Here is a 115,343-nt window from a genome sequence, read left to right as displayed (position 1 = left end):
TTTACTACAGCAAAGCAAGCAGCCACGAATCGTTCCACATCGGCGGCAGTCAGATTCGCCCTATTTTCGAGAAAACTCGCAGGCATACTTTTTTCGATACAGACTTCGTCGTGGAACGCATCATCTGGCTCCCACTGACGGAGGACGGAATGCTGGATGTGAAAATCGCGGGTTACGCAACGCGCTTTTCCATCGGCGCGCAGCACCGGAAAAAAATTTCGATCCTGGAGATCCGGCGCCATTTCGAAGAACGTGCGCGCGCGCGCCTGCCTGCGGGAACGGGCGCGCGCATGCTCAAATTCATCGCCCGGCTGCCGCCCGTGCGCCGACGTTTCTCCGACGCATGGGCACTGATGGACCGCAACACCCAGGCGGACGATAACGGCGAGCATCTCTATCGCCACATCGATCGGCATCATCCGTCGATCAACGCTTTCTACATCATCGATCGCCAGTCCCACGACTGGAAACGGTTGAAAAAAGACAATTTCCGCCTCGTGGCGTTCAACAGCCTCGCCCACAAACTACTTCTTCTGAACTGCTCGCATCTGGTCACGTCGCATATCGACGTCCATATCATTCACGCCTTGTCGCCGGCGACGTACGGCGACCGGATGAAATTCAAACTGACGTTCCTCCAGCACGGCGTCATCGTGAACGACATGTCGCCGTGGCTGAACACCAAAAAATTCTCGCTTTTCATTACCAGCAGCAAACAGGAATACCATGCCATTTCCGGCCACGGCACGTATAAATTTTCGCCTCGCGAAGTACGATTGACCGGCCTCCCGCGGCATGATGCGCTGTTCGATTCCGGGGCCCCGGAAAAATGCATCGTCATCATGCCCACGTGGCGCCAATCGCTGATGGGGCCGATCATCCCGGGAACCGGAAAAAGAGCATTGAATCCGAGATTCAGCGAAAGCCAGTATTTCCAGGAATGGAGCGCTTTGCTGCGCGATCCGACGTTCGCGCGACTCACGCAGGAGAAAGGCTATCGCATTGTTTTCTTTCCGCATGCCAACATCCAGCCCTATCTGGATTTATTCAGTATACCGTATTACATAACCGTGCTGACGCACCGTCAGAACAGCATCCAGGATTTATTCCGTTCGGGCGCCGTCATGATAACCGACTATTCGTCGGTCGCCTGCGAGTTCGGTTTCATGCAGAAACCGGTCATTTATTTTCACTACGAACGGCGACGGCGCGCCACCGGGGAACATCTTTACGAGTTCTCCGATTACACCCTGACGGGCTTCGGCCCGGTCGCGGAGACGGTCGAAGAAGTCACCGCCGCGCTCGATGACATCGTGGGGCGGGACTGCCGCATGGCAGACGAATACCAACGCCGCAGCGATGCGTATTTTGGTTACCGCGACACCCGAAATTGCGAACGGGTCGTGGACGCCATACGCGCGCTCGGCCAACCCGTCACCGGCGTGCGCCCCACACCTGCGCAATTGCGCGACGAAATCGGTCGGGCGTACGAGGCGGCCGCCTGGGGAGCGGTGGCGCAAGGCTGCGCCATGCTTCGTTCCCATCCGGACCGGTCGACGGACGACGACCGGCATGCAGCATTGTTCGGCGCCTGCGCCGCGCTGGACGACACCGCGGCCGGCGTACCCTCCCGCCGCTTTGTCGCCCAGCCAGCGTCGCGACGCTGGGAGCGTCTGCTCGATAACGCCGCGTGGGATCGTGACAGCGTCCTCCTCGCCAGGCGCCAGTTCTTTCTGGCACGGCTCGACGCCGGAGATTACCCGGGCGCGCTCATGGCGGTGCGGCAATTGCCGCGGGCGCAGGCGCGGGTCGGCGATCCGACCAGCTTCCGGATTCAGGCGCGCCTGGCCGGATTGGCCGCGGAGCACGACGATGTCCGGGTCACGCGTCGCATCGTCACGCGCCTGCTCGCGGCATCGTGGCGGAATACGGCCTATACGTGTTGCGACGGCGATCGGAACTGGCTGCGGGCGCTGGCGGCCTATTTCACCCATCGCGGCGACGACCTGAAGGCACGTTGCGCGTTGATGCAGTCGCTGCGCATGCATCCGGACGACGCGCCCGGCGCCAGACGGTTGAACGGCCTGCTGGACCGGTACGAGGAAACGCATCGTTCACGGCGACAGCGATCGGCCGTTTTTTGCGATGCGCTTGGCACGCGCGCGGCGCTATCGAGCAAGCCGCTCGACATCGCGATCTGCCTTGCCGCGGAGTGTCGGCTGGCGGAGGAATACGATACGGCAACCGAAATTCTGCAGCGTGCCCTCGGCGAAAGGCCATTCGACCCTTTCCTGCACCTGGAAGCCGGCGAGACCGCATTGTCGCGCGAGCGATGGCAGGATGCGGCAAAGCATTTCCGCACGGCCCGGCATGCGTTGCGTGCGAGAAATCTGCCACGCCTCGACCGCGGCTTGCTGCTGGCATCGAAACATCACGATGCCTGCCGCGGTCTCACCCGCATCGCCCGCAAGGCGCTGGCGGCCTATCCCGACGACTATGCCGTCGCAGCGGCCTTCGCAAGGGTCGCGCTTCGCGAACAACGCTGGCGTGATGCGGAGCAGAGCGCCTGCCGTGCAATGGAACTGTCGGCACGGCATGCCGCATCGCACCGCATCGAAGCCGGCAAGATCCGGTTGGCGACATTGCAATCCCAGGGGCGTGCCAGCGACGCGCTGCAACACGTCGATCACTTGATCAGCCTGGATCTCGTGGATCGCGAAATTCTCGAAGAACATGCCGCGCTGGCTTTCGGACTGGGCAAATGGCACGCGGCGGCGTGTACCTTCGAAAGACTTGCGCAAACCGCCGAATCCGATGCCCACAGAAGCCAGCTGATGCTCAAGCGGGCCCAGTCGCTGTGGTGGGAAGGACAGCGAAAGGATGCCGGCGGGATACTTCGCGATGAACTGGAGGCCCGCGGTTATGCGGCATTCGCCGCCAACGATCTCGCAGCGGCGATGGCCGCGTGGTCGCCCGACGGTATCGCGAATTACATCGGTCGATTCAGCGAGCATCTCCATCGACCCCTGCCCCGGCTCGCGTCGCCCATTCCGACGTGCGACGAGGGGGCCTCATGAGTGCGGCCGTTCCGGGAGTCGTCGCCATCCCGTCCAGGACGCTTGCCCGGCGCCCCTTCATCGATACCCTGCTGGGCGCGCGCGTTCGGGCAATCGGCCCGGCGCTACCTCGCGCGCACGGCATCGCCGCAAGGGAGATGCCGTGCGCGGAGCGATGGACGGCCGTCGCCGGCTGGGGTAACCGGCCCAGCGGGCAGCGCGCCGCGCAACTGGCGATGCACTTCGGCCTGCCCCTGTGGCGCCTGGAGGACGGCTTCCTGCGCTCCGACGGCGACGCCACCGACCCGCAGGGCCTGTCGCTCTGCGTGGACGACGTCGGCATCTACTACGATGCACGCGGTCCTTCGCGCCTGGAGCGATTGATCGCCGCGGCGCCCCCCGCCGGGTCCGGCCGCCGTTGCGACGCCTTGCTCGCCGCCTGGCGCGACCACAGGCTCTCGAAATACAACCATGCCCGCGATGCCACCACAACGCTTTTTCGCGAACATGTCCTCGTCTGCGATCAAACGCGCGGCGACCGCTCGATCGAAGGTGCACTGGCCACGCCCGCGACCTTCCGACACATGCTCGAAGCCGCGCTGGACAACCATCCCGGTCATCCCGTCGTCCTGAAGCTGCACCCCGATGTCTTCAGCGGACGCAAACGGGGGCACATCGATTCGCTCTCCGCCGGCATGGCATCGCGCATCCGGATACTGGGATCGCACCAGCACGCGCCCGACCTCCTGGAACACGCAGCCGCGGTCTACACCGTCAGTTCGCAGATGGGCTTCGAGGCACTTCTGTGGCGTCGGCCGGTGCACATCTTCGGCATGCCGTTCTATGCGGGCTGGGGCCTGACGACCGATGCCCTGCCCGCGCCCGCGCGCCGCGGCGCCGCCGATCTGCATGCGCTGGTGCACGCCGCCCTCGTCGCCTATCCCCGCTATGTCGATCCCGAAACCGGCCAACGCTGCGAAGCCGAACGCGTCATCGCGCACATCGCCCTGCAGCGCCGCATGCGCGCCCGGTTTCCGCAGACCGTCCATGCAATCGGCTTCTCGCGCTGGAAACGGCCTGCCGCGCGGGCATTTTTCAGCGGCAGCGAATTGCGTTTCATCCGCTCCGCGCGGCAACTCCCAAAAAACGCGGAGGCCATCGCTACCTGGGGCCTCGGAGCGCGGCCGCTGCCGGCGCATGCCGGGGCGCGTACATGGATTCGCGTCGAAGACGGCTTTCTGCGTTCCGTGGGCCTGGGTGCCCGGCTCGTCTCGCCGCGTTCCTGGGTGCTCGACCCACAGGGTCTGCACTACGACGCGCAGGGACCGTCCGGCCTGGAAACCTTGATCGAAACGGGCCCGTTCGACCCTGCGCTCCTTGCCCGCGCACGGGCGCTTGCCAGCACCCTGACCGCCCGGCGAATCAGCAAATACAATCTGACGGGCGCCGCGTGGCACCGTCCCGCCAGCGCGGGCAACGTGTTGCTCGTCGTGGGACAGGTCGAGGGCGATGCCTCCCTGGCGCGCGGCAGTCCGACGATCGCCACCAACCGCGCCCTGCTCGAAGCCGTCCGCGCCCTCGAACCCGATGCGTACATCGCTTACAAGCCGCACCCGGACGTGGTCGCGGGCCTGCGCAGGGGCGCCGTCCCCGCGGATGTCCTGCACCGTCTTTGCGATGCCGTGCTGCGCGACACGCCGGTGCTCGACGCACTGGCGCAAGCCGACGCGATCCACGTCATGACCTCGCTGACGGGATTCGAGGCACTGCTGCGCGGGAAGGTCGTCGTGACCCATGGCTGGCCCTTCTACGCAGGATGGGGACTGACCCTGGACCGGTGTCCGGCGATCGCGAAACCCCACCGCCGCGCCGCCTCGCTCGAGGAATTGATCGCAGCGACGTTGATCCTGTATCCCACGTACATCAGTGCGGCCACCGGCAGGTTTACGAGCCCCGAGCGCACCTTGCACGAACTCGGCGAAATGCGCGACGGGGCGCGCCGCATCGAAAAGCATGGCCGGTGGCCCGCCTGGCTGTTGCGCTGGGCGACAAGAAAATGAGAGGCAAATGAGAGGAAAAAGAGGCGAAAACGCGATGGCCCTTCAATCCGGCAGATCTTCCGCCAACTCGCGCAGCAATTTTCCGATGATGGACCTGTCGTGGTAATCGCCGGCATCCACCTTCGCGGCGAGCGGCTGCCATACCTTCCCGATCATTTTAAAAATATTGCCCTCGACGCGGGCCGCGTCGAAATCCTTGGCGGCACTGTCGTCGGTCAGGAAAGTGACGATTTTTTCGACATTCCAGGAAAAATTCACGGCCAGCTTGAAAGCATCGAACTCGGCCGGCATCACGCTCAGAACGTACGCGTTTCGCCTTCGCATCAGCACCTGGGCGGCCACGTGCATGGTGAAATACGAAAAACCGTGCATCCCCTGCAGCAAACCGTTCGCGTCGTACGATTTCTGTAAAACGGAAAAATAGGCGTCGGTTCCGATCTGGATGCTTTTTTCGAACTCCGCCAGCCAGTCACTGATGAAGGTGCTATGCGGGGGAGCCGCGACGCACCAGTTCTCGACCATCGGATGAAACGGGTCGCTGGTCCGGGTTTTGTTGAAATAAGCGACCACGTCGCTCCGGCTCTTGATTTGAATATCGACGAGGTAATCCAGAGGCTTGAAGACGAGTGTCGTGGCATCCAGCCATATTCCGCCGTACCGCTTCAAGAGCGCGAGTCGCACCCAATCCGATTGCTTCTGCACAGATTCCGTGCAGAAACCAGGCGGAATGTCGCAGACAAAATTTTTCAAGCTCGCGCTCGTTACGACGTTTATCGCATAGTCCGGATTTTTGCTTTTCCACGATTGAATGCAGGCGCCGACGGTTCGGGGCAAGCGCTCCGAATCCCAATAGGTCCAGATTCTTTTCGGTATGGGGGCGTGGCGGCCGACTCCCGCCGCTGCGCCATGCCAGGTGAGAAAACGCGGCGTATCGCCGCGCGGTTCGGCGAAAGCATCGCGGCTTTTCTCCGCGCAGTCGTTCGCTCGGGTGTTTGATGTACCGTCAATGCCCGTTCCGGAACCCATCGATGTCATCGCCGCCGCTCCACCTTGCACAAAAGGGGGGATATTCGCACTCGAATCCGCGAGCCCCTGCCAGCCGGGATGCCGACGTATTCGATATGCTGGCATCCGGTCCGCCCATGAAATGGGTGTGCGCCAATTTTACCGGCAAGCGACGATCGAATGGGGACGGCCCACGAGCTTGCGTACAGAGAACGACGAAATGCAAAAAGCCCTCCGTGGAGGGCTTTTTGCGGGAACACGCGTGGGGAATGAAATCGCATTCCCCACGCGTGTTGAATTCGTGGTGGCCTGGGTCGGAATCGAACCAACGACACGCGGATTTTCAATCCGCTGCTCTACCAACTGAGCTACCGGGCCACGAGAAGCAAGACTATAGCAAGCGCTTGCGAATCATGCAAGTGCAAACAGCTCGACGGCGCGGATTTCACGGCGATTCATCCACTGCGCGCTGCTTCCAGGCCGACCTCGCACCTATTCCCCACCCTTGTTGCGCGTCAGATCCACGCCGAGGTGACGCATCTTGCGGTACAGGTGCGTGCGCTCCAGACCGGTTTTTTCCGCCACCCGCGTCATGCTGCCATGTTCGCGCTGCAGGTGATATTCGAAGTAGGCCCGCTCGAAGGCATCGCGCGCGTCACGCAATGGAATATCGAAGGAAATGGCCGCCAGGCGCGCCTGCTGGTAGGACTGGGCGTCGCTGCCGATCGCCACGCCCACGGGCGCGGGCGCGGCCAGCGGCGCCAGGTTCGACGGTGCGGGCGCGGGTGCGGCCGCCGCGGCCAGCGCGCCCGAGGAAACGGCCGCCGTGGCGGCCGCACGTGCCGCTTCCGGCACCGGCAACGACGCACCACGCGCCAGCCCCTGCTCCACCGCCTTGAGCAAGCGCTGCAGGGAGATCGGCTTTTCCAGAAAATTCAATGCACCGATCTTCGTCGCCTCGACGGCGGTATCGATCGTCGCATGTCCCGACATCATGATCACCGGCATCGTCAGTTGCCCCTGCAATGCCCACTCGCGGAGCAGCGTGACGCCATCCGTATCGGGCATCCAGATGTCGAGCAACACGAGATCCGGCGTCGAGTGCTGCCGATATTCGCGCGCCTGCTGGGCATTCTCGGCCAGTTCCACCGCATGACCCTCGTCGCCAAGGATCTCCGACAGCAACTCCCGGATCCCCATTTCGTCATCTACCACCAGAATGGTTGCCATTTACCCTACCCTTGTCTGCGCGATTGCTTCGCCTTTGCGACTGCCTTCGTCACCCACTTCATTGCTGCCCTCGACATCCGCCAGATGCATGAAAAGGATCGACACCTGCGCGCCGGCGACACCTTCCAGGCCCTGACGGCTCCGGTTGCGCAGGTCGATCCGGCCACTATGCTCGTCGACGATTTTCTTCACCATAGCAAGTCCCAGGCCGGTCCCCTTCGCCTTGGTCGTGACGTAGGGCTCGAACGCGCGGGTGAGGATCCTTGCCGGAAAACCCGGACCGTTATCCGATATCGACAGACGGACCGCGACGCGCCGCTGCCCGTTCTCGTCCCGGTCTCCATATTCTACCGATCTCGTCTCTACCGATACCTGCGGCTGCGCCACCTCGGCGACCGCATCCTGCGCGTTCTGTAGCAGATTATGAATCACTTGCCGCAGCTGCGTTGCATCGCCACAAATCACCGGCAGCGGTTCGAGCGCCACCGACATCGCGCCCTTGCCGTCCTCGACGCCATAAAGCGTCAGAACCTCGGCGACCAGATCGTTCAGCTGGAGGTTCTGCATCACCGCCGGCGGCGTGCGCGCGTACTCGCGGAAATCGTCCACCATCCGCTTCATCGCCGCCACCTGATTGACGATGGTGGTCGCGCCGCGCTTGAGGAAATCCGCATCGACCTGCGCGAGTTTCGGCGATAGCTTCATCTGCAACCGTTCGGCGGAGAGCTGGATCGGCGTCAACGGATTCTTGATCTCGTGCGCGAGCCGGCGCGCGACTTCACCCCAGGCGACCGAGCGCTGCGCGGAAATGACGTCGGAAATATCGTCGAACACCACCACGTAGCCGGCCGTGGCTTCGTTGCCGAGCGCGCTGACCAGCCGGGTACCACGCACCAGCAGCGTCAACGGCTCGGCCTCGCCGGCCACCGGCACCGCGAACTGCTGTTGCCAGTGGCCCTCCGGACCGCGCAGGTCGACCGCATCGCGCTCGGCACCCTCCGAACGGTGACGGCTGGCGACATCGCGATCGGCGAACGCCTTGCGCACCATCTGGGCGAAGTCGCTCAATCCATCGATTTCCGCCAGTTGCCGGTTCAGTTGGTCCTGAAACGGTTGCCGGAAAATACGGTCGGCGCCCGGGTTCGCGGTCGTGAGCTTGAATTGCCAGTCGAACACGAACACGCCCGCGGTCAGGTTCGCCAGGATGCTTTCGAGATACGCCTTCGACTGCTCGAGCGCGAGCCGGTTGGCCTCGACCGCGCCGCGCGCCTCGGACAACTGCCGCGTCATCGCGTTGAACATCTGCGTGAGGAAGCCCAGTTCGTCGTTGGTCTTGATTTCACGCTTCGGGGTATAGTCGCCGCGCGCCACTTCCTCGGTGCCGCGCGCGAGCAGGAACAGCGGCCGGGCAAGCTGATTGCCCAGCACCAGCGCGAGCATGATGCCGATGAAGGTCGCGAGGAACAGCGCCAGCGTCAGCGTGCCGATGTACATCTTGCGCAGACCCGTGCGCCCCAGCGCTTTTTCCTGATATTCGCGATAGGCCTGCTGGACCGCCTCGGCATTGCGCGCCAGGCTGGGCGAGACCGGTTGCAGCAGTTGCAGGAAGCGGTCGTCGCCCTGCAGCTGCTGGCCGTCGTAATAGGGAATGCGGATCAGCACGCGCATGCGCAGCGTGCCCTTGTCGCCGCCGTCGAGTTCGCCCTCGGTGTTCGCATAGCCCCGCTCGGAGGCGGCGGCGAACATCCGACCGGTCGGCAGATCCGATAACTGCTGCGAGAAGGTCGACGAGGCCTGCGCCTGCGCCAGCGTCGTGACGCTTTGCTGCATGCCATGGTGCAGGGTGCTGCGCGAGAGCACCGCGGCCTGCTGCACGCCGAACTGGTCGCGCAGCCGCAACAGGGTCAGCGTCGTGTTCGACTCCCCGGCGGCGGCCAGCTGATCGGCCATCGTGCGACCTTTCGCTTCGAGGTCCGTCAGCGAGTTGGCGAGCATGCCGCGGCCGAGGGCCAGCCCCGAATCGAGCGCGGTCTCCACGTTGATGTCGAACCAGGACTCGATGCTGCGGGAAACGAACTGCAGCGACACCAGATAGATGATGCCGCCGGGCAGCACGCCGACCAGCGCGAAAAAGATCGCGATCTTCGCCAGCAGCCGCGTGCCGAAGCGCCCCTGTCGCAGCCGGACGACGATCAGCCCGACGAGGGCGGCCACGACCAGCATGAAAATGACCGCGACCGCGACGTTCGCCGCGTAGAGCCAGGAATAGTAACGGTCGAAGAATTCGGTATTGGCGCTGGCGAGCGCGAGCAGGACGAGCAACAGCACCGCGGTGACGGCGACCGTCGCCACCAGCAGGCGGATCAGGAAATTCTTCAGATCGAAGCTATTTTCCATGCTCGATCACATTGAAGTTGAAGTGCAGCCAGTCCGAGGTGAGATTCCAGTCCCGGTTGTTCACCGCGTCGATCTGGAACGGCTTGGGCATCTGCGCCATGTCCAGTTCCATCTTGACCGCCGCCACGTAGCTCTGCCCGGGTACGACCTCGTCCGGATCGATCACATGCCAGGACGTGACGTGCTTGATGATCGCGAGCGCCTGGTCGAGCGAGGCCACCGCGAGGTGCAGCCCGCCTCCCGACGAGATCCGGTATTCGCGCGTCAGCGGCTGGAACGACAGCCGCACGCTCTGCGAGGTGCTGACGGCCTGCTGGTCGAGCCAATACCAGCGTGGCCGGGTCAGCGTGAATTCGGTCGTGAAATAAAGGGGAATGCCCTTGCTGACGGCATCGGTCAGGCTGCTGTTGAGCGTGAAATCGAAGCGCGCGTCGAGGTTCCAGCCGCCCGCCGGGTCGGCCTGCAGGGACGCGCGCTGGACCGCGATCGTATCCGCGGACGCAACGCCGGTACCGCCCAGCAGCAAGGCCAGCACCAGTACCCAGGACAGGATCAGCGGCGGCCACAGGCCGCCACGTGAGCGCAACGGCCACGACGGCCACGACAGCCGCCGCGGGAGTCCCGCCGGAAGCCCGCACGTGGGCCCGCGCAGGGTCCAGCGCGGCAGCAGGCGCAATGAGGCGCGAAAGGAATTCACCGTTTTTGGAAACGCGCGTAGAAGAAGCCGTCATGGTCCGGCCCGGAGCCCTCGCCCGCGACGGTGGGCATCAACTGCCCGGGAGCAGTCAATCGTACAGCATCTGGTCGCCCCTGTTCAAACCATGCGGCCTGTTCCTCGCTTTCTTCCGGAAAAATCGAACAGGTCACGTAGAGCAGGATGCCGCCCGGCGCCACCACCTGCCACAGCGCGTCCAGGATGCGGCGCTGCTGCTGTACCAGCGCACGCAGATCGTCGGGACGCCGCAACCAGCGGATGTCCGGGTGCCGGCGCACGATACCCGAGGCCGAGCAGGGGACATCGGCCAGCACCCGGTCGAACGGCTTGTCGTCCCACCAGGGCGCCGCCGGATGGCCGGCGTCGCCGACGACGACGTCCGCCTCCAGACGCAGCCGGCGCAGATTGTCGCCGATGCGGCGCGCGCGCGGCGCATCGCTCTCGAGCGCCACCAGGCGGATGTCGGCGAGTTCGAGCAGATGACCGGTTTTGCCGCCCGGCGCCGCGCAGGCGTCCAGCACCCGCATGCCGTCCGCGACGTCGAGCAGCAGCGCGGCGCGCTGCGCGCCGGCATCCTGCACGGACACCACGCCGTCGGCGAATCCCGGCAGGCGCTCCACCGCCATGGCCTTCGCCAGACGCACACCGCACGGCAGCGCGAGTTCCGCGGCGATGCCGGCCTCGTGCAAGGTCGCCAGATAGGCCTGCGGCGTGGCATGGCGCCGGTTGACCCGCAAGGTCATCGGCGCCTGGACATTCCCGGCCGCCAGCACGCCGTCGCTTTGCTCGCCCCAGGCCTGACGGACCGCATCGATCCACCAGCGCGGATAATTCCAGCGCGCCACCGGATCGCGGCGCGCACGTTCCAGCAGGGCGCTCTGCTCCCGCAGGAAATTGCGCAGTACCGCATTGACGAGGCCGCGCGCGAACGCGGTTTCCGGCGCGGCAGCCGCGGCCCGCACCGCTTGGTCGACGACCGTGTGCGAGGTATACGGCGTATCCGTCGCGTTCAGCAAGGTCAGTGCGCAGGCGAGCAGGTCCCGCACCCGAGGCGCCGGCGCCTTGGGCACGAGCATCCCGATCACGGCATCGACCAGCGCCAGTTCCCGCAGCGTGCGATAGGCGATGTCCTGGGTGGCGCCGTGCCAGTCGCTGCGTATCGCCCGTTCCGCGCCCGCGTCATGCGCGGACGTATCCTGCTCGCGGCTGGCAAAGATCGCGGCCAACGCCGCGGGCAGCGCCGCACCGGCCCGCACTGCGCCCACCACCGTCGCGCCGGCGTCGAGCGCGTATGCCAGTGAGTCCTGGGGCAGCCCGTGCCGGGGTGACGATGGGCGGGGGGACGGTTTCGACGGCTGCGCGGTGGCCCGCACCGGCGACCCGGCGCCGCGTGGCGCGGCGGGGCGCGCCGGTTTGCGCGGGGCGTCCCCGTTCCGGGCGGCGCGGGATGCCGGAGCGGCGACACCGCCTGGGCTTGCGGATCGCGGAGTGCGCGGAGCGCCGGTCTTTCTGTCGGTCATGGAGGGGTGAGCGGCTCGGGCGCGTGAGGGGCCTGTCTCTGCGCGAACGCCGGCCGGGGCAGGCGCGTGCAGGAAAAGGCGCATTCTACCCCGGCTACCCCCTGAAATCGCGGATGGCGCGGCGGGCGCGAAGGGAAAAGGCCGCCCGGCCGCCCTCTAGACCGGATAACGTCCCGTTCGGGCCATGTGCATCAGCCGGGCGACGCGCTCCTCGGTTGCCGGGTGGGTCGAGAACAATCGCGCGACCTGCCCGCCCGAGAGCGGATTGAGGATCATCATCTGCGCGGTCGACGGGTTCGCCTCGGCTGTCGCGAAGGGCCGCCCGGACGCGTAATGATGGATCTTTTCAAGCGCCGATGCGAGCGCGGTAGGATCCCCCGAAATCTCGGCGCCGCCCCGGTCCGCCTCGAATTCGCGCGCCCGCGAGATCGCCATCTGGATCAGCGAGGCGGCGATCGGCGCGAGAATCGCGACGGCGATCGAGGCGACCGGATTGCTCGGCCGCCCCTGCTCGTCACGGCTGCCGAAGAACATCGCGAAATTCGCCAGCGCGGAGATCGCGCCCGCCATCGTCGCGGAAATCGTCGACAGGAGAATGTCGCGGTGACGCACGTGCGCCAGTTCGTGGGCCATGACGCCGCGCATCTCGCGCTCGGACAGCACCCGCAGGATGCCGGTGGTGGCCGCCACCGCCGCATGTTCCGGATTGCGGCCGGTCGCGAAGGCGTTCGGCGCATCCTCGTTGATCAGATAGACACGCGGCATCGGCAGGCCCGCGCGGCTCGACAGCTCGCGGATCATCCGGTAAAACTGCGGCGCGCCGTGTTCGTCGACCTCCTGCGCGTCATACATGCGCAGCACCATCTGATCCGAAAACCAGTAGGAAAAGAAATTCATCGCCAGCGCGATCAACAGCGCGATGAGCATGCCCCGCTGCCCGCCGATGACGCCGCCCACCACGATGAACAGCGCCGTGATGCCCGCCATCAGCATCGCCGTCTTGACCCAATTGAACATTTGCCTGCTCCGTTTGCGCTACCGGAGGCCGTCGCGCTGGTCACGCGCCCCTCCGCCTTTTGTAAGGAAACTGTCAGATAAGGGCGGAATGGTGGAATTCAATCCCCGCGCAAGCAGGTCCGCCGACGGCGGGAGCCGGTCCGGCAAACGCCCCCTGGCGCGTTTTTCAGCCTTTCGGCCAGGTGGGTCGCTGGCGGGATGATCGTTACGCTTCGGGGGTGGGGAGGAAACGCTGCCCCGGGCGCAGCGCGAAGCCCGCCAGGAATTCCCGCACCGGCAGCCGCTTGCCGCCCGGTTTCTGGCACTCCGTGACGCGCAGCACGCCGGTGCCGCAGGCGATCGCGATCGCATCCGCGCCGACCGACAGGATGGTGCCGGGCGCCGCGGCGGGATGACCCGAAGCGGGGTCGCCGGGAACGATGCCGGACAGGGGGCCATTTTCCCGGGTGCCCGCATCCGCCTGGGCGGACCAGAACTTGACCGTGGCGCCGTCGAGCTGCGACAGCGCGCCCGGGAACGGATCGAACGCGCGAATCTGGCGGGCGATCGCCGCGGCGTCGCGCCGCCAGTCGATCGCCGCCTCGGACTTGGCGATTTTCTCGGCATAGGTAATGCCCGCATCCGGCTGGGGCTCGGCGGCAAGGGCGCCGCTGGTTTCGAGTCGTTCGAGCGCCGCGACGATCAGCCGGGCGCCCACCTCGGCAAGCGCGTCGTGCAGGCGGGCGGTCGTCGTGGTCGACGTGATCGGCACGCTCTGCGTGGCGATCATCGCGCCGGTGTCCAGCCCCGCGTCCATCTGCATCAGCGTGACGCCGCTGACGGCGTCGCCCGCTTCGATGGCGCGGTGGATCGGCGCGGCACCGCGCCAGCGCGGCAGCAGCGAGGCGTGGATGTTGAGACAGCCGTGCGCGGGCAGGTCCAGCACCGTCCGGGGCAACAGCAGCCCGTACGCGGCGACCACCATCACGTCGCAGGGCGTCGCCCGCAGACGGGCCAGCGCCGCGGCGGCGGCCTCCGGATACTTGCCGTCGAGGCGCAGCGATGGCGGCTGGTCGACCGCCAGTCCGTGTTCCAGCGCGAAGCGCTTCACCGCGCCGGGCGTGAGCTTCATCCCGCGGCCGGCCGGCCGGTCGGGCTGTGTGAGAACCAGCGGCACCGGAAATCCGGCCGCATGAATGGCAGCCAGCGCATGCGCGGCGAAATCAGGCGTACCGGCGAACACCACGCGCAGGCTGTGCGACATCGGACCTCATCAACATTCGGGAAAAACGGAAAATGCCTACCGCTCAGGCCTCGAGGGCCAGCTTCTTCATCTTGGTCTTGACGCGCGACTGCTTCAACGGCGACAGATACTCGACGAAGACCTTGCCCACGAGATGATCCAGTTCATGCTGGATGCAAACGGCCAGCAAGCCCTCGGCCTCGATTTCCCGCGATACGCCGTTCTCGTCGAGCGCGCGCACGCGGACGCGCTCGGCGCGTTCGACATTGTCGTAGATGCCGGGCACGGACAGGCAGCCCTCTTCGTGCAGCTTGCGCTCGTCGCTGGCCCAGACGATCTCGGGGTTGATCAGGGCCAGCAGGTTGTCGCGCCCCTCGGACACGTCGATGACGACGATGCGTTCATGGACATCGACCTGCGTCGCCGCGAGGCCCACGCCAGGCGCGTCGTACATGGTTTCGGCCATGTCGCGCACCAGCGTGCGGATCCGTTCGTCCACGGTGCCGACGGGCTTCGCGACCTTGTACAGGCGTTTATCCGGAAACTTCAGAATGTTCATCAGAGCCATGATCTTGCCCGGGTTCCCGGCGACCAGCGCGCCGGATCATCAACCAGCCGGGGCGCACTGGCCGCCAGCTTCCTCTACCAATATGGGGATCGCATCCCCGGCATCAAGACGGCGCGCCATGCGGCGCTGCCATTGGTTCGATGCAACCGGTCATCATAACATGCCCTTGGCGGGCTTTCCGATGCCCTCCAGGGCAACGCGCCACGGGGCCGCAGCGGGAGACGTTCTTCATGGCGCAGGCTGACTTTTTCATGCGGGACCGGTCCCCTTCGCGGCAAGACACGCCGTCGCGGGAGGCGTCGCGGGAGGTGTCGCATCCCCTGCCGTTGAGCGAACCGGAACTCGCCGGCTGGCTGCGGCTGGCGGCACTCGACGCCGCAGGCCGCCGCCTGTTGCGGCATGCGTTCGACCCGACTGGCGCACTCTCCGCGTCGGCCCTTCCCGGGCGTTGCCGGTTGCAGCGGTTGCGGCGTCTGTTCGGCGAGCCGTTTGCCCGGGTGCTCGACGCGCCGCCCGACGCCGCGCTGGCTGGAGCGATCGCGCGGGCGCAGGCATGGCGCGACGCACGGCACCATCTGGTGACGCTGGGGGATCCGGCCTATCCGGCCTTGCTGCTGTCGCTCAGCGATCCCCCTCCGCTGCTGTACGTCGCCGGGCGCCTCGAGCTGCTCGCGCGGCCTGCGCTGGCGGTCGTCGGCAGCCGCCATCCGACACGCCAGGGCGCGGAGGATGCCGCCGAATTCGCCGGCGCGCTCGCCGAGGCGGGCTGGACGGTGGTGTCGGGGCTCGCGCTCGGCATCGATGCCGCCGCCCACCGCGCGGCGCTCGCGCGCAACCCGCATGCCGCCACGGTCGCCGTCATCGGCACGGGTATCGACCTGACTTATCCGGCGCAGCACCGCGCGCTGTCGCAGGCGATCGCCGGGCACGGCGCGGTGATCTCGGAATGGCCGCTCGGGACGCCCGCGCGCGCCGCGCACTTCCCGCAGCGCAACCGGCTGATCGCGGCGCTCGCGCGCGGCGTGCTGGTGGTCGAGGCGGCGCTGCGCTCCGGCTCGCTGATCACCGCCCGCCTCGCCAACGAACTGGGACGGGAGATTTTCGCGGTCCCCGGCTCGATCCATTCGCCGCTGGTGCGCGGCTGCCATGCGCTGATCCGCGACGGCGCGAAACTCGTCGAGACCGTCGAGGACATTCTGGTGGAATTGCCGGCGGTTCCGGCGAGTCCGCCCTCACCGGCGACCGGCGAACGGCCAGGCGCGCCCGCCCCGTCCGACGCCGCGCCGCAGGATGCCCTGTGCGCGCGCGTGCTTGCCCTGCTCGGACACGATCCCGCCGCGCCCGATGTGCTCGCCGCACGCGGCGCGCTCGACGCGGCGAGCGTGCTCGGCGCCCTGGTCCGGCTGGAGATCGGCGGCTGGGTCGAGCAACGCGGCGGCCGCTATCAGCCCACCGTCCGGCGCCGGCAAACGTGATAGAGTTCAGCGCACATCGTGCCCGCCTCGATGCCGCCCACCGCCATGTCCATCCTCGATCTCGACCTCGCCACCGATTTGCCCTCGATCCGCTCGCGCCTGGCCGCGGGCGAGCCGCTGATCGCCTGCCTATGCGCCGAATGGTGCGGCGCCTGCCGTGAATACCGTGACGTTTTCGCGCAACTCGCGGCGGCATTTCCGGGATTGTGCTTCGTCTGGGTGGATATCGAGAACCAGGCGGCCGTCGCCGACGCGTTCGACGTCGAGAATTTCCCGACGCTCGTCATCGAGGACCGCCTGACCACACGGTTCTGCGGCACCCTGCTGCCGCAGCGCGGCATTCTCGAACGCCTGCTGGGCGAATTCGCCACGCTGCCGGGCGCCGGCGATCCGCCCCGGCTGCGGGCCGCGTTGGCGGCCTGAGCACCGCCCCTCTTCCTCGCGCGCCGGCCGTGGACTGCGCGCCGATGCCTGACTCGCATTCGGGTTATGTTATAAAGCGACCGAATAGGTTAGCGAACGGACAGACGAACGGACAGACCCACGACCGGAGGCCGGCGGCACCGCCCGCGCCGTCGCGCTGCAAAGCCGGTCGTCCGCCGAACCGTTCCGCCGTCGCGAACCCGGACCGGGCAGCCGGCCCCTCTTTTACCGAACCGCACCGTCATGTCAAAAGCACTGATCATTGCCGAAAAGCCCTCCGTCGCGAACGACATCGCGAAGGCGCTCGGCGGCTTCACCAAGCATGATGAATATTTCGAATCGGACGACTTCGTCCTGTCGTCGGCGGTGGGTCACCTGCTGGAGATCGCCGCGCCCGAGGAGTTCGACGTCAAGCGCGGCAAATGGAGCTTTACCCATCTGCCGGTGATTCCGCCGCACTTCGACCTGCTGCCCATCGCCAAGACCGAGTCGCGCCTGAAAGTGCTGTCCCGCCTGATCCGCCGCAAGGACGTCGACCGGCTGGTCAACGCCTGCGACGCCGGGCGCGAGGGCGAGCTGATCTTCCGCTACATCGCGCAGCACGCGAAGGCGAAGCAGCCGGTGCAGCGGCTCTGGCTGCAGTCGATGACCCCGCAGTCGATCCGCGACGGCTTCGCGCGCCTGCGCAGCGACGAGGACATGCTGCCGCTCGCCGACGCCGCCCGCTGCCGTTCCGAGGCCGACTGGCTGGTCGGCATCAACGGCACGCGCGCGATGACCGCCTTCAACAGCAAGGGCGGCGGCTTCTTCCTCACCACCGTGGGCCGCGTGCAGACGCCGACGCTGTCGATCGTCGTCGAGCGCGAGGAAAAGATCCGCCGCTTCGTCGCCCGCGACTATTGGGAAGTGCGCGCCGAGTTCGTCTGCGCGGCCGGTTTCTACGAAGGCCGCTGGTTCGACACCGCGTTCAAGAAGAACGAAACCGATCCCGAGCAGCGCGACTCGCGCCTGTGGAACCTCGCCGCGGCGGAATCCGTGGTGGCGGCGTGCCGCGGCCGTGCCGGTACCGTCACCGAGGAATCGAAGCCGTCGTCGCAACTCTCGCCGGCGCTGTTCGACCTGACCAGCCTGCAGCGCGAAGCCAATGGCCGCTTCGGCTTTTCCGCGAAGAACACGCTGGGCCTGGCGCAGGCCCTGTACGAGCGCCATAAGGTGTTGACCTATCCGCGAACCGACGCGCGCGCGCTGCCGGAGGACTATCTGGACACGGTCAAGAGCACGCTCGCCATGCTCAAGGAAGACAACAACTACCTGCCGCACGCGCGCAAGGTGCTCGACCAGGGCTGGGTGAAGCCGAACAAGCGCATCTTCGACAATTCGAAGATCAGCGATCACTTCGCCATCATCCCGACGCTGCAAACGCCGAAGAACCTGTCCGAACCCGAGCAGAAACTGTACGACCTGGTGGTCAAGCGCTTTCTTGCGGTGTTCTTCCCCGCAGCCGAATACCAATTGACCACCCGCGTCACCGAGGTCGCCGGCCATCATTTCAAGACCGAGGGCAAGGTACTGGTCAACCCGGGCTGGTTGCAGGTCTATGGCCGCGAGGCCCAGGGCGCCGATGCCAATCTGGTCGCGGTGGCCAAGGGCGAGCCGGTGAAGACGGAAAAGGTCGCCGCGCACGCGCTGGTGACGAAGCCGCCGGCCAGATACAACGAAGCCACGCTGCTCTCGGCCATGGAAGGCGCGGGCAAGCTGGTGACCGACGACGATCTGCGCGAGGCGATGGCCGGCAAGGGCCTGGGCACGCCCGCCACGCGTGCGGCGATCATCGAAGGCCTGCTCGCGGAGAAATACATGGTTCGCGAAGGGCGCGACATGATCCCGACGGCGAAGGCTTTTCAGTTGACCACGCTGCTGCGCGGGCTGGGCGTCGAGGAACTGACCGCGCCCGAGCTGACCGGCGAGTGGGAGCACAAGCTCTCGCAGATGGAACGCGGGATGCTGCCGCGCGAGGCCTTCATGCGCGAGATCGCGCAGATGACGCAGACCATCGTCAAGCGCGCGAAGGAATACGATTCCGACACGATTCCCGGCGACTACGCCACGCTCGAGACGCCCTGCCCGCATTGCCGCGGGGTCGTGAAGGAAAACTACCGGCGCTTCAACTGCTCGAAGTGCGAGTTCTCGATCACCAAGATTCCGGGCGGCCGGCAATTCGAGATTCCCGAGGTCGAGGAACTGCTGCGCGAGAAGCATATCGGGCCGCTGTCGGGCTTTCGCAGCAAGATGGGACGTCCGTTCTCGGCGATTCTGAAACTGGCCGAGGACAGCGAGACGAAGAACTACAAGCTGGAATTCGATTTCGGCCAGGACTCGGGCGAGGACGGCGGCGAACCGCCCGATTTCTCCGCGCAGACGCCGGTGGGCGCCTGTCCGAAGTGCTCGTCCCATGTCTATGAACATGGCATGAGCTATGTCTGCGAGCGCTACACCGCCGTGCCGCGCGCCTGCGAATTCCGCTCGGGCAAGGTCATCCTGCAGCAGGAGATGAGCCGCGAACAGATGACCAAACTGCTCGGCCCCGACGGACGCACGGATTTGCTGACCGGCTTCAAGTCCTCGCGCACCGGCCGCAACTTCAAGGCCTTCCTGGTGCGCCAGAAGGACGGCAGCGTAGGCTTCGAGTTCGAGAAGAAGGACCCCGCCGCGGCGAAGAAGACCGGCGCCCGGGCGGCGGCCAAGACCGCGGCGGCGGGCGCTGCCGGCGATGCGGAAGACACGCCGGCAACGGCGGCGACCGGCACGGCGGCGGCAAAGAAAAGCGCGGCGAAAAAGGCGCCCGCCGGCAAAACCGCCGCAAGGAAGGCGCCGGCGAAGAAGGCCGCAGCCAAGAAAGCGGGCGCCAGGAAAACGGCCGTCAGGAAAGCCGTGGCCGGCAAGGCAAAAACGGCAGTGACGGAAGCGTCGGACTAAGCGGGAAAGGCGCGGACCGCCGCGCTTTTCCCGAGGCGTCTCACGCCTGCTGACGGTCCGCTTCCGCGCTTTTGCGGATGGCTTCCAGCGTCAGGGAGCCGGCGAGGACCGCGCCGTCCGCGTCGGCCAGCCAGCGCTCGCTGGCGCCGTCGGCGGGACCTTCCTCGAAATGCTCGACCAGATGATCGATGAAGGTCCGCAGCTTGGCGGGCATATAGCGGCGGCTCGGATACACCACGTGGATATCGATGGGCGCAAGCTGGTAATCGGGCAACAGCGGCACCAGCGCGCCGCGCTCCAGGTCCTTGCCGATCAGATAGCTGGGCAGGATCGCCACGCCCATCCCCTGCAACGCAAACTGGCGCAACATCTCGGTATTGTTCGCGAGAATCACGCTGTTGGGACGCACGCGCGTCTGGCCGTCGGGGCCCTCGAACAGGTGCTCGTCTCCCGACATGCCGGGGTTCAGGGTCAGACACGCATGGGTGGCGAGCGACGAAGGGTGTTCGACCGGCCCGTGACGCTGCAAATAGGTGCCTGCCGCGCACACCACCAGGCAACCCGTCGTCAGACGCCGGCTGACGACGCTCGCGCTGCGAATGTTCCGGGCGATCGCGATGCCGACATCGAATCCCTCCTCCACCAGATCGACGCTGCGGTCGACCAGCGTGATGTCGGGGATGACACGCGGGTAGCGCTGGGTATAGTCACGCAACACCTGCCCGAAGTTGTGCATGCCGAACACCACCGGCGCGACGATGCGCAGAGTGCCGATCGGCTCGTGCGTGCGCTCCAGTACCATCTGCTCGGCGTCGTCGAGTTCCTCGAGGATCTGCCGGGTACGTTCCAGATAAACCTGGCCCGCTTCCGTCAGCGACAGGCTGCGGGTCGTACGATTCATCAGGCGCGTATCCAGGCGCCCTTCCAGATCCGCGACATGGCGGGTCACGACTGCATTGGACATGTCGAGCTGGGCCGCGGCGCGGGCAAAACTGCCCAGGTCGGCCACCTTCACGAAAACGCGCATTGACTGCAATTGATCCATAACCACTCCGATTCGGCAGCCCGCACGAAAATGCGTTCGCCTAGGCGAATTGTCCTACTTCACGCCGAAACCTGCTTGCTCGTCACACCTCGTTACCCGGATTTTTTGTTTTTCTGGTAAGAATCGTGGCATTGGCACCGTCATTCTCAAAAAGAAGTTGAACCGAATCGCGGATTTCGACTCAACTAGCCATTGCTCCATCGGAGCAGCCCGAATCTGCTCCAGTCCCGAGAGGCGGAGCCCCATGCGGCAATGCTTCGCCGCGCCGCATGGGCCTGCCTCTCTTGCTCACTATCGCGCCGTCGGCGGCGCATCATCCTGGGGAGACGGTCTTGAAAATCACCATCCTTGACGATTATCAAGATGCCGTACGCAAGCTCGACGCCTTCGGCTTGCTGGCGGACCACACCGTGTCGGTCTACAACAACAGCGTGCGCGGCGTAGGCCATCTGACCAGCCGCCTCGCCGACGCGGAAGCGCTGGTGCTGATTCGCGAGCGCACGCGCATCACCGCGCAATTGCTCGACAAGCTGCCACGCCTGAAGATCATCGCGCAGACCGGCCGGGTCGGCGCGCATATCGACCTCGCCGCCTGTACCGAGCGCGGCATCGTCGTACTGGAAGGCAAGGGCTCGCCGACCGCGCCGGCCGAACTGACCTGGTCGTTGATCATGGCCGCGCAACGCCGCCTGCCGCAGTACGTGGCGAATCTCAAGCAGGGTGCCTGGCAGCAGTCGGGGCTGCGCGCCGCGGCGATGCCGCCGAACTTCGGCCTCGGACGGGTGCTGCGCGGACAAACCCTTGGCATCTGGGGTTACGGACGCATCGGCAGCCTGATCGCGGGTTATGGACGCGCGTTCGGCATGGACGTTCTGGTCTGGGGGCGCGAGCGCTCGCAAAGCACGGCAAAGGCGGACGGCTACAAGGTAGCCGCGTCGCGTAACGAGTTGTTCGAGCAAAGCGACGTGCTGACCGTGCATCTGCGGCTGGCCGATGATACCCAGGGCATCATCACCGTCGAGGATCTGGCGCGGATGAAGCCGGATGCCCTCTTCGTCAATACCAGCCGCGCCGAACTGGTGGAGGAGAACGGCCTGATCAGCGCCTTGAATCGCGGACGACCGGGCATGGTCGCCGTCGACGTCTTCGAGACCGAACCGATCCTGCAAGGCCATAGCCTGCTGCGCATGGAGAACGCGATCTGCACGCCGCACATCGGTTACGTCGAGCGGGAGAGCTATGAACTGTATTTCGGTTCGGCCTTCCGCAATCTGCTGGCCTATCAGCAAGGCGACACGGCGAGCGTCGCGAACGCCGACGTGCTCGACCGGCTGCGCTGACCCCACAAAGTTTTTTGCAAAAGGGGCTAGCTTTCCCGGGAGAACCCGTACTATAATTCGGCCTCTCGGGGGGCGTTAGCTCAGTTGGTAGAGCAGCGGACTCTTAATCCGTAGGTCGAGTGTTCGAGTCACTCACGCCCCACCACCGAATTTAAAAGGCCCACGCAGCAATGCGTGGGCCTTTTTCATTGGCACCTGGCCTTGGATATCGGACAGCGACTAATATCCAGGGAGTTGGCCGACGGCTCCAAGGGTTATCAGAAAACGTTGCATATTTCCTACGATTCTCCCGTTTTGCTGTCGTCGCCCGGCATCGTGTTTCATTGGAAATGCCAGCCACGCCAGGTCCATGTACGACGCGATGATCGTGGAAGAATGGCTTCGCATAGGCAATCCATTCGGAAAGACGCCCCCCTGAACGCGTCGCGGCCAGGTGGATAAGTCGTTCCCGACGTGTCCTCACGAATCAGTCGTTCAGTACTGCCATATTTTCATCGTTCGAATGTGGGTCGATGTGGCGCGCCTACGCCTACGCGTCGCTGGTGAAGGATTTCCCGCAAACAGACCTGGGGTGCGGGTGCCCTCCCCCCTCTGACAATCCACATCGTCCGACACCCTTCGCGGAAAGGCACGCAAAGCGCTGACGCCTCCCGCGGATGCCCCTCCGACTGCGTCCAGGCTCGATTGCAATGGTATCCCAAACTGGTATACCATTGTATCGACCCACCGGAGGCGCGATGTCCCAGACCCATTCCATCCACGCTCGACTGCGCGAGAGCATCCTGTCGCTCGCGCTGGGCCCGGGCGAGCGCCTGAGCGAACGCATGCTCGAAGCGCGCTGCGACGGTTCGCGCACACCCGTGCGCGCGGCGTTGCTGCGTCTCGAAACCGAGGATCTGGTGCGTCGCGAAGGGCGCAACTGGATCGTCGCGCCGATCGACCTGGGCGAGATCGATGCGTTGATGGAATATCGGGAACCGCTCGAGGCGGCGTCGGCGCGGCTGGCGTGCGAGCGCGCCGCCGACGCGGATCTGGACGCATTGACCGTACTGCTGGACGCGGGATCGACCCACACATCCCAGGAAACCTCGCATCGCCTCGGGACGGATTTTCATCTGGAACTGGCATGTCTCGCGGGCAATGCCTTCCTGTCGAAATCCATCGGGGAAGTGATGACCCGCCTGTCGCGCCCGCGCTGGCTGGAAATCCGCACGGACACTGGCCGGGAGCAAGCCTGGCGGGAGCACCGGCAGATCGTCGATCTGATCCGCGGCCGGCAGCCGGACGCCGCCGCGCGCGCCGCGGCCGAGCATGTGCGCCACACGCGCGACCGGCTGCTGCAATCGCTGCGAGAGGACCAGCGCGGCCTGCGCGCCCGTGGTTTCGCGATCGTCGGACAAACTCATGGATAAGCCGACAGCCGACCTCCCTGCACCGCCCGCACACGTCATGGCGCCTGCTCCGCCCGCTCCGCCCGCTCCGTCCGTTCCGCCCATCCCGGACGACAGTGGCCGCGCGAACGCGCCGTCACCGTCCGATGCCGGTTCGCGCTACTGGCGCGCCAACCTCGCCGTCTGCGTCTTCGGCTCTTTCACGACCATCGTCGGCATGACGCTGTTGCTGCCCTTCCTGCCGCTGTATGTAGCACAGCTGGGGGTCAAGGATCCGGCGGCCATCGTCGAATGGTCGGGCATCGCCTTCGGGGCGACCTTCTTCACCGCGGCGCTGACGGCACCGCTGTGGGGCCGGCTGGCCGACCGTTACGGCCGCAAGCTGATGCTGATCCGCGCGAGCCTGGGGATGGCGGTCGCGATGTCGCTGATCGGCCTGTCCCAGAATGTCTGGCAGCTGGTCGCGCTGCGCCTGCTCGCCGGGTTGCTGGGCGGATATGCGTCGGGCTCGACGATCCTGGTCGCCACGCAGACGCCGAAAAGCCGCACGGGCTGGGCACTGGGCATCCTGTCCTCCGGCATCATGGCGGGCAATGTCGCCGGTCCGATGATCGGCGGCTCGCTGCCGCCGATCATCGGCATTCGCGCGACGTTCTTTGCCTCCGGCGCGCTGATCTTCGTCGCCTTCCTCGCCACCACGCTGCTGATCCGCGAGGAGCGCCGGCCTGTCAAGACGCGCGCGGCCCAGGCCGTCGCGCCGCGCGAGGGTTGGCACACGCTCGCCGACAAGCGGCCCGTGGTGGCGATGCTGGTCACCGGCATGCTGCTGATGCTCGCGAACATGTCGATCGAGCCGATCATCACGGTCTATGTCGCACAGCTCGTCGACATCCGGCACGTGACCTTCGTTTCCGGCCTGGTGATGTCGGCCGCGGCGTTGGGGAGCATCGTGTCGGCTTCCCGCCTGGGCAAGCTCGCCGACCGGATCGGCCACTGGAACGTGATCATCGGCTGCCTCACGGCGTGTGCGGCGCTGCTGATACCGCAGGCGTTCGTGACGCAGGGCTGGCAGCTCATCGGCTTGCGCTTTCTGATGGGTCTGGCATTGGGCGGCCTGCTGCCCTGCGTGGCGAGCGTGATCCGGCACAACGTCCCCACCGGCGTCGCCGGCAACATGCTCGGCTACTCCACTTCCGCCCAGTACACGGGCCAGGTGATCGGCCCGCTCGCCGGCGGTTTCGTCGGCGGTCATATCGGCATGCGCGCGGTGTTTCTCGGCACCTGCGTGCTGATGGCCGGAGGGGCGCTGTACAACCGCGCCGTTCGCGCGCAGACGCGGCGGTGAAAACCGCAGCCCGGAACGTGTCAGCCGGACAGGTCCGAGGCCGCCGCCGCGATGCGCGCGGCGGCTACTGCGAGCGCGGCGGTGACGAGCGCATCCGCCGCGAGGTTGCCGAGATCCCGCAGCGCATGGCGCTGTAAATTGGTGAGATGCCGTGGCACCGTGTCCATGACGCACAGCACCCCCACCCGGTGACCCTGCTCGTCGGACAGCGGCACCCCCGCGTAGAACCGGAGATGCGGGCTACCCTGCACCATGGGACTCTGCGCGAAACGCGGATCCCGCGATGCGTCTTCCACCGTGAACAATGCCTGATCGACCAGCGTGTAGTTGCAGAACGCCCACTCGCGCGAAATTTCCCGCGCTTCCAGTCCGTGCCGGGACTTGAACCACTGCCGCTGCGCACCCACCAGCGAGACGACCGCCATCGGCGTACTGGTCATGAAGGCCGCCAGCCGTGTAATGCGGTCGAAGCGCGCGTCGGACGGGCTGTCCATCAGACCGCACTGCTCGACCGCCGCCAGCCGGGCTTCTTCGTTGTAAATCACCGGAAATTCGGGCATGTTTGACATTCGCTATCGAGGGATGACGCTATAACGGCACGGACGGCGCAATCTTGAATCGGTGCAGTTCCCCGGTCGTCTTCCATCAATATCTTCTCAAGCAATGGCCCGCGTTGACCGTTATCCAGGATGTGCAGCCGCAGCCTCACTCGCCGGTGAAGATTTCGATACGCAACGATTTCGAGGAAAAAAGCAATGACAGCCGTAGACAGGCAGCAGGAATCAGTAGGAACCGCTGCGCAGAACGCGCCGGTATTGAAAGATCTCAACGAGTTGCGGCTGCTGTGGGCGAAAACGGAACGCGAGCGGGCGGTGATCGAATTCGACCCGTCCGGCAAGGTACTGCGCGTCAATGCCGTCTTCCTCGGGTTGATGGGCTATAGCGCCGACGAAGTGATGGGCCAGCATCACCGCATCTTCTGCGAACGGTCCTATGCCGCGGGCGGCGAATACCAGATGTTCTGGGCGGCACTGAACACCGGCCAGGAAATACAGGGTGAATTCCGCCGCGTCCGCAAGGACGGCACTCCCCTGTGGATCCACGGTGCCTACACGCCCCTTCTGGACGAAAATGGCGCGCTGGTCAAGGTGATCAAGGTCGCCAGCGACATCACCGCGACCAGGTCCCTGTCGGACGAGCACGCCGGCAAGGTGCGCGCGATCGAGCGCGCGCAGGGCGTCATCGAATTCGACCTGCGCGGCAACGTGCTCGATGCCAACGAAAACTTCCTCTCCCTGCTCGGTTATTCGCTCGGGGAAATCAAGGGGCAGCACCATCGCATGTTCTGCGAGCCGGATTACCTGAACTCCGACACCTATCGCGCATTTTGGGAAAAACTGGGACGCGGCGAATACGACTCCGGACAGTACAAACGGCTCGGCAAGGGCGGCCGCGAGATCTGGATCCAGGCCTCGTACAATCCGATCTTCGCCTCCGACGGCACGCTGGAGAAGATCGTCAAGTTCGCGACCGACATCACGCAGAACAAACGGATCGGTGCCGAACGCGAAGGCCGCCTCGCGGCGATCGACCGTGCCAACGCGGTCATCGAATTCGATCTGGAGGGCAATGTGCTCGATGCCAACCAGAATTTTCTGGATACGATGGGCTATACGTTGCGCGAAGTCGTCGGCAAGCACCACAAGCAATTTTGCGAGCCCGACTACGTCAAATCGCCTGAATATCGCGACTTCTGGTCCAAGCTTGGCCGGGGCGATTTCTATACCGGCCGTTTCATGCGCGTCACCAAGCATGGCTACGAGGTCTGGCTGCAGGCAACCTACAATCCCATCTTCGACGAGGATGGCAAACCCTTCAAGGTCGTCAAGTACGCTACCGACATCACCCGTCAGGTCGAGCGCGAAGCGCAGATCCAGACGCACCTGGTCGCGATGAACAACAAGATTTCCGAGCTTTCCGAATCGATCACCGGGATCGCGCAGAGCACCCGGCAGGCCACCGAGGTCGCGACCGAGACGCAAACCGAAGCGCAGAACGGTGGCGAAACGCTGCAGCAGTCGATCGCCGCCATCCAGGATATCGAGACATCGTCGGCGGGCATCAACGAGATCGTCAAGGTGATCAGCGACATCGCCAACCAGACGAACATGCTGGCGTTCAATGCGGCGATCGAAGCCGCGCGCGCCGGGGAGCATGGCTATGGCTTCGCGGTGGTGGCCAGCGAAGTCCGCAAACTGGCGGAGCGCTCGTCGCAGGCCACCAAGGAAATCAGCAAGCTGATCGAGGAGTCGATTCAGCGCGTGGGTCTGGGCAGCCGCACGTCGTCGAAGGCGGCCGAAGGCTTCGAGCGCATCCGTGCCGGCGTCGATCGCACGACGCGCACGATCGGCGCGATCCATGAGGTGACCGAGCAGCAGGCACTGGCAACGCGAACGGTGTCGCAATTGCTGCACGAACTGACCATCGTCACCAATGGCGACGTGGCGCGCCGCAGCAGCACGACCGTCGCCGCCCTCAATGCGCCCGCTCCCCACTAACCCGGCCACGGGGTCCGCCGTGATTCGTCAAGCCCTTTCCACCGAAGCTTACGGGCTGGTCGGCGTCGGCACGACCACCTTTGCGATTCCCGCCGCTTCGATGGTCGAAGCGGTCGATTCGCCCGACCGGTATGCGCGCATACCGCGCTCCGCCCCCCTCGTACGCGGATTTTTCCGCTTGCGCGAGGAAACCGTCGCGGTGCTCGACACGCACGCGCTGCTGGGACTGGAGGCGCCGAACGTGCCGCCCGCGCACGTGCTCGTGCTGCGGCACGCACAGGCCCGCTACGCGATTGCCATCGACCGCATCGGCAGCGTCGAACCGATTCCGGACGACGCCCTGATCCGCCTCGACGTGAGCCACGGCGACGCATCGCCGTCGTCGTCACCGTCGTCACCGTCGTCACCGCCGTCGCTTTTCCCGCGCCTGCTCTGCGACACGGCGCGCGACGACATCATCGGCGTGCTGGATGTCGGCGCGCTCGCCGCGCTACCTGGCGTGGTAGCGCTGCCCGCGCGCGAAACGCACCCGGCCCTTGCCGGCAAGAGCGCCGCGACGGCCTCGGACATGCGCCAGCGGGCGGTCGTGCGCTGCGGCCAACGTCTGCTGGCCTTGTCCGCCGACGCCATCCAGTCCGTGTCGGTCATGCCGCCGCTGGTGCAGCCGCTGCCCGGCAGTACCCGTTTTCTCGGCATTGCCCAATGGCGCGGGCAAGACCTGCCGGTGGTGACACTGGCCGGCGTCACGCTGCTGCCGGATGCGCAGACCGGCGCCGACGCCTACCTGATGGTGGTGGAGTGCGATGGCGTGCGCGCGGGTTTCCCGGTCGACGAACTGGTCGAACTGACCGATCTGCGCGCCCCGGCGATCGACCCGGTGCCGGCCGCGGCATTTCAGCGTCCGGAGGTGTTCGCCGGCAGCATGCGCACCGCGGCGGGAACATATGCGCTGGTGCTGGACCCGGCCGCACTGCTGGCGAACGACGTCGTGGTCAAGCTGAATCGTCACCACAGCCAGCACGCGGCCCCGGCACGAACGCCGGCGGGAGCCATCGGGAACGGTGCCGGCGGTCATGGCGCGCGCGAAGCCGCACATGAGACGGCCAGCGCCACGCCGACGGGCGGCTTCCTGGTGTTCAGCACCGATGGCAGCACGTTCGCCGCGCCGCTCGAACAGGTGGTGGAGATTTTCACGTGCCCGGTCGCGGCGCTCGCCACGCGCATCGACGGGCTGAACCGCGGCCTGGTGCCATGGCGCGACCAGATGATCGAAGTGACCGACGTGGCGCGTCTGCACGCCCGCGCGGGCAGCACGCGCGCGCATCCGTATATCCTCGTCGTCGAGGTCGACGCGACGATGCGCGGCGTCGCCATCGAAGCGGTGCTGACGCTGTCGGGAGTGGGCGAGCCGGCCAAGGTCCATACGATGGGCACCGGCCAGGATGGCGCGGCGCACAAGGTGGTCATGCTCGGCGAACGTGAAAACCGCAGGACGTATGAGCTGATCGACCTGCACGATCTGCTGAGCTGAGCCTCCAGGGCAAGCGGGCGACCCGCACGATCCGCGGTGCACAGCCGGCCGCGACGTCCATCGGGTCGAAAAGCGCCGCGTACTGCCAGGCGTCGCACCGTCGCGGGCCCATGCCAGTCCCGCGTCAGGCCCGCGCCCACGGGTGGGAACGATTCCATATTATAATCCCAGCGGTTTTCCCGTATGCACGCGGCGATGCGCTGCATCGCGATGCAGGGTGGAGCATGCCGTCGGCATGACTCTGCCCCCGCCCGCCTTTTATCTCGATTTATTCCAGTTGAGCGGCGCGTTGAACGCGACGGGATCCCATCCCGTTACGGTCGAGGCCGGGGACAACGTTCCTGTCTGAAGCCATTCATCCCCCCTCTGGCTGGAGTTCGCATGCCATTCGAATCGCCCCGCAAGCGCCGCACGCCGGCGCCCACGCTGCTGCTGTCGCTGGCGCTGTCCTTTCCGCTTCCGCTCCTGTTTCCCGCCACGTCGGCGTGCGCGCAATCGAGTACGACGACGGCCGCGCCGTTGGCGCGCGCGGCACCCGAGGATGCGGCTCCCGCCGACAGCTACGACCTGCTCGTCGGCACCTACACCCATACGGGCAAGAGCGAAGGCATCTACGTCTACCGCTTCGATGCCCGCACCGGCGCGACCGCCCTGCTCTCCGTCACCCCGGCCGTGGATCCGTCCTACCTGGCGGTCAGCGCGGACCGGCAACATGTCTACACGGTCAACGAACTGCCGGGCGACAACGGCCCGGCCACGCAGCGGGGCAGCGTCAGCGCCTATCGTTTCGATCCACGCAGCGGCCAGTTGCGCTTCATCGACAAGGTCAGTTCCACCGGCAACGACCCGACCTACCTGGCGATCTCGCCGGATCAGCGCTATCTGGTCACCGCCAATTATTCGGTTGCCCCGGACCCGGGCGGCAGCCTCGCCGTGTTTCCGCTGCAAGGCGACCGGGTCGGGGAGTCGGTTCTGGCGGTCCATCACGACGGCAGCGGTCCGGTAAAGGGCCGCCAGGACAATTCGCACGTTCATTCGACGGTGTTTTCGCCGGATGGCCGTTACCTGTTCGCCCAGGACCTGGGTACCGACCAGGTCTTCGCGTACCGCTACACCGTGGACGGCAGCCGGGGCCTGTTCAGTCCGACCGAGCAGCGCTACGTGCCGGTTCCGCCCGGCGCGGGGCCGCGTCATCTCGTTTTCGACGCCGCCGCGAAACATGCGTACCTGAGCACCGAAATGGATGCGTCGGTCATCGCGTTCGACTATGACGACGGCAAGCTGACTCGTACCCAGCGCGTACCGATCACCGCGCCGGGCTTTCACGGCAAGGTTGGCGGTGGCGCGATCCATCTGTCGCCGGACGGGCGCTTCCTCTACGTGACGAACCGCGGCGACGCCAATGAAATCGTCTGGTATGCGGTGAATCCGTCGGACGGTCATCTGCGTTTCGTCTCGCGGCGTTCGACGCTGGGCAAGACGCCGCGCGAATTCGTCATCGATCCGAGCGGCCGCTGGCTGATCCTGGGCAATCAGGACAGCGACAGCGCGTTCATCTTCCGGCGCGACCCGGCGACCGGCGACCTCGCCGCCCGCCCTGCCCGGCTCGACATCGGCTCGCCAGTAGACTTCAAGCTGGTACGGCCGTGAATTTCGGCACATGCCGAGACCTGCATTACACAAGGAGTTCAGGCAATTGAACCAGAACCATTTCAAAGACCACCCCCCCTCGCATGATCCCGTCGGCGAGCCCGCCAGCGGCAGGCGTCGGCAGATGCTGCACGGCCTGCTCGCGATCGCAACCGCCGCGGCCGCCGGTTCGGCAACGCTGCGGGCATTCGCCCAGACGCCCGCCACCGCGGCGCCGGCATCTACGGCAGTCGTCGACGCGGGCGAGTCCGGCGGCCTGCTCGATCACTTCATCGCGGTCTCGCAGGCCCTGACCGGCCGCACGACGCTCGATCGGGATGTCGCGGCGCGCCTGCTCGATGCGGTCGGCAAAGCGGCGCCCGCCTTCGCCGGGCAGTTGCAGCAACTCGCCGGCGGCCTGGTGCAGGGCACGCTCGACGCGCAACAGGAAGCCCTGGCGCTGCGCATTCTCGGCGGCTGGTACATGGGCGTCGTCGACAATCAGGTGGTGACCTACGAACAGGCGCTGATGTTCGATGTCGTCGCCGACGTTCTCGTGATCCGCTCCTATTGCCCGGAAAAGCCCGGGTTCTGGGCAACCCCTCCCCAAGAAAAACAATCCTGATATGGCCAACACAGAACATGCCGACGTCGTCATCGTCGGCTCCGGTGTCGCGGGCGCCATCGTCGCCCATCAACTGGCGCTTGCCGGCAAATCGGTGATCATGCTCGAAGCCGGACCGCGCATGCCGCGCTGGGAGATCGTCGAGCGTTTCCGCAACCAGCCCGACAAATCCGACTTCGTCGCCCCCTATCCGCCCAGCAGGTGGGCACCGCATCCGGTGTACGACCCACCGAACAATTACCTGATCCTGAAAGGCGAGCACAAGTTCAACTCGGAGTACATCCGGGCGGTGGGCGGCACCACCTGGCACTGGGCCGCATCAGCGTGGCGTTTCATGCCGAACGATTTCAAGATGAAGAGCACGTATGGCGTGGCGCGCGACTGGCCGCTGCAGTACGACGAACTCGAGCCTTATTATCAGCGCGCCGAGGAAGCGCTCGGCGTCTGGGGTCCGACGACCGAGGACCTTGGTTCGCCGCGCAGCCATCCCTACCCGATGGCACCGCTGCCGCTGTCGTTCAACGAGCAGACGATCAAAAGCGCGCTCAACAACCATGACGCGCGCTACCACGTCGTGACCGAACCGGTGGCGCGCAACAGCCGCCCGTACGACGGCCGGCCGACATGCTGCGGCAACAACAACTGCATGCCGATCTGCCCGATCGGCGCGATGTACAACGGCATCGTTCACGTCGAAAAGGCCGAACGGGCCGGCGCGCGGCTGATCGAAAACGCCGTGGTGTTCCGCCTCGAGGTGGGCGCGCAGAAGCAGATCACGGCGGCGCTGTACAAGGATCCGCAGGGCGTGGAACACCGCGTCGAGGGCAAATACTTCGTGCTCGCGGCCAATGGCATCGAGACGCCGAAGATCATGCTGATGTCCACCAGTCACGATTTCCCGAATGGCGTGGGCAACAGCTCGGACATGGTCGGGCGCAATCTGATGGATCACCCCGGCACCGGCATCACGTTCTATGCGAACGAAAAGTTGTGGCCCGGCCGCGGCCCGCAGGAGATGACTTCGCTGATCGGTTTTCGAGATGGCGCATTCCGCGCGAACGAGGCGGCGAAAAAGATTCATTTGTCGAACATGTCGCGCATCGACCAGGAAACGAAGAATGTCTTCGACCAGGGCAAGCTGTTGAAACCGGTCGAACTGGATGCGCGCATACGCGACCGCTCGGCGCGCTTCGTCGAGTTCGATTGCTTCCATGAAATCCTGCCGGCGCCGGAAAACCGGATCGTGCCGAGCCGCACGCAAACCGACGCGAGCGGCATCCCGCGTCCCGAAATCACCTATCGCATCGACGATTACGTCAAACGCGGCGCGGCGCACACGCGCGAGGTCTACGCCACGGCGGCGCAAGTCCTGGGCGGCACCGACATCAAGTATCAGGACGAATTCGCGCCGAACAACCACATCACGGGCGCGACCATCATGGGCAGCGATGCCCGCGATTCTGTCGTCGACAAGGATTGCCGCACGTTCGATCATCACAACCTGTTCATCTCGAGCAGCGCGACGATGCCGACGGTCGGCACCGTCAACGTAACGTTGACGATCGCGGCACTCGCGCTGCGCATGTCCGACCAGTTGCGCAAGGAAATTTGACATGCACAACCCCACCCATCGTCCTACGAAAAACCGCGCGCGCAAAGGTCCGTTCACCGGCGTCTTCGCGTTCGGACTGCGCACCGCGCTGACCATCGGGCTGACCATCGCGTCAACCACCGGCGCGAGCGCGTATGCCGCGGATGCCCCGCAAGCCGCGGCGTCCGCACTCGTGCCGAACGCGGACGCCGCGCTCGTCGGGCGCGGTGCGTATCTCGCGACCGCGGGCGACTGCATCGCCTGTCATACCGCCGCGCATGGCAAGCCCTACGCGGGAGGCCTGCCGATGAAAGTGCCGATGCTCGGCACGATCCATACGAGCAACATCACGCCCGACCCGACGACCGGGATCGGCGGCTGGACGCTCGCCGATTTCGATCGGGCCTTGCGCAAGGGCGTTTCGAAAGACGGCCACAATCTGTATCCGGCAATGCCATACGTCTCGTACGCGAAGCTCAGCGACGACGACGTGAAAGCGCTCTACGCTTTTTTCCAGAACGGCGTCGCTCCGGTTCGGCAAACGCTGCCGGCCAGCGACATCCCCTGGCCGCTGAATATGCGCTGGCCGCTGAAATTCTGGAATCTCGCTTTCCTGAAGTCCGGCAGCTATGAAATGAAAACCGGACGCAGCGCCGAATGGAACCGCGGCGCCTATCTGGTGCAGGGGCTCGCGCATTGCGGCACGTGCCACACGCCGCGCAGCGTGACGATGCAGGAAAAGGCGCTGGACGAAACCGGCACCGATTATCTCGGTGGCGCGGCGCTCGCGGGATGGGATGCGTACAACATCACGTCGTCGAAGCCGGCTGGCATCGGTAACTGGACCCACGCGCAACTCGCGCAATACCTGCGCACCGGCAGCGTGCCGGGCGTCGCGCAGGCGGCGGGACCGATGGGCGAAGCGGTGGAGCACAGCTTCTCGCACCTGAGCACCGCCGACATCGACGCGATTGCGACGTACATCCGCACGGTTCCCGCGGTGGAGGACGGCAGTACGCGCGCACGTCAGGACTGGGGCAGCGCAGCGAAGGACGTGGCGACGCTGCGCGGCCGGGCGCTGGAGACGACGCTCGATCCGGCGCGCCTCTACCTGGGCAATTGCGCAAGCTGCCATCAGGCGAACGGCAAGGGCACGCCGGACGCGTACTATCCTTCGCTGCTGCGCAACTCGACTGTCGGCGCGACGCACCCGGACAATCTGATCCAGGTCATTTTGCATGGCGTGCATCGGCAGACGCCGGGCAACGACGTCGGCATGCCGGGGTTCGCGCAACAACTCTCCGATGCGCAGGTTGCGGCGCTGGCCGGTTACGTTACGCAACGTTTCGGCAATCCCGCCGTCAAGGTCAGCGACAAGGACGTCGCGCGACTTCGCTGAACGCGACACCGCCGGCCCGCACCGTCGAACCGGTCGCGGGCCGCGCATGGCGGCGCCGCCGCCACTTTTCACGTCTCCGACGTGCCGCAACTTTCCGCGTCGCCGGGAAACTCATGCCACGTCGCCGCTACCTACGGACAACGAACCATAAGACGGGAAACAACGTTCGTCGCGTGGAAAGAAGCGCCAAATTTCAAAATAAGCACTTTGGATCCACAATTTGTCAAGCGTGCATTGACAGACTCATGAAACACAGGAACACTGCGCGGGTCAGACATCAAGGAGAATAATATGCCGAAGGGAATCAAGGCTTCATCGCTGGAAAGAATGGAAGCCAGCGCCGCACGTTTTGGTGAAGCAGCGAAGAAGGCCTTGGCCAAAACGGCCGAAGCACGCAAGGACGCCGTCGAGAAGGTTGCGCTCTACGAAAAGGCCGTGAAGGCAGTCATGAAGGAAGCGAAGGCAGCGGCGAAAGCAGGCGCAAAGCCGGCGGCGGCCGCGAAGAAAACCCGCGCGTCGGGCACGACCGCGACCCGGAAATCGGCCGTGAAGAAAACGGCGGCTCCGAAGACCGTAGCGAAAGCACCGGCGTCGAAGCGCGCCGCACCGGCCGCGAAGAAAGCCACCGCAACCGCGCGGAAAGCGGCACCCGCTGCGAAAAAAGCGCCGTCCGACGCGGTGAAAGCGCCGACGAAGCGCGCGGTGAAGGCGCCGACGAAGCGTGCCGGCGCAAACAAGGCACCCGCCAAGAAAGCGCCGAAAGTGGAAACACCGGCGATGCCCGCGACCGAACCCACGGTCAATCCGGCGTAAGAACGCGCGCGAATCTTCGCGCAGAAGTTTGCATGAAAGCCAACGCAAGACTGGCATGACCCACGCCTGATTCTCGCCTGATGCTCGCCGGGATCACGCGCACCGGGGGCCTGTCAGGATTTTTGTGTGCGAGGCGAGTGAAGCTGCCCGTGGTGTTCCGGGCAGCGCATGAATCGTAAATCAGAAATAGGGTCTGGTGAAGCGCTCCTCGTACAGAATCGCGAACTGATTCATGGCGCTTTTCCAGTCGTGCGCGGCACGGCTCCAGTCGGCGGTGATATTGCGCAGGACCAGCCATAGCAGCTTGGTCGCTGCGTCGTCACTTGGGAAGTGACCGCGCGTCTTGATGATCTTGCGCAGACTGGCGTTCACACTCTCGATGGCGTTGGTGGTGTAAATCACCNCGATGCCGGTTCGCCACCGGCACGCCCACCCGGATGTCGTCCTGTCCCGTGTAGCGGTGCAGCAGTGCCTGGAACGCGGCGAGCAGCACCATGAAGGGCGTCGCCGAACTCGCCTGCGCGCGCGCCCTGAGCGCCTGCGACAACCCCGCGGGCAGCCGCACCCGATGCCGCGCCGCACGGTACGACGCGCGCGCCTGGCGCGGCGCGTCGGTGGGCAGCGCGAGCACCGGATGCGTCTCGCCCAGCGTCGCGCGCCAGTACGCGAGCTGCCGCGCTTGCTCGCCCGCTTCCAGCCAGTCGCGCTGCCACGCCGCATAGTCCGCGTACTGCACCGGCAAGGCCGCCACGCACGGCGCCCCGCCCGCGAGCGCGGCGCGATAGTGCGCCACCAGCTCCTCGAGCAGCACCTGGATCGACCAGCCGTCGGCCACGATGTGGTGCAGCGCCAGCGCCAGCAGGCAGCGCCCGCCGGCGCCCGCCGCGCTCGTCTCGTGATGCAGCGCCGCGCGCAGCAGCGGGCCCCGCTCCAGATCGAAGGGCGTGTCCGCCCAGGCACGCGTCACCGGTTCGATCTGCGCCGGCGCGAGGCGCGCCTCGCGCCAGTCCAGCCGTGCCGCCGCATCGATCCATTGCTCGACCTGCCCCGCCTCGTTCGCCACGAAGCGCGTCCTCAATACTTCATGCCGCGCGACGATCGCTTCCAGGCTCGCGCGCAGTGCCGGCGCGTCCACCGTGCCCGTCAGCCAGAGCCCCCCCGCGATGTGATACGCGCTGCTCTGCGGCGCCAACTGCCACAGGAACCACTGCCTCTGCTGTGCGTGGGAGGCCGGCGTGCGCATGCGTGCCGCCTCGGGCAGACGAATGATCGCTGCCCGCTCCGCGGCGTCCGCCCGCGCCGCAACTGCGGACGGCACCGACGGCATGGCAGGTGCGCCGCCCGACGCGGCCGGACGGGATGCGACCTGCGCCGCCAGTGCGGCCAGGGTCAAGCGCTGAAACAGCTGCTTGGGCGTAATGGACAAACCGGCCTTGCGCGCTTTCGCGACGACCTTCAGGCCGAGAATCGAATCGCCCCCGACTTCGAAGAAATTGTGGTCGCGGCGAATCGCCTCGGGCGGCACGCCGATCGCCTCCGCCCAGATTCGCGCCAGTACGGGCTCCGTCGCGCCCACCCACGCTGTGTCACCGCCCGCCGTCGCATCGCCCGCCGTCGCATCGACCGTCCTCGCATCGCCCGCCGTCGCATCGCCCACCGCTGGATCGCCCACCGCCGGATCGAGCGCCGTGACACCGACCACCGCGGTATCGGCGGCCGTGCCACCGATCGTCGTGGCATCGGCCGCCGCGGCCCGAACCGCCGCATTGGCCGCGGACGCCGCCGAAGCACGCGCCAGCAGCCCGCGCAACGCGGCGCGATCGAGCTTGCCGTTGGCATTGAGGGGCAGCGTGTCGAGCACGATCACGTCGGCCGGCACCATGTGGTCGGGCAGGCACCGGGCGGCGTAGGCAAGCACCGCATCGCGGCCCGAGCCGCCGGCCACGAAAGCCGTCAACCGCTTGCCCGCAGGCGTGTCGTGCGCGAGCACCGCGGCGTCGCGCACGCCGTCGAGGCGCCGCAGCACGCCGGCGATTTCACCCGGCTCCACCCGATAACCCCGTATCTTGACCTGATCGTCGGTGCGGCCCAGATACTCGAGCAGGCCGGTATCGTCGACACGGCCGCGATCCCCGGTGCGATAGCAGCGCGCGCCCGGTACTTCGGCGTCCGGCACGAAGCGCTCGGCCGTCAGCCCCGGCTTGCCCCAGTAGCCGCGCGCCACGCTCGTGCCGCCCACGTGGAGTTCGCCCTCCCCACCCGGGGCGACCGGCGCCATGCGCGCATCCAGCACCCGCAGCCGCACATGCGGCAGGGCCGTGCCCAATGGCAGGGCGCGGCCCGCCCCGGCATCCGCCGGGAGCGCGTACATCGCAACGCCCACCGTGGTTTCCGTCGGGCCGTAATGGTTAAAGATGCGGCACGGCGCGGCGAGCGCGCGCACCGCGTCGAGCAGTTCGGCGGAGGTACTCTCGCCGCCGAGAATCAGCGCTTCTCTCGGCAATACGTCGCGCGCACGCGCCGCCGAAAGCAGCGCGGCGAGGTGGCCGGGGACGATTTTCAGGACATCGACCCGATGCGCGGCCATGTAGTCGGCGAACCGGTCGGGGTTGAAAACGCATTCCGCGGCGAGCAGGTGCAGCGTTCGCCCCGAGCACAACGCGCCGAACAGGACGGTGTGACCCAGATCGGCGGCCGGGGTGGACACCATCGCGAACGACGCGTCGGCGCCGACGTCGAGCGTGTCGAGCATCCCCGCGACATAGTCCGCCAAGGCGCGGTGCGAGACGACCACGCCCTTCGGCGCGCCGGTGGAACCCGAGGTGTAGATCATGTAGGCGGCCTGATCGGGATGCACCGCGACGCACGGCGCGCGCGCGCCGCCATCTGGCGCGGTATCCGACGCTGAATGCGGCGCGGTACCCGCCGGGTGCCAGGCCAGCGGCAGGGTGACGATCCCATCGATCCCGGCCGGCAGAACGCCGGCATGCAACAGCACCGCCGCGCCGCTGTCGGCGAGTTGCGCCGCATTGCGCGCGACGGGTGCGTGCGGATCGAGCGGCAACCACGTGCCGCCGGCCTTGAGCACCGCCAGCATGCCGAGCACATGCTCGATCGAACGTTCGGCCAGCACGCCCACCCGGGTCTCGGCGCACACGCCACTGGCACCGAGCCGCCGCGCCAGCGCATCCGTGGCAGCGTCGAGTTCGCCGAAGGTGATGCAACGCCCGTCGTCGTGCAAGGCGACGCGCGTGGCCGCACCCGCGAGGTGGGCGCGCCAGCGTGTCAGCACATCCGCGCCCGGGCCAGGCAGCGCGCGATCCGCCGGAGCGTTGCGCGCAGGCTCCGCCTCGCCGTCCAACGTCCGTCCCGCGTGATCCACGAGCGCACGTTCGGGCGCGGCGGCCAACTGCTGCGCGAGGGCAATGAACATCGATGCCAGCCGTTCGGCGAACGCGGCGTCGAACACACCGTCGTCGTAGGCCAGCACGCAATCGATCCGCTCGCCGGTATCCGTGAAATCCAGGGCGAGATCGAAATGGGCCGCCTCGTTGGGCAAGACATGCAGACGTGCCGCGAGCGGTGCGAAACCCTGCTCGGCGAATGGGCGTTGTTCCGTCAGCTTGACCTGGAACAGCGCCTCGCTACCCAGCGCGCGCCTTGGCAGCAGCGCACTCACGAGCCGATCGAAGGCGATGTCCGAGTGGTCCTGCGCGGCCAGCACGGTGTCGCGCACCCCGGCGAGCAAGCCGGCGAAGTCGTCGTGCGACGCCATGCGGGTGCGCAGCACGTGCAGGGCGATGAAATAGCCGACCATCGACTGCGCCTCGGCGTGCTTGCGCAGCGAGATCGGCGCACCGATGCGGATATCGTCCTTGCCGCTCAGGCGTTGCAGCACCACGGCGAAGACCGCGAGCATCGCCATGAAGGGCGTGGCGCGACGTGGCGCGGCACAGCCTTTCAGGGCGGCCGCCACCGCGGGCGGCAGACAGAAGGCGTGACAGCGCTGGCGGCCGGCCGGGTCGCCCGCAGCCCCGCGACCCGGCGCGTCGAACAGCACCGCCGCCGCCGCGGGATCGCCGTCGTCGGCGAGCTGCGCGCGCCAATAGGCAAGCTGGCGCGCCTGAGCGTCGGCATCGAAGGCGGCGCTGTGCCATGCCACGAAGTCCGCGTACTGGAGCGGGCGCGCGTCGCCGGCCGCGGAGAACGCGCCCGGTGTCGCGCCGCGCGTGCCGTCCGCGCGGCCGGATGCGGCGAGCTGCGTCCGATACGACTGCGCGAGTCCGTCCAGCAGGAGGTTGACCGACCAGCCATCGGCAACGATGTGATGCAGCGAAAGCAGCAGGCGGTGCGCGTTCGCGCCCAGCACGACCAGGTGCGCGCGCATCGGGGGTCCGCGCTCGAGGTCGAATGGGGCATGCGCGGTTCGCTCCGTGATTTCCGTCAGCGCGGCGTTTTGCAAGGGAACGGAAAAGGCGTCGAGCCGCGTGAGCGCGAGCGGCACCGTCATGCCCGCGTCGACGATCTGCAAGGCTTCCCCCTCCTCGTCCTGCGCGAAGCGGGCGCGCAGGACGTCGTGCCGGCGGATCACCGCATCGAACGCGCGTTGCAGCGCCGCGGCATCCAGGGGGCCATCGATGCGAAGTTCGCCGTTCATGTTGTAGGCGGTGCTCGACGGATCCCGGTGCCACAGCAGCCAGAGGCCACGCTGCGACGCGGAAGCGCGCGAGACGCGGCGCTGCGCATCGGGCAATCGCACCAGCGTGGGCGCCGCCGGCACCGGCGCACGCGCGCGCATCGTGTCGATGCGCGCGGCCGCTTCGCCGAGCGCCGGTGCGGCGAAGACGTCGCGCACGGTGTAGTCGACCGGCCAGCGGGCCCGTACCGCCGCGGCCAGTTGCACCGCGGTGAGCGAGTCGCCGCCGTGCGCGAAGAAACTGTCGCTGGCCGCGAGCGGACTGCGCGCGTTCAGGCACGGCAGCGTCTCGCGCCACACGTCAGCCAGCGCGCGTTCCATGGGCGACAGCGGCGGCGCGTCCGGCGCATCCGCGGCGGCCTCGCCCGCCGGCGCGTCCATGCGGTGTCCCTTGATGAAATACGCGGACGCATCGAGCGAACGCGCCGACCAGCCCCGCGCGCAGGCGGCGCGCTGCACCTTGCCGCTCGACGTTTTCGGCAAGCCGCCCGGGTTGAGCAGCACGACCACGCCGGCGGGCTCGCCGCAGGCAAGCGCGACGGCCGCGGTGAGCGACGCTGCCGCGGCCTCGGGCGTCGTGCGCTGGCGGGTCGCGCGTGACAGCTCCGCGGCGATGCCGATGCCCTCCCGCCCGTCCACCTCGACGGCGAAGGCCGCGACGCGCCCGGGCCGCACGCAGGCCACCTCCCGTTCGATCGTGCGCTCCAGGTCCTGCGGATAGAGGTTGCGCCCATGCACGATCAACAGATCCTTGATGCGCCCGGCGATGTATACATCGCCCTCGTGCAGGAACCCGAGATCGCCGGTGCGCAGCCACGTCGCACCGTCGCGCCGGACGAAGGTGCGTTCGGTCGCCTCGGGCTGCCGCCAGTAGCCGGCCGCGAGGCTCGGCCCCCGGACGAGGATTTCGCCGATATGTCCGTTTTCGAGGGCGGCGCCGCTCGCGGCGTCGACGATCGCGATCGCGTGTCCGCTCGGGGGACGGCCGCACGACACCAGCGCAACGCCGTGATCATCGGCGTGGGCCCGCGACGCCTCCAGCGCCCGTGGGTCGAACGCGGGAGCGCGCACGCCCGTGCCCGCGCCGCTGACATACAGCGTCGCTTCGGCCAGTCCGTAGCAGGGAAACAGCGCCCGCGCGTCGAAGCCCGCACCGGCGAAGCGCGCGGCGAACAGATCGAGCGTGGCCTTGCGCACGGGCTCGGCGCCCGAGAACGCCACCCGCCAGCTCGACAGGTCCAGCCCGGCGCACTGCGCATCGCCAAGCCGCTCGGCGCACAGGCGGTAGGAAAAGTCGGGACCGCCGGATATCGTCCCGCGGTGGCGGGAGATCGCTTCGAGCCAGCGCACCGGACGTTCCAGAAAATACTGCGGCGACATCAGGACGAGCGGAATGCCGCTGAAGATCGGTTGCGACAACGTCCCGATCAAACCCATGTCGTGGTACAGCGGCAACCAGCTGACGAACACATCCGCCGCGCTCACCCCCAGGCCCTCGCGAATCGCCGACTCGTTCGCCCAGAGACCGCCATGCGTCACCATCACGCCCTTGGGCGCCGACGTGGAGCCGGAGGTGTATTGCAGGAAAGCGATGTCCGCAGGGGCCGCGGGGTGCGCCACGCGGGCTTCGGGTGCAATGGGCGCATCGACACCGCCCGCCTCGCCACCGATCGCATCGACCGCGCCCGTCGCACCGATCGCCAGACATTCGGCGCGTGGGGCGATGGCGGCGAATGCCGCGCCCAGCCTGTCCCGCAAAACGGCGCTGGTCACGATGAACGCGGCGTCGGCATCGTCGGCGAGCGCGCGCAGGCGCGCCAGGTGCTGCTCGCGCGGGGACTCCGGCGCATAGGCGGGAACCGCGATCGCGCCTGCATACAGACAACCGAAAAAAGCGGCCACGTAATCGATGCCGCTATCCATCATGAGCAGCACGCGCGCACCGGCCGCGCTGCCGCCGGCGCGCGCCCGCAACCCGGCCGCGAGCGCCGCGGCGCGACGTGCGACTTCCCCGTAGGTATAGCGGGTATCGCCTTGCGCATCGACGGTGATCAAGGCGACGTCGTCCGCCCGGTTGGCGGCGAGCATGCCAAGCTGCTCGATCATGTTTTCGGCCATTTCATCATCTCGTGTACGCCGCCGCGTCGCGCGCGGCGCTGCGGGCATCCCGTCACGGGACGGCCCGGGTGAATCGGTCACTCGTCGTCGTGCGGGCGATGCGCGTGCGTTCCCACGGGCGCGCGGCGCCGCTCGGCGGACGGCGGTTCCGCGCGCGCCTTGAAGGAACGGATTTCGGACGCGGCCGGCCGCCTCTGCCACCAAACGGGCGTCGCCGGCGGCAGCGGCTGTCGCGCGTCGGCACCCGGCGGCGGCGTGGCGGGAAGCGCCGCGGCCGGGACCGCCGCGCGCTCCCGGTTGTCGCGCCGCAGGCGCTTCAGAAACGGACAACGGTCCTGCGCCGGGGCATTGGCGTCGTCGAGGAAGTATTGCTTCCATTCGAGGTTGCCCGGATCGCCAAAAAATCCGAGGTCCGGATGGGCGGCGACGTCGTCCCAGGTTTCCAGGCGTTTGCGCACCTGATTGCGCGCCTCGCGGCCGATCACCTTATTGGTGATGGTGTCCACGAACACGCTGCGGGGCTGGAACAGCAGCACCATGCCGGGCCCGAGATTGCGGCTATGCCGGGCGCGGAACGACGGGCACGCGCATACCACGAAGGTTTCCACGCCCGCGAAGGAAAACTCCCAATCCTCGCTGGACGGGTCCGGTTGCGCATCCGCCCGGGGGTCGGGGTCGACATCGTGCAGATGCTGCAGGACGCGCCAGAAGCAGGCTTGATACGCGTCGTGCGAAAGCGGCTCGGCGTCCGGCTCGAAGAACACGGCGATATTGTTCTTGCGGTAACGCTCCATCGAGACCAGTTCCGCGAACGTCTGCATCGTCGCGGCCAGGTCGGCGATGTTCGGTCCTTCCACGTAGGAGTAGAACATTTCGCCGCGCTTTTCCGCCATCGTGCCGAAAAAGCACGGGTAGGCCGGGTGCATGACCTGCTGGCGCAATGTCTCGTAGGACTCGTCCAGCCAGGCGGGCGGGCGCACCGCGGCACCGGTCGCCCGCCCCTTGATGACGCGGCTTTTCCAGTCGCCGGCATCGAACTGCTCCGCCCGGGGCGACGCGCCCTGCGCGAGCGCGGGCGCACCCGACGGCGCCGCCGGGTGCGCCGTCGGGTGCATATCGCGCCGGGCCTGCTCGCCCGCGGTTTCCTCGTTTGTCAGCATCTTCAGTTTTCCTCGTTCGCCACGGGGCCGCCCGGCATCACGCGGGCGGCCATGCCGCGCCGCATGTCTCGTGCGGTATATCGGTGAAAGCGGCTTGCGGGGGAGATGACACCGCGCCCTGTCCCGGGCACTTCCTTGTCGTCGCGCGAAGCGCATGTGGGCGGCTGCCGGCCATGGCCGACCGCCGGCGCGCGCATGCCGTCGCCGTGGATTCAGACCATCGAGGGTGCGTCCAGCTCGCCGACCAGGGCCTGCACCCAGTCGTCGGGAATGATGGGCTGGTGGTACGTGCATTCGCCGGACACCACGGTCGAACCGTGCAGACGGCCGTCCGGGATGAGCACCATGTCGCCCCGGTGCATTTTCAGTTGCATGCCGACATTGCCCCAGAAAAGCATGTCGCCTTCCTGAATGGTCACCAGGCGGTGATCGTTGTGCACATGCGTGGTCGAGCACATCTCGTGGGGTTCGACGAAGGTTTCCCGATCGATCTCCGGACATTCGGCATCGATGCGCGCGCTGATGCGGTGCGCGAAATCGATGTAGTGCCGGATCGACGACAACCACAGCAGTTGCTCTCCCAGATCCCAGCGCGCGCGCTCGCACAGCCGTTCGGCGGCGCTCAGTCCGGCCGCCGCCTGCGATTGCGCCTGCGCGCCGCAGCGCGCGCCGATCGCCTCCCACGCCCGGGCAAAGCGCTCGACGAGGTCATCGCGGCCCGCACGCGCGTCGTCGGCCGGGCGCTGCGCGGGTCGCAGGTGCGCGCAGGCACGCTCGAGCGCGGCGCTGAAGGCCAGCCATTCCGCCTCGGCCGCGAACGCCGCGCCGATCAACCCGAAAGCGCGATCGGGACGACGCGCAAGCGCGTGCAGGAGATTGCATTTGGCGAGGCTGGTGGGCAGATAGAATTGCCAGTAGGCATGCTGCTGGCGGGTCACGCCGCACGCCGCGGCGACGCGCGCGTACAGTTCGGCATGCGATGCATCGCCGGCCGTTGCGGGGCGCGCGTCCGCCGGCAACGCGTCAAGCAGGCCGTTCGCCGCCGCGCGCGCGAGCGCGTGACGCTTCGACGGCGCGAGACACCAGCGTTGCACCATGATGAAACGCAACCCTTCTTCCAGATAATCGTTGCGCATCAGCCGCGCGAAAGTGGCGTCCCAGAAAGCGGCTTCGTCGTCGACGATCCGTTGCAGGCGCCGCGCCGCGGCGGACAGATCGTCGCCGCACGCGTGATCGCGCGCCAGATAGTCGAAGGCGTAGGCCTCCAGGAAGGGCGCGATCCGCGCGCCCTGGACCTGCACGTCGTCGCTGCTGAAAGCCGTGAAGCGGGCCCATTCTTCCGGCGCCGCGCTGCGCGGCAGACGCGCGGCCCCCGATTCGTAGATGGACAGCAAGGTGCGATTCGCCGCGAGCGACGGCAGGCGACTGACATTGTGCATGCGCACCGGTTTCGCGAACTTGAGAAACGCGAAATCCTCGGGGCGCAGCGCGCGGCGATGGTAATCGTCTTCCAGCACCAGTTCGCTCACCAGCGCGCTGCGAAACGGCCGGGCCGCGGCGAACTGCTGGATGAGCGCGACATAGCCCTCGCTTTGTCCGACGAACGGCGAAAAATCAAACAGCAAGGGCTGGGATGGCGTCATGGATAATTTCCTGCAAGTGGTCCGATAGGGAAACGCGCGGCGCATGTCGGGCGCACGACGGCACGGTGTCGACAGGAATGCCCCGCGAGGACGGTGCCTTTCGCGAGCAGCCGCGCAGCGATATCGACGAGAAAAAAAGCTATTTCAAATCTAAATGAGAATAATTTCTATTCACAAATTAGCGTGGAACGGTGGCCTTGTCAAGATCTCATGCCGGCGTCATGGTTATGCCGCGGGCGCCTGCCACCCGGTTCCCCCGCACCGCGTGCCGCGCCCCGCGTCCTCCCGGAAGGCCGATCGGCGCGCCGCGCCGCGAGCACGCTGCGTCGCGGCGGCCCATGTTTTCGGGATGCCCGGCGGCGCGCCGCGGATCCGCGCGACCCGTCAGAAGTCCGAACGCACCGTCAGCATGACGTTGCGACGGTCGCCGAACACGCTGTAGAAGCTGCCCGGCGGGCGCAGATAGTACCGGCGGTCGAACATATTGTTCAATTGCAGCGATGCGCTCACGTGCCGGTTGAAACGATAGCCCACCTGCGCGTTGAAAATGGCGTAGGCCCCCTGCTCGACACCCCGCGAGATGCGCGTCTGGGCCAGCATGCCGCCGCCGACGGTGAAATTGTTCAGCGGCCCCTGCGTGAACTTGTAGTTCGTCCAGAGCTTGAACAGATGTTTCGGGTCCGTACCATCCGTCAGGTCCGCCGTATCGTTTTCGTAGTGGACATTGAGATAGGTGTAGCCCGCGAAAACGTTCCAGTTGGGCAGCGGCTGGCCGGTGACTTCCAGTTCGAAACCCTGATCGCGCGCCTTGCCCGCGTCGACGTAGTAATCCGGATGATCGGGATCGCTCACCGCGCGATCGCTATCGTTGATGCGAAACAACGCGGCGGTGGCGGAGAGCCGATTGTTCAGGAAGTTGCCCTTGAGGCCCACCTCGTACTGCTCCCCCGTGCGCGGCGGCAGGCCCGCCCCGGTGTAGGTGGTGTCGGTCTGCGCGACCAGGAATCGCGAATAATTCGCATAGGCGGTCAGCGCGGGCGTGATGTCGTATACGACGCCGGCGGACGGCAGGAAACGGTGGTTCACCTGCGCCTGCGTGTCCCAGTCGCTCGCCGTCGGCAGAATGGACTGCGACGTCTGCTGCAGGAACGCTTCGCGCACGCCGAGCACCAGCGTCAGCGGCTTCGTGATGTGAATCCGCCCCTGCGCGTAGACGCCGTATTGCTCGACCCGGTTGTTCGTGCCATAGGTGAAGGGCACATCCGTCTTGGTCACCGCGTTCGGGTCGTACACGCTGTACTGCCCGTCCGCGTAAGGACCGTTCAGCGATACGTAACCGGATTGCTGGGTGTACGACTCCAGCGCGTAGTTCGCGCCGATCGTGAAGGTATCGGTCTGGCCGAACAGCTGCACGGGGCCCGACACATTGGTATCGGCGCCGAACCAGTCGTAACCGTTGCGTTGCCGCTGCTCGCCATAATAGGACAGCCCGTCGGCGGTGACGCCCTCGCCGGAATAGGCGTAATCGGCCTTGAGCAGTTCGTGCCGGTAGAACAGCGAGGTCTGCGACTTCCAGCCGTTCTCGAAACGGTGCACGAGATTGGCGTTGGCCTCCTGCAAAGAGGTATAGGAGCTGTTCCAGCTCGGGCTGAAATTACGCGAATACGATGTCGGCAGACGTCCCGTGACCGCCGTCTGGTCGCTGTTGAGCACGCCGCCCACGCCGTAATCGAGTCCCGAAATCGGATTGACCTGATAGCCCCCCGACACCGACAGCGTGGTGCGCGGCGTGAAATCGTATTCGAGCGTGCCGTACAGGGTCACTTCCTTCTTGCGGGTGCCCTCGACGGATTGCAGACCGTCGCTGCCCACCAGCACCGCGCGGCCGCGCAGCGAGCCGTCCTTGTTCAACGGGCCGGTGACGTCCACCATCTGACGCGCGCTGCCGAACGAATCGATCTGGGTTTCGGTGGAGACGTGGAAGGTATCCAGCGCACGCTTGCGCACCAGGTTGACCGTGCCGCCGGGGTCGCCCGCGCCGTCCAGCACGCCCGAGGGACCGCGCAACACCTCGATGCGGTCATAGATCGCCAGATCGAATTGCTGCAGGTATTGCAGGCCGCTGCCCATGGAGACGCCATCGAACTCGACGCCCAGAAGGTTGCCGCGCGCCTTGAAATACGCCGTCCCGTCGCCGTAGTCGATCGACTCGACTCCCGTCACGTAACGCAGCGCATCCTGAATGGTCGTCACGTTCTGGTCGTCCATCCGGTCCCGCGTCACCACGGACACCGAATTGGGCACTTCCTTGAGCGTCTGCACCGTCTTGCCGGCCACCGTCGCGGTGCGTGCGGCGTACGATCCCGCGCCTTCGGTCGTCGCGTCCGGTGTCGCGGTCACCTCGACGGTCGGCAAGGCGCCTTGCTGAGTCGCGCCGGAGGCGGTCTGCGCGTTCGCGGGCGTGATGCCGATGGCGAACAGCGCGACGGCCAGCGGCGTGAGCTTCAGAGACATTGCCGCCGTGGATGACGACCGCCCGCTGCGGCTCGATTGCGTATTTTTAGTCATTGCGGCCGAAATTTCCCATGTTTTTCATGGCCTGCATGGATCGCCGAGAAAAGCGATCAATCAGGTATGCTTAATTAAACCGATGGTTTTCTGGAAGCCGCGCGCCCGAGGAAACTGCCGGCGGCGCACAGCGCGATCCATCGCGCCGGACTGCTTTGCAAAGTCGCGCGGGAGGCGTGGCGTGAGAAATACTACACGATAATGATTCTCATTTCCAACACATTCGAAAAATGGCGGCAGCAAGCCCTCGCTACGGGAGGCACGGGCAGGAAAACGATATGTGGCAATTGCTTGGAAGCCTTCAGGCTGCACGTAGGGGACCCGTTACCGGTCAAACCGGCTTTCCGACACGGCTCAACCATCCGCGGCGCGGCGCATGTCGCAACCGGCCCCGCTTGCAGCTTCCCGCTTCCCGCTTCCCGCTTCCCGCTTCCCGCTTCCCGCTTCCCGCTTGCAGCTTGCAGCTTGCAGCGTATCAGCGCCGGCCCGCGCGCAGCATCAGGAACACGAGGTACGCGCCCCCCAGCAGGGTGGCCACCAGCCCGGCCGGCATCTCCTGCGGAAACATGACCTGCCGGCCCAGCCAATCGGAAAAGCCCATCAGCAAGCCGCCGAACAGCGCGCCCACGATCAACTGCGCGCGCGGCTGCCGCGCGCCGATGTAACGGGCGACGTGCGGCGCCACCAGGCCGACGAACGAAAGCGGCCCCACGATCAATGTCGAGGCGGCCGTCAGCACCGAGGCGAACAGAAGAATGACGAAACGCGCGCGGGCAACCGGTACGCCCAGACCGGCGGCGATGGCCGGGCCGAGGGAAAGCGTCTCGAGCCAGCGATGCAACAGCGGCCCCAGCACGAGCGCGGCCAGGGCCAGCGCCCCCGCCGTGTACGCAGCCGTGGGTTCGACGTAATACGTCGAACCGATCACGAAATTCATCATCAATCCGGCGCGCGGATCCCCGCTCGCCAGCCATGCGCTGACCAGCGCCTGGAACAAGGCACTGATCGCCACGCCGATCAGCAGCAGGCGTTGCGGCGCGAACGACGCGCGCGCGCCGATCGACAGCAGCACGCCGAGCGTCGCGATCGCGCCCGCCAGGCAACCGACGAACAGCGCGAGCGCGGTGGGCGCAAAGCCCGCGAACAGCACGACGACGATGCCCAGTGCGCCTCCCGAACTGACGCCGAGCAGATCCGGACTCGCCATCGGGTTGCGCGTCACGCGCTGGATGAGCGTGCCCGCGATCGACAACAGTACGCCCGCGCTCATCGCCGCGACGAGGTGCGGGAAACGCCAGAAAAACAGCGCCCGCGTCTGCGCGCCGTCGGCGATGTGCCATCCCGTCAGTCCGCGCGACACGCCGAAACTCAACGCCACGACCCCCACCAGCCCCACGATGGCGAACGGCAGACGGCGCCCCAGAGACGCGGAGGACACCGCCGCGACGGCCGGCGCATGCAGATCGGGCTGACTGCGCAGGCGCGGCAGCAGGAACAGCAGCAGCGGCACGCCCAGCAAAGAGGTCACGGTGCCGGTTGCCACCAGATTCGCCGAGAACAGCGGCCAGGACGCCAGGGCCTGTACCAGTTGATCCGTCAGCCACAGTAGCACGGCACCCAGGCAGGGCGCCCCGATCAGGCGTTGTCCCAGGCGCCGGGCGCCCGCCAGCCGCGCGATCGTGGGCGCGGCCAGGCCGACGAAGCCGATGACACCCACCGCCGCGACGACGCACGCGGTGAGCGCCACCGCGATCGCGAGCGCCGCAAGGCGGGTGCGCTCCAGATGGATGCCGAGGCTGCGCACCGTGGCGTCGCCCGCTTCGAAAACCCGCAACGACCGGCGCAGGAGGAGCGTCGCCGCGACGCACGCCAGCAACTGCGCGAACAGGTGCCGGCTGTCCCCCCAACCCGTCTGATCGAGCATCCCGCCGCCCCACATCATCAGCCCGCGCAGCAGATCGAAATGCGACAGGGTGATTGCCAGGCTGATCGCGCCGCAGTACAGATTCACGATCATTCCCGCCAGGATCACCGCGAGCGAGGACATGCGCGCGCGCCAGGCGAGGCCGAAAACCATCGTCATCGCCAGCGCCCCGCCCGCGAGGGCGACCGCGACGCGGCCCGACGCCAGCCAGGCGGGCGCCCAGAGTTCCGCGAGCATGAGCGCCAGATACGCGCCGGGAAAAATCCCCAGGGTCATCGGTTCGGCCAGCGGATTGCGCAGGACCTGCTGCGCCAGCGTGCCGGCCAACGCGAGCGCCGCGCCGCAAAGCAGCGTCATCGCGGTGCGCGGCAGCAGGCTGTCGCGCACCAGCACCTCCCGCAGGTTCGTGCGGTCCGGGGCGAACAGCGTCGTCCAGAGCGAAGCGTCGCCCAGCTGCGCATGCACCCCCTGGATCGTCAGTATCAATGCCGCCACGCCAAGCGCGCCGACCAGCCAGAAGAGCGGATAGCGGGCGCGCCCGAGCCCCGACAAGGTAGGGAGATCAGGCGTCACGGCCGCCTCCGTTCGCGAGGCTACCCAGCGCGGCTTCCACCGCGATCGCGAAACGCTGCATCGATACCAGTCCTCCATAGGGCGCGATCACGGGCAGGTTCGCCACGCGCCGCCGGCGCACCGCGGGCAGCGCCTGCCAGATCGCATTTTTTTCCAGCATCGCGCGCATCGGCGGCGCAACGGGGCCCACCAGCAGAAGGCTCGCTTGCGGCGCCGCGGCCAGGCGCTGCAGCGGCACGAGCGCCGCGCCCGCCTGGGTGGCCCAGCCGCCGTCGCCGGTGCGCGGATGCGCGGCGTTGGCGACGCCGAGCTGCGTCAACATGTCGTCGAACAGGCTTCCCGCGCCGTAGACGCGCAGGTGCCGGTCGTCGACCAGTTCCGCGACGAGCACCGGCGCGGCAAGCCAGCCGGCCCGCGCCGCCAACCGGGCGCGCACCGCCTGCGTCGTGCGCCGGGCCTCGTCGATCAGGGCGAGCGCGCGCCCCGCTACCCCCAGGCGCGTCGCCATGATCACGGTTTCCTCGCACAGCGCGCGATAGGGCGTGGGACTCGACATGTACATACTGAGCGTGAGGGTGGGCGCGAGCCGCGCGAGCCAGTGCCGCGCGGACGCGTGGCCGGGCGTGATCACGAACAAGTCGGGCGCGAGTTCGAGCAGCAGATCGAAATTGGGCTGGTACAGCAGGCCGACATCCACGACGCTCGCGGGCAGCGTGGGCGTGACGATCGTGTCGCGATACCACTGCGGCAACGCGGTGCCGATCGGCGTCACGCCGAGCGCGAGCAGCGTCTCGGTCAGTTCCCAGTTCAGCGTGATCACGCGCCGCGGCGGTGTCGGTGGCGATGTCGGGGGCGATGTCGGGGGCGATGTCGGGGGTGCCGCGGCGCCCGGCGGCGCGGTGCCGATGTCGGCCGCGGCCGCCCCTGCGGACAGGCCCCATGCCGTTGCCCAGGCCAGGGCGCCCGCCCGCTTGATCAAGGCGCGCCGCGCGGGCCGCGCCGGCGCGCGCGCGGCATCCGCACGCCGCGAACAGCCCTCGTCCGCGCTCATTGGGGAAAACCGATGACGTGGCCGTGGTGCGGATCGCGCATCACGCCCATCGGCACGCCGTAAATCGCCTCGAGGCTGTCGGCACGCATGATGACGGCCGGCGCATCCTGCATCAGCACGCGGCCGTTGCGCAATGCGATCAGTTGCGTGCAAAACCGCGCCGCCATATTGACATCGTGCAGCACGATGACGGCCGTCATGCCCCGCTCCTCGCAGAGCCGGCGGACCAGCCCCAGCACCTCGAGCTGATGACCGATATCCAGCGCCGAGGTCGGTTCATCGAGCAGGAGGCAGCGGCTGTTCTGCGCGATCAGCATCGCCAGCCAGACGCGCTGCCGCTCACCTCCGGAGAGCGTGTCGACCGGGCGCCGGGCGTGGTGCGCGACGTCGGTCCAGGCCATGGCCTCGGCCACGCGCTCGCGGTCCTCGGCCGTGACGCGGCCGAGCGCGCCCTGCCAGGGATACCGCCCCAACGCCACCAGTTCGTGCACCAGCAGACCATCGGTAGCAGGAGCATATTGCGGCAGATGCGCCACCTGCTGCGCGAAACGACGCGCGGACCAGTCGGCAAGCGGCACGCCTTCGTAGTCCAGCGTGCCCGCCGTGGGTGCCTGCAAACGCGCGAGCAGGCGCATCAGCGACGTTTTGCCCGACCCGTTGTGGCCGATCAGCCCGCATACCTGCCCGGCGGGAATGGCCAGCGAGATGGCGTGCAGCAAGGGTTTGCCGTCGATCGCGAAATCGACGTCCCGTAGCCGGAAAAGCGTAGGACTGCCGGATGCATGCATGACGAAGCGGTGTCTTGTCCTGGATCGATGGGGAACGGCGGCCACGCGCTACGCCCGTAAAGCGCGCAGCCGCTGCCGCACGCTCTGGTGCAACTGCGCATGATGCACGATTCCGGCATGGGTCGCATCGATATCGACCTCCGTCACCGGCGCGCTCGTATACAGACGCCAATCGCGCTCACGCGCCGCCGACGCGTCACGGGCCGCGCGCCAGAATGCGATGGGTACGTCCAGATGCGGCAGGTCATGCGCGATGCGCAGGCGGTAGTGCAACGCGTCGAGCGCGGCCGCGCGGTCGAATAACGGGCGCAGCAAAAGCGCGTCCGTTTGTGCGTCGAGCCAACGGGACAGCGCGGCGTTCGCGGGCGACGCCACCGTCGTCTCGCCGGTGCGCGTCGCGGTATCGAGCAACCCCAGAAAATCGACGACATGGCCGCGCGCGCGCAGCAAGGCGGCCACGGCCACGGCCAGTCGTCCACCGAACGACCAACCCAGCAGGCGAAACGGCCCGCCTGGCTGCGTGGCGAGCAGGCGGCCGACGCAGGCCGTGGCAAGCGCCTCGAACGACGTGGGCGCGGCGCCGTCGTCATAGTCCGGATCGGCGAAACCGGGCGAGCGCAAGGCCACGACGGATGCCACGCCTTGCAATGCGGCGGCGAGGAAGCGGTATTCGCCGACCAGCCCGAAACCGGGATGGAAGCAGAACAGCGTGATGGGCGCGCCGCCCGCATTGAGCGGCTGCCTGTGCGGATCGTCATTCGGACATAGCCTCGCTTCGGTATGAAAACGGTCGCGCCACAGGACGAACGCTTCCTCGTCGGCCTGGCCGGCCGGCGCGGGCAGGCCGGGCACGAGTTGTTCGTAGAGGGGACGCAACGGCGCGCCGGGGTCGCCGGGGAAGGCGCCGGCAGAGGCGGCGGCCGCAACAGCGGCACCAGCGGCACCAGCGGCACCAGCGACAGTGACAGCACCAGCGGCAGTGGCGGCACCAGCACCACCAGCGACGGCGGCGCCGACGACAACGGGCACGTCGCGACGCGCGCGGACGGCGTCGCGCGCGCCACGACTCAGCGCGCGAACCTGCTGCTCGAAGGTTGCGACGAGGCGCGCCAGCATGGGTACGTCGATCTGCGCGGCGGCCTGCCAATCCACTTTCAATTGCCCCGCCACGATGAGTCCGTTCAGGTCGAGCCAATGCACCGCATCCGCGGCGACGCTGCCGCGGGTGCCATCGCCGCTGTCCTCGGACGCGAAAGCGAAGCGCCCGGCGCCCAGCCGTTCCTCGAAGCGGCCCAGGTAGTTGAAGCCGATCGTGCTTTCCGGCAACGCGGCGAACGCGGCGCGCGACGAGGCCGACGCCGCGTAGCGCAACAGATTGAAATGCAGGCCGTGCGCAGGCACCGCGCGCAGCGTTTTCGAGATCGCCCGGCGGGTGGCCTCGGGCGTCGCGGCGGCCTCGAACCGTAATGGAAACTGGGTGGTGAACCAGCCCACGGTGCGACTCAAGTCCACGCCCGCCAGTACGTCTTCGCGACCATGTCCTTCCAACTCCACGATCACGGGCAACCGCGGCAGGTGCGCGGCGCACGCATGGGTCAGTGCCGCGAGCAGCACCTCGTCGATACGCACGCCGGAGTCCGTCAGTTCCCGGGTCGCGTCCGCATCGAGCGTCCATGCGCGGTGATGGGGCGGCAGGACCGCACGCGTCGCTCCCGTCGCTCCCGTCGCTCCCGTCGCTGTCGGCGCTCCCGTCGCTGTCGGCGCTGCGGTCGCTGTCTCCGTCGTCGCCGCGCCCGCACCCGCGCCCATGCCCGGATTACCCAGGGGCGCGCCACGCAACTGCGCTTGCCACCAGGCGATTTCGCTCAGACGCTCCGGCAAGCCCGCGTAGTGTTCGATCTGGCGCGTCCAGTCCGACCACGACATGGGGGGCGGCACCCCGCCCGCTCGCGCGCCGGGGCGCTGCGCGGCGTCGTAGGCCGTCAACAGATCGTCCAGCAGGATCCGCCAGGACACGCCATCCACCACCAGATGATGCAGCACGAGCAACAGACGCGCGCCATCCGGCATGGCGACGCAGGCGACGCGCAACAGCGGTCCGGCGCCCAGATCCAGGCTGTCGTGCATACGCTCCACCAGCGCGGCGAGCGCGGCTTCCGGATTCCCGGAGGCGCGCAGATCGTCGACATGCAGCGCATCGGCGGCCATGCGCGGTGCGGGCGGCTCGATCGTTTGCGTCCATGCGCCGGTATGCGGGTCATGCCGAAACCGCGCGCGCAGCGCGTCGTGCGTCTCCAGCACGCCCGCGAGCGCCAAGGTCAGGGCCGCCGAATCGATACCGTCCCGGCTGCGCAGCAACACGGCCTGGTTCCAGCGCCGCGGCGGGTTCGCGAAGCGCTCGAAAAATCCGCGCTGCATGGGCGCGAGCGGAATAGCGAACGGCGCGCGCGGGTGCGCCGCGCCCGCGCGCGCCGCGCCGGCCGCCTGCGCCACCCGGGCAAGCGCGCGGACGGTGGGATGTTCGAACACCTGCCGCGCCGAGACGATCCAGCCCGCGGCACGCGCCTGGGCGATCACCCGCAAACTCGATATCGAATCGCCGCCCAGCGCGAAGAAGTCGTCGGTGACGCCCACTTCGGAGCGTCCCAACACCGTTTGCCATACCGTCAGCAGCGCCGTTTCCACCGCGCCCCGTGGCGGCGCCGACGCGATTTCCAGTGCATCGTCCGGCTCGGGCAGCGCACGCCGGTCCAGCTTGCCGTTGGGCAGCACCGGCAGGGCGGGAAGCGCCATGTACACCGCCGGCACGTGCGACGCCGGCAGCGTGGCGGCCAGGGCGTCGCGCAACGCATCGGCCCGGGCGTTGCCGGTGAAATACGCGACCAGACGTTGGCGCGCGCCCGCGCCGCGCAATTCGACGACCGCCTCGCGCACCGCCGCCTGCCGGCGCAAGGCGATTTCGATCTCGCCCAGCTCGATGCGATGACCGCGCAGCTTGACCTGATGATCGATCCGTCCCAGGAAATCGATCGTGCCGTCGGCGCGCGCCCGGCACAAGTCGCCGCTTCGATACAGACGCGCGCCGGGCAGCCCGCAGGGGTCGGGAACGAAACTCGCCGCCGTCAGACCCGGCCGCCCCAGATAACCCTGCGCCAGCGTGGCGCCGCCGATGCACAACTCGCCCGCGACGCCCACCGGCGCGGGGTTGCCGTCGACATCGGCGACGTACGCGTGACGCGACCCGTAGCAGCGCCCGATGGCGACCACCGCATGGCCGCCATCGGCGACTCCGACCGGATGATGCAGCGCGGCGAGCGTGGTTTCGGTAGGCCCATACAGGTTGTCGACCGCGACATGCGCCAGCGGCCCGTCGAACCATCGCTGCACGGCGTCGCCCGGCAACGCTTCGCCGCCCACGGTGATCTGCCGCAACGCGAGGCCGGCCGCATCGGGCAACGCGACGCGCCATTGCTGCCACAGCGCGGTGGGGATGCGCGCGAAGCTCACGCGCTCTTCGGCGAGCGTGCGGTTCAGCGTTGCGAGTTCCCACGCGGCCGGGCCGCGCATGATCACGCGCGCGCCCACCATCAGCGCCGGCAGCAATTCGTGCAGCGCGACGTCGAAATTGATGGTGGACGATTGCAGGACGACATCCGTGGCGGCGATGGCGTGATCGCGCAGGAAGTCGTCCAGGTGCAGGCGCAGCGCACGATGCGAAATGGCGACGCCCTTGGGCGTGCCGGTCGAGCCGGACGTGTAGATGACGTACGCCAGCGCATCGGCATGCACCGGCCGTGCCCCGGTCGGGCCGCAGGGGCCGGTCGCGGGCACAGCCGCCGTGCGCAGGCGCGACGCGAGGACCGGGCGCCACGCCGCGCAGAGCGCCTGGCAACGCGGCGCCGTTATCTCGTCCACCACGACGCGCGCGATGCCCGCGTCGTCGCTCATCGCACGCAGGCGCGCCTCGGGATACGCGGGGTCCAGCGGCACGAAGGCGCCCCCCGCCTTCAGCACGCCGAGCAGCGCCGCCGGCAAGGCCGGCGAGCGCTCGAGCAGCAGACCCACCCGCTCGCCCGCCACCAGACCGTCCGCGCGCAGCGCGCGCGCAATGCGCTCGGCCCATTCGTCGAGCTCGGCATAGGTCAGGGCCGCTCCCTCGCAGCGCAGCGCGACACGCGACGCGCTGCGAAGGGCCTGCGCGGCGACGCAGTCGTGCACCGGTGAAAAGAGCGGCGGAGACAGGTCGCGACGCACCGCAGACACCTCCGTATGCCCCGTGAGGGCACCCAGCGGGCATGCCGGCATCTGCGCGATGCGTTCGAGAAGATGGACGTAGTCGTCCAGCATGCGCTGCGCGGTGGCTTCGACGAAGCGGTCGCGCGAATAGGTCAGCGCGAGCGCAAGCGCTTCTCCCGCGCCCGCGTCCGCGACGTTCAGCGCCAGATCGAAACGCGCCGTCGGCGTCGCGTCCGCGATCGGCTCGGCGTTCAACCCGCCTGCCCCGCCCGTTCCCCCCGCGCCGGATCCGGCGGATTGTCCCGCGTCCGCCGCCGCCAGATCGAACATCACCTGAAACAACGGCGAGCTGTCGGCGCGGCGCGCGATACCCAGCGCGTCCACCAGCCGGGAGAACGGCACGTCCCGGTTCGCCTGCGCGGCCAGCACGCGCGCGTGCAGGGCGCGCACGAACGCCGCGAAAGGCTGCGCGCCATCGAGGTCGGCCCGCACGATCAGCGTATTGACGAAAAACCCGATCAGCTCCTCGCTCACGCGCCGCTCGCGCCCCGCCGCCGGCACGCCGGTCACGACGGTGCGCTGTCCCGAATAACGGCCCAGCAGCACATCGAAGGCGGCGAGCAATACGGTGAACAAGGTGGTGTGGCCATCGCTCGCGATGCGGCGCAAACGCTCGGCGAGCGCGGGCGAAACCGCACGCCGCGCGCGCGCGCCGCGATGCGAGCGCTCACGCGGCGGCGCGACGTCGCGCGGCAGCGTGATGGTCTCGGGCGCGCCCTCGAGCTGACCGCGCCAGTAGGCGATCTGCGCATCCAGGGCTTCCGGCGTCGACCATTCCCGATGCCACAATGCCAGATCCGCGAACTGCACGGGCAGTGGTGGCAACGCGGCGCCATTGCCATGGTAAAACGCCAGCAAGTCGCGCAGCAGCACTTTCATGGACCAGGCGTCGGCGACGATATGATGCACGACGATCTGCAGGACATGCGTCCGCGCACCGGTATCGAACAACGTCACCCGCAGCAGGGGACCGTTCACCAGATCGAAGGGCTCGCACGCGCTGGCATGCAGCGCCGCTTCAAGCGCCTCTGGCGTTTCAAGCGCCGCGTGCCCGGCACCGGCCTCGCGCCGGACGAAGCCACAGGTCGCATCCGGCGCCGGAATCTGCATCGGTACGCCATCCACCGCTTCGAAACGCAGCCGCAGCGCTTCGTGTCGCGCGAGCAACTGCGCCAGCCCCCGCTGCAGGGCGGCCAGATCCAGGGTGCCCGCGAGACGCAGCGTTTGCGCGAGGTGGTACCCCGCATGCGACGGGTCCAGACACCACAGGAACCACAACCGCTCCTGCGCGGGCAGCAAGGGAAAACGGACGGGCCGCGGCACGATCGGAACGACCGGCAACGCCGTGGTGTCGAGCCCCTGCGCATGGGCGCGGGTGCGAAACAGTGCCCGGCGCTCCGGCGGCAATCCCGCGTACTGCTGCGCGAGCCGCAAGGCATCGGGCCGCTCGCGCACGGCCGGGGAGTCTGGCATCGGATTCATCGTATTCATTCTTTCTGCGCGACAGGGCACGCGTCATCGGGACCCGAGCCGGCCGTTGGGACCGGTCATCCGGTGCATGCTGGCGGCGGGCGCGTCCAGGAGGAAACCGACCCGCCGCGATGGATAAAACCGCTACAGGGAATCGAGCAGATCGTGCAGCGCGTCGAGCGTCTCCGGTTCGCCCGGCGGCGGCGCGTGCGCCTCCAGCTGCGCGGCGAGATCGGCCAGACGCGGGTACATGAAAATCAGCGCGATATCGACGTGGCGTCCCAGCGCCTCGCCGGCGCGCGCCGCCATGCGCACGGCCACCAGCGAATGGCCGCCCAACGCGAAGAAATCATCCTCGACGCCGACCCGGGGCAGATCCAGCACTTCCTGCCAGACATCGCACAACATCTGCTGCATCGCGCTGCACGGCGGCGCGGCGCCCCGCGCCGCCGGCGCCGCCAGCACCGGCAGCGCACGGCGGTCGAGCTTGCCGTTGGACGTGCGCGGCAAGGCCGCCAGACGCGCGATCTGCGCCGGCACCTGCTGCGCCGGCAGGCGCGCGGCGAGGCGCGAGCGCAGCGCGGCGGGATCGGCCGTGCCCGTGACGAACGCCACCAGTTGGCGGCCCGCGTCCTCGCCCTGGATGCGGCACGCGGCCCCGGTGACGCCGTCCAGTTCGCTCAGCGCCGCCTCGGTCGCGCCCAACTCGATACGAAAGCCTCGCAACTTGACCTGCTGGTCCATCCGTCCGAGGTAATCGAGTCGTCCGCCGCGCCGCGGGCGGCACATATCCCCGGTGCGGTACAACCGCGCGCCGGGCGGCCCCGCGAGGTCGGGCACGAAACGCTCCGCGGTGAGTCCGGGCCGGCCGAGATAACCGCGCGCGAGATTCTCGCCGCCGATGCACAACTCCCCTATGCCGTTTTCCGGCACCGGATGGCCATCGGTGTCGATCACGCGCAACGTGGTGGCCTCCAGCGGCGCGCCCAGCGTGATCGGCGCGGCGGTGTCCGCGATCCGGGCCGCGCTGGACCAGATCGTGGTTTCGGTGGGGCCGTACAGGTTCCACAATTGCGTGCCGCGCGAGAGCAGGTCGTCGGCGAGATCCGGTGGCAGGGCTTCGCCGCCGCACAGCGCGACGAACCGCGGCACGCCCGCGCCCCCGCCCGCCCATCCGCCCTCGAGCAGCACGCGCCAACCCATCGGCGTCGCCTGCATGACGGTGGCCCGCGCGTCCTGCGCGAGGGCGGCAAGGCGTCGGCCGTCGGCCACCGCCTCGCGCGACGCCAGTTCGATCGTGCCCCCCGTGATGAGCGGTAAATACCATTCCAGCGCCGCGATATCGAACGACGCGGTCGTCACCGCCAGCCAGACATCCTCGGACGTCAGCGCCAGTCGCGCCTGCATGCTGTCGAGAAACCGCCGCAACGCCGCATGCGATACCCCGACCCCCTTGGGCACGCCGGTCGATCCGGATGTGTAGATCACGTACGCCAGTTGCTGCGCGTGGCACGCGGCATCGGCCGACGGCGCGCCCGCCTCCACCGCTGGCGGCGCGGCGTCGCCGGCCGTCACGTCGACGATCGCGGTGACGCGCATCAGACCGCCCAGCGCCCGCAGCCGTTCGCCGCCTGCGGCGTCCGCGAGCACGCAGGCGGGAGCCGCGTCGTCGATCATCCCCGCCAGGTGCGTCGCCGGATAGGCGGGATCGAGCGGCACGTAGGCCGCGCCCGCCTTGAGGGCGGCCAGCAGCGCCACCAGCATCGCGGGCGAACGTTGCGTGCAGACACCCACTTTCGATTCCGCGCGCACGCCGTGGGCGATCAGCACCTGCGCGAGCCGCGTGGCGCGCGCGTCGAGTTCGCCATAACTCAGCGTCGCACCCTCGCAGCGCACGGCGACGGCGTCGGGCCGCGCCCAGGCGCGCGCGGCGATGCGCGCCTGCACCGTGGCGTCCGGGGTGAAATCCTCGGCATCGCCGCCGCGCCGCGCTACCGCGCGCGCCGCGAGCACGACGTCGCGCAGGCGCAAAGCGTCGCGCTCGACGAACCGCGTCAACACGTCGCGATAGTCGCGCAGCAGACGCTCGGCCGTATCGTGTTCGAACAGATCCGTCGCGTAATTGAGCGACACGTCCAGGCCGTTTGCCGTGGAGACGCTCAACGTCAGGTCGAACTGGGCGGCGGCGCGGCGTCCCTCGAGCGGATGCAGCCGCAACGATGACGAGACCCCGCCGGCCGCGCCATTGCCGGCCGCACCATCGCCGGCCGCGCCTTGCTGCGCATCGAAGTTGAACATCACCTGGTACAGCGGCGTGTGGTTCGCCGCCCGGGCAGGCTGCACGGCATCGACGATCCGCGCGAAGGGCACATCCTGGTTCGCCTGCGCTTCCAGAACGCGTTGCCTGACCTGCGCGAGCAGCGTCGCAAACGGCATGGCGCCGGACATCTCCGCGCGAATCACCGCCGTGTTGACGAAGAAACCGATCACCGGCTCCGTCTCCAGCCGTTCACGGCCCGACAGCGGAATGCCGATGCGCACGTCGGCTTGACCGCCGTAGCGGTGCAGCAGCGTGTGGAACGCCGTCAGCATCACCATGAACACGGTGGCATCGTGACGCCGCGCGCAGGCGCGCAACGCCTGCGCGAGCGGCGCGGGAAGCGCGCTTTGCACTTGCGCGCCGTGCCCGTCGCGCCGCGCCGGCCGCGGCCGGTCGGACGGCAGGTCCAGCACCGGCTGCTCCGTGCCCAGCCGGTCGCGCCAATACGCGAGCTGCGCGGCCGCACGCCCGGTATCGAGCATGTCGCGCTGCCACAGCGCGTAGTCGGTGTAGTGGATCGGCAAGGCCGGGAACGCCGGCACGCGGCCGTCCCGACGCGCCTCGTACGCGCGCAACAGCTCGTCGATCAAAATATTCAGGGACCAGCCATCGGCCGCGATGTGATGAACCACCAGCGCAAACACATGCGAACCGTCGGCGAGCCGCGCGAGTTGCGCGCGCAGCAAGGGCCCCGTCGCGAGATCGAACGCCGCGGCGGTTTGCTCGCCCAGCCACGCCGCCAACCCGGGATCGGCAGGATCGGCGGTCTCGACAAAGGCCGCCTCGGTCCACGCCGCGCGCAGGGTGTCCTCCACGACCAGCCAGGGTTCGCCATCGCGTTCGTCGAAACGCGCATGCAGCATCTCGTGACGTGCCGTCACGTCGTCGAGTGCCGCGCGCAGCAGCCCCGCGTCCAGCACGCCTTCGATATGCACGGCCAGCGACAAATGGTACGCCGCATGGCGCGGCGCAAGCCGCCAGAGAAACCACAGGCGCTCCTGGCCATGCGTGGGCCGTGCCACACGCTGTCCCCGCCGGCGCAACGGCGGCGCGGCGCGCGCGTCGTCATGCTCCCGTGGCGTTGCCAGCGCCGTGGCGAGCGCGGCCAGCGTCGGATGATCGAACAGCGTACGCAGCGCGACATCGCGGCCCACGGCGTTCTGCACCCGCGCCGCCACCTGCAGCGCCAGCAGGGAATGTCCCCCCAGCGCGAAAAAGTCGTCGTCCGCGCCCACGCGCGCCACGCCCAGCACGTCCTGCCAGATCTGCGCGAGCATCGCTTCGAAGGCCGTGCGCGGCGCGACGTACGCGGCACCGGCGGCGTCGAGCGCGGGCAGCGCCTTGCGGTCGAGTTTGCCGTTGGGCAGCGTGGGCAGCGTGTCGAGCACGGCGATGGCCGCCGGCACCATATGGGCCGGCAGCGCGCGCCCGAGCGCGGCACGCAGCGCCGCCGGATCCGGCACGCCCGCATGCGCCGCGGGCACGACGTAGGCGAACAAACGCTGCGCATCGGATGCGCCGCGCACGACGGCGACCGCTTCGCCGACGCCGGGCTGCGCGCACAGGGCGTTTTCGATGTCGCCCAGCTCGACGCGAAAGCCGCGGATCTTGACCTGCTCGTCGAGACGGCCCACATAGGCGACCGTGTCCCCGTCGAGCCAGCGGCACAGGTCGCCCGTGCGGTAAATGCGCGCGCCCGGCGCGCCCAGCGGGTCGGGAACAAAACGCTCCGCGGTCTGCGCGGGTCGGCCGAGATAGCCGCGCGCCAGCGCCGCGCCGCCGATACACAGCTCGCCCACTCCGGCCTCGGGCGCGGGACAGCCGTCCAGATCGAGGATCCGATACAGCCGCGAGGCCCGGGGACCGCCGATGGGCGCCGCGAGGTGCGCGGCATGACGCGGCACCACCCGCAGCGCGGATGCGGTCACCACCGCCTCGGTCGGCCCGTAATCGTTGACCAGCGGCGTGCCGGCCAGGGGACCCGCGAACCATCGCGCGATCGCGGCGCCCGGCAATGCCTCGCCGGCGACCATCACGCGGCGCAGCGCCAGACCCGGCAACGGCGCGCGGACCTCGCGCATCCACTGCTTCCAATAGCCGGTGGGCAGATCCATGACGGTGACGCCGCGCTCGACGAGCACGCGGCTCAGCTCGGCGCCGCTCCATACCGCGGCGCCGCGCATTTCGACGCGCGCGCCCACCGCCAGCGTCGCGAAGATCTGCTCGACGGACGTATCGAAGTTGACCGTGGTGAACTGCAGCACGCGGTCATCGGCGTGCAGGGCGTTGTCCTCGATGAAATCGTCCAGGTGCAGGCTCAGCGCCGCGTGCGACACGGCCACGCCCTTCGGACGGCCGGTGGACCCGGAGGTATGGATGACATAAGCCAGTTGCCCGGGCACGGGGAGGCGGGCAGGATCGGCAGGCGCCGCGTCATCCGCGCACGCGTCCGCTTCGGGGTACGCGTGCGCCGCGCCGGGCGCGCACAGCGCGTCGACCGCGATGCCGCGACACGCGGCGCGCGCCAGCCATGCGGCGTGCACGGGTGCGCTCGACGCGTCGGTCAACACGAGCGCGAGGGCGGCGTCCCCGACCATGTCCTCGAGCCGCGCCGGCGGATAGGCGGGGTCGAGCGGCACGTAGGCGCCTCCCGCCTTGAGCACGCCGAGCAGCGCCGCCAGCAGCGCCGGCGTACGCGACATGCAGACGCCGACCGGCACCTCGCGCGCCACGCCTGCGTCGCGCAGGCAGCGCGCGATGCGCCCGGCCTGCCGGTTCAGCTCGCGATAGCTCACGTGCACATCCCCGCAGGACACGGCCAGGGCATCGGGACGCGCCCGCGTCATGGCCTCGAAACGCGCGACGACCGACCGATAGGCGTGCCGGGCCGGGGGCCATACCGCGTAACCCTCGACGCCCGCACGTCCCGCCACGCGCAACGCCCCCACCGTGGCGGTCTGCGCGCATGCCAGTTGCGCAAGAATGCTGGCGTAAGCGTGCGCCAGCGCCTGCGCCACGGCGTCGGACACGTGCGCCGCGTCCCAGCTCCATTCGAGACCGATGCGCTCACCCGGCAACACGCCCAGCGTCAGCGGATAGTGGGTCCGTTCATACGACAGCGAGGACGTCACGCGCAGGCCCGACGAACCGTCGTTCAGCGCCGGATCCACCGGGTAGTTCTCGAACACCAGAAGGGAGTCGAACAGCGGGCCGAACGTCGCGCCGGCCCACGCCTGGATCGCGGGCAACGGCGTGTGTTCGACCTGCCGCAGCGCGACGTTATACGCCTGCAACGCGTGCAGCCAGTCGCGCAGCGGTTGCCGCGACGGCACGTCGACCCACAGCGGCAGGCTGTTGATGAAAAGCCCCTGCATGTCCGCCGCGCCCGGAAGCGTCGCCGGACGGCCCGCCACCGTGACGCCGAACGCGGCCTGGCGGCGGTTGCCGTACCGCGCCAGCGTCACCGCCCACGCCGCCTGCACGAGCGTGTTGAGGGTCACGCCCAGACGCCGGGCCGCCTGCACGAGCGCCCCGCTCAACGCGCCGTCGAGCGTGTCGCGGCGTTGATGAAACATGTCGCCGTCAGGCTTGCCGTCGGGCTTGCCGTCAGGCTTGCCATCGACCTCGCCATCGGCCGCACCGTCCTGCACGGCGTCCTGGGCGCGACGGCGCACGCCGCTTCCCGGCAGGCCGGCGATGCCGTCGAGCAGGAGCGCGGGCCGGTCCGCGCGGGCCAGCTGCGCCTGCCACCAGTCGCGCGTGTCGGGTTGCGCCGCCACCCATTCGAGATAAGCCCGGTACGGCACGGCCGGCGCCAGCGCGGCGACGTCGCCGCGGCGCGCGGCCGCGTACACGCGCGTCAACTCGCCGAGCAGTTGCGCCTGGCTCCAGCCATCGGACAGCGCATGGTGATTGATCCACACCATGTCGTGCGCGCCATCGGGCCGCGCGAACAACGCCACGTGCATGAGCGGGGCGACGGCGAGATCCACGCGTTTCGGCGCCACCTCGTCGAACCAGTGTGTCAAGGCGGCATCGTAGTCCGCCCGGTCGCGCCAGTCGTGCAGGGCAAAGGGCGTGGGCACGCGCGGCTGCACCACTTGCAGCATCGCGCCGCCCTGCGTCCTCACGAAACGCGTACGCAATATCGCATGCCGCGCGATCACGGCGCGCCATGCGGCGCGCATCGCCTCGACATCCAGGGGGCCGTGCAGCGTGAGGCGCTTGCGGTTCACATAGGCCCCCGGCCGCATCAGGCTATGGAACAGCAACCCTTGTTGCAGGGGCGTGGCGGGATAGACATCCTCGATCCCGCCCGGCACCGCGTCCAGCGCCGCGAACTCGTCCTGCGTCATGCGCGCCAGCGGGAAGTCGGCCGCCGTGGCGCGCGGCGCGGCCTGCGCGCAGTGCGCGACGAGCCGCTCGACCGCCCGGCCGAACGCGGCGACCAGCGCCGTCACGCGCGCCGGGGCGAGGACCGCGGGATCGTAGCGCCAGTCGAGCGACAGACGGCCGCCGACGATCATGCCGTTCACATCCAGCACATACCGCAACGGTTCCTCCGGGGGCTGGGAATCCCCCGCGTAGTCGGTCGAAAACCCGAACGGGCCGTCCGCCGCGAGATTCCGGTCGAATTGCCCGAGGTAATTGAAGCTGACACGCGGCGTGGGCAAGCCGGCGAGCGCCTCGCGGATCGCCGTGTCCGCATAGGCCTGCAAGCCGCCCCACGACGCACCCTGTTCCGGCAGCCCGCGCAACGTTTCCTTGGTGGCAATCAGCGCCTGCGCGTCGTCGGCCGGCACCGTCAGCCGGACCGGGTAGCGCGTGGTGAACCAGCCCACGGTGCGGCTCAGATCGCGCCCCGCGGGCGCGCCGTCGCCCGCGGCCATGCCCCGGCCATGGCCTTCGAGCGCGAGTAGAACATCCGGAACACCCGGGACGCCCGGCTCGCCGAAGTGCGCCGCCACGACGCGCGCGAGCGCGGTCAACAGCAATTCGTCGATGCCCAGGCGGTACGCGCGGGGCGCGGCGGCGCGCAATGCCGCGCTCGCGGGGGCGTCGAGACGCCAGGTCGCGACCCGGCTCGTGGCCATCGTGCCCCGCGCGGCGGGGAGCGCAATGGCAAGCGTGTCGTGCGCTCCGCGCAGCGCCGCCTGCCATCTCGGCCAGGCCTGCGCGAGCCGCGCGTCGCTGAACGCCGCGCGCTGCGCGAGAACCCACGCGCTCCACGGCGTGGCGGGCGGGAGTTGCGCGGCACGGCCCGCGCACGCATCGGCATAGGCCATCTGCAGGTCGCCCAGCAGGATCCGCCACGAGACCCCGTCCACCGCGAGATGATGCACGACCAGCAGCAGCCGGCCGCGTGCCGGCGCCTCGGTCGGCGCCTCAGTTGCCCCCTCAGTTGCCCCCTCAGTTGCCCCCTCAGCTGCCCCCTCAGCTGCCCCCTCAATCGGCCCCTCGGCCGGCGCCGGCAGACGGAAATAGACCGCTTTCATCAAACGGCCTGCCTGCAGGTCCAGACCGCGCTGCGCGGTCTCGCCCTCGCGCGCGAGCGCCGTCAACCCGTCGCCGGATTCGCCGCGCAGATCGATGAGCGTCAGCAGGCCGGGCGACGCATCGGGGAGCACGCGTTGCGACCAGCCATCGGCCTGCCGCGCGAAGCTCAGGCGCAAGGCGTCGTGGCGCGCGACCAGCGCGAGCAGCGCCCGCTCCAGCGCGCCGGTGTCCAGTTCGCCGCGAACCGCGAGCAGGACCGACTGATTCCAACGCGCCTCGCCGGCGGGATAACGCGCGAAAAACGCGGCCTGGATCGGCGTCAGCGGCAGGGTGTCGTGGATTTCCCGCGGCGTCTCGGTGGCTTCGAGCGGACACATCGCCGCCGCGAGTCGCGCGATGCTGGGATGCTCGAACACCTGACGGGGCGTGATCGCCCACCCCTGCGTGCGCGCCTGCGCGATGAGCTGCAGGCTCAGGATGGAATCGCCGCCCACGGCGAAGAAATCGTCGTCGCGGCCGAGGTCCGTGCGGCCCAACACCGCCGACCAGATTGCCAGCAGCGCGCGCTCCCGGTCGTCGCGCGGTGGCGCGTCATGCCCGCCCGAAAGCGGCGCATCGATCGCCGGCAACGCCGCGCGGTCCACCTTGCCATTGGGCATCACGGGCAGACGCGCCAGCACGGCGATGGCCGACGGCACCATATGCGCGGGCAGGTGCTGCGCGAGCGCGGCACGCAACGCCGTGCCGTCGGGCATGCCGCCCACGTCCGCCGACGTGTCCGCCAGGGCGTCCGCGACGGCATGCCGCGCCGCGCCGTCCCGGGTGGCGGCCTCCCGCGCCACGACATAGGCCAGGAGCCGCGGCGTCTCCCGATCTTTCGCGAGCACGACGACGGCGTCGGCGACCCCGGGCTGACGTCGCAACGCCGCCTCGATCTCCCCCGGTTCGATCCGAAAGCCCCGGAGCTTGATCTGCTGGTCGAGCCGCCCGAGGAAGTCCACGGTACCGTCCGCGCGGCGGCGGCACAGGTCGCCGGTACGATACAGACGCGCGCCGGGGCGAACCGGATCGGGTACGAAGCGCTCGGCCGTCAACGCCGCCCGGTCGAGGTAGCCGCGGGCGAGCGTGTGCCCGCCGATGCACAATTCCCCCAACGCGCCCACCGGCGCGACGTTGCCATGGCGGTCGAGCACGCACGCGGAGCGCGACGCATACGGCAAGCCGATCGACACGACGGGTTGCAGCGCGTCGTCGGCCGTGGTGGGACGATACATGCAGGCGATGGTCGTTTCGGTGGGCCCGTACAGATTGGCCAGGCCGATATGCCCCAACGGTCCCTGCCGCCATTGCGCCAGCGCATCGCCGGGCAGTCCTTCGCCGCCCACGGTGATCTGCCGCAACGCCGCCAACGCCGCGGCCGGCGGCGGCGAGCGCAGCCATTGCTGCCAGTAGGCGGTGGGCAAACGCGCGAAGCTCACCCGCGCCTCGATCAGATGCCGGCTGGTCGTCTCGATATCCCAGGGTTCCGGTCCCCGCATCTCCACCTTGCCGCCGCACAGCAGCGCGGGCAGCAATTCGTGCAGGGCCACGTCGAAGTTGATCGTCGACGATTGCAGCACGGTATCGCCCGCGTCGATGGCATGCGCATCGATGAAGTCGTCGAGATGCGCGGCGAGCGCGCGATGGCTGATGGCGACGCCCTTGGGCCTGCCCGTCGAACCGGAGGTGTAGATGACATAGGCGAGCTGCTCGGGATGCGGCTCGACGGCCGATGCGTCGTCATGGCATGCATCGGCGTCGAGCCCGTCGTGATCGGGGCCGCCGTCAGCGCGGCCGTCGCCGTCGCGCCCGCCGTCTGCGCACCCGCCGTCCCGCCGCGCATCGACGTCGATCACCGTGCGGCCGGCGAAGAGCGCGCCGCATTGCGACAGTGCCGCGCGATCGGTCAGCACCACCCGCACCTGCGCGTCGTCGAGCATCATCGCGAGACGCTCGGCGGGATAGGCGGGATCGAGCGGCACGAAAGCGCCCGGCGAACGCAATACCCCCAGCAACGCCGCGGCCATGCCCACCGAACGGCTCAGACACACGCCCACCCGCTCGTCGATGCCCACGCGTTCGCGCGCCAGCCCCCTCGCGATCCGGGCCGCCCAGGCGTCCAGGTCCGCGTAACGCGCCGTGCTGTCCTCGCACCGCACGGCCAACGCGTTCGGCCGCCGCGCGGCGCTGACGGCGAAGCGCCGCGCGACCGGCACATACGGTTTTTCACGGGACGGCGGCGCGGGGTCCGCCGCGATGTCGAAGGCGCCCAGCGCCCGGTTCGCATCGGCCGCGATACATGCGAGCAGGCGCACGTAATGATCGAGCATCCCATCGATCATGGCGCCGTCGAACAGATCCGTCGCGTAGGTCAACGACAATTCCAGCGCGTGCGGCCGCTCGCGCGCCTCCAGGACCAGATCGAAACGGGCCGTCCGGTCGGCGAATTCGTGGTTGGCGACCTCCAGCCCCGGCAAGCGCAATGGCGCCTGATCCGTGCCGAGATGATTGAACATCGCCTGAAAGAGCGGCGTCTGACCCACGCTGCGCTGCGGCTGCAACGCCTCGACCAGCCGCGCGAAGGGCAACTCGGCGTGGGCCTGCGCTTCCAGCACGCGCTCGCGCACATGGGCCAGCAGTGCGGCGAAGGTCGGCACGCCGGCCATTTCCGTGCGGATCACGAGGGTGTTGACGAAGAAGCCGATCGTGTCGGCGACTTCGGGGCGCTCCCGGCCCGCCACCGGCACGCCGACGCGGATGTCGTCCTGGGCGCCGTAGGTGGCGAGCAGCATGTCGTAGGCGGCGAGCAGCGTCATGAAGAGCGTGGCGTCGGCCGCGACGGACACCCTGGCGAGCGCTTCACGCAGCGCCGGCGGCACCTGTCGCACCACCCGGGCGCCCGCGCCGCTACGCATGCCCGTACGTGTGCGCGCGTGCGGCAGTTCGAGCACGGGGTGTTCAGGACCCAGCCGGTCGCGCCAGTGCGCGAGCTGGCGCGCCAGTACCTCCTCCTCGAACCACTCGCGTTGCCACTGCGCGTAATCGCCGTACTGCAACGGCGGCGCGCCGGCAGGCGCAAGTACGGGCGACGCCGACGCCGCGTCGCTCACGCGTTCGGCATAGGCGTGGGCGAATGCGGCAACGAGCACCGCCATCGACAAACCGTCGGCGACGATATGGTGCACCGCGATATGCAGGATATGGTCTTGCGCGCCCAGCGCGACGAGCGAGAGGCGCAGCACGGGGCCGTGTTCGAGATCGAACGGCAAGGCGGCGCGTTCCTCCAGGAGCGCGTCGAGCGCCTGCGAAGACGACGCGCCGTGCTCGCTTCCACCCACCGCCTGCACCGCGAATTCATCCCACTGGTAATCGCACGGCCCCGTGGTCTGGAACGGCACGCCGTCGCATTCCTCGAAACGCTGACGCAGGCTTTCGTGCGTGTCCACCACGTCGTCGAGCGCGGCACGCAGGGCCGCCATGTCGAGGCGGCCGCGCAGACGCACGGCCCCGGTGATGTTGTAGGCCGCGCCAAGCGGATCGAGACGCCAGAGAAACCACAGGCGTTCCTGGGCGTGCGACAGCGGAAAGCGCCGCGCGCCGGGAAACGGCACCACCGGCAAACGCGTGGCATCGATGCCGCGTTCTTGCAGACGCCGGCGAAACGTCGCGCGCTTTTCCGCGGACAGTCCCACGTACGTCTTCGAAATCGATAACAAGTCGCTCGGCATTTCAGTCATGAAGGGTCGTGGTTCCGGGGTAGGGAGAGGCGTGCAGGCAAGAAATCCATGGCGCACGCGGTGAACACTGCGGATGAGGCGGAGTCGCGCTGCCGGGTCACGCTGCCCGGCCTTGCTGGACGGCGCCGGGCAGCGGGCGAGCACCTGGCGAAGCCGCCGCGAGCCTCAGGCGCTCATCGCAACGAGAACGCGACGTTTTCCCGTAAAAGGCGCGCGTCCGTGGGACATCAGCATGTTGTCGAGTACGAGCGTGTCGCCGGCCTGCCAGGGGAAGCACAGCATCGTGTCGCGATATACCGCGCGGATGTCGTCGAGCATCGACGGATCGATCGGCGTGCCATCGCCAAAGAACGTGTTGCGGGGCAGGCGGTCCTCGTCCACCACCTCCAGCAGCGCCTCGCGCACGGTCGGCGGCAGGTTGCTCACATGAAACAGGTGCGCCTGGTTGAACCAGACCCTGTCGCCCGTGACGGGATGGCGGGCTTCCGATTGGCACACCTGGCGCGTGCGCAGCGTCTCGCCGTCGTCGAGCCATTCGCATTCGATCCGGTTCGCGCGGCAGTACCGCTCCACCTCGCGATGGTCCTGCGTGCCGAACACCTGTTCCCACGGGACGTCCAGGCCATTGCCGTAGTTGCGCACGTACATGACGCCGTGCGCGGCGAAACGCGCGCGCAACGCCGCGTCCAGTCGCGCGTGGACGCGACGGCTATCGGCCACCGGCGTCGCACCCCGGGATTGCGGCGCGACATCGCAGTAGAAGAGAATCGAGGCGGGCCACCTGAGCGTGTAGGACTGCTCGTTATGCTGATCGATCCATTGATCGGCCGGATATTCGGTGGACGAATACACGCCCTTCTCGACGCGGCTGCGCGGCGTCGAACCGAATTCATAGTCGAGCAAGGGCTTGCCGAAGTCCGCCGCGAACCGTTCGAAGCCCGCGACGCCGAGCGGCGCGAAACCGCGCAACAGGACGCCGCCGAAACGCGTTTTGGCACGTTCCACCACCTCGCGCACGTTTGCCCCGCAGCGGGCGAGGTCCCTTGCCCGCTGCGGGTCCGCCGGGCTCACCACGGCCACCTGCGTACCGTTCTGCTCGATCACCTGCTCGCTCATTTGCTCGCTCACCTGCTCATGAAACATCGCGTCGATGTCGCGGATCATCCCACCCATGCCGTTCCCCCTGAATCCGGCGCGCCGGCCCGCCCGCAGGAAACCCGGCCGCGCTCCAGCGCCACCGCCACCTGCGCCAGCAACGCGGCCGGCGCGGCGGATAGATAAAAATGCCCGCCCTCGAAACGCCGGAAATCGCATGCCCCCCGCGTGACGTCGCGCCAGCGGATCACGTCGGACTCGCGTGCGGTGGCAGGATCGTCGCGGCCCGTAAAAACCGTCACGGGACAGTTCAGCGGCGCCTCGTCGTCGCCGCCGTGATCCGGATACGTTCCGCACAAATGGAAATCGGCGCGCAGAACGGGCAGGAGATAGTCGATGAGACCGTGATCGGCGAGCAGGGCTTCGGGCGTGCCGCCCAGCAGGCGCAGTTTGTCCACCATCCCGGAATGCGAACAGTGCAGCCAGTGCGTCTCCCGGACGCGGCACTGCGGCGCTACCGACCCCGACGCGCCGAACCAGACAGGTTCCTCCGCCCCACGGGCACGCAGTGCATGAATCAACCGGAACGCCACCAGGGCACCCATGCTGTGACCGAACAGCGCGAACGGGCGCGCCGGATCGAGGCGCCCGAGAAGGTCGGAGCAGAGCGCGTCGATCAATTCCGGCCAGTTCGTGCAGACCGGCTGCGCGCGACGCGCGCCGTGACCGGGCAGTTCCAGCGCGAGGATCTGCGTCGCGTCACCCAGCGCCCGTTGCCAGTCGCGGTACAGTACGGACGTGCCGCCCGCATGCGCGAGACATACGAGTTGCACGGGCCGGCGCGTCTGCCGGGCAACGGCGGCCACGGCCCCCACTCAATGCACCGGCGGCGCCGACGCCGCGTCCGCGCGGTCCGCCTGCGCGGCCATCGCCCGACGCAGGCTCAGCGGGCGCATGTCGGTCCAGACCTCGTCGATCCAGGCCAGGCATTCCGGTTTCTTGCCCGATTTCCCGGCTTCGCGCCATCCCGCGGGCATGGCCTTGTAATCGGGCCATATCGAGTACTGTTCCTCATCGTTCACCACCACGCGAAAATCCGTATCGTCATCGCCCCAGCTCATTGCATGCTCCTGTGCGGCGCGCAGCCGCGTGAAATCGACGACGTCCAACACCTCGAACGCCATATCGTAAATGAGAATGATTGCTTTTTACAATCGTAACTCTGCGTGTTTCGTTCTTCTTTGTCAAGCCGCCTCCGTCCGCGCTTTTCCGCTTCGCCAGGTGATGGACGCGCTCTCGATCCAGAAAAAATCGACGGGACTCAAGGATTTGAAATGAGAATCGTTTGCATCTATACTACAAAGCCATTCCCCGTGCGAAGCGGTTCGGTTCGCCGCCATGATGACTTTTCCCGTGAACGACATTCCTCTGCCGAACCGTGCTGCCCCCGAAACATCGCGGAGCGCTCCGCCCGACGGCACCGCCGCACGCGACGCACTGGATGTGCTGATGTCGCGCCAGTCGCACTGGCCGCTGAGCGAACCCGGACCCGACGACGCGCAATTGGCGCAAATCTTCGACGCAGCGTTACGCGCCCCGGACCATGCCCGCCTGCGCCCCTGGCGCTTCGTGCTCGTGCGCGGTGCCGCGCGCGCCGCACTGGGCGACGTCCTGATCGACCTGGCCTGGTCGCGCGCGCCGGACGAGCCGCGCGCGACGCATGAACACCGCCGGCAGCGCGCCTTCGCCGCGCCCGTCGTCATCGCCCTCGGCGCGGCGGTCGATCCGGATTCGCACGTTCCCGAGATTGAACAGCTCATGGCGGTCGGGGCGGCCACCATGAACCTGCTCAATGCGGTGCATGCCCTGGGCTACGGCGGCTTCTGGGCGACGGGCGCCGATACCTACGAGCCGGCATTGCACGCCGCGCTGGGCTTTGGCGCCACGGACCGGCTGCTCGGTTTTCTTTTCGTCGGCACGCCGCCGCCCGCTCCGCGCCGTGCCGCGCGCCCCGATCGCGCGCAACACGTGCGCGAATGGTTCGCACCGGTGACGTCCAAGCCGGCGGCCTAACGCTATTGCGTCGATCGGGATGAAGGGTCGCATGCGCCGGTAGTCGCCCCCATCAACGCATGCAAACGATCGCGCAGCGGCCCGGTGGCAGACGTCAATGGCGGACGCACCCCGTCGCGAATCCTGCCCAGCGCCGCGAGGGCGCACTTCACCGGCGCCGGGTTCGGTTCCGCGAACAGCGCCTGTATCAGCGGTGCCAGCGCATGAAACAAGGCGCGCCCTTGCGCGATCCGTCCACCCGCGACGGCCTCGTACACCCGAACGAAATCGGCGGTGCGCAGATGCGCGCTGGCGACGATGGCCCCCTGTCCGCCCAGGCAAAGCGTGCTGTAGAAATTGAGATCCTCGCCCGCCATGACGGCCAGCCGTCCATCCAGGATCACAGCCAGCGTCGTCTCCGGCGACCCCGCACAGTCCTTCACCGCCACGATGTTCGCGTGTGCGGCAAGCGACAGCAAAGTGGGCAACGCCAATCGCACGCCGGTGCGGTACGGAATATCGTAAAGGATCACGGGGTGGCGGCTGGCATCGGCGATTGCCACGAAGTGCGTCACCAGGCCGGCCTGCGATGGACGCACATAGCACGGCGCGGGCACCAGAACGCCCGCCAGCGCCTGGTCGTTGAGTTCGAGAATCCGCTCCCGCAGATGCCGCGCATTGTTCCCGGATACGCCCGCCACCACGGGCAAGCCGTGCGCCGCGTCGAGGATGGTCGCGAGCACCGCCCGTTGTTCGGCCGCCTCGAGCGAGGCCGATTCCCCGGTCGTACCCAGCGCGACGAATCCCGTCGCCCCTGCCGCGGCATAGTCGACGACCAGCCGCCGAAGCGCGTGATGATCCACGGCGCCGTCGACGAACGGCGTGATCAGCGGGATCCAGATACCATGAAAGCAAGACATTTCCACCTCCGATTGACCGAGGAAAACCGTGCGGAGGTACGGAAAATGGAGATATCGCAGAGATCGCCGCTGTTCCGTCGCATCCGACGGAACACAGCGCTCCGGTCAGATGAGCGGCTGTTTTTGGCTTTTGGAGAAAACGCATGCACGCGTCCATCGCAGCGCGAAAGCGCGGGGTACGGCGATCGACGGCGAAAAATGGATGTGCATGGTGTGCAATTTATACCAGAATGGCGGCAGCGCGCCTACTGCCTGGCGCCGCCCGCTCCCGGGCGTGGCGGGCGATACGGATACCAGACGCGATCGCGACGGGAAACGGACCATTCGACGCGATATGCCACCTGAAACAACAGGACCAGCCCCATGCAAGCCCATCCCCCGCTCACCTACGAACCGGCGTGCGACGACGACTTCGACGCCCTGGCGCAGTTGCGCATCGCCGCCATGCGCGAAAGTCTGGAAGCGGTCGGCCGTTTCGACCCCGAGCGGGCGCGCGCGCGGCTGCGCGCCGGCTTCCGCCCCCAAGATACACGACACGTGGTGCTATCGGGCAAGCGGGTCGGATTCTACGCACTCACCCAGCGGCGGGATCATTGGGCGCTGGACCATTTCTACCTACACCCCGAACAGACCGGCCACGGCCTGGGTTCGCGCGTGCTGGCCGATATCGCCCGGCGCGCCGACCTGGCCGGGATGCCGGTCCGACTCGGCGCGCTGCGCGGCAGCCGGTCCAACGGCTTCTACGCGGCGCGAGGTTTCGTGGTGACGGGAGAAGATGAATACGATATCCATTACGTGCGCCAGCCCCACGCGGGTTCCTGAACCCAGCGTGCCGCCGGGTAACGCGCGGCCGTCACCCCCTCCTGGTCGCGCCGGCACGCGCCGCGACCGCCCTCCCCCGGCGCTTGCACGATGCCTGCTGCCAAGCGCCCCCCGCCCTTTGTTGCACATTCGTCAAAACCCTTTTGCCGGATATACACAACAGTGGAACCGGTTCCAGAACTACAATCCCGCTCGGCGCCGCTCACCGGTTTCCTTCGCCGCACAGCCGCCAACCCACCTAGACATGAAGAAACTCCAGATCTCGCCGAATCGTCGCGCTTTTCTGCGTACCGCCGCCGCGGGTGCGCCCGCGGCGGCGGTACTCGCCGGCGCGGGCGCGCTCAGTCCCATTGCCGTCATCGCCCGCGCGGAGCCGGCCGCACCCTATCGTCCGACCTTCTTCGACTCGCAAACCTTCGGCCTGCTGACCGCGTTGGTCGACACGCTGATCCCGGCGGACGACGTGGGTCCCGGCGCGGTGCAAGCCGGCGTCGCCGAGTTCATCGACCGGCAGATGGACACCCCCTATGGTCGTGGCGACCTGTGGTACATGCAGGGCCCGCACCACCCGGAGGCCGATGCCGTCTTCGGCTACCAGTTGCCCTACCCGCCGCGCGACATCTACCGCAAGGCGCTGCAGAACTTCGACGCGGCCGTGCGCGACGCATTCGGCAAACGCTTCGAGGAACTGGACGCCGCCGCCCGGATCGATGCCGTGACTCGTCTCGAAAAAGGCGCGCTGCACCTGCCCGACGTGCCGGCCGACGCATTTTTCGGGCAGCTGATCGAAAACGTGCGCGAGGGGTATTTCTGCGACCCGGTGCACGGCGGCAACAAGGACATGGCCGCCTGGCGCATGGTGGGTTTTCCCGGCGCCCGCGCCGATTATTACGACTGGGTCGACCAGTACGGCAAGCATTACCCGCTGCCGCCCGTGTCCCGGACCTAGAGCGTCCTGGCGCCCGTGTCTGCGCACACGCGTCATCGCGGGTCCGGACGCCAGCGGCAGAAGGCACGCCCGACGCAGCACCGAACGCCCCGCGTCACGCCCAGTGCGGGGCGATCGCTCCCAATACGAGGCAAGAGAAAAAACCGTGGTGGAAAAAAAGATGGCTCCCGTGGACGTCGTGATCGTCGGCTTCGGCTGGACCGGCGCGATCATGGCAAAGGAATTGACGGAGGCGGGACTGAACGTGGTCGCGCTCGAGCGCGGCGCCTATCGCGACACCTACCCCGACGGCGCCTACCCGAAGACGATCGACGAGTTGACCTATGTGCAACGCTGGAAACTGTTCCAGAACATCTCGAAATCGTCGTTTACCTTTCGCCAGAAAACCGGGGACGCAGCGCTACCCTATCGCCAAATCGCGATGTTCAAGCCCGGCGAGGGCGTGGGTGGCGCGGGCCTGCACTGGTCCGGGTGCCACTGGCGCATCCTCCCGGAGGAAATGCGCATGCGCAGCCACTACGAGGAACGCTACGGCAAAAACTTCATTCCGAAGGACATGACCCTGCAGGACTGGGGCGTTACCTACGAGGAGCTGGAGCCGCATTTCGATCGGGCCGAAAAGATGATGGGGACGTCCGGCGTGGCCTATCGCGTCAATGGCGCAGTCGCCGACGCGTCGGGCAACCCGTTCGAGGCCAACCGCTCGTCCGGCTTTCCCTTGCCTGCGCAGAAAGAACAGTATCAGTCCGCGCTGTTTCGCCGGGCCGCGCAGGACGTGGGTTTTCATCCGTTCGCGCTGCCATCGGCCAACGCCTCCCGGCCGTACACGAACCCGTACGGCTGCCAGATGGGCCCCTGCACTTTCTGCGGCTATTGTTCGGGCTATGCGTGCTACAACTATTCGAAGGCCTCGCCGAACGTCAACATCCTGCCGGCCCTGCGGCAAACGAAACACTTCGAGCTGCGCGCAAACAGCAACGTCCTGCGGATCGACCTGGACAGCACGAAGAAAAAAGCTACCGGCGTGACCTACATCGACGCACACGGCGACACGGTCCACCAGCCGGCGAACATTGTCGTCGCGAGCACTTTCGCGTATAACAACGCGCATCTCTTTCTGGTGTCCGGCATCGGCAAGCCGTACGACCCGGCGTCGGGCACCGGCGTCGTCGGACGCAATATCGCGTTCCAGATGATGTCCACGGTGACCGCCTTCTTCGCGCCCGGCAAGAACATCAACGGTTTTCTGGGTGCGGGCGGCAACGGCGTGGCGATCGACGACTTCAACGGCGATCACTTCGACCACGGTCCCCTGGGCTTCGTCGGCGGCTCGCCGGTATGGTCGAACCCGGCCGGCGCCAAACCGATCGGCGGCATTCCCGTGCCGCCCGGCACGCCGAAATGGGGCCGGCAGTGGAAGAGCGCCGTCAAGGACAGCTTCCTGAACACGATGTCCTACGACGTGCACGGCGCCAATATGGTGTATCGCGACGTCTATGTCGACCTCGATCCCACCTATACCGACGCGTTCGGCCAGCCGCTGCTGCGCTTCACTTTCGACTGGAAGGACAACGACATCAGGATGAGCCGATACGTCACCTCCCAGGTCGAAAAAATCGCGCATGCGATGAACCCCAGGACGGTCAGCGTCAGTGTCAAGCAAATCGGCGATCATCCCGACCTGCGGAACTACCAGACCACGCACTGGGCGGGCGGCGTGGCGATGGGGCAGGATCCGCACACCAGCGTGTTGAACCGCTACCTGCAAAGCTGGGACGTGCACAACGTTTTCGCAGTAGGGTCGGGCGTCTTTCCGCAAGGAATCGGCTACAACCCGACAGGCGCCGCGGCGGCGCTCGCGTACTGGTCGGCAAAAGCGATTCGCGAACAGTATCTGAAAAACCCGGGGCCGCTGGTCGATGCCTGATTCCACGCCATTCGCCATGAAAAAATCCCGGTCCCGCTGGCTGACTGCCGGCGCCGTCACCGCCGCGGCACTCACGCTCGGCGCCGTCGCGCTGGCGGCCCCGTCGCTGACCGTGCCCGCGCCGCCTGCCGCGCCCATGACGCACCTGAACAACATCGCGGCGGTACCCGTTCCCGCGATTGCGGTTCTGCCGGCCGACGATACGCTCGCCGCGCGGGCGGACACCGGCGCCGAAACGTCGGGCGACCGCCAACAACTGCTGCGGGGCGCGTATCTGGCGCGCGCCGGCGACTGCATCGCCTGTCACACCGCGAAGAACGGCACGGCGTACGCGGGCGGCCTGTCGCTCGCCTCGCCGATCGGCACGATCTATTCGACGAACATCACGCCGGACAAGACACACGGCATCGGCGCGTGGACCTACGACGATTTCGCGAAGCTGATGCGCACCGGCGTGACGCGGGCCGGCTACTCGGTCTATCCCGCGATGCCCTATCCGTCCTATTCGCGTTTGAACGACGACGACATGCATGCGTTGTACGCCTACTTCATGCGGGCGGTGCCGGCGTCCGCGCAAGCGAATCGCAGGAACGGCATACGCTGGCCGCTGTCGATGCGCTGGCCGCTGGCGATCTGGGGCAAGGTGTTCGCGCCCGCGCCGATCGCGTTCACGCCGCCTCCGGGGATGGATGCGCAGACCGCGCGCGGTGCCTATCTGGTCGAGGGGCTGGGTCATTGCGGCAGTTGCCACACGCCGCGCTCGGCGACGATGCAGGAAAAGGCGCCGAGCGACGACGCCAGCCGTCTCTTCCTGTCCGGCGGCGGTGCGATCGACGGCTGGACGGCGCCGTCGCTGCGCAATGAATCTGGCGGCGGGCTGGCCGGCTGGTCCGACGACGCCATCGTCGATTTCCTGCGCACGGGGCGCAACGAGCACGCCGCGTCATTCGGCGCGATGAACGACGTCGTGGTCGACTCGATGCAATACCTGTCGGATGCGGATCTGCACGCCATCGCGAAATACCTGCGCTCACTTTCCCCGCACGACACCCACGCACCCGCCTACGCGTACGACGATACGGTCGCGGCCCGCATGATGGCGGGTGCGCCACAGGGCGCGGGAGAACGGTTGTATCTGGACCGTTGCGCCGCGTGCCACCGGGCGAACGGCACGGGCTACGGACGCGCTTTCCCGCCGCTGGCGGGGAACCCGGTATTGCAAACGAAGGATGGCACATCGGCGATCCACATCGTGCTGTCCGGCGGCGCGCAACCCGCGACGCATGCGATTCCTTCGGCATTGAGCATGGCGCCCTACGCGGACCTGCTGAACGACAGGCAGGTGGCGGCGGTGGTGTCCTTCATCCAGACGGGCTGGGGCAATCGCGGCGGCGCGGTCAGCGCGGCGGACGTCGCCAGGGTCCGCAAGACGGCGCTGTCGTTCGACGCGAACGGCCTGTCGCCGGTGCAGAAGGATCCGCGTCACGAGGCGCCGGGCCAGGACTCCCGGGCGCCGAAAATGGGGCAGGCGGACTGACCGCACGTCGCGCCCACCCGGAGCAGCGCGCGTCGCGGGCAAAGGGGCATTCAGAGGCCCGGCCGATACTGCGCCGGCGCAACCCGGGCGGGCACGCACCATCGTCGCCGTAGCGCCGGGCTTGCGCGACATCGCTGACATCCAGAAAAGGCGGTCACATGACCGGTGACAGATTCCCATCGACGTTGATGGACGTTCCCGTGACATAACTGGCGAGATCCGATGCCAGGAAACAGGCGACATTCGCGAACTCCTCGGCCGTCCCCACCCGCCCCAGCGGAATGCCTTTTCCCATGTCCGCGAGAAATTCTTCATAGGACCCGGGACCCGAATCCGCATGCCTTCTGACCCACTGGTCGCTTTCGATGAGACCCACATGCAGGGAATTGACGAGCACATTGTGCGGCGCACCCTCGCCCGCCAGCACCTTGGTCAGCGCCATACCGGCCGCACGCGATACCGCGGTAGGCGCGGATCCGGCCTTGGGCGCCTTCGCGCCGATATTCAGCACGTTGATCACCCGTCCCCAACGCCGCTCCACCATCTGTGGCCAGACCAGCCTCGTCAACCGGATCGCCGCAAAGAGTTTCAGATCGAGATCGGCTTGCCAGACCTCGTCGGTGATGGACGCGAACGGCCCGGTTTGTGAAGTACCCGCATTGTTGACCACGATATCGACGTGGCCGCAGGCCTGCATGACGCCCCGATAAGCGGATGCGATCTCATCGGCCTGGGTGACATCGCAGGGGAAAATATGCACGCGGCCTTTCGCATGCGACGCGAGCGCGTCACGCGCCGCTTCCAATACCTCGCGACGTCGCGCCAGCAAGGCAACATCGGCACCGCTTTGCACCAGCCTCGAAGCGATGGCCAGCCCGATGCCTTTACTGCCGCCGGTCACCACCGCCACTCTTCCCGCAAGATTGACTTCCATCGTTCACGCCCCTAAAAGATCGACTGGTTCTTTCAGTATAGGGACTTTGGATGCGGGAAACGCACGGTCATATCGCCCCATGGCTTTCCTTGCCCGTTCGGATCGGGTCCAGCGGGGGTAGATCGGACGGCGCACCGTCTGGGAGCCGTCCGTGCCCGGCCGTGGTGGACTGCTGTACGGCGCGCCGGGTACGAACGCACCCGGGACGGCACCTCACGCCATGTCGAACGATTTGTGCATATGGACGATGTCCAGCGCCGCGCCGTTGGGCAGCGGCACCGTTTCGGTGACGCCCGGCACATAGCCGTAACGGGCGTAGAGCTTCAGACCCGTGAGCGTGGCGCCGAGCTGCAGTTCGGTGAAGCCGAATTCACGCGCCGCGCCTTCGCAGCCCGCCAACAGGCGCGTGCCGAGACCCCGGCGCGCGTAGCGGGGGGAGATGAAGAAAGCGCGGATGCGTGCGGGGTCGACGCCCGGCACCAGCGCGCTGTCGTCGCGCTGCGCGGCCGCGTCGGCGCCGAACAAGGTCTTGCGCCGGCTCCAGCCGCCGCAACCGACGAGTTCACCGTCGACCTCGGCGACGTAATACGTGCCGTCCCGAATCAGTTGCCGATCCACGCCGAACACCGCGCCAAGCGCGCCCTCGCGTTGTTCCGGCGTATAGTCCTCGGCCTGCAGTTCCCTGACCGAGGCCTCGATCAGACCCATGATCGCCGGCACGTCGTCCAGACGCGCGAGGCGGATCGTCTCGTTTTCCACAGCCATTGCCTTCCTTTCTCTTCCGGTATGTGCGCTGCCTGCCATCCACTCTGTATCGATGGCTCGCGAGGGCGAAAGTCTAGCGCCGAAACCGCGACCACGGGTCGGATATCCGACGCGCGATTGCCACGGCGCATGTCATGCGAAGCACCGCTTTGCTTCGCCTCCAGCAATATCGCTTCGCATCCACATCGCCGGCGCCGCAATCGCTTGCGTTAAAAGTCCACTGAACACGGTGCCGCGATTCACCGCCGACGTCCGAACGACGCCATTCCAGCTCCTTAACTCGATTAAAATGCCACGTATCCATAAGACCGTTTCCGGGGTCGACGTCAACCCACCCAATGAACCAGACCGTACAAACGTCCGCTCGGGTGCGGCCGCGCCACGCAGAGCGCCGGATGCGCGACTTGCCAGCTTATACGACTCGGCGCGCGCACGTGGCACGGCCATCGCCGCAGGTAAAAGGGTTCGCGAACAAGTTCGCGTGCGATCGGTGGCACCTGGAATCATTCAGACGACGATAACCGCCCCGAAGCGAAATGAGGCATCGCTTGCCCCCGATCAAGCGCCGCTCATACGTATTCAAAACCTTTTGAAAGAAAAATCCGAATACACCCGTTTGACCGTCATCGGCGGAGCATCGGCGACAAGTGTGGCCGGTACGGCAAACGGTGCGGCGCCGCAGCGCCCGGAATCGCTGTCGGAAAACACCGCCGTTCCTGCTGCGGTGATCAATGGCGGGTACTTCATACACAAGCCCGGCTTATTGGGCGACAGCGGGCAGCCAATCCACGACATCGGGGTCCCGATCGGACCGACCTCCCATCGGCAGGATCATCAACCCATTTCCAGGACCTGGAAAAAGTATTACGGGCAGGTCAAGATCGACAACGAAACCGGACTCTGCAGCGGCCCCCTGCTGGCGCGCAACGGAAAGCAGGAACCCGTGCCATTCGGGAACCATGAGTTTCTCTATCGCCCGGACGGACGGAACGAGAACGAACTCAATCAGTACGGTGGCGCCATGACACCCAGTGGCGACCCGATCGAGCGCTCGGCGATCAGCGTCAATATGTCGGCATCGGGGACGCGCGGCGACGTCGTGATGCACGCGCTGACGGCAGGCGGGAGCCGGACCCGGGGGGCCACCATGGCCGATTGGCAAAAGCTGACGCGCATCGGCGCGGACTCCGCTCAGGGCCATGCCCATTCAAGCGGGACCGGAGGCAATGCATCGACACTTGCGCTGGATGGTGGCGGTTCCACCTATCTCGGCTTGCGGGACGAAAATGGCGTAACGACGCTGGTACATGGTCGCGGAGGCATATCAGGCGATTCGATCCGGCCAACGCCCAACGTCATCGTGTCGACCCCGGTGCTCGAACAACCCCACATTGTCCCGGCGGCGAACAATGGGCAGCGCATTTCGATCGATCAGGCACCGCAGGACGAAGACTAGCCCCACCTCGAAAACGAAGGACCCCGCATGTAAGCGGCGCGCCGCGCAATCCGGGTCAAGCGAGCGCGCATCCGTATCGTTACGAGGCCTACCACTTCAACAGGACCTATCGGCGATGTCTCTTCGCTCATTGACTTCCCTCTCGGAGGGTACCCTTCGCACCACCCGACTCGTTTCATTCGATGTGTTCGGCACCCTCATCGACGTTCGAAACGGCTCGTACGCGGCCTTTCAGAACATCCTCGATGAATCCGGCGGACAGCGCATCGACGTCAAGGCGTTCCGGGAACACGGGTAGACCGAGAATTCCTGCTTTCCAAATCCGGGCTGCCGCCCGACCGGATCCTGCACTGCGGTCAATCGCAGTACACCGACATGGTTGGCGGCAAACCGCTCGGCATTCCCATTGCCTGGATCAATCGACGCCACGTGGCCCTCGATCCCGTCGTTCCCGCGCCGGATCTCGAATTCGCCGGAATTGCGCCATTGCGCGAATTGACCCGTTTTACGAACGGCGGTTGAACCAGACCGGCGGGCGGCCGATATGCCGAGCGTAGGGCGTCGCCCACTTTCATGCCGCGAGAGATTCCCAGGGGAAGGTACCCGTTTCATCGGCACCAGCGGAGCGAGGATTTGCTCGGCCTCGAACGCGCCGCGACTTTTTTACCAGGTACACAAGCCTGTGTTTTTGTTCAGGTAGTCTCCATAGGACGTGATTCCCATTCGCCCCTGGAGTTTACATGCGTCGCTCGCCTCCCTCCGCCATCTCGGCGCCCGTGACAGAGACAAAGACAAAGACAGAGACAAAAACGGAGACGAGCGATCCGACTCGCCGGCGCATTTTGTTGACAGGCGCCGCCGCTGCGCTGGGTACCCTCGCGGCGCCCTGGGTGCATGCGCAAGGCACGCCGAAGGTTCGGATCGGGTACTGGCCGGTTGCCGCCGGGCTCCCCTTCTTTGCCGCCATCGAAAAGGGTTACTTCAAGGAAGCCGGACTGGATGTGGCGCCCCTGCGCTTCGCGGGCGCGCAACAGGTGATGGAGGCGATGCTGTCCGGTCGCGGAGATGGCAGCGCGAACGGTGTCGGCACGGCGAATCTGGGCATTGGCGCAATCGCCCAGCCCGGACTGTTCAAGATTTTCTGCACGAACCCCAGCAATGTGAAGAACGTACTCGAAGAGTTTCTGGTGCCGAAGGCCAGTACGGTGTCGAGCGCGGCGGGCCTGGCCGGAAAAAAAGTGGCATGCGGCCCGGGCATCCAGAACGTGACGTTGGCCAGGACCATGCTCGAACGTGCGGGGGCAAAAGGTGCCAACGTGATCGAACTGCCGATTGCGCAGCACGTGGCGGCCATCGCGGCCGGGCAGGTGGACGGCTGCTATACGCTGGAACCCACGGGAACGGTGGGTCGCTTGAACGGCACGACGCGCACGCTCGAAGCCGGCGTGGTGTCGCATTACATTCTGGGCGATCCCATGGCGCCCTGGCATGGCGGTGCCGCCACGCTGACCAGCGATTTCATCAGGAAAAATCCGGCCGCCGCCACCAGGTTCATTGCGGCGTACAGGCGCGGCGTGACCTTCGTGCGCGAACAACCGGACGACGCGCGGCAATACCTGAAGGGCTATACCGCGATAGAGGGACCGTTGACCCGGGAAGTCCCGCTGGCGGCCTACATGATGTACGACGAGTTCAAACCGAGCGACGCGGACTATTTCCAGAAATTCTACGACCTGTTCACCGACAGGAAAGTCTTCTCGCAGAAGGTGGACGTCCGCCCCCTTCTCTACAGGGCATGAAAAAATGAACAAGGTGCCCCCGCCGCGGCCCGCGGCACATCCGACCCCGCCCCCCGGGTGGATGCCCACGGCATCCACGGACGCTGCGCCCAAGCCCCTGTTGCTCGACCGGGTGCTTCCCTTCATCGGTCCGATCGTGCTGTTCATCGTCTGGGACCTGGTGGTGCGGGCCGGTCTGATCAAGACCATCCTGCTTCCCAGCCCGAAAGATGCGTTGGTCACCCTGATCGTCGGTCTGGCGGGAGGTTCCCTGTTGCAGGACTTTCTGATCACATGCGGCCGGACGCTGGAAGCGTTCCTTATCGCGGCCGTCATCGGCATGCCCCTGGGCATTCTGCTGGGCAGCAATCAGCGCGCGTACAGAAGCGTGGAGTTTCTTGTCGATTTCTTCCGCTCGACGCCGTCATCCGCATTGATCCCGCTGTTCCTGTTGATCTTTGGCACGTCGGATATCAACAAGGTGGCGATCGCTGCGTTCGGCGCCGTCCTGATCGTCATCTTCAACAGCGCCTACGGAGTGATGAACGCGCGCAAGCAGCGGGTAATGGCGGCCAGGGTCATGGGCGCATCGCGCTGGCGAATCTTCAGGGACGTGCTGCTCTGGGAAAGTTTGCAGCCCAGCTTTGTCGGCCTGCGCTCGGCGGTATCCATGGCGCTGGTGATCGTCATCGTAGCGGAAATGTTCATCGGCTCCGAAAGCGGCCTGGGGCACGCGATCATCGATGCGCAACAGGTTCTGAACGTCAAAACCATGTATGCCGCGATCCTGTCCGCGGGCTTGCTGGGTTACGTTTTGAACATCGTCTTCCTGCTGCTGGAGCGGCGCGTGGTGCATTGGAGCGGAAGATAAGCCATGATCGAAGCCACCGACGGACAATCGCGTCCCCTGCTCCATCCGGCGCCGTATGCCGATGTTCCTACTTCGCCATTCCGGCCGGGACCGGCAGGGACGCATATCACCATCCGGGGCTTGTGCAAATATTTCGCGGGCTGGCCGCTCTATGAAAACTTCGATCTCGATATTCCGAAGAACGGGATCGTTTCGATCTTCGGCCCCAATGGATGCGGCAAGAGCACGCTGATCAATATGATCGCGGGCCTGGTACCCATCGATCGCGGTGAAATTCTATTCGACGGCAAACCCCTGCGCGACACGCGGGTAGGGTATGTGTTTCAAAACTATCGGGAAGCGTTGTTCCCCTGGATGCGCACGATCGACAACATCGCATATCCGTTGATACTGGAGGGTAAAGGCAAGGCGGAAGTCGACAGACGCATGGCCGAACTGGTGGCATCCTTCGACGTCAGGTTCGATTTGAAGCGCTACCCGTATGAACTGTCCGGGGGTCAACAGCAAACCGCATCGATCATGCGCGCGCTCGCCCCGGGACCGGAGGTACTCTTCCTGGACGAGCCCTTCTCCGCGCTGGATTTCGAGATGACCCTGTTCATTCGCGAGAAACTGCAGGAGGTGTTCATGCGGACCGGTACGACCATGATGCTGGTCTCGCACGATCTGGAGGAAGCGGTGTATCTGGCGGACCATATATTGCTGCTGACGAAACGCCCGACCCGCGTCGCGGAAATGCTGTCGTACGACGAAGCGCGGCCTCGCACCGTCGACACCTTGTCACAGCCGCAATTCATCGCCACCAAGAAAGAAAGCCTGCGCATTTTTCAGCAGGAGATGCGCCGCTGATGGGTATGCGTGGCTTTCGGCGCTCGACACCGCCCGGCCGATTTCCCGTGAAACGAACCGCGCGGCCAGCGGGCCGGCTCACCCGCTTCACGCCGGATTTCAGCGTTCGATCACCGCTCGCAGCGCCGCCGTCTCGCGAAGCAGCGCGGCCACCACCGCATCGCGCTTCGCCCGAAAGCGCGCGGAAATGCACGAGATATTCAGTGCGATCAGCGGCCGCCCGGGCCCCGAAGAGAGGCAGGCGGCCGCACCCGTACCGCCGAGATCGGACTCGTCTTCGACCACGCAGTATGTGTCCTCTCCCGCCTGGCGGATGATCCCGCGAATACGCACCGGATCGGTAACGGTGAAGGAAGTCACTGCCACGACGGGCTGCTGGCCAAGGATCCGTTCGCGGTCGACGTCGCCGAGCGTGGACATCAGCACCCGGCCCATCGCCGTACAGAACGCCGGGAAAATGTGATTCTCGCGAGCTTCGTAACGAACAGGCTGGCTCGACAAAGACTGCTTCAGCACTTTCACGTTGCCGTCGTCCATCAGCAGCCCAAGACTCACCGTCTCGCCGAGCTCTTCGGATAACGCGCGCATCACCGGGTCGGCCATCGCGCACAGTCGTGCGATCCGGTCGCCGTTCCAGCCGAAGCCGTGCTCGCGGAAATAAGGATTCATGCAATAGGCGCCCTGTGCGTCGCGCATCGCGTAGCCGCGCGCGCACAGGGTTCGCAACAGCCCGAGCATGCTGCTTTTCGGCATGCCGAACGCCTGCGTCAGGGCGGCCAGCGTCACGGCGCCCTCGCGCTCGGACAGATACTCGAGCAGATCCAGCACCCGGGCTGCGGAACGAACCACATCGCTCATTGTTTTCTCTTCGCTATTCAGGTTCAGGCCATGCCGCCTGCGTTGTCACGGCGACGCGCCGGATGATACGCGACATCTCTTCACATCCATTCCGCCGGAATCCGGCGCGATCCGCCGATCAAGGTAGGTACTAACCCCTATATCCGCTCGAATTTGCGCATGAAAACATGTTTTTAATAATAAACGTCGTTCCTATATATGAACGATAGCACAGTCGGAATCCCCGTTGCATCCTTTCGGCAAGCGATCCATTCCCTCAAACGGCGGACCCAATGAGCATCACCGATACCCCTGCGGCAGCCACACTCGGTCAGCGCGACCGCCGGCCGGTGCGTCCGATCAAGCAACTCGCCGCGGCGATGATCGGCAACGTCCTCGAGTACTACGACTTCATCGTCTACGCGTTCCTCGCCGCGACGCTCGCCCGCAAGTTCTTCCAGGGTGACGAGGTTGCCGGGCTGCTCGCCAGCTTCGCGACCTTCGGCGTGGGCTTCCTCGCGCGTCCGCTCGGCGGGGCGATCATCGGGCGGATCGCGGACACGCTCGGCCGGCGCGTCGCGTTGCAGATCACCATCTTCGGCATGGCGCTCGGCACGGTGGGCATCGGCCTGTTGCCGACATACGACGCGATCGGCGTCGCGGCGCCCGTGCTGCTGGTCGTCCTGCGGCTGTTGCAAGGGCTGGCGGCGGGCGGCGAATGGGGCAGTTCGACCTCGCTGATCGTGGAATCGGCGCCGGCCGGCAAGCGCGGGATATACGGCGGCTTCGGCCAGGCGTCGATCGCGGCATCGAGTCTGTTGTCGAGCGTGGTGGTCACGGCGATCACCGGCATCTTCAGCGCCGCACAGATGGATGCCTGGGCCTGGCGTCTGCCGTTCCTGCTCGGCGGCCTCCTGCTGGTGGTCGGCGTCTACATGCGACGCACGCTCGAAGAAACGCCGGCCTTCCAGCGCGCGCAGCAGGAACCGGAGGTCGCGCCCACGGAGCGCGTCTCGCCGCTGAAAATGATGGCGACGGCGTTCGGCTTCACCATCATCTGGACCGTGTCGTATTACGTGATGCTGTCCTACATGCCGACATTCCTCACCAAGCAGGCCGGCCTCAGCCAGTCGCAAGCGTTGGCGTCGAACTCGATCGCGCTTGTCGCGCTGGTGCTGGTTACGCCGTTGTGCGGCTGGCTGTCCGATCGCATCGGACGCAGACCCCTGCTGCTGGCGTGCTGCGCGGCCTTCGTGGTACTCAGCTATCCGCTGTTCAGCGTGATCCTGGGTCGTCCGGGCTTTGCCACCGTGCTCGCAATCCAGATCGTGTTCAACCTGTTCATCGCCGCGTTCTCGGGCGCCGCGCCATCGGCGCTGTGCGAACTGTTCCCGACGCGCTCGCGCACCACGTTGCTGTCGATCGGCTATAGCCTCGCGACGGCCATCTTCGGCGGCTTCGCCCCGTTCATCGCCACCGCGCTGATCCAGAAGACCGGTTCTTCGATCGCACCCACCTATTACCTGATTGCCGCGGCCCTGGTATCCGGCGCAGTCGTACTCGGCATGCGCGAGACCGCGCACCATCCACTGAAGTAGAGGACTGCATGACCAAAGATATCCTGATCTGGGGCGCCGGCGCGATCGGCGGCACCATCGGCGCCTACCTGAAGCGGGCCGGCTACGACGTCACCTTCGTCGATGTCGTGACCGATCACGTCGAAGCGATCCGCACGCCGTTGCAAGGACTCGCGATAACGGGGCCCGTCGACGCATTCACGATGACGGCGCCGGCCTTCACGCCCGAAGAACTGACCGGCCGATACTCCCGCATCTTTCTGTGCGTGAAAGCGCAACATACCGTCGGCGCCTGCGAAACACTCCTGCCCTTCCTGGCCGACGACGGTTATGTGCTGTCGCTGCAAAACGGTCTGTGCGAGCGCTATATCGCCGAGACGGTGGGCGTCGCGCGCACGGTCGGCGCGTTCGTCAACTTCGGCGCGGACTGGCATGGCCCGGGCGAGATTCTGTACGGCAATCGCGGCGCCGTCGTGCTCGGCGAGATCGATGGCAAACAAACGCCACGACTCGAACGACTGCTCGCCGACATGCGCCACTTCGAGCCGGACGCGATCGCGACCGCCGACATCTGGTCCTTCCTGTGGGGCAAGCTGGGCTATGGCGCGCTGTTGCACGCGCAGGCCATCGGCAACCTCGGCATCGCGGACTGCCTCGCGCGCCCGGAACTGTTGCCCCTGTGGAAGCGCATCGGCAGCGAAGTGATGCGCGTCGCGCAAGCCGAACGCATCACGCCGCAGGGCTTCAACGGGTTCGATCCGGCCGCGTTCGAGACGCAGGCGAGCGATGAACAGCTGCAAGCCACGGTCGACGCGATGGTGGCGTTCAACCGGCCGAACGCAAAAACCCACTCGGGCATCTGGCGCGATCTCGCGGTGCGCAAACGCAAGACCGAAGTGGACATGCAGGTGGGCGAAGTCGTGCGCATCGGCGCGGTGCATCGCATCGCGACGCCCACGCTCGGCGCGCTGCAACACCTCATTCACGAGATCGAGGACGGCCGCCGTCCCCTGTCCGACGACAATCTTCTGGCACTGCTCTAAACATGGACATTTCCTTCGACGGTCAGGTCGTGGCCGTGACCGGCGCGGGCAGCGGCTTCGGTCAAGCGATCGCCTTGCAGTTTCACGCATTGGGCGCATCGGTGTTCGCCACCGATGTCGATCGGGAGGCGCTGGCGCCGCTGACCCGGCAAGGCATCGCGACGAGCGCGGTCGATCTTATCCGACGCGACGCTGCAGGCGAATGGATCGCGTCGATCGAGCGGGCGAGCGCCGGCAACGTGGACGTGCTCGTGAACAACGCCGGCGGTGTGCTGGGACACGCGCACAAGCCCATCGAGGAGGTCGGCGACGACGAATGGGACGGCATTCTCGCGGTCAATTTGGGGACCGTGTTCGCGGTGAGCCGCGCGGTCGCGCCCGGGATGAAGCGCAAGGGCAAGGCGGCGATCGTCAACATCAGTTCCGGCGCCGCGCTGCAGGCGTCGCTCACCGGCGTGCAAGCCTATTGCGCGTCGAAGCACGCGGTACTCGGACTCACGCGTCAACTGGCGCATGAACTCGGACCGTTCGGCGTTCGCGTGAATTCGGTCGCGCCCGGCTTCGTGCGCACGAACGCCGCGACCGAGGCGCAATGGCATGCGATGGGTCCGGAGAAACAGGCCGCGTTCATGCGCAGCATCGCACTGGGCCGTCTCGGCACGCCCGAAGACATCGCCCATGCCGTCGTATGGCTGGCTTCTCCGCTGGCCGCCTTCGTGAACGGCCAGATCATCTCCGTCGACGGCGGAAAATAAATCGCACTCCAGGAGCATCGAACATGAACGACGTAGCGAATCCGCAGAGCCCCCTCGAGCCGTGGCAATGGCCGGAAGCGCAGTGGCGCAAGACGGTGGACCACGTGCGTGCCGGCGCATCGTTGCGCCCGAACCGCTGGCCTGGCGATGCGCCGTGCGCCGTGGCGCTCTCGTTCGACAGCGATCACGAGACGAACGAACTGCGCGACGGCGGAAAATCGTACGGGCGCATGAGCTGGGGCCAATACGGCAATCGGGTCGGCATTCCCCGTATCGAAAGGATATTGCAGAAGTACGACGTGTCGGCCAGTTTCTACGTGCCCGCGGTGTCGGCCCTGCTGTATCCCGAGGAGCAGAAGCGGCTGGTGGAAAGCGGCCACGAAATCGGTCTGCACGGCTGGATTCACGAACTCAACTCGGTGCTGTCCTATGAGGCCGAGAAAGACCTGATGCTGCGGGCGTCCGACGCCTTGACCGGGATCACCGGCGTGCGGCCTGTGGGCATGCGCACGCCGTCATGGGATTTCAGCCCGCATACGCTGCGCATCGCCGTGGAAATGGGTCTCGAATACGACTCGTCGCTCATGGCCGACGAAGACTGTTACGAGCTGCTGCTCGACGGCGAGCCGACCAGCGTGGTCGAACTGCCGGTCGAATGGATTCGCGACGACGCGGTGTACTTCTCGATGAATCGCTTCCAGTCGCTGCGACCTTACACGCCGCCGCGCGACGTGTTCGAGATCTTCCGCGCGGAGCTGGACGGTGCACTGGAAGACGGCGGTCTGTTCCAGTTGACGATGCATCCTCACATCATCTCGGCGCGTTCGCGTATCTGGATCATGGAAGAGATCATCCGCTATGCGCGCGAACGCGGCGCCTGGTTCGCGACGCACGCGGAAATCGTCCGCTACGCCAAGCACCATGCGCAGGGAAACGGATAAAACGGCGAATCCATCCAGCCGGGGCGATGGCAACCACGCACGTGTTCGATTACATTGAAAGGTTCTGCAACCCAATCGCCGACACGGCTTCGTGAGCAACCTGTCGCCTGGGGAGTTTGAGTGGCGCGGTGCGTTGAACGGCTTGTCGGTGTCTATCAAACTCTGGCCGGTTCAGTAAAGCGCGCTGCTCGCACATACTGTCAGGCAGACGCGTGGAGCAACACCCGTACCCGCTGCGTCAGGTCGTCCATCGGGAAGGGCTTTTTCAGAATGTGCAGGTTGCCGTCCGGATGGTCAGCGCTGAGCACGGTATTCTCCACGTAGCCGGTGATGAACAAGACCTTGACGTGCGCATGCCGCGCGCGCACGGCATCGGCGACCTGACGGCCGTTGAGTCCGCCGGGCAGGCCAACGTCGGTGATGAGCAGATCCACCGAGCCGCCGGCGTCCAGCACCGCAAGCCCTTCCGGGCCGTTGGCGGCCTCGGCGACGGCATAGCCAAGTTCGCGGAGCACATCCGCGATCAGCATCCGCACCGTTGGTTCGTCGTCGATCAGCAGAATCGTTTTGTCGGTTGCCGGCGCGAACATTTCGTGGAGTGCGGGCACCTCCTCTTCCTCGGCTGCTTCGCCAAGGTAGCGCGGCAGATACAGGCGAACCGTGGTTCCCTTGCCCACTTCCGAATAGATATGGGCCTGGCCGCCGGACTGCCGGACGAAGCCGTAGATCATCGAGAGCCCCAGGCCGGTTCCCATGCCCAGGGGCTTGGTCGTGAAAAACGGATCGAAGGCGCGCCGCACCACCTCCGGCGGCATGCCCGTGCCCGAATCTTCTACCGACAGCACCACGTAGGGCCCGGGCGAAATGTCGAGCCCGTCGGTCCGCGGGCCATCGAGCCACATGTTGGCGATCTCGATGCGTAAGGAGCCGCCGTCGGGCATGGCATCGCAGGCGTTGAGGCACAAGTTGAGCAGCGCGCTCTCCAGCTGATGCGGGTCAATCAGGCTCAACCATGGACTAGCCGTCGCGATGACCTCGAGGGCGATGTGTGGGCCGGTGGTGCGCCGGATGAGCTCCGCCATGCCCGATACCAACTGTTCGACGCGTACCGGTTTGGGTTCCAGCGTCTGCCGGCGGGCGAACGCCAGCAGACGATGCGTCAGAGCGGCGGCACGCTTGGCCGAGTGATGCGCCGCGCCGACGTAGCGGTCGAGCTCGCCGAAGCGGCGGGCGGCGATGCGGCGCTGCAAGAGTTCCAGACTGCCGGTAATGCCCGCCAGCAGATTGTTGAAATCATGCGCCAGACCACCGGTCAATTGGCCCACCGCCTCCATTTTCTGGCTTTGGCGCAAATGGTCCTCGGCCTGTCGTAACGCCTCCTCGTGCCGCTTGTTTTCGGTGATGTCGCGACCCACTGCGGTGATTCGGCTTTCGCTCACCACCGAGCGCCAACTGATCCAACAGTACGCGCCGTCCTTGCAGCGGTAGCGGTTGATCACGCTCACGGTACCGTCCCTTGGCACGTTCGCCGCAAACCGCTGCCGCGCGGCGGCGGTGTCCTCCGGGTGGAGGAAATCGATGTAGGACCGACCGAGTAACTCGCTTTCCGACCAGCCAAGCATCTGCGTCCAGGCGGGATTGACCGCGATGATGGTTCCTTGGAGGTCGCCGATCACCATGAGATCAGACGACAATTGCCACATGCGGTCGCGGTCCTCGATGCCTGCGCGGACTTGTTCCGCAAGGTCCGTCGCGAAGCCCCGCAACCGGTTTCGGGCGTCGACCTGGACCGTAGTCTCGACAACCGTATTGAGCACGCCGACGATGGCACCCGTCTCGTCGCGCACGGGGCTATGGCAGAAAGTGAAATAGGCGTGTTCCCGATGACCGTGCCGCGTGGTGTCGAGCGGAAAGTCCTCGACGAAGGTGGCTTCGCCGATGAGAGCGCGCGACACGATGGGTGCCAGTTCGCCCCATGCCTCGGGCCAGATCAGCGAAAACGGCTGACCGAGCGAACGCTGCCGATAGCCCAGGATCGACAAGAACGCGTTGTTGTAGAGGGCGATCAGCTCGCCCCCCCACATGAGACACGTCGGAAATCTGGACGACATGACCATGTCCAACGCGACGCGCAGTGCCGGTTGCCACGAAGTCATCGGACCCAGCGCCGTGCGCGACCAGTCGAACGCCGTGATGGCTTCGGCCATCGGGTCGCCCGGAAGCATGGAATCCATGGGATTACGAGTAGGCATGATTCAAAGAACCGCTGGCGTTAAAACGCGGGAAAACATGCGGAGGCACGTTCATCAAATGCACGATTTGCCCGGTTCACCTTGCTGAAGAGCGCGCGGTGCAACGCTTCGGACGCCCACTGGAAAGGATGGGCGGTCGCTGCCTGGCGTGTATTCCATTGTACTGCGGTCGACGCATAGCCATCCGACAATTCCGTCAAAGGGACGGCCCGACCCACAGGTCAGCCAGGGTATTGGCAGTGCTTCGCTCGTTCTTGCCGCCGGCCCCATGCGCCTGTCCCCCAGTGTCGAAGTGGTTGTCGCCTCTGAATTTTTACGAAGAAAACTCAGAGGTGTGAATTGAAGACGAAACCGACGTATTCTGTCGAGTTCAAGGAGCAGCCAATCTCGAAAGCCCTGCAGCGTGGCGGCCGAACGCTTGAGGCGGTCGCCGGCGAATTGAACGTGAACGTTTAGACATTGAGGCCGGGGCGCGACAGACTCGCGCATGCGCCGTTTCAGGGCTCAGTGCGCGCGCAATCCCCTCACGCCGTAAGCGGGTGTGAAAGTAGAATATTCCAGCAAAGGGCGTTCTACGGGATGAAGAAGTCGAAATTCACGGACAGCCAGATCATGGATCGCTCAAGCGAGCGGAATCGGGCTTGGCGGTGCCGGAGATATGCAGAGAGTTGGGCATCAGCACGACGACCGTCTATAACTGGCGCGGCAAATAGGGTGGAATGCACGTCTCGCTGATGGCTCGGATGAAGGAGCTGGAGGCCGAAAACACGCGGCTTCGCAAGATGTCTGTGGAAGAGAAGATCAAGGCAGAGATCATCGCCGAAGCGCTGTCCAAAAAAGACTGAGGCCATCTACTTGCCGCGAGACGGCCCGTGACGCATTGGCACGCCGAGGGGTGTCGATTCGGCTTGCCTGCGAGGCGCTTGGCGTGAGCCAGACATGTTACCGGTACGAACGGCGACGCGACGACGAGAACGAGCAGATCGCTGATTGGTTGCTGCGTTTGACCGATAACAACCGGAATTGGGGCTTCGGGCTGCGCTATCTGTATTTGCGTAACGTGACGGGATTCGCATGGAATCACAAGCGCGTGTATCGGATTTAGATTACGGGCTCAGATTATTTGTGCAACAAAGCCCATCCCCCCTAGAAGAACTTGCGCAGCTTGAGCGAGACGGTTTGGTTCGTGTATTTGCTGCGCACCTCGGCATCATACCGTCCCGTCACCTCCCAGCCCGCTTTGGTGTGATAGGTAAAGCCCGCGCCGCCCCGACCCAGCATATGCGAAGGACTCACGCCCTCGGTCGAGAAGGCCGGACCGCCGCCCGAGAAAGACGACACGATCAGCGCATTTTTCGCCAATGCGTCGTACCCGATGCCCGCGGTCGCGGTTACCGAAAACGTATCGGTAGACGCGTACGAGACTTTCGCATCGGCGCCGAAGACCAGTTCCTGTGCCCGCTGGCTGTTCACATTCAAGCTCAATGCGCCCGCGCCACTTTCCTCGTAGCTGCTGTTTTTGACCGTGGTGTAATCAATGCGTGCCGAAGGCATGAAGGATACCGCGGAACTCATCGCGAAGAGTCTTCCCAGGCCCACGCCTGCATGGGCGTTCCAGCCCCCGAAGCTGCTCGTGGCCGTCTGGTTCGTACCGGTGAACGTGATGGTGCGTCGGGCGTCTGTGGAGTTGTAGCCGCCGTTGGCCTGCCAATGGATATCGGTCACGGCGTCCAGGCTGTGGCTGCCATACAGAATGCCCTGGTAGGTGTCGGTCGCCGCGCTCTGCGGAGCATCGCTGTCATCGGCCGATGCGTGAACGTGGGCGTAGGCGAAAGCCGCACCGATCCGGTCATGGGGCGAAACGTCGGCATCGGCGCCCATCACAATGCCGGACGTATTCGACGTGAAGCCAGATGCGCCGTTATCCGCGTTTTGCTTCGCCCATGAACCGAATGGCCTTACCCACATATGCTTATCGGAGAGGTAGCTATCGCCTGCCAAAAGGCCAGGGGCTTCTTCCTGACGCGCTTGCACCACGCGGCTGACCTGATTCAGCGTGGTGGTCACGCTTTGAGCGACGGTACCGTCCAGGGCCGGCAGGGTTTGCTTGACCGCTGCCGACACCTGCTGGCTTGTCGAGAGCTTGCCCAATGCCGTGATGGCACCGCCCATTTCACCCGCTGCGCCATTCGCGATGAGATAATCGAACGTGTGGGCCGCGCCGCTGCCGGCGAAATTCTGGTTCGCGAAGGTTTGCTGGTAGACCGTTTGCGCCAGAACCACTTTCAGGTCGACATTACCACCATCGACCACGCCCTGGAAATTGAACAGGATGCTGTTGTCGCTAACGTTGAACGTCGACGCGTCCAGCGTGCCTGCCTTGACCACCCCGGTAAGCACGCTGCCCAACGCCAGCGACGCTGCCTGGGCGATGTTGACGCTGATGGCCGCATTGGGCGCAAAGGTAGCCGTTCCCGTGACCGTCAGCGTGCTGTACAGGATCGGGCTATTGGCTTGAATCGCATAGACGCCCGTCGCGGCCTGCGTGTAGTCGCCCGTGATGGTGACTGGATGGGCGGCGTTCACCACCAGCGTGCCCGCATTGTTCACCCCGCGCGTGGCGGTGATGTCGTTGAGATCGACGAGGATTGCGCCCGAGGCGATGTCATACGTGCCGACGTCGAAGGTACTCGAAGTAGTGAAATTGCCGTTCACATTGACGACGGACCCGTCCGTCCCATCGACCGCGCCCGTAACCTGCGCGCTGCTGCCGTTCAGATTCAAGGTTCCATTTCCCAGGGATACCGAGCCGCTCAACACGCCCGTATTATCGACGGTGATCACGCTTCCCGCGTTGGATAGGTCGATGGCGGTGTTGCCGCTGATGGTGCCGCTATTGTCGATCCTGCCACCCAATGTCGAATGCGTAAGCGCCAATCCTGTCGTCCCACCGGCGATAACACCGGTATTGACGATGTCGCCGTTGACTTTCGAGGCATCCACGGCTACGCCCGCGTAGCCACCCGTGATCGCACCTGCGTTCTTGATGCTGCCGTTGACCGTACTGTCCGTTACGTCGAGTCCGTAGCCGTTGGCGCTCGAGATGACACCGCTCGCCCCGTTCGTGATCGGGCCGGTGACCGCATTGTCCTGCACATGGATACCGTATTGCGCGCCGGAGATCGTGCCCGCGTTGTCGACACTGCCCAGCGTCGCCTCGTTGACCTGGATGCCCGCGGTGGTGCCGGCGATCGTGCCGGAGGCGGCATTGTTTAGCGTGCCTACCGACGTGGTGCCTCCGCTACCGCCGATGAGTATCGCCGTCTGCCCCGTGATGCTGCCGCTATTGCTCAACTCGCCAGCCAGCGTCGCATTCTGGATCGCGATGCCCGCGGTGCCCATGCCGACGATCGTGCCGCTGTTCGCAAGACTGCCAGCGACGGTGGTGCCGCTGTCGAACAGCAGGCCCTCTGCAGACCCCGTTATGCTGCCTTGGTTGACCACATCGCCACCGATCGCAGTGCTGTCGAGCATGATACCGTTCGCATTGGAAATCGATCCGGTGTTGACCAAACCGTACAACGTGGAGCCAGATACTTGGATACCGCTGCCGCCCGTGCCTGCGATGATCCCGGCGTTCGTGATGTTGCCGGTGACCGTGCTATCGCCGACATAGATGCCGTTGGACGTGTTCACCATGCCCGTGCTGGTATTGGCAATCGAGCCGATCGTCGATCCACTGTCGATATCGATGCCGGCCGAGCCACTCCCTCCCGTAATGGAGCCGGCATTGACGATGGTGTCAATATGCGAGCTGGCGGCATAAATGTTGTACACATCATTTATGCCGAATAACGTGCCGGTGTTGAGAATGCTGCCGACGGTCACCGCCGATAAATTAATGTTGGTGAAATCGCTGTCGTACGATATGGTCCCGGAGTTGACGATCGATCCGGTGAGCGTGCTGTTGTTGACAACGATGCCATCCCGCGAATTGATCGTGCCAGTGTTCTCCACCGTGCCATTGACAGTGCTGATATAGATGCCGATGCCAGTGGTAAGATCACCTTTGAGCAGACCTGCGTTGACGATGTTTCCGTTGATGGTGCTGCCATTTGTCACGTCAAGATCGTATTGCGCGGTGATCGTCCCACCCGCCGCGTTCACGAGACTGCCATTGAGCACAGAGTTGGTGATCGTAATGCCGGTGCTCGGCCCGCCTCCCGTGCTGGCGATCGTGCCGGTATTGTTGACCCCTCCGGCCACGATCGAACCTGACGCCACTTGAATTCCCGCGGCGAAGTTACCGCCCGACGAGGCCGTGACCGTGATGCCACCGGTGTTGGCGATTCCACCCGTGACGCGTGCCCCGCTCCCGGTGACCTCGATCCCGTTGGTCGCCGCCGTGATCGTGCCGGAGTTCGAAAGCGCGCCGCTGAGTACGCCGCTCACCAACACGCCGTTGCTCCGCGAAGAGCTAAGCGTGCCGGCGTTGCTGATGCTCACCGCGGTGACACCCGAATTCAGCAGGATCGACGACGCGTTACTTGCCGTCGCTGACACGGTGATGCCGCTAGGTACCGTGAAGGTGGCGCCGGAGGCTACCACGCAGGTTCCTGCATAGTTGGCGCTTGGGCTCGAGGTGCAGGCCGCGTACGCACCTGTCAGGTTCATCGTCATGCACGCGCCGTAGACAAGCCGCACGATGTTTTTCTTGCAAAACGGGAACTCTCTGTTCATCGCGATTTATTTGCCGTGACAGCCGTCATGGAAGATTCATGCTGGATAAAAAGGATTTATTCCGCTGGGCATAACCATAAAAACAGACATTCGCTCGGTAGCACATTCCGGGATTTGAGTGTTTCCATCTCGACGTCATGGGCGAGATCCCATAGAAAATGGATGTCCGAGTTACGAGAACATCTTGTCTCTTTTACATTTTCATGAGCATTGAAAAGCGACGACGAGGCCTCCCCGAGTCCAGAGAGCCGGCGCGCTGGAAAACATTTCGAAATATTTCGTATGTTCTGAAGTTTCGACTTTTCCCGGAAAAAAGGAAAGAAAATAATTTCATTGTTTATTTTCATGAGAAACGCCACGCTTCATATTTGGCAAAAATTCATTCGTTTAATTGAATTAAACGGTTGTCTTGGGCGAGGGCCATCAAGTCCCTAACGAAGGTTATCTACGAATCGCGAACAGATGAGCGCGGCGGCCAGCCAGAGCCACGCGATGCGGATCTGGCCCGGTTCCCACGTACATCAGACTTTTGGTATTTTCTGATGAACGGAGAAGCGAAATGGATAAACGAAATGGCGCTTCCAATCGAAGCCATGCGCACGAGTTCAGGGTCGAAGCGGTGCGCCTTGCAGAGTCCGTAGGCGTAAACGAAGCGGCCAAACGTCTGGGCATTCCTCAATCCAGTGTGGGTAATCGGGTGCGGCGAACTCGCCGAGGCGAGGCAGTCTCGGCGGCGGAAGGCACACCCAAGGACAAGATGGCGGCGATGACGATAACAGAACTCGAAGCTGAGGTATCGCGCCTGCGACGGGAGCTGGCGAACGCCAAACTTGACCTTGAAATCGTAAAAAAGCGGCGATATATTTCGCGAAGGAGTCGCGGTGAAATATACCTGGATGGCGCGACACAGCGACATTTTTAGCGCCAGCCGGATGTGCCGACAACTTGGTGTATCGCGCTCCGGTTACCGCCAATGGCGAGTGCGGGCACCCAGCAAACGCACCTGCGAGAACACACTTTTGGATGCGCAAGTCGCCCGGATACACGTCGGCAGCCGCCGCTCGTATGGTCGGCGTCGTATCCCGCAGCATTTGGAGGCCGATGGCACGCGCGCGGGCCACGAGCGCATCCGGCAAAGCCCGCGCCGCCAGTGCTTGCTGCCGGTCCACAAGCGAGCGTACCGCGTGAGGACCGATTCGGATCATACAAAACCGATTGCGCCGAATTTACTGGATCGTCGCTTCGATGGTTGGAAAGCGAATCCGCACAATATGCAAGTCGAGCGGATCGGCAACTGCTGGCCGACTTCCAGATGAAACAATCGATGAGTCGGCGGGCAAACTGCTGGGACAACAGTGCAATGGAAAGCGTCTTCAAATCGCTGAAGGTTGAATGCGTATATCAGCAAAATCACGAGAATCGCGACGACGCCCGGCTGGACATTGTGGCGTGGATCGAAGGGTTCTACAATCGCATACGATTACATTCGGCGCTCAAATATAAAGCACCCAGTACGGTCGAAGCGCTGGAGGTAGCAGCGTAGTCCTGCTGTACGTGAATACCGGGCCAGATCACATGGCGGCCGCCCACCCTGTGCAGTCGTTAAACTCGTGCTCGCCTCGCGCGCGATGGCTGTTTGCCACGCGGCCAGTCAACCAAACGTCTCACGCAGCACCTCGGCGAATCGCCCGGGATCCTCCGCGCAGGACGTGTGTCCCGTATCGAATACATGCAGCTGCGCGCCGGCAATGCCATCGGCCAATTCGCGCGCGTGCCCGATGGTGCGTGCCGGGTCGTGCCGGCCATGGATGACGGCGACGGGGGTGCCGGAGAGGCGCGCGAGAAGAGGCAGGAAGTCCATTTCCTGCTGGCTCGACAGGACATCGATCACCGCCTGCTGCCGCAATCGGCCGGGATAGCGCCGCGCCTGCTCCAGCAGCGGCTGGGACGGCGGCGTATGAAAGCAGCGTGCGATGAACGCGTCCCAGAAAGACGCGTTCCAGTCGTGGCGGATGCGGTCGATCAGCGCCGCGATGTCGCCGTGCCCACGGGTGTTCGCGCCGCTGTTGGACAGCACCAGACCGTGGATGCGCGATCCGCCCGATTCCGCCTCTTGGAGCGCCGTGAGCATGGCGATCGGGGTGCCCATCGAATGGCCCACCAGGATCACCGACGGCAGATCCGTAATGGCGCGGGACACGCGGGCGGCGATCGATACGAGATCGTGCGGCCCGTCGTCTTCCAGCCAGGCAAGCGCCAGGGCCGGGAATCCGCTGAGCCGTGCCATCCCGGCGAACACGTGCGGCGAGCACATCGCCCCTGGCAGGCATACCAGGGTGGGTCCGGCCCGCTCGCCGCCTGCCAGCGTGATCCTGGGCATGTCATCCATCCCGTGTTCCCGTTTCTCGATAGAAGGAAGCACGATACCAAATTCCGGCGCGCCACGCGCCGCACGGCAACCGAGCGGAATGCACCGCACGTCGCGGCGTACAACGTCCGCTCGCCTCCTACAGCGGCAGCGCCGTCGTCGACAAAATCTCGCGCAGGACCATGAACGTTCGTATCTGACGCACGCCGGGCAGATAGAGCAACTGGTCCGCATGCAGCTTGTTGAAGCTCTCGCTGTCGCGCGTTCGCACCAGCATGAAATAGTCGAACTCGCCCGTCACCACATGACATTCCATGCATCCCTGCACCTTGCGTGCGGCCTTCTCGAACGACATGAAGGATTCCGGCGTGGAACGGTCGAGCACGACACCGATCAGCACCAGCATGCCGGCACCCAGTTTTTTGGGATCGAGGATCGCGACCGTCGCCCGGATGAGACCGGTCTCCTTCAATCGCTCGACCCGGCGCAGGCATGCGGCGGCACTCAGGTTGACCCTGGCCGCGAGCGCGACGTTGGAAATCGACGCGTCGCTTTGCAGCTGCTTCAGGATCTGACGATCGATGCGGTCCGTCTGTCTGCTTGCCGGCGTTTCATCCGGGGACAGGGGTGCTTTTTTCATTGTGTTTATCCACCTTTTTTCACAATTTTTCTGCGACAAAAATCCCGTTTTTCAGGGAAAAACGCGCTTTACTCATTATTTTCGCAAGCAAAATTTCTTGCAAATTCTGTACGATTTCTCGGTGTACTGCAACGGTTCGGGGGTAATCGATTACCTTGCCGACGCGTTGGCCGCCCTGCCCCATCTACCGAGGAACCCCACCATGGACCTGAAACGCTTTCCCCGCTATCCGCTCACCTTCGGTCCGACGCCCATCCACCCTTTGAAGCGCCTGAGCGCGCATCTCGGCGGCAAGGTCGACCTGTATGCGAAGCGCGAAGACTGCAACAGTGGCCTCGCATTCGGCGGCAACAAGACGCGCAAGCTTGAATACCTGATTCCGGAGGCGATTGCACAGGGATGCGACACGCTGGTGTCGATCGGCGGCATTCAATCGAATCAGACCCGCCAGGTGGCGGCGGTGGCGGCGCACCTTGGCATGAAGTGCGTTTTGGTCCAGGAGAACTGGGTGAATTATTCCGACGCCGTCTACGATCGCGTCGGCAATATCCAGATGTCGCGCATCATGGGCGCCGATGTGCGCATGGTCGCGGATGGCTTCGACATCGGGATTCGCAAGAGCTGGGAAGACGCGATGCAGAGCGTGCGTGAGGCGGGCGGCAAGCCCTTCCCCATTCCCGCCGGTTGCTCCGAGCATCCACTGGGCGGCCTGGGGTTCGTCGCGTTTGCCGAGGAAGTCCGACAGCAGGAAGCCGACCTCGGCTTCAGATTCGATTACATCGTGGTGTGCGCCGTGACCGGCAGCACGCAGGCCGGCATGGTGGTGGGCTTCGCGGAGGATGGCAGGGCCCGGCGCGTGATCGGCATCGACGCGTCGGCAAAGCCGGAAAGAACCCACGAACAAGTGCTCCGCATCGCGAGAAACACGGCGAAACTGGTCGAATTGGGTCAGGAGATCACGGCCGAAGACGTCATTCTCGATACGCGCTTCGGTGGCCCGGAATACGGCCTCCCCAACGACGGCACGATGGAGGCCATTCGCCTGTGCGCCACGCTGGAAGGGATGTTGACGGACCCGGTGTACGAGGGGAAATCGATGGACGGCATGATCCAGATGGTCCGCAACGGGGAGTTTCCGGAGGGATCGAAAGTGCTGTATGCCCATCTGGGCGGCGTTCCCGCATTGAACGGGTACAGCTTCCTGTTCCGTAACGGCTGACCGCGTCGACGCGTTCGGCATCGGGGGCAGCGCCGCTCAATCGAAGGACGGATGGGAAAAATGAACAGGATCAGCACGCTGACGGCAAAACCCGTGTGGATGTTCGCACTCCTTTATGTCGGGTACATGATTTCCTATATCGATCGCTCGGCCATTGCGCTGGCGTTGGTGCATATCGGTAAGGACTTTCATCTCGGTCCCGCACAACTGGGCGTGGTCCTGAGTTCGTTTTATCTCAGTTATGCGTTGATGCAGATTCCCGGCGGCTGGCTGGCCGATCGTTTCGGCAGCAAGGTGGTGGTCTCGACGGCCATCATCCTGTGGTCGTTCTTCACGATTCTCACCGGTTTCGCCTGGTCGCTGACCTCGCTGCTGGTCATCCGCTTCGTTTTCGGGTTCGGCGAGGGCGGTTATCCGCCCGCTACGTTGAAAGGCATCGCGGAAGCCTATCCACGCGCCGAGCGTCCGAAGATGACGGGGTTCATGATGTCGTCGAACTACGTCGGAAGTTTTTTGGCGCCGCTGATCATCGCGCCGTTGATCATCTATGCCGGATGGCGCCAGGCGTTTTTCCTGATGGGTGTCGCCGGCATCCTGTTCGCCATCGTCTATCTGCTGACCGTGAGACGAACCGCGGACGATGCGAGCCAGGCCATCGCCACGACGGATCGCCTGGACCTCAAGGTCGACAAAAAAGCGCTGCTCCGGATGCCGCTGTTGTGGAAGATACTGATCGTCTGGTTCGGCCTGAGTCTTGTCAACAAGGGCCTGGATGCATGGATGCCCACCTATCTTCTCACCGCCCGCGGCCTGAACCTGAAGACCGTCGGCTTGCTGGTTCCGCTGCCTTTCATCACGGCGAGTATCGCGACGGCCAGCGGCGGATGGTTGATGACGCGCTGTTTCGACGGGCGCGAGAAATACCTGATGATGGGCGGCTGCATGTTGACCGGCATTTTTCTTTACCTGATGTACCACGCGCAAACCATTGCCGGCGTCATCGCGTTCCAGTCGATCGTGTACTTCTTCAAATCGTTCGTGTTCGCCACGGCTTTTGCCTTGCCGGCCAAGGTTTTGGGAAAACGTCTGATCGGCACCGGAACCGGGATGATCAATTTCGGCGGTCAGATGGCCGGCTTCGTGGCACCGCTGGTGATCGGCGGCCTGGTCTCCCATTACAAAAGCTACGACGCCGCGTTTCTGTTTCTGGTCGCGGCGACCGCCGTCGCCACGGTGGTCAGCATGACCATCCACGCCGGAAAAGTGGCGGAACTCCAGTTCGCCAACCGGTCCGAAGCGTGAGTCAATTCACGATCCGTCCGTCGCGCAGCGTCAGCCGCGCATCCACCAGGCTCGCCATCCCTTCCAGCCGATGCGTGATCAGGATGACGCTGCGCCCCGCCGTCAACCGCGCCAACGCGCCCAACAGCGCTTGCGCGGCGTGCGCATCCAGCCCTTCGGTGGGCTCGTCGAGTACCACGATCGGCCGGTCCGCCAGCAAGGCGCGGGCGATCGCCACGCGCCGTGCCTCGCCGCCCGAGAGCAGGACGCCCGCTTCGCCCAGCCAGGTGTTCAGGCCCTCGGGCAAACCGGCGACGACGTCCGTCAATTGCGCCGCGCCCAGCACCTCGCGAATCCGTTCGGCGGTCGCATCGGGACGCGCAATCAGCAGGTTGTCGAGCAGGCTGCCGTTGAAGATATGCGTGCGCTGTTCGACGACCGCGATCATCTCGCGCACCGCGTCTCCCGAGTAGGTGTCCAGCGGGCGGCCGGCGAGTTCGATGCTTCCCGACTGAATCGGATGGAAACGCAGCAAGGCGCCGATCAGACTGCTCTTGCCGGCGCCGGACGGGCCGACGATCGCGATGCGACGCCCCGCCGGGAGATCGAGGTCCAGCCCCCGCAAGGCCCACGGACGGTCCTCCCCATAGCGGAGATGGACATCGCGCAGGCGCAGGTCGGCGCGCGCGGCGGACGTAGCGAATGCAGTGGACGCGGCCGGATCGGCGACCCGCGGCTCGGCGTCGATCAGCGCGAACACGCGCGCCGCGCAGACCAGCGTCGCCCGCAACTGACTGATCGCTTCCGGCAGACTCGCGACCGCCTCGAACTGCGCCAGCGTCAGCAGCACCACCATCGCGAGTTCGGCGGGGCCGATGGCGTGATGTTGCAATGCGCGGGCGCCGAGGACGAGACCGGTCACCGTGGCGAGTTGCGCGGCCAGCGTCACCAGGACCCCGCCCGTGGCCTGCAGGCGGTCCAGCTTGCTGCGGTGCCGTCCATGCGCGGCGGTCAGCGCCGCGATGCGCTGCGCCTGCGCGGCAGCGCCGCCGTAGATCCGCAATTCCGCGGCGCCCAGCAACGCGTCGCTGGTCAGCGCCCGCAATGTCGCCTCGGTCTCGACCATGGCGATCGATGTCGCGACGCCGCACCGGGCCAGCCACCACGGCAGCGCGACCGCGACCAGCAACACGGCCAGCGCGCCGAGCACGGCGACCGGCCAGACGTAACAGGCCAGCACCACGGTGACCAGCGGCAGCGCGATCAGTGCGACCAGGATCGGCAGGAAGACGGCGAGATACGCGTGTTCGAGCCGGTCGACGTCGGCGCGCAGTCGGGAGAACAGTTCCGTGTGACCGAGAAACGCGGTGCCGGCCGGCGCCAGCGGCAGCAGCCGCGCGAACAGGTGCACGCGCAGGCTGCTCAGCACGCGCAGGGTGAGGTCGTGGTTGACGAGGCGCTCGGCATATCGGCCGGCGGTACGCACGATCGCCGCGCCGCGGATGATGGCCGCGGGCGTGAAGTAATCCATGCTGGCACCGGCCACGCCGGCCAGCCCCATGCTGGCGAGGAACCACCCGGAGAGACCCATCAGCCCGATGCCCGCCAGCGTGGCCAGCGTGGACAGCAGCACGCCCAGCGCCATCCGCGCCCGGTACGGACGGAACAGGCCGAGCAGGCGGCGAAACAGGGCCCAGGAAGACGGAGCGACCGCCGCGGACGGCACGGTCCGTAGGGGCACGGGGTGCGGTGCGAGGTACGGTGCAACGTGCGGTGCGACGCACGGTACGGCAACGGGTGCGCGCGCGGGCGATGCGGACGCTGGGCGCCCCGTATAAGCGTATTGCGTCATGCGATGCCATCCGCGGCCAGCAAGCTGGCATAAAGACCATCGACACGCGCCAGCTCGTCGGGACGACCCGTCTGCACCAGCGCGCCATTCTGGAGAACCAGCACATGATCGGCGCGGCTCGCGAGCGCCATCCGGTGCGCGACCTGCACGACGGTGCGACCCGCGGCCGACAGTTCCGCCATGACGGCATGGACGATCGCGGCGGAGGCGTCGTCGAGCTGCTGGGTCGGCTCGTCGAGGATCAGCACCGGCGCGTCGCGCAGCAGCGCGCGCGCCAGCGCCACGCGCTGCGCCTCGCCGCCCGACAGGCCGTAGCCGTTGTCGCCCAGCGGCGTCTCCCAACCCTGCGGCAATCGGGCGATGACGGGGTCGAGTCCCGCACGGCTGGCCGCGCGCGACAGCGCCGCGGCGTTCGCATCGGGCGCCGCGAGCAACAGGTTCTCGCGCAAGGTGCCGACAAACAGCCGGGGCCGCTGCGGCACCCAGCTGATCTGCCGATGCCACCACTCCGCGTCGAGGTCGTCGAGCGCGACGCCATTGACCGATACCGTGCCGTGCTGGGGGCGCACCAGGCCGAGCAGCAATTGCAGCAGCGTGCTCTTGCCCGCCCCGCTCGGCCCGACCACCGCCGTCGTGCGTCCCGCAGGGAAATCGAGCGTCAGGTCGCGCAACGCGCCGCGTCCGTCCGCGTAGGCGAAGCTGACGTGTTGCAGACTGAGGCCCGGCAGCACATCGCCAGACGGACGATCCCGGCCCGTCGTGCCCGCCGGCAGCGGGATATCCAGCAACGCGCGCGCGTCGGCGGCGATCGCCAGCGCATCCATGCGCACGTGCCGCAACGCGCCCAGACCGCGCAACGGAAAATAGAATTCCGGTGCCAGCAGCAGCACGAACATGCCATGCGAGAACACCTGCTCGCCCCACAGCAGGCGAAAGCCCACCAGCACGGCCACCACCGCGATGCTCACGGTGGCGAAAAATTCCAGCACCAGCGACGACAGGAAAGCCACGCGCAGCACCGCCATCGTGCCGCGCCGGTAGGTTTCGGTGCCGTGTTCCAGCAACTGGCGCGCGCGCTCCCCGGCGCCGAACAGGCGCAGCGTCACCAGCCCCTGCAACAGGTCGTCGAATTGCGCGCCGAGCCGGGTCAACACCGTCCAGCGCCGCTGGCTGGCGCGCTCCGCGGCGTTGCCCAGCAGGATCATGAAGAGCGGCACGAGCGGCGCGGTGAGCAGCAGCAGGGTGCCCGCGACCCAATCGGCCGGGAACACCGCCGCCAGCACCACCAACGGCAGCAGCGAGGCGGCGGCCTTCTGCGGCAGATACCGGGCGTAATAGCCCTCGAGCGCATCCACGCCATCGACCAGCCGTGTCACCCAGACGCCGCTCGATTCGCGCGCGAGCCACGCGGGGCCCAGCGCCTGCACATGCGCGAGCAGGTCCGCACGGATATCGGCGACCTGCCGCCGCCCGGCGCGAAAACCGTAGTGCCGGCTCAGCCAGCCCAATACCATGCGCGCGAGCGCGAGGCCGGCGAACCCGACGGCCGAAGGCAGCAGTTCCTGCCAGGGCCGGTGCAGGAACGACGCCGCGTACAGGCCCTCCGCCAGCAGCCAGGCCTGGGCGCACAGCAGCACCGCCGACAGCGCCGAGGCCGCCATCGAGCGCCCGATCAGGCCGCGCACCGTGAGCGCGCGGCGTTTGAGCCAGTCAGTGGGCGACATGATCGTCGGCGGCGAGACGCACGTCGTCCTGCGTGTCGAGCATGAAACCCGCGGCGGCGGCCACCAGCACGATCACGATCGTGCCGAGGATCCACGCGAGGTACCAGGCGCCCCGGTCGCCCAGGATGATGGCGAGCAGGATGGCGACGACGCCGATGCCCATCAGCAGCATAAATTGCACAAAGGTTTTCATGATGTTCTCGGTGGATATGCGGGGAGCCGCGGCTCAATACGCGTGTTCATCGGCGGCCACCTTCTCGGCGGAGACCTTGCCGCGCATCACGTAGAAGCACCAGCTCGTGTACCAGACGATCAGCGGAATGAAGACCACGGTGAAGCCGAGCATCCAGCTCAGCGTCAGTTCGCTCGAACTGGCGTTCCAGACGGTCAGGCTGTGCGAGGGTTCGGCGCTCGACGGCATCATGAAGGGGAACATGGTCGCCCCCACCGAGCCGATCACCCCGGCCCAGACCACCAGACCCAGCCACCAGGCGAGATAGCCCCGCTTGCGCCCCAGCGCGACGCTGCCCACGAGCAGTGCGGCAAGCGCCAGCCCCGGCAGCAGCCACAACGCCGGGTGCGCGGCGAAGTTGTCGTTCCAGGCGCCCGCCTGCCGCACGACGGTTTGCTGCAGCGGCGTCTGCACCGCGCCGCCGGCCGGCCCGCTTTGCAGCGCATAGCCGTCGATATGACGCAGCCACACGCCGCCGATCGCGAACAGCACGAAGGACAGGAGGCCCGAGAACCGCCCCGCCACGCGGGCGCGTTCGGCGATCGCGCCGGCGGCGCCGTTGCCGAGGGTCGCCGCGCCCATGTAGCACGACAGCGCCACCGACAACAGGCCGCAGAGGATCGCAAAGGGGTTGAACAGCGCCAGGAAGCTACCCGAGTAGGTCGATGTCATGTTCCACGAAAAATGAAACGGCACGCCTTCCAGGACATTGCCCACCGCCGCGCCGAACACCAGCATCGGCAGGAAGCCGCTCACCAGCAGCATCCAGTCCCAGCCGTTGCGCCAGCCGGCTCCCGGCAGCTTGCTGCGGTATTCGAAGGCGAGCGGGCGCACGATCATGCTCCAGAGCAGCAGCAGCATGACGATGTAGAAGCCCGAGAACGCCGTGCCGTAGATCAGCGGGAACGCGGCGAACAGCGCGCCGCCGCCGAGGATGAACCACACCTGGTTGCCTTCCCAGTGGGGCCCGACGATGTTGAGCGCCACGCGGCGTTCGATATCGGTGCGGCCCACGTAACGCAGCAGCGTGCCTACGCCCATGTCCATGCCGACCATGACGCCCACGCCGATCAGCACCACGCCGACGAGCAGCCACCAGACCACCTTCAATGCGAGATACGTTGCCATGACTCAAATCTCCTTGCGCGAATTCATCGCCGCCATGCCGGCGAAGCCCGGCAGCAGGTCCGCCAGCGGCACGTGCGCGCCATGCACCGCATCGGGCCCCTGCTTGATGGCCTTGAGCATCAGATACATTTCGATGACGATAAAGATCGTGTAAAGCGAGACGAACCCGATCAGCGAGAACACCATATAGCCGACGCTGTGCGTGGAGGCCGACATCCAGGTGGGCAGCACGCCGTAGACGGTCCACGGCTGGCGGCCCACCTCGGCGACGATCCATCCGCATTCGTTGGCGAGAAACGGCACCGGAATCATCCACGGCGCGAGACGCAGGAACCAGCGGCGCTGGTGCACGTCGTTGCGCACGCTGAAGATCACCGCCATGACGAAGAAGGCCAGCATCAGCACGCCGAAACCCACCATGATCCGGAACGACCAGAACACCGGCGCCACGGGCGGGATCGAATCGTTCGCGGCCTGCTTCACCTGGGCCGGCGTCAGCGTCGAGAGATCCTCGGCGTAGCGCTGCGCGAGAAAGCCGTAGCCGAGGTCGGCCTTGTGTTCCTCGAAGACCGCGAGCGCCTGGGCGTCGTCGGGCCGGGTCGCGAGCGTCTGCAGGGCCTGCACGGCCGGCACGCCGTTGCGCACGCGCACCTGGGCGATTTTGATCAGGTCGGCGATGGCCGGCACGACGCCGGTCAGCGAGTGCGTTTCGAGAATCGACAGCACGTACGGCACCTGGATCTCGCCGTAGTTCATCTCGTCATGCTGCGACGGCAGGGCGAACACATTGAACGCCATCGGCGCCTTGGCGGGTTGCCACAATCCTTCCATGGCCGCGAGCTTGGCCGGCTGCGCGTTGCCGCCGACAAAGCCCAGCGCATCGCCCAGCGTGATGACGCCGGCGGTGGACAGGATGCCGAAAACGGTCGCGATGCGAAACGAGCGCCGCGCCAGTTCGACGTGCTGATTGCGGTACATGTAGAACGCGCTGATGCCGCACACGGCGATGGCCGCGGTGACGTAGCCGGCAACGCTGGTATGCACGAATTTCGCCTGCGCCTCGGGGCTGAAGAACAGATCGCCGAAGCTGGTCAGTTGCAGACGCAGCGTGTGGTAATCGAACGCCAGGCCGTGCGGCGACTGCATGAAACTGTTGGCCACCAGAATCCACAACGCCGAGAGGTTCGAGCCGAGCGCGACCAGATAGGTGATGGCAAGATGCTTGCCGCGCCCCAGCCGCTCCCAGCCGAAGACCATCAGGCCGATGAAGGTGGATTCGAGGAAGAAGGCCATCAGACCTTCGATGGCGAGCGGCGCGCCGAACACGTCGCCGACGAAGCTCGAATAGAACGACCAGTTGGTGCCGAACTCGAACTCCATCGTCAGGCCGGTGGCCACGCCGAGCGCGAAGTTGATCAGGAAAAGCTTGCCCCAGAACTGGGCCATCTGTTTGTAGATCGGCTTGCCGCTCACCACATAGACGGTTTCGATGGCGGCGAGCAGAAACGTCATGCCGAGGGTGACGGGAATGAACAGATAGTGATAAAGCGCGGTGGCCGCGAACTGGATGCGCGACAACTCGACGACGGTTGAATCAACCATGGCGTAATACCCCGGTAACGAAACAACGCACTGAAATATGCGTTTTCTGAAAGACCGACCGGAGTATGCGCGGATGAATCCACGGTTTATTGATCTGGATCAAGGGCGCACCCGGCGCGCCTTGCGTCCAATTGACACGGGGGGACGATGGCATGGGCGCGGCGCCCGCCGACCCGCACCGGGTCGCCGTCCGACGAGCGCTCTGGCGGGAGGGGGGAAATACGCGGGGAAATGCGCTAGGATGAACGCGGAGCCGGCAACCCGACACGCGAACAAAGGAAAAATCGATGGCCTCCGCCGTTTTCGACGATCAACCCACCCTGGCCGGCCCGACGCTCGCCCTGCGCCCTTTGACCGCGAGCGATTTCACCGGCCTGTACGCCGCGGCGAGTCATCCGCGGATCTGGGCGGGCCATCCCGCGAGGGACCGGCCGGCTTGGGCGACCTTGCCCCGAGCGCGCGCGGGGGACGCCGGCGGGGCGAGCCGCGACGGCGCGCGTCAAACGCGGCCCATATTGACTTCGCGAATGCCCTTGCGATCGCGCAGGGCGATCGCCGCGTGATTGAGCGCCGCGCGCATCGCCTCGGCGTCGACGATGCCGTTCAGACGCCAGACCGGATTGTTGGAATCGCTGGTCATCACGACGATGGTGCCCACATTGAACGCGCGCTGCCACCAAGGGTGGTAGGAGGTCAGGTCCTGGATGCGGAAGAGTTCGAGACTGGAGATCCGCTTGTTGAAGATGCCCTGGCGCAGCGTGATGCGTTCGGTGTCGATGATGATTTCGGTGAACGCGGTCCGCAGGCAGGCGATACCCACACCCGCCATCACGACCAGTACCGCGATCACCGGGATGGCCCAGGGCACCTGCCAGCGCTGCCCCGAGGCATACAGTGTGGCCGCCAGGATCACGACGATGGCCGCCACCCCCTTGAAAATCGCCGCCGCGTTCACGACCTGCGACGGCGCGCCCTTGAAGATGATCGTTTGCGCGGCGGCGTCATTGGCCATCAGGTCAAGCTGTGTCATGTCCGTGTCAATCCCAGGATAAAAACCATGAATCGTATTTCCCCCGCGCGCGCACTCGCCGCTGCGCTGATCATGACCGGCGCACGCCTGGCGACGGCGCACGCGCATCCGGCACAGGAAGCGCCCGGCGCCGGACAGACGCTCGCCACCGCGCCGCGGGAGGTCGCAATCGATTTCGACGAAAGCGTCGACGCCGCGTTCACGTCGATCGCCGTCGCCGATGCGCGGGGACGCTCGGTCACGCGCGGCAAAGCCGCGGCGGACACGGCCAACGGCAAGCACGTCTCGGTCCCCTTGCAGCCCCTGCCGTCGGGACGCTATACGGTGTCCTGGGTCGCCGTGGCCCGCGACGGGCACAGGACGCAGGGACACTATTCGTTCGCCGTCAAATGAACGGTGGCGCCGTCATGCGGGTCCCGCTTGCGCAGCAGATAGGTATCCATGATCCACCCATGCGTGCGGCGGGCCGCGGCGCGCACGCGCGCGATTTCCGGGCCGACCTCGACCAGTTTGCCGGACATCAGGATTTCGTCCGGCGTGCCGAGATAGGCGCCCCAGTAGATATCGAGATCCGCGTCGGCGAGTTTCAGGTAACTGTCCTGGGCGTCGAGCATCACGACCACGCTGTCGATGCCCGCGGGAAAACCCGCCGCGATGGTCCGCCCGTTCGTGATCTCGATCGAGCGGCCGATGAGATTGAGCGGGATCCGGTGCCGCGCCGTCAGCGCCTGCACGCTGCTGATGCCGGGAATGACGTCGTATTCGAGCGCCTGCCGGCCACTTTTTGCGATGGCCTCGACGATGCGGATGGTGCTGTCGTACAGCGCCGGATCGCCCCAGACGAGAAACGCGCCGCATTCGCCTTGCGCCATCTCCCGCGCGATCAACCGCTCGAATATCCGTTGCTTGTCCTGATTCAGCTGATCCACCGCCGCGCGATAATCGCCATTGTCGGCGCCGCGCTCGGGATTGGTCGCTTCGACGACGCGGTGGTGTCCCGCCCGGGCGAAGCGTTCGATGATGTGCGTGCGCAAGGCGATCAGCTTCGCCTTCGCCGCGCCCTTGTCCATGATGAAGAAAACGTCGACCTGCGCCAGCGCCGTGATCGCCTGAACCGTCAGATAGTCGGGGTTTCCCGCGCCGATGCCGATGATCAGAATCTTTTTCATCTGTGATGTTGTCGTCATTCGTGCGTAAAAACATTGCGGGCGCCGGCGGACGGGGGCGGACGGGGGCGGACCCTCGATGACGGTCGACCCGACGCGGCTTGTCCCGGGCGATTATAGCAACGGCGTCAGTCAGTCGGCGAACCCGTACAGCCGCGCGGGGTTGTCCACCAGCACGCGCCGTCGCAGCGTCCCCGGAGCCAGCCAGCGCGCCATGCAGGCCACCAGTTCGACGTCTTCGGGAACCTGCTCGTCGTAGGCGACATGGGGCCAGTCGCTGCCCCAGACCACCCGGGAGGCGTTCGCGTCGAGAAAGGCGGCAACCCCCGCGTCGAGAGCGCGATACGGCGGCGCGCCGAGCCGGTCCGCGCCGGAAATCTTCACCCAGGCGATGCCTTCGGCCAGCACCGGCAGCAGACAGCGGCGCGCGGCCAGGGCGGCGCCGTCGGCCCCGGCGGCGCCCCCCATGTGATCGAACACGAGCGGGATGCCGAGCGCGCGCAGCACCGGTTCGAGCGCGACGAGGTCGGCCGCGCCCACGTGAACCTGCGCGTGCCAGCCGCGCGCCTTCAGCGCCGGCGCCAGCGCGCGCAACGCCGCAAGGCCCGCCGGGTTGACGTAGCGCGGCGCGACGCCGTCGCGCTGGACATAGAAGCGGGCGGCACACACCCCGGCCTCGCTCAGGTCATCCAGCATGCGATCGGTCACACGCGTGTCGACCACCGCGACGCCCCGCAGGCGCGCGGGATGCAGACGCAGCGCATCGACCAGCGCGGTGTTGTCGGTCCCGTAGACGCCGGCCGTGACGAGAACGCCGCGCCGCAGGCCGAAGGCGTCCAGATGCGCGATGAACTGGTCGGGCGTCGTCACGGGCGGCGTGTAGCTGCGCCCGGCGGCGAGCGGGAAGCGATCGAACGCACCGAACACATGCGCATGCGCGTCGCACGCCCCCGCCGGCTCACTTCACCGATACGGTGGCGATGTCGATGAACCAGTTCTTCGGTTGCACCACGCCGCCGATGCGTGGCGAGAGCGCGCGCGGCCCGACATCGTGCGCGATCCACAGATCCGCCGACTGATCCATCATATAGGCGTTCAGATGTCCAGGTGCGGATTCGTCCGATAGCCGACGAAGGCGTCGCACGCGCGCACCATCGCATCCGAGACATGGGCATGCAGATGTACGAACACACCAGCGGGATGTCGGCACCCAGTTCCGCGCGGATCATTTCCTGGATATACCCTTCGGGATCGAGATTGGCAGTGGTGACGCCCGCGCCGCGCATCACGCAGAACACGCCGTCGACCGCAGCGCGCAACGCGCGCAGGCCGTCGCGCCACGCCGCGCACATTTCCTCGAAAAACCCCTGTTCCACCGGTCCGTTCGGCTCCGCCATCGCGAGGTGGACGGACCGTGGCTGCCAGGACCCGGCGGCGTCCATGTCGGCGACGAAACCCGGCATTTCGCCCAGCGCCAGCGGCGAGGCGCAACGGGCGTCGGTGACGATGTCCTCGCCGCTCAGCAGGGGGATACAGCGCGTTGAAGCGCCTGATCGGGATCGTCGCGACCGTGGACTTGACGATTTCGAGATTCGCGTCGGCGGCGAGCACCGGCAGAAAATCGCTGCTGATGGTCTGCAGGCCGTCGATCTCGCCCGCCTGCAGCGCGGCGCTCGACGTCGCGACGTCGGGAATCGTCTTCCATACCACCTGAGCGACATCCGCCACCTTCGCGCCCGCCGAGAAGCTGCCGGGCGCGCCGGGACGCGGTACATAGCCGTCGAAGCGTTCGAATACCGCGGTGGACCCGGACACCCACTTGTCCTTGGCAAAGCGGAACGGACCGCTGCCGATCGCCTCGGCGATCTGCGTGTGCGCATCGGTCTTCGCCAGGCGCTCCGGCATGATGCACGCCATGCTCGACGCCACCTTGCCCAGCGCGCTCGGCAGCAGCGGGAACGCCTTGTTCAGCTTGAAAACGATCGTGTGCACATCGGGCGCGGCGATGTCCGCGGTCCGCTTCATGAGTTTCTGGCCGAGCGTGTCCCGGCTGCCCCAGCGCCGGATGCTGGCGATGCAATCCTGCGCGCGCACCGGCGTGCCGTCGTGAAACAGCAGGCCGGGCCGCAGGACGAGCGTCCACTGCCGGCCGTCGGCGCTGGCCTTCGCATCGGCGAGCATCTGCAACTGCGGGTTGTAATGCGCGTCGAAACCGAACAGCGTGTCGTAGACGAGTTCCGCGGACATCTGGGTGATGTAGGCGGTGCTCCAGACCGGATCGAGACTGGTGAGGTCCGCTTCCGCGACATAGCGCAGGACCGGCAACTTGCCGACGACGGGCGCGGCGGCCACCGGGCGCGGCAGCGAGGCAGCAGCGGCGGCAGCGGCGGCAGCGGCGGTGGCCGCCGTCGTCAGCAGGAATGTTCTTCGCTTCATCACGTTCCCTCGGGTGAACCGACGCATGCGCAGTACACGCATGGCCAACGGGAACGATTCTATGAGTCGCAATTTTCCGGGTCGTATGCTTTTTTATGGCGCGGCGATAATTTTATGTCAATGGCGAGCACGGGCGCCGGCGCGGCCGCCAGGCCCAACCCGTCGTCGTCCAGCGTCTCGCGCAGCGCCGCGACGAAGGCGGCGGCCAGGCGCGACAGCGGATCGCACCGCAGATGCACCAGCTTCGCGACGAACGGCTGCATCAGCGCAAGAACGCCGCCGCGGCGCTGCGCGAAGCGCGCGCGATTCTGGAACGCGTGCGCATTCCCGACGCCGCGCGCGTGCTGCGCCGCTACCCGCACGAACTCTCGGGCGGCATGCGCCAGCGCGTGATGATCGCCATCGCGCTCTCCTGCCGCCCGCAACTGCTGATCGCCGACGAGCCGACGACCGCGCTTGACGTGACCGTGCAGGCGCAGATCCTGTCCCTGATCCGGGAATTGCAGCGGGAAATGAACATGGGCGTGCTGCTGATCACGCATGACATGGGCGTGGTCGCCGAATCCGCCGACCGCGTGCTCGTGATGCGGCACGGCGAACTGGTCGAGCAAAACGACGTACGCCCGCTGTTCGCCGCCCCCGCCCATCCCTATACGCAAGCGCTGCTGGCGGCGGTGCCGAAGCTCGGCGCCATGCAGGGCACCGACGCCCCCGCGCGGTTCGACTTGCTGCGCGACGCCACCGCCGATATCGAAGGGGACAGCGGCGTGCGGTCCGGTGCGGCGGCGACGGCGACGGCGGCGACGGCGATTGCGGCGATTGCGGTGCCCGTTGCGGCTGCCGTGACCGCGCCATCCCCGGTCATTCTCAGCGTGCGGGAACTCGTCACGCGCTTCGACGTCAAGCGCGGTATCTTCGGCAAGGTGCGACAGCGCGTACACGCGGTCGAGCAGGTCAGCTTCGACCTGCACGCCGGCGAGACGCTCGGACTGGTCGGCGAATCCGGCTGCGGCAAGACGACGACGGGACGCACCCTGTTGCAACTGGTCAAGCAGCAAAGCGGCAGCCCGTATCTCGACGGGGTCGATCTGACCCGCGGCGACCGGCGCGCCCGGCATCTCCTGCGACGCAGCATCCAGTTGATCTTTCAGGATCCGTTCGCGTCGCTGAACCCGCGCATGCGCATCGGCGAGGCAATCATGGAGCCGATGGCGATCCAGGGAATCGCCTCGGGCGACGACGCGCGGCGCCGCGCCGAAGCGCTGCTGGAAAAGGTTGGGCTCGACGCGTCGATGGCGCGGCGCTGGCCGCATCAGTTGTCGGGCGGCCAGCGTCAGCGCATCTGCATCGCGCGGGCGCTGTCGACCGAGCCGCGCGTGCTGGTGGCCGATGAATCGGTGTCCGCGCTCGATGTTTCCGTGCAGGCGCAGATCGTCAACCTCCTGATCGATCTACAGCGCGACCTCGGCATCGCCTGCCTGTTCATCTCGCACGACATGGCGGTGGTCGAACGCATCAGCCACCGCGTCGCGGTGATGTACCTGGGCCAGATCGTCGAGATCGGCCCGCGGCGGGCGATTTTCGAGAACCCGCAACATGCGTACACGCGCCGTCTGATGGACGCGGTGCCCATCGCCGATCCCTCGCGGCGGCGCCCATAGGCACCGTCCGCCATCGATCTGCCGAGCCCCGTGCGCGCGATCGGCGACGAACCGGTGGTGGCGCCGCTGGTGCAGGTGGGCGCGAGCCATTTCG

The 115,343-nt window shown here is 66.5% G+C and carries 72 protein-coding genes, 2 tRNA genes and 7 pseudogenes (2 of these 81 running past the window's edge); 37 read left to right on the top strand and 44 right to left on the bottom strand.

Features of this window, described 5'->3' with window-relative positions; genetic code table 11:
- Together OVY01_RS06480 and OVY01_RS06475 are read left to right on the top strand one after the other, a co-directional pair.
- On the top strand, positions 1 to 3,077 hold the 3' portion of the coding sequence (locus OVY01_RS06480) for a CDP-glycerol glycerophosphotransferase family protein (RefSeq protein WP_267846540.1). It extends 1,054 nt beyond the left edge of the window; 3,077 of the gene's 4,131 nt are visible here — the last part of the coding sequence; its start codon lies beyond the left edge, outside the window; the stop codon is at positions 3,075 to 3,077.
- Positions 3,074 to 5,116 (top strand): capsule polysaccharide biogenesis protein, encoded by a 2,043-nt coding sequence (locus tag OVY01_RS06475; RefSeq protein ID WP_267846539.1) that lies wholly within the window; start codon positions 3,074 to 3,076, stop codon positions 5,114 to 5,116. Before OVY01_RS06480 ends, OVY01_RS06475 begins: the two co-directional genes overlap by 4 nt.
- 42 nt (positions 5,117 to 5,158) lie before the next feature.
- Here the strand turns inward: OVY01_RS06475 and OVY01_RS06470 are convergent, their stop codons facing one another.
- From OVY01_RS06470 to def, 9 genes are all read right to left on the bottom strand, one after another.
- Positions 5,159 to 6,151, bottom strand: coding sequence for a glycosyltransferase family 32 protein (locus tag OVY01_RS06470; protein ID WP_267846537.1), 993 nt, complete (start codon positions 6,149 to 6,151; stop codon positions 5,159 to 5,161).
- A 272-nt stretch (positions 6,152 to 6,423) separates the two neighbouring features.
- Positions 6,424 to 6,499: transfer RNA gene (locus OVY01_RS06465), tRNA-Phe, on the bottom strand.
- A 114-nt stretch (positions 6,500 to 6,613) separates the two neighbouring features.
- Entirely contained in the window at positions 6,614 to 7,351 is a 738-nt protein-coding gene (locus OVY01_RS06460) for a response regulator (RefSeq protein WP_267846535.1), read from the bottom strand.
- Positions 7,352 to 9,748, bottom strand: a complete 2,397-nt coding sequence (locus OVY01_RS06455) for a sensor histidine kinase (RefSeq protein ID WP_267846532.1) — start codon at positions 9,746 to 9,748, stop codon at positions 7,352 to 7,354.
- Positions 9,738 to 10,355, bottom strand: coding sequence for a DUF4390 domain-containing protein (locus OVY01_RS06450; RefSeq protein ID WP_432422224.1), 618 nt, complete (start codon positions 10,353 to 10,355; stop codon positions 9,738 to 9,740). Before OVY01_RS06450 ends, OVY01_RS06455 begins: the two co-directional genes overlap by 11 nt.
- An 86-nt stretch (positions 10,356 to 10,441) precedes the next feature.
- Positions 10,442 to 11,983, bottom strand: a complete 1,542-nt coding sequence (gene rsmB / locus OVY01_RS06445; RefSeq protein WP_267846531.1) for a 16S rRNA (cytosine(967)-C(5))-methyltransferase RsmB — start codon at positions 11,981 to 11,983, stop codon at positions 10,442 to 10,444.
- Between the two features lie 156 nt (positions 11,984 to 12,139).
- Positions 12,140 to 13,000 carry a zinc metalloprotease HtpX gene (htpX, locus tag OVY01_RS06440; RefSeq protein WP_267846529.1) on the bottom strand — a complete coding sequence of 287 codons (861 nt, stop codon included), beginning with the start codon at positions 12,998 to 13,000 and terminating at the stop codon, positions 12,140 to 12,142.
- A gap of 205 nt (positions 13,001 to 13,205) precedes the next feature.
- Positions 13,206 to 14,243, bottom strand: a complete 1,038-nt coding sequence (gene fmt / locus OVY01_RS06435; protein ID WP_267846527.1) for a methionyl-tRNA formyltransferase — start codon at positions 14,241 to 14,243, stop codon at positions 13,206 to 13,208.
- Between the two features lie 43 nt (positions 14,244 to 14,286).
- Entirely contained in the window at positions 14,287 to 14,790 is a 504-nt protein-coding gene (gene def / locus OVY01_RS06430) for a peptide deformylase (RefSeq protein ID WP_267846525.1), read from the bottom strand.
- A gap of 230 nt (positions 14,791 to 15,020) precedes the next feature.
- Here def and dprA point away from each other — a divergent pair, with 230 nt between their 5' ends.
- The 3 genes from dprA to OVY01_RS06415 all read left to right on the top strand — a co-directional run bounded on the left by dprA (position 15,021) and on the right by OVY01_RS06415 (position 19,664).
- Positions 15,021 to 16,265, top strand: coding sequence for a DNA-processing protein DprA (dprA, locus tag OVY01_RS06425; protein ID WP_267846523.1), 1,245 nt, complete (start codon positions 15,021 to 15,023; stop codon positions 16,263 to 16,265).
- 45 nt (positions 16,266 to 16,310) lie between these two features.
- Positions 16,311 to 16,688, top strand: coding sequence for a thioredoxin family protein (locus OVY01_RS06420; RefSeq protein ID WP_267846522.1), 378 nt, complete (start codon positions 16,311 to 16,313; stop codon positions 16,686 to 16,688).
- Between the two features lie 243 nt (positions 16,689 to 16,931).
- Complete coding sequence (locus OVY01_RS06415; RefSeq protein WP_267846521.1) at positions 16,932 to 19,664, top strand: DNA topoisomerase III; 2,733 nt, start codon at positions 16,932 to 16,934, stop codon at positions 19,662 to 19,664.
- Positions 19,665 to 19,704: 40 nt separating this feature from the next.
- On the opposite strand, the gene OVY01_RS06410 is transcribed toward OVY01_RS06415, so the two are convergent.
- Positions 19,705 to 20,709, bottom strand: coding sequence for a LysR family transcriptional regulator (locus OVY01_RS06410; RefSeq protein ID WP_267846520.1), 1,005 nt, complete (start codon positions 20,707 to 20,709; stop codon positions 19,705 to 19,707).
- 332 nt (positions 20,710 to 21,041) lie between these two features.
- On the opposite strand from OVY01_RS06410, the gene OVY01_RS06405 reads away from it, so the two are divergent.
- From OVY01_RS06405 to OVY01_RS06390, 4 genes are all read left to right on the top strand, one after another.
- Complete coding sequence (locus tag OVY01_RS06405; RefSeq protein WP_267846517.1) at positions 21,042 to 22,049, top strand: D-2-hydroxyacid dehydrogenase family protein; 1,008 nt, start codon at positions 21,042 to 21,044, stop codon at positions 22,047 to 22,049.
- A gap of 69 nt (positions 22,050 to 22,118) precedes the next feature.
- Positions 22,119 to 22,194, top strand: a tRNA-Lys gene (locus OVY01_RS06400).
- Positions 22,195 to 22,786: 592 nt separating this feature from the next.
- Complete coding sequence (locus OVY01_RS06395; RefSeq protein WP_267846516.1) at positions 22,787 to 23,461, top strand: GntR family transcriptional regulator; 675 nt, start codon at positions 22,787 to 22,789, stop codon at positions 23,459 to 23,461.
- A gap of 37 nt (positions 23,462 to 23,498) precedes the next feature.
- Complete coding sequence (locus OVY01_RS06390) at positions 23,499 to 24,785, top strand: MFS transporter (protein ID WP_267846514.1); 1,287 nt, start codon at positions 23,499 to 23,501, stop codon at positions 24,783 to 24,785.
- Between the two features lie 20 nt (positions 24,786 to 24,805).
- Here the strand turns inward: OVY01_RS06390 and OVY01_RS06385 are convergent, their stop codons facing one another.
- Complete coding sequence (locus tag OVY01_RS06385) at positions 24,806 to 25,345, bottom strand: GAF domain-containing protein (RefSeq protein WP_267846511.1); 540 nt, start codon at positions 25,343 to 25,345, stop codon at positions 24,806 to 24,808.
- A 195-nt stretch (positions 25,346 to 25,540) separates the two neighbouring features.
- On the opposite strand from OVY01_RS06385, the gene OVY01_RS23080 reads away from it, so the two are divergent.
- The 7 genes from OVY01_RS23080 to OVY01_RS06345 all read left to right on the top strand — a co-directional run bounded on the left by OVY01_RS23080 (position 25,541) and on the right by OVY01_RS06345 (position 34,931).
- Positions 25,541 to 27,343 carry a methyl-accepting chemotaxis protein gene (locus tag OVY01_RS23080; RefSeq protein ID WP_284700748.1) on the top strand — a complete coding sequence of 601 codons (1,803 nt, stop codon included), beginning with the start codon at positions 25,541 to 25,543 and terminating at the stop codon, positions 27,341 to 27,343.
- A 19-nt stretch (positions 27,344 to 27,362) separates the two neighbouring features.
- Complete coding sequence (locus OVY01_RS06370) at positions 27,363 to 28,874, top strand: chemotaxis protein CheW (protein ID WP_267846509.1); 1,512 nt, start codon at positions 27,363 to 27,365, stop codon at positions 28,872 to 28,874.
- A gap of 381 nt (positions 28,875 to 29,255) precedes the next feature.
- Complete coding sequence (locus OVY01_RS06365; RefSeq protein WP_267846507.1) at positions 29,256 to 30,524, top strand: lactonase family protein; 1,269 nt, start codon at positions 29,256 to 29,258, stop codon at positions 30,522 to 30,524.
- Between the two features lie 124 nt (positions 30,525 to 30,648).
- Positions 30,649 to 31,128, top strand: coding sequence for a sugar dehydrogenase complex small subunit (locus OVY01_RS06360; RefSeq protein ID WP_267847686.1), 480 nt, complete (start codon positions 30,649 to 30,651; stop codon positions 31,126 to 31,128).
- Position 31,129: 1 nt separating this feature from the next.
- Positions 31,130 to 32,740: a GMC family oxidoreductase gene (locus tag OVY01_RS06355; RefSeq protein ID WP_267846505.1), complete on the top strand. Its 1,611-nt coding sequence runs from the start codon at positions 31,130 to 31,132 to the stop codon at positions 32,738 to 32,740.
- Between the two features lie 76 nt (positions 32,741 to 32,816).
- Positions 32,817 to 34,118, top strand: coding sequence for a c-type cytochrome (locus tag OVY01_RS06350; RefSeq protein WP_432422223.1), 1,302 nt, complete (start codon positions 32,817 to 32,819; stop codon positions 34,116 to 34,118).
- Between the two features lie 327 nt (positions 34,119 to 34,445).
- Complete coding sequence (locus OVY01_RS06345) at positions 34,446 to 34,931, top strand: histone (protein ID WP_267846502.1); 486 nt, start codon at positions 34,446 to 34,448, stop codon at positions 34,929 to 34,931.
- Between the two features lie 180 nt (positions 34,932 to 35,111).
- Here OVY01_RS06345 and OVY01_RS06340 read toward each other — a convergent pair.
- The 13 genes and pseudogenes from OVY01_RS06340 to OVY01_RS06280 all read right to left on the bottom strand — a co-directional run.
- Positions 35,112 to 35,333: pseudogene (locus tag OVY01_RS06340) on the bottom strand (transposase); the annotation flags it as partial.
- Positions 35,251 to 41,715, bottom strand: coding sequence for a non-ribosomal peptide synthetase (locus tag OVY01_RS06335; RefSeq protein WP_267847685.1), 6,465 nt, complete (start codon positions 41,713 to 41,715; stop codon positions 35,251 to 35,253). The pseudogene OVY01_RS06340 and the gene OVY01_RS06335, both read right to left, overlap by 83 nt.
- Positions 41,716 to 41,822: 107 nt before the next feature.
- Positions 41,823 to 42,905, bottom strand: coding sequence for a YqcI/YcgG family protein (locus tag OVY01_RS06330; RefSeq protein WP_267846501.1), 1,083 nt, complete (start codon positions 42,903 to 42,905; stop codon positions 41,823 to 41,825).
- A 212-nt stretch (positions 42,906 to 43,117) separates the two neighbouring features.
- Positions 43,118 to 44,548: an iron-containing redox enzyme family protein gene (locus OVY01_RS06325; protein WP_267846499.1), complete on the bottom strand. Its 1,431-nt coding sequence runs from the start codon at positions 44,546 to 44,548 to the stop codon at positions 43,118 to 43,120.
- A 384-nt stretch (positions 44,549 to 44,932) separates the two neighbouring features.
- Complete coding sequence (locus OVY01_RS06320) at positions 44,933 to 47,062, bottom strand: TonB-dependent siderophore receptor (protein ID WP_267846496.1); 2,130 nt, start codon at positions 47,060 to 47,062, stop codon at positions 44,933 to 44,935.
- A gap of 529 nt (positions 47,063 to 47,591) precedes the next feature.
- Positions 47,592 to 49,613, bottom strand: a complete 2,022-nt coding sequence (gene fhuB / locus OVY01_RS06315) for a Fe(3+)-hydroxamate ABC transporter permease FhuB (RefSeq protein ID WP_267846495.1) — start codon at positions 49,611 to 49,613, stop codon at positions 47,592 to 47,594.
- Entirely contained in the window at positions 49,603 to 50,664 is a 1,062-nt protein-coding gene (locus OVY01_RS06310) for an ABC transporter substrate-binding protein (RefSeq protein ID WP_267846493.1), read from the bottom strand. Before OVY01_RS06310 ends, fhuB begins: the two co-directional genes overlap by 11 nt.
- Positions 50,661 to 51,452: an ABC transporter ATP-binding protein gene (locus OVY01_RS06305; protein WP_267846492.1), complete on the bottom strand. Its 792-nt coding sequence runs from the start codon at positions 51,450 to 51,452 to the stop codon at positions 50,661 to 50,663. Before OVY01_RS06305 ends, OVY01_RS06310 begins: the two co-directional genes overlap by 4 nt.
- A 48-nt stretch (positions 51,453 to 51,500) precedes the next feature.
- Entirely contained in the window at positions 51,501 to 57,230 is a 5,730-nt protein-coding gene (locus OVY01_RS06300; protein ID WP_267846490.1) for a non-ribosomal peptide synthetase, read from the bottom strand.
- 132 nt (positions 57,231 to 57,362) lie between these two features.
- Positions 57,363 to 68,810, bottom strand: coding sequence for a non-ribosomal peptide synthetase (locus OVY01_RS06295; protein WP_267846488.1), 11,448 nt, complete (start codon positions 68,808 to 68,810; stop codon positions 57,363 to 57,365).
- A gap of 165 nt (positions 68,811 to 68,975) precedes the next feature.
- On the bottom strand, positions 68,976 to 69,983 hold the full coding sequence (locus OVY01_RS06290; RefSeq protein ID WP_267846487.1) for a TauD/TfdA family dioxygenase: 1,008 nt from the start codon (positions 69,981 to 69,983) through the stop codon (positions 68,976 to 68,978).
- The gene (locus OVY01_RS06285; protein ID WP_267846486.1) at positions 69,971 to 70,771 is read right to left on the bottom strand and encodes a thioesterase II family protein; all 801 of its coding nucleotides are present in this window, start codon (positions 70,769 to 70,771) and stop codon (positions 69,971 to 69,973) included. The genes OVY01_RS06290 and OVY01_RS06285 overlap by 13 nt, the downstream gene beginning before the upstream one ends.
- Before the next feature lie 9 nt (positions 70,772 to 70,780).
- Positions 70,781 to 71,026 (bottom strand): MbtH family protein, encoded by a 246-nt coding sequence (locus tag OVY01_RS06280; RefSeq protein WP_267847684.1) that lies wholly within the window; start codon positions 71,024 to 71,026, stop codon positions 70,781 to 70,783.
- Positions 71,027 to 71,318: 292 nt separating this feature from the next.
- Between OVY01_RS06280 and OVY01_RS06275 the strand changes: the two genes are divergently transcribed.
- On the top strand, positions 71,319 to 71,978 hold the full coding sequence (locus OVY01_RS06275) for a nitroreductase family protein (protein WP_432422189.1): 660 nt from the start codon (positions 71,319 to 71,321) through the stop codon (positions 71,976 to 71,978).
- A gap of 2 nt (positions 71,979 to 71,980) precedes the next feature.
- Here the strand turns inward: OVY01_RS06275 and dapA are convergent, their stop codons facing one another.
- Entirely contained in the window at positions 71,981 to 72,877 is an 897-nt protein-coding gene (gene dapA / locus OVY01_RS06270) for a 4-hydroxy-tetrahydrodipicolinate synthase (RefSeq protein WP_267846484.1), read from the bottom strand.
- A 363-nt stretch (positions 72,878 to 73,240) separates the two neighbouring features.
- On the opposite strand from dapA, the gene OVY01_RS06265 reads away from it, so the two are divergent.
- From OVY01_RS06265 to OVY01_RS06250, 4 genes are all read left to right on the top strand, one after another.
- The gene (locus OVY01_RS06265) at positions 73,241 to 73,699 is read left to right on the top strand and encodes a GNAT family N-acetyltransferase (RefSeq protein WP_267846483.1); all 459 of its coding nucleotides are present in this window, start codon (positions 73,241 to 73,243) and stop codon (positions 73,697 to 73,699) included.
- Between the two features lie 244 nt (positions 73,700 to 73,943).
- Complete coding sequence (locus OVY01_RS06260; RefSeq protein ID WP_267846482.1) at positions 73,944 to 74,648, top strand: gluconate 2-dehydrogenase subunit 3 family protein; 705 nt, start codon at positions 73,944 to 73,946, stop codon at positions 74,646 to 74,648.
- A gap of 160 nt (positions 74,649 to 74,808) precedes the next feature.
- Positions 74,809 to 76,575 (top strand): GMC family oxidoreductase, encoded by a 1,767-nt coding sequence (locus OVY01_RS06255; protein ID WP_267847682.1) that lies wholly within the window; start codon positions 74,809 to 74,811, stop codon positions 76,573 to 76,575.
- 16 nt (positions 76,576 to 76,591) lie between these two features.
- Positions 76,592 to 78,112 (top strand): c-type cytochrome, encoded by a 1,521-nt coding sequence (locus OVY01_RS06250; RefSeq protein WP_267846481.1) that lies wholly within the window; start codon positions 76,592 to 76,594, stop codon positions 78,110 to 78,112.
- Between the two features lie 154 nt (positions 78,113 to 78,266).
- Here OVY01_RS06250 and OVY01_RS06245 read toward each other — a convergent pair whose 3' ends face one another.
- Together OVY01_RS06245 and OVY01_RS06240 are read right to left on the bottom strand one after the other, a co-directional pair.
- A complete protein-coding gene (locus OVY01_RS06245) occupies positions 78,267 to 79,046 on the bottom strand; it encodes an SDR family oxidoreductase (protein WP_267846479.1) in 780 nt (259 codons plus the stop codon).
- 213 nt (positions 79,047 to 79,259) lie between these two features.
- Positions 79,260 to 79,811 carry a GNAT family N-acetyltransferase gene (locus OVY01_RS06240; RefSeq protein ID WP_267846477.1) on the bottom strand — a complete coding sequence of 184 codons (552 nt, stop codon included), beginning with the start codon at positions 79,809 to 79,811 and terminating at the stop codon, positions 79,260 to 79,262.
- Between the two features lie 229 nt (positions 79,812 to 80,040).
- On the opposite strand from OVY01_RS06240, the gene OVY01_RS06235 reads away from it, so the two are divergent.
- The 6 genes from OVY01_RS06235 (at position 80,041) to OVY01_RS06210 (ending at position 84,765) form a co-directional block, all read left to right on the top strand.
- Positions 80,041 to 81,267, top strand: a complete 1,227-nt coding sequence (locus OVY01_RS06235) for a hypothetical protein (RefSeq protein WP_267846475.1) — start codon at positions 80,041 to 80,043, stop codon at positions 81,265 to 81,267.
- A gap of 115 nt (positions 81,268 to 81,382) precedes the next feature.
- On the top strand, positions 81,383 to 81,565 hold the full coding sequence (locus OVY01_RS06230) for a hypothetical protein (protein WP_267846474.1): 183 nt from the start codon (positions 81,383 to 81,385) through the stop codon (positions 81,563 to 81,565).
- A 77-nt stretch (positions 81,566 to 81,642) separates the two neighbouring features.
- A complete protein-coding gene (locus tag OVY01_RS06225; protein ID WP_267846472.1) occupies positions 81,643 to 81,789 on the top strand; it encodes a hypothetical protein in 147 nt (48 codons plus the stop codon).
- 218 nt (positions 81,790 to 82,007) lie between these two features.
- Positions 82,008 to 83,066: an ABC transporter substrate-binding protein gene (locus tag OVY01_RS06220; RefSeq protein ID WP_432422188.1), complete on the top strand. Its 1,059-nt coding sequence runs from the start codon at positions 82,008 to 82,010 to the stop codon at positions 83,064 to 83,066.
- 61 nt (positions 83,067 to 83,127) lie between these two features.
- Positions 83,128 to 83,916 (top strand): ABC transporter permease, encoded by a 789-nt coding sequence (locus OVY01_RS06215; RefSeq protein ID WP_267847681.1) that lies wholly within the window; start codon positions 83,128 to 83,130, stop codon positions 83,914 to 83,916.
- A gap of 3 nt (positions 83,917 to 83,919) precedes the next feature.
- The gene (locus tag OVY01_RS06210; RefSeq protein ID WP_267846468.1) at positions 83,920 to 84,765 is read left to right on the top strand and encodes an ABC transporter ATP-binding protein; all 846 of its coding nucleotides are present in this window, start codon (positions 83,920 to 83,922) and stop codon (positions 84,763 to 84,765) included.
- A 99-nt stretch (positions 84,766 to 84,864) separates the two neighbouring features.
- On the opposite strand, the gene OVY01_RS06205 is transcribed toward OVY01_RS06210, so the two are convergent.
- Entirely contained in the window at positions 84,865 to 85,593 is a 729-nt protein-coding gene (locus OVY01_RS06205) for an IclR family transcriptional regulator (RefSeq protein ID WP_267846467.1), read from the bottom strand.
- Positions 85,594 to 85,895: 302 nt separating this feature from the next.
- On the opposite strand from OVY01_RS06205, the gene OVY01_RS06200 reads away from it, so the two are divergent.
- Genes OVY01_RS06200 through OVY01_RS06185 form a run of 4 tightly spaced genes read left to right on the top strand, consistent with a single transcriptional unit; the run spans position 85,896 to position 89,918 of the window.
- A complete protein-coding gene (locus OVY01_RS06200) occupies positions 85,896 to 87,200 on the top strand; it encodes an MFS transporter (RefSeq protein WP_267846466.1) in 1,305 nt (434 codons plus the stop codon).
- A gap of 8 nt (positions 87,201 to 87,208) precedes the next feature.
- Positions 87,209 to 88,222 carry a ketopantoate reductase family protein gene (locus tag OVY01_RS06195; RefSeq protein ID WP_267846465.1) on the top strand — a complete coding sequence of 338 codons (1,014 nt, stop codon included), beginning with the start codon at positions 87,209 to 87,211 and terminating at the stop codon, positions 88,220 to 88,222.
- Positions 88,223 to 88,224: 2 nt separating this feature from the next.
- Positions 88,225 to 88,977 carry an SDR family NAD(P)-dependent oxidoreductase gene (locus OVY01_RS06190; protein ID WP_267846463.1) on the top strand — a complete coding sequence of 251 codons (753 nt, stop codon included), beginning with the start codon at positions 88,225 to 88,227 and terminating at the stop codon, positions 88,975 to 88,977.
- Between the two features lie 23 nt (positions 88,978 to 89,000).
- Positions 89,001 to 89,918 (top strand): polysaccharide deacetylase family protein, encoded by a 918-nt coding sequence (locus OVY01_RS06185; RefSeq protein WP_267846461.1) that lies wholly within the window; start codon positions 89,001 to 89,003, stop codon positions 89,916 to 89,918.
- Between the two features lie 200 nt (positions 89,919 to 90,118).
- Here OVY01_RS06185 and OVY01_RS06175 read toward each other — a convergent pair whose 3' ends face one another.
- Complete coding sequence (locus OVY01_RS06175; protein WP_267846459.1) at positions 90,119 to 92,152, bottom strand: hybrid sensor histidine kinase/response regulator; 2,034 nt, start codon at positions 92,150 to 92,152, stop codon at positions 90,119 to 90,121.
- A gap of 597 nt (positions 92,153 to 92,749) precedes the next feature.
- Between OVY01_RS06175 and OVY01_RS06170 the strand changes: the two are divergent.
- Positions 92,750 to 93,272: pseudogene (locus OVY01_RS06170) on the top strand (transposase); the annotation flags it as partial.
- A 44-nt stretch (positions 93,273 to 93,316) separates the two neighbouring features.
- On the opposite strand, the gene OVY01_RS06165 reads toward OVY01_RS06170, so the two are convergent.
- Positions 93,317 to 96,910 (bottom strand): autotransporter domain-containing protein, encoded by a 3,594-nt coding sequence (locus OVY01_RS06165; protein WP_267846458.1) that lies wholly within the window; start codon positions 96,908 to 96,910, stop codon positions 93,317 to 93,319.
- 559 nt (positions 96,911 to 97,469) lie between these two features.
- Here OVY01_RS06165 and OVY01_RS06160 point away from each other — a divergent pair.
- A pseudogene (locus OVY01_RS06160) lies at positions 97,470 to 98,453 on the top strand (integrase core domain-containing protein).
- A gap of 108 nt (positions 98,454 to 98,561) precedes the next feature.
- Here the strand turns inward: OVY01_RS06160 and OVY01_RS06155 are convergent.
- Positions 98,562 to 99,299 carry an alpha/beta fold hydrolase gene (locus OVY01_RS06155; protein WP_267846457.1) on the bottom strand — a complete coding sequence of 246 codons (738 nt, stop codon included), beginning with the start codon at positions 99,297 to 99,299 and terminating at the stop codon, positions 98,562 to 98,564.
- A 118-nt stretch (positions 99,300 to 99,417) separates the two neighbouring features.
- Positions 99,418 to 99,918, bottom strand: a complete 501-nt coding sequence (locus tag OVY01_RS06150) for an Lrp/AsnC family transcriptional regulator (RefSeq protein WP_267846454.1) — start codon at positions 99,916 to 99,918, stop codon at positions 99,418 to 99,420.
- Positions 99,919 to 100,120: 202 nt separating this feature from the next.
- On the opposite strand from OVY01_RS06150, the gene OVY01_RS06145 reads away from it, so the two are divergent.
- Entirely contained in the window at positions 100,121 to 101,137 is a 1,017-nt protein-coding gene (locus tag OVY01_RS06145; protein ID WP_267847680.1) for a 1-aminocyclopropane-1-carboxylate deaminase, read from the top strand.
- A gap of 60 nt (positions 101,138 to 101,197) precedes the next feature.
- Positions 101,198 to 102,439, top strand: coding sequence for an MFS transporter (locus OVY01_RS06140; RefSeq protein WP_267846453.1), 1,242 nt, complete (start codon positions 101,198 to 101,200; stop codon positions 102,437 to 102,439).
- A gap of 1 nt (position 102,440) precedes the next feature.
- On the opposite strand, the gene cydC is transcribed toward OVY01_RS06140, so the two are convergent.
- The 6 genes from cydC to OVY01_RS06110 all read right to left on the bottom strand — a co-directional run bounded on the left by cydC (position 102,441) and on the right by OVY01_RS06110 (position 109,986).
- Entirely contained in the window at positions 102,441 to 104,159 is a 1,719-nt protein-coding gene (gene cydC, locus OVY01_RS06135; protein ID WP_267846452.1) for a thiol reductant ABC exporter subunit CydC, read from the bottom strand.
- Positions 104,160 to 104,266: 107 nt separating this feature from the next.
- Positions 104,267 to 105,994 carry a thiol reductant ABC exporter subunit CydD gene (cydD, locus tag OVY01_RS06130; RefSeq protein WP_267846451.1) on the bottom strand — a complete coding sequence of 576 codons (1,728 nt, stop codon included), beginning with the start codon at positions 105,992 to 105,994 and terminating at the stop codon, positions 104,267 to 104,269.
- Positions 105,981 to 106,187, bottom strand: a complete 207-nt coding sequence (locus OVY01_RS06125) for a hypothetical protein (RefSeq protein ID WP_267846450.1) — start codon at positions 106,185 to 106,187, stop codon at positions 105,981 to 105,983. Before OVY01_RS06125 ends, cydD begins: the two co-directional genes overlap by 14 nt.
- Before the next feature lie 33 nt (positions 106,188 to 106,220).
- The gene (gene cydB / locus OVY01_RS06120; RefSeq protein WP_267846447.1) at positions 106,221 to 107,354 is read right to left on the bottom strand and encodes a cytochrome d ubiquinol oxidase subunit II; all 1,134 of its coding nucleotides are present in this window, start codon (positions 107,352 to 107,354) and stop codon (positions 106,221 to 106,223) included.
- A 3-nt stretch (positions 107,355 to 107,357) separates the two neighbouring features.
- On the bottom strand, positions 107,358 to 108,956 hold the full coding sequence (locus OVY01_RS06115; RefSeq protein WP_267846445.1) for a cytochrome ubiquinol oxidase subunit I: 1,599 nt from the start codon (positions 108,954 to 108,956) through the stop codon (positions 107,358 to 107,360).
- 499 nt (positions 108,957 to 109,455) lie between these two features.
- Positions 109,456 to 109,986 carry a PH domain-containing protein gene (locus OVY01_RS06110; protein WP_267846442.1) on the bottom strand — a complete coding sequence of 177 codons (531 nt, stop codon included), beginning with the start codon at positions 109,984 to 109,986 and terminating at the stop codon, positions 109,456 to 109,458.
- Positions 109,987 to 110,013: 27 nt separating this feature from the next.
- On the opposite strand from OVY01_RS06110, the gene OVY01_RS06105 reads away from it, so the two are divergent.
- Positions 110,014 to 110,379, top strand: a complete 366-nt coding sequence (locus tag OVY01_RS06105) for a copper resistance CopC family protein (protein WP_267846440.1) — start codon at positions 110,014 to 110,016, stop codon at positions 110,377 to 110,379.
- Here OVY01_RS06105 and cobF read toward each other — a convergent pair.
- From cobF to OVY01_RS06080, 6 genes and pseudogenes are all read right to left on the bottom strand, one after another.
- Positions 110,358 to 111,155, bottom strand: coding sequence for a precorrin-6A synthase (deacetylating) (gene cobF / locus OVY01_RS06100; protein ID WP_267846437.1), 798 nt, complete (start codon positions 111,153 to 111,155; stop codon positions 110,358 to 110,360). The genes OVY01_RS06105 and cobF overlap by 22 nt on opposite strands.
- 129 nt (positions 111,156 to 111,284) lie before the next feature.
- Positions 111,285 to 112,085: pseudogene (locus tag OVY01_RS06095) on the bottom strand (amidohydrolase family protein); the annotation flags it as partial.
- Positions 112,086 to 112,110: 25 nt separating this feature from the next.
- Positions 112,111 to 112,239 carry a hypothetical protein gene (locus OVY01_RS06090; protein WP_267846435.1) on the bottom strand — a complete coding sequence of 43 codons (129 nt, stop codon included), beginning with the start codon at positions 112,237 to 112,239 and terminating at the stop codon, positions 112,111 to 112,113.
- Between the two features lie 8 nt (positions 112,240 to 112,247).
- Positions 112,248 to 112,594, bottom strand: a pseudogene (locus tag OVY01_RS23250) (M81 family metallopeptidase).
- A 94-nt stretch (positions 112,595 to 112,688) separates the two neighbouring features.
- Positions 112,689 to 113,333, bottom strand: a pseudogene (locus OVY01_RS23245) (ABC transporter substrate-binding protein); the annotation flags it as partial.
- Between the two features lie 314 nt (positions 113,334 to 113,647).
- Positions 113,648 to 113,851, bottom strand: a complete 204-nt coding sequence (locus tag OVY01_RS06080; protein ID WP_267846432.1) for a hypothetical protein — start codon at positions 113,849 to 113,851, stop codon at positions 113,648 to 113,650.
- On the opposite strand from OVY01_RS06080, the pseudogene OVY01_RS23075 reads away from it, so the two are divergent.
- Positions 113,843 to 115,343: pseudogene (locus OVY01_RS23075) on the top strand (dipeptide ABC transporter ATP-binding protein) (its annotated part continues 32 nt past the right edge of the window); the annotation flags it as partial. The gene OVY01_RS06080 and the pseudogene OVY01_RS23075 overlap by 9 nt on opposite strands.

It is taken from the genome of Robbsia betulipollinis (assembly GCF_026624755.1).
Taxonomy (GTDB): domain Bacteria; phylum Pseudomonadota; class Gammaproteobacteria; order Burkholderiales; family Burkholderiaceae; genus Robbsia; species Robbsia betulipollinis.
Note: the sequence above shows the minus strand (reverse complement) of the source record. Positions and strands in the feature narration are given on the sequence as shown.

What these genes read in the sequence shown, in the direction of transcription:
- OVY01_RS06475 (WP_267846539.1), top strand. Translation starts at nt 3,074, where the DNA reads ATGAGTGCGGCCGTTCCGGGAGTCGTCGCCATCCCGTCCAGGACGCTT.
- OVY01_RS06470 (WP_267846537.1), bottom strand. Translation starts at nt 6,151, where the DNA reads ATGACATCGATGGGTTCCGGAACGGGCATTGACGGTACATCAAACACC.
- OVY01_RS06460 (WP_267846535.1), bottom strand. Translation starts at nt 7,351, where the DNA reads ATGGCAACCATTCTGGTGGTAGATGACGAAATGGGGATCCGGGAGTTG.
- OVY01_RS06455 (WP_267846532.1), bottom strand. Translation starts at nt 9,748, where the DNA reads ATGGAAAATAGCTTCGATCTGAAGAATTTCCTGATCCGCCTGCTGGTG.
- rsmB (WP_267846531.1), bottom strand. Translation starts at nt 11,983, where the DNA reads ATGACCGACAGAAAGACCGGCGCTCCGCGCACTCCGCGATCCGCAAGC.
- htpX (WP_267846529.1), bottom strand. Translation starts at nt 13,000, where the DNA reads ATGTTCAATTGGGTCAAGACGGCGATGCTGATGGCGGGCATCACGGCG.
- fmt (WP_267846527.1), bottom strand. Translation starts at nt 14,243, where the DNA reads ATGTCGCACAGCCTGCGCGTGGTGTTCGCCGGTACGCCTGATTTCGCC.
- def (WP_267846525.1), bottom strand. Translation starts at nt 14,790, where the DNA reads ATGGCTCTGATGAACATTCTGAAGTTTCCGGATAAACGCCTGTACAAG.
- dprA (WP_267846523.1), top strand. Translation starts at nt 15,021, where the DNA reads ATGGCGCAGGCTGACTTTTTCATGCGGGACCGGTCCCCTTCGCGGCAA.
- OVY01_RS06420 (WP_267846522.1), top strand. Translation starts at nt 16,311, where the DNA reads ATGTCCATCCTCGATCTCGACCTCGCCACCGATTTGCCCTCGATCCGC.
- OVY01_RS06415 (WP_267846521.1), top strand. Translation starts at nt 16,932, where the DNA reads ATGTCAAAAGCACTGATCATTGCCGAAAAGCCCTCCGTCGCGAACGAC.
- OVY01_RS06410 (WP_267846520.1), bottom strand. Translation starts at nt 20,709, where the DNA reads ATGGATCAATTGCAGTCAATGCGCGTTTTCGTGAAGGTGGCCGACCTG.
- OVY01_RS06395 (WP_267846516.1), top strand. Translation starts at nt 22,787, where the DNA reads ATGTCCCAGACCCATTCCATCCACGCTCGACTGCGCGAGAGCATCCTG.
- OVY01_RS06390 (WP_267846514.1), top strand. Translation starts at nt 23,499, where the DNA reads ATGGCGCCTGCTCCGCCCGCTCCGCCCGCTCCGTCCGTTCCGCCCATC.
- OVY01_RS06385 (WP_267846511.1), bottom strand. Translation starts at nt 25,345, where the DNA reads ATGCCCGAATTTCCGGTGATTTACAACGAAGAAGCCCGGCTGGCGGCG.
- OVY01_RS23080 (WP_284700748.1), top strand. Translation starts at nt 25,541, where the DNA reads ATGACAGCCGTAGACAGGCAGCAGGAATCAGTAGGAACCGCTGCGCAG.
- OVY01_RS06365 (WP_267846507.1), top strand. Translation starts at nt 29,256, where the DNA reads ATGCCATTCGAATCGCCCCGCAAGCGCCGCACGCCGGCGCCCACGCTG.
- OVY01_RS06360 (WP_267847686.1), top strand. Translation starts at nt 30,649, where the DNA reads ATGCTGCACGGCCTGCTCGCGATCGCAACCGCCGCGGCCGCCGGTTCG.
- OVY01_RS06355 (WP_267846505.1), top strand. Translation starts at nt 31,130, where the DNA reads ATGGCCAACACAGAACATGCCGACGTCGTCATCGTCGGCTCCGGTGTC.
- OVY01_RS06345 (WP_267846502.1), top strand. Translation starts at nt 34,446, where the DNA reads ATGGAAGCCAGCGCCGCACGTTTTGGTGAAGCAGCGAAGAAGGCCTTG.
- OVY01_RS06330 (WP_267846501.1), bottom strand. Translation starts at nt 42,905, where the DNA reads ATGCTGACAAACGAGGAAACCGCGGGCGAGCAGGCCCGGCGCGATATG.
- OVY01_RS06325 (WP_267846499.1), bottom strand. Translation starts at nt 44,548, where the DNA reads ATGACGCCATCCCAGCCCTTGCTGTTTGATTTTTCGCCGTTCGTCGGA.
- OVY01_RS06320 (WP_267846496.1), bottom strand. Translation starts at nt 47,062, where the DNA reads ATGTCTCTGAAGCTCACGCCGCTGGCCGTCGCGCTGTTCGCCATCGGC.
- OVY01_RS06310 (WP_267846493.1), bottom strand. Translation starts at nt 50,664, where the DNA reads ATGAGCGCGGACGAGGGCTGTTCGCGGCGTGCGGATGCCGCGCGCGCG.
- OVY01_RS06305 (WP_267846492.1), bottom strand. Translation starts at nt 51,452, where the DNA reads ATGCATGCATCCGGCAGTCCTACGCTTTTCCGGCTACGGGACGTCGAT.
- OVY01_RS06300 (WP_267846490.1), bottom strand. Translation starts at nt 57,230, where the DNA reads ATGAATCCGATGCCAGACTCCCCGGCCGTGCGCGAGCGGCCCGATGCC.
- OVY01_RS06295 (WP_267846488.1), bottom strand. Translation starts at nt 68,810, where the DNA reads ATGACTGAAATGCCGAGCGACTTGTTATCGATTTCGAAGACGTACGTG.
- OVY01_RS06290 (WP_267846487.1), bottom strand. Translation starts at nt 69,983, where the DNA reads ATGGGTGGGATGATCCGCGACATCGACGCGATGTTTCATGAGCAGGTG.
- OVY01_RS06280 (WP_267847684.1), bottom strand. Translation starts at nt 71,026, where the DNA reads ATGAGCTGGGGCGATGACGATACGGATTTTCGCGTGGTGGTGAACGAT.
- dapA (WP_267846484.1), bottom strand. Translation starts at nt 72,877, where the DNA reads ATGTCTTGCTTTCATGGTATCTGGATCCCGCTGATCACGCCGTTCGTC.
- OVY01_RS06265 (WP_267846483.1), top strand. Translation starts at nt 73,241, where the DNA reads ATGCAAGCCCATCCCCCGCTCACCTACGAACCGGCGTGCGACGACGAC.
- OVY01_RS06260 (WP_267846482.1), top strand. Translation starts at nt 73,944, where the DNA reads ATGAAGAAACTCCAGATCTCGCCGAATCGTCGCGCTTTTCTGCGTACC.
- OVY01_RS06255 (WP_267847682.1), top strand. Translation starts at nt 74,809, where the DNA reads ATGGCTCCCGTGGACGTCGTGATCGTCGGCTTCGGCTGGACCGGCGCG.
- OVY01_RS06250 (WP_267846481.1), top strand. Translation starts at nt 76,592, where the DNA reads ATGAAAAAATCCCGGTCCCGCTGGCTGACTGCCGGCGCCGTCACCGCC.
- OVY01_RS06245 (WP_267846479.1), bottom strand. Translation starts at nt 79,046, where the DNA reads ATGGAAGTCAATCTTGCGGGAAGAGTGGCGGTGGTGACCGGCGGCAGT.
- OVY01_RS06240 (WP_267846477.1), bottom strand. Translation starts at nt 79,811, where the DNA reads ATGGCTGTGGAAAACGAGACGATCCGCCTCGCGCGTCTGGACGACGTG.
- OVY01_RS06230 (WP_267846474.1), top strand. Translation starts at nt 81,383, where the DNA reads ATGTCTCTTCGCTCATTGACTTCCCTCTCGGAGGGTACCCTTCGCACC.
- OVY01_RS06225 (WP_267846472.1), top strand. Translation starts at nt 81,643, where the DNA reads ATGGTTGGCGGCAAACCGCTCGGCATTCCCATTGCCTGGATCAATCGA.
- OVY01_RS06220 (WP_432422188.1), top strand. Translation starts at nt 82,008, where the DNA reads ATGCGTCGCTCGCCTCCCTCCGCCATCTCGGCGCCCGTGACAGAGACA.
- OVY01_RS06215 (WP_267847681.1), top strand. Translation starts at nt 83,128, where the DNA reads ATGCCCACGGCATCCACGGACGCTGCGCCCAAGCCCCTGTTGCTCGAC.
- OVY01_RS06210 (WP_267846468.1), top strand. Translation starts at nt 83,920, where the DNA reads ATGATCGAAGCCACCGACGGACAATCGCGTCCCCTGCTCCATCCGGCG.
- OVY01_RS06200 (WP_267846466.1), top strand. Translation starts at nt 85,896, where the DNA reads ATGAGCATCACCGATACCCCTGCGGCAGCCACACTCGGTCAGCGCGAC.
- OVY01_RS06195 (WP_267846465.1), top strand. Translation starts at nt 87,209, where the DNA reads ATGACCAAAGATATCCTGATCTGGGGCGCCGGCGCGATCGGCGGCACC.
- OVY01_RS06190 (WP_267846463.1), top strand. Translation starts at nt 88,225, where the DNA reads ATGGACATTTCCTTCGACGGTCAGGTCGTGGCCGTGACCGGCGCGGGC.
- OVY01_RS06185 (WP_267846461.1), top strand. Translation starts at nt 89,001, where the DNA reads ATGAACGACGTAGCGAATCCGCAGAGCCCCCTCGAGCCGTGGCAATGG.
- OVY01_RS06175 (WP_267846459.1), bottom strand. Translation starts at nt 92,152, where the DNA reads ATGGATTCCATGCTTCCGGGCGACCCGATGGCCGAAGCCATCACGGCG.
- OVY01_RS06165 (WP_267846458.1), bottom strand. Translation starts at nt 96,910, where the DNA reads ATGAACAGAGAGTTCCCGTTTTGCAAGAAAAACATCGTGCGGCTTGTC.
- OVY01_RS06155 (WP_267846457.1), bottom strand. Translation starts at nt 99,299, where the DNA reads ATGGATGACATGCCCAGGATCACGCTGGCAGGCGGCGAGCGGGCCGGA.
- OVY01_RS06150 (WP_267846454.1), bottom strand. Translation starts at nt 99,918, where the DNA reads ATGAAAAAAGCACCCCTGTCCCCGGATGAAACGCCGGCAAGCAGACAG.
- OVY01_RS06145 (WP_267847680.1), top strand. Translation starts at nt 100,121, where the DNA reads ATGGACCTGAAACGCTTTCCCCGCTATCCGCTCACCTTCGGTCCGACG.
- OVY01_RS06140 (WP_267846453.1), top strand. Translation starts at nt 101,198, where the DNA reads ATGAACAGGATCAGCACGCTGACGGCAAAACCCGTGTGGATGTTCGCA.
- cydD (WP_267846451.1), bottom strand. Translation starts at nt 105,994, where the DNA reads ATGTCGCCCACTGACTGGCTCAAACGCCGCGCGCTCACGGTGCGCGGC.
- OVY01_RS06125 (WP_267846450.1), bottom strand. Translation starts at nt 106,187, where the DNA reads ATGAAAACCTTTGTGCAATTTATGCTGCTGATGGGCATCGGCGTCGTC.
- cydB (WP_267846447.1), bottom strand. Translation starts at nt 107,354, where the DNA reads ATGGCAACGTATCTCGCATTGAAGGTGGTCTGGTGGCTGCTCGTCGGC.
- OVY01_RS06115 (WP_267846445.1), bottom strand. Translation starts at nt 108,956, where the DNA reads ATGGTTGATTCAACCGTCGTCGAGTTGTCGCGCATCCAGTTCGCGGCC.
- OVY01_RS06110 (WP_267846442.1), bottom strand. Translation starts at nt 109,986, where the DNA reads ATGACACAGCTTGACCTGATGGCCAATGACGCCGCCGCGCAAACGATC.
- OVY01_RS06105 (WP_267846440.1), top strand. Translation starts at nt 110,014, where the DNA reads ATGAATCGTATTTCCCCCGCGCGCGCACTCGCCGCTGCGCTGATCATG.
- cobF (WP_267846437.1), bottom strand. Translation starts at nt 111,155, where the DNA reads ATGAAAAAGATTCTGATCATCGGCATCGGCGCGGGAAACCCCGACTAT.
- OVY01_RS06090 (WP_267846435.1), bottom strand. Translation starts at nt 112,239, where the DNA reads ATGATGGATCAGTCGGCGGATCTGTGGATCGCGCACGATGTCGGGCCG.
- OVY01_RS06080 (WP_267846432.1), bottom strand. Translation starts at nt 113,851, where the DNA reads ATGCAGCCGTTCGTCGCGAAGCTGGTGCATCTGCGGTGCGATCCGCTG.